The sequence below is a fragment of the Halorubrum sp. SP9 genome (assembly GCF_005435015.1).
In the GTDB taxonomy this organism is placed as follows: Archaea; Halobacteriota; Halobacteria; order Halobacteriales; family Haloferacaceae; genus Halorubrum; species Halorubrum sodomense.
The window spans coordinates 1-110,553 of the sequence record NZ_SGXU01000010.1; the positions used below are offsets into that span (position 1 = coordinate 1).

Below are 110,553 nucleotides of genomic sequence, written 5' to 3' on the forward strand. Positions count from 1 at the left end.
CCCCCACACTAAGCCTTGGCAAACCCCGCGCGGCGGGGCGTCGGCCGGCGTCGCACGGGTCGCAGACGGCGGCGAGACCGAGGGGGCGTCGGGAGCGTCCGCCCCCTCCGACTCCCCCGCCTTCCGTCGGACCGCGGCCGCGCTGCTCGCCGGCGTCGCGGGCTCCGTCGTCGTCGGGAACCTGTACTTCTGGGGGACCCACAACGCGCTCGCGGACCTCTCGGACCCGACCGACGGGCTCGCGTCGCTGTTCGGCCCGTTCTACCACTTCGACCTGCTCGTCCCGCTGGCGGTGTTCGGCGGGCTGGGGGTCGCCGTCGGGTGGCGCGCGCTCGCCGCGGGCCGAGAGCGGCTCGCGGTCCGCGGCGTCTCGCCCGCGGTCACACGCGTCGCGCTCGCCGTCGTCGTCGCGAGCGCGGTCGCCGTCGCGGGCGTCGCCGCCGTGGACGCCGCCTCCGGCCCGATCGAGCGCAACGCCGCGGTCGACGAGAAACACGAGATCGCGTACGCGCCGTTCGACGAGACGACCTTCGAGGACGGGCTGGTGTTCGTCCCCACGCCGTACGGCGAGTGGCAGAGCCACCCGTTCCAGTATCTCCGGAACGGGCCCGGGCTCGACGGCGACGTCGTGTACGCGCTCGAACGCGACCCGGTGGAGAACTTCGCCGTGTTGGACGCCTACCCCGACCGGACGCTGTACCGCTACGGCTACCACGGCGTCTGGACCCCGAACCCGGAGGCGCACGTCGTCCCCAAGCTGGAGCCGCTAGACCGGCGGTCCGGGGGACGGATCGACGCCGAGACGACCGTCGGCGTCCCCGACCGCGTCGCCCGCGCGCAGGTCCGCGTCGACCCGCGCCGGGGCGCCCCGGGCGGTCCGGACCACGTCTCCTACACCGTGTCGGACCCCGGCGAGTCGCTCGCGGTCGACTGGGCGGTGACGCCGGCGGGAGCCCGGCTGCCCGGCGCGGAGCGCGCGGCCGCCGGGAACGCGAGCGAGCCGGTCCCGTTCGACCCCGACGGCGACGTGATCGCCGTGACGGTGACGCTCGTCGACCCCGCGGGCGCGACGTACACCTACCGGCAGGAGGTGACGGTGCGGGTGTCGGGCGGCGACGAAGCGGGCGCCGGCGGCGAGCGCGTCGAGGCCGTCTGGCCGCCCGAGCGCTCGACCTGTCGGCTCGTCACGGAGTGCGGCAACGAGGGGACGTACCTCCCCGACGAGCCCCAGACTCACCCCGAGTGGGTCGTTTTCGAGACGGAGGCTGACGCGAGCGACTAATACGCTGACTACGGATCAGCGGCGACCGGCTCCAACGCCCCAGCCGCTCGGCAATACGTGATCGACGTTTCTGCGGCGGCCACCTCCAAAGCCCCAGTCGCTCGGCTGTACATAACTAGTTCTCGAACAGCGGAGCACGCCTCCAAAGCCCCAGTCGCGAGGCCGCGGTACGCTCGTTGTCGCCCGAAAATCGGAGATTTTCGGGATGACGAGAGAGCTTCGCTCTCTCGAACCACGCTCCTCGGTCGCTCACTTCGTTCGCTCCCTGCGGTGCTTACGTCGTCATCAGAACGCGGAGCGTTCTGATTGGCTCACGAGAGCGCAGCTCTCGTGAACGCCTACTGCGGCCTCGCGACTGCCCCTTTGAGTCCCACCCCGCACCGCACAGCGACCGCACCTCACACCTCCCCAGCCTCGTCTGTCGCCCTCGCTTCGCTCGGCGACCGACTCCCTCGCGCGTGCTCCTCGCGGCCTCCGCTTCGCTCCGGCCGCTCGCAGGCACGCGCCACCGCACAGTTGCGGTCGATGACGATGGATGGAGCCGTCGCTCGGGGTCGTAGAAAACGTCGCCGGCGGCGGTCCACTGTGCCCACAGTGTACCTCCGGACCGCTGTCCGACGACGGCGTCGAGGGCGAAGCGCCCTCAGAAGCGCCGCAGTTGTTCTTCGAGACAGACGGTGACGATCGACTTCGCGATGGCCGCGCCGCCGCCGATCGGGTCCAGCTTCGTCTCGCCGAGGCGCTCGGCGTAGCGGATCGGGCGCTCGCGCACGTCGTAGCCGCGCACCAGCGGACGGATCAGCAGTTCGGCGGAGAGGCCGGTGTTCTCGGTCCAACCGATCTCCTCGACCACGTCGCGGCGGTACGCGCGCATCCCCGTGGTGGTGTCGTGGACGCGCTCGCCCATCAGCAGGCTCGCGAGCGCCGCGAACGCGTGGTTACCGAAGCGGTTGAACGCCGGCATCGCCGCCGCGCCGTGGTAGAGCCGGTCGCCGCTCACCACGTCGGCGCCGTCGTTGACCTCCGCGAGGAACTCCGGCAGCGCCTCCATCGGGTAGGTGTCGTCGCAGTCGGTCGTGACGACGACCGGGCGGTCGGGCGTCAGGATCGCCTCGCGCACGGCGACGCCGTACCCCTGCGGCTCCTGCTCGACGACGGTCGCGCCGTGTCCGCGGGCGATCTCCGGCGTTCGGTCCGCGGAACCGTCGACGCAGACGACCTCGGCCTTCCCGTCGGTGACCTCGTCGATGTCGTCGAGGACGGTTCCGATCGCCTCCTCCTCGTTGTACGTCCCCATCACGACGCTGAGGTCGTCGAACGTGAACCCGTCGCCGCCCGCGGCGCCGACGGCGGCGTCCGTCTCCTCGCTCGGGGCCGCGTCCGCGCCGTCGGTCGCGTCCGTCCCGTCGTGCGAGCCCGTCTCGTCGGCCGGATCCGTCTCGATCGAGCTCGCGGAGCCGTTCGTCGCGTGTGCTGAGTCGCTCATTACCCGTCTCTCCGTTCGCACGCACTTGAATTTTTAGGTTCACCTAAAACAACGGTGGCCGGGACTCACATCCCCGAGAGCCGGGCCTCCACGTCGTCGGCGACGCGGAGCGCGAGCGCGGCGATGGTGAGCGTCGGGTTCATCGCGCCGCTCGTGGGGAAGACGGAGCTGGAGGCGATCCAGCAGTTGTCGAGGTCGTGGGTCCGGCAGTCCGCGTCGACGACGCCCGAATCGGGGTCGTCGCTCATCCGCGTGGTCCCCATGTGGTGGTAGGCGGGGCCCGTCGCCTCCGGGCCGGCGACCCACTCGACGTCGGCGCCGAGCTCCTCTAAGATTTCGACCTGGATCTCGTTCGCGCGCTCGATGGTGTCGAGCGCGCGCTTGCCGACGGTCCACTCCATCTGCGGCACGGGGTTGCCGCGGTCGTCGGTGCGGTCGTCGGCGAGGGTGATCCGGCTGTCGGCCCGCGGCGCCTGCTCGACGAGTCCGCCCATCGCGACGTGGTTCCCGTAGCCGTCGCGGAGCCGCTCTAAGAGCGGGTCGCCCCAGTCATCGCCGGTCAGGGCCGACTCCACCGGCGAGGGGCCGGCGTAGTTGAAGAACTCCAGCTTGAACGGCGCCTGCGACTCGTCGGCCTCGTCGTAGAACTGGTCGCAGGCGCTCGTGTAGAAGCCGACGTGGTTCTGTCTGGTCGGCTCGTCGAGCGTGCCGCCCGCGCCCGCGAACAGGTGGTCCATGAAGAACTCGCCGACGTGGCCGCTCCCGTTCGCGAGCCCGTCGGGGTAGCGGTCGGAGTCGGACAAAAGGAGGAGCCGCGGCGTCTCCACGCCCCCGGCGGCGACGACGAACGCGTCCGCCGCCTGCCGGTGCCGCTCCCCGTCCGGCGTCGCGTAGACGGCGGCCGTCACCCGGTCGTCGCCGTCGTGTTCGAGCCGCTCGACCGGGGCGCGGTCGACGACCGTCGCGCCCCTCTCCTCCGCGCGCTCGACGTGGACCGTCGCGTCGTACTTCGCGCCGCTCGGGCAGACCGGCTGGCAGGTGCCGTAGCCGACGCAGGGCGACCGGTCGTCGTACGGCTCGGAGTTGCGCGCGTTCGGCACGGAGTGCATGTCGATCCCAAGCTCCTCGCAGGCCTCGGCGAACAGCGAGTCGCTGTAGGAGGGCTCGAACGCCGGCATCGGGTGCGGCTCCTCGCGCGGCGGCGCGTAGGGGTTGTCGGAGGCGCCCGCGACGCCCAGCTCCTTCTCCGCCTCGGCGTAGTAGGGGCGGAGGTCGGCGTAGTCGACGGGCCAGTCCGGGCCGACGCCGCGCTCCGTGCCGGAGTTGAAGTCGTCCTCGTGGAGCCGCATCACCATCCCCTGCCAGTGGAGCGTCGACCCGCCGATCCCCTTCACGCGAGCGTGGTTGAGCGGGTAGAACCAGTCGCCGGCGTTCTCGTGGGCGTCGCGCGCGCCGCCGACGCCCCACACGTCCGGCCGGCCGTAGAACGGGCGGATCGCCCGCTCCTGTCTCGCGAGGCGGTCGGCCGGGTCGAACCGCGGCCCCGCGTCGAGCACCACCACCTCGCGGTCGCCCGCGAGCCGGTCGGCGACGAGCGCGCCCGCGGGACCCGCGCCCACGACGCAGACGTCGGCGTCGGGGACCGGAGTGCGGTCGACCTCCTCGTCGGCGCCTCCCTCAGCCTCCGACCGCCCGTCGCCGACGCTCTCGGCGCCGCTCATCGCGGCCCCTCCTGGTAGCTCTCCGCGCCGCCGGCGTACCCCTGCGGGTTCTCGATCCCGACGAGCTCGCCGCCAGCCGGCGACGAGTACAGCGCGAGCAGCAGCTCGTTCACGACGAAGAAGCGGACGCGCTCCGCGGCCGTCCCCCCGGGATCCTCCTCGGCCGTGTCGGCGCCGAGCCCGCGCAGCAGGTCGTCGCGCTCGGCCGCCGAGAGCTCGGCGACGGGCGCGTCGTACCACGACCGGGCCGCCGACTCGACCTCGGCGACCGCGGCGCGGACCCCCTCGGCGTGCGCCGACCCGTCGAGGCGCCCGTCGAGGAAGCGGTCGACGAACGCGCCGATCCCGGAGACCTCTTCGGGGTAGAGGACCCGCGCCACCGCGGTCATCGCCTCGCGGACCGCTTCGTCGTCGGGAGGGCCTTCGCCGTCCCACGCCGCGTCGGCCTCGTCGTCTCCGGGTCCGCCGCCCCGATCGTCGGTCGCCCGACGGACGCCGAGCGCGACCCCGCCGGTCGCGCCGATCGCGGCCAGCGCGGCCGCCGCGTCGCGTCGCGTCAGTTCCATGGAACTTTTTAGGTGGCCCTAAATTCATATATCCGTCGGAGTGCGCTCGCCGGGCGATCGGAACCCCTAACGCGGGGCGGCCCCTCACTCGGACAGAGCGACTCCCTCCCCCGCACAATGACCCTGCGAACCCGGATCCGCGACCGGCTGACCGACGGCGACGACAGGCTCCCGCTCGGGCTGACGCTGCTGTGTGCGGCGATCGCCGCCACGCTCGTGTTCCCCCTGACGTGGCTCGTGATCAGGGCGGCCGCCGTCGACCGGCAGCGGGCGATGGACCTCGTGTTCAGCGCCGGCACCGCCGAGGTGCTCGTCAACAGCCTCGTGCTGATGGCGGGCGTCACCGCCGCCTCGATCCTCATCGGCGTGCCGCTCGCGTACCTCACCGCCCGGACCGACCTCCCGTTCCCCCGCTTCTGGTCCGTCGCGGCCGCGCTCCCGCTCGTCGTGCCGAGCTACGTCGGCGCGTTCTCGTTCGTCTCCGCGTTCGGCCCGCAGGGGGCGTTCCACAATATTCTCGCCCCGCTGGGCGTCGAGCGGGTGCCCAACATCTACGGCCTCTCCGGCACGATCTTCGTGATCACGCTGTACACCTACCCCTACGTCTACCTCACCACCCGAGCCGCGCTGCTGTCGTTCGACACGACGATGCTCGAGGCCGCCCGGACGCTCAACCACGGCCGGCTCGCGGCGTTCCGCCGGGTGACGCTCCCGACGATCCGGCCCGCGATCGCCGCCGGGGCGCTGCTCTCGGCGCTGTACGCCGTCTCCGACTTCGGGACGCCCTCGATCATGCGGCTCCCGGTGTTCACCCGGCAGATCTACGTGGAGTACAACTCCTTCGGCAGCGACTACGCCGCGCTGCTCTCCCTCCAGCTGCTCGTCGTGGTCGTCCTCGTGCTCGCCTTGGAGTGGGCGGTCCGCTCGGACCGGAACGCGAGCGGCGACGACGCGGGGCGGACGGACGACCGGGTGTCGCTCGGCCGCCTGCGCTGGCCCGCGACCCTGCTGCCGGCCGCGGTGTCCGGCACCGCACTGCTCGTCCCCCTGTGGATCCTCGGGCTGTGGCTGCTCCGGGCCGAGTCCGGGCGCCGCCCCTCGCTGGCGTTCGAGCCGATCATGGTGCTCAACTCCGTGTCGGTCTCCGCGGCGGCGGCCGTCGCCGCCGCGCTCGCCGCGATCCCGATCGCCTACTTCGCCGCGAACCACGACTCGCCGTTCGCGGTGATCTTCGAGCGGGCGACGTACGTCGGCTTCGCGGTCCCCGGCATCGTGCTGGCGCTCGCGCTGGTGTACTTCGGGTCGGGGTACGCCCCGTGGATCTACCAGACGCTCCCGCTCTTGATCTTCGCGTACGTCGTCCGGTTCCTGCCGCAGGCGGTCGGGTCGACGCGGACCTCCATCCTCCAGATCGACCGGCGGCTCGTCGAGGCGGCGCGCACCCTCGGCGAGTCGTCGACCGGCGCGTTCAGGCGCGTGACGTTCCCGCTCACGCGATCCGGCATCGTCGCCGGCGCCGCGCTCGTGTTCCTCACGACGATGAAGGAACTGCCCGTCACGCTGGTGCTCCGCCCGACCGGGTTCGACACGATCGTCACGCAGATCTGGCGCGCGCAGCAGAACGCGTTCTACCAGTACGCGGTCGTCCCCACGCTCATCCTGCTCCTCATCTCCGGGCTCTCGATGGTCGTCCTCCTCACGCAGGAGGGCGGCGAGGAGGGGCTATGAGACGGGGGTGCTCCGCTTCCACCGTCTCCACCGATGACCGAGGCGAGCGCCTCGGGGCTTGACTTCGAGGCGGTTCGTCGGAATCGGGGCCGATGTCGGTCGTCCGGGTCGGTGTCTGCTGGCCCCACCGACCGCTGGACTCGATTGACGCACGCGAGTCCGTCCGCCTCGAACCGCCCGGGCGGGAACCGGTCAGTCTGCGGTGGAGGTCCGTCGCCGTCGCGTCACGCGGAGCGACGTGATCGCCGCGTACAACACCCCGAACGCGACGACGACCGCCGCGCCGATGACGAGCACCAGTCCGAGCAGCTCGAGCGTCGCGTTGCCGAGGTAGGAACCGACTTCACCGATGCCCACGGCGACGGAGCCGACCAGCAGCATCCCGCCGAAGTACACCTTGATCTCGTCGGCGTCGACGACGGCGGTCGCGGCGGAGCCGACGCGCGCACCGAGTGCGCTCCCGAACAGCAGCGGGGCGACGATGCCGAGATTCACGCCGCCACCCTGTCCGTAGAGGTAGCTCCCGAGCCCGCCGGAGAAGACGATCTCGAAGAGGTCGGTCCCGACCGCGACGGGCACCGGAACGCCGATCGCGTAGATCATCGCGGGCATCCGGATGAAGCCGCCGCCCACGCCGAGGAAGCCGGACAGGACGCCGGTCGCGAAGGCGACGGCCGTGATGACCCACGCGGAGACGCGGACGTCGCCGCGGAGCGTCACCATCGGCGGAATGCGAACGGTCCGCTGGATTTTCTCGGCGATCTCGGGGATCTCGTACTCGTCGAGGTCCCTATCGGTCGCCTCGTGGTCGATTCCGCCCTCGCCGTCGCCTTTGAGGGCGTCGCGGGTGACCATCGCGCCGACGCCGCCGAGCAGGACGACGTAGGCGACGCTGATGACGCCGCCGGCGAGCCCCATCGATTCGAGGTAGTAGACGCTGGCGCGGCCGACCTCGATCCCGATCGTCGTCCCGGTGATCATGATCGCGCCGAGCTTGTAGTCCACCTGCCCGAGGTCGTGGTGTTTCAGCGTCGCGATGACGGCGGTTCCGAAGACGAACGCCATCCCGCTGCCGACCGCGACGGGCGCCGGGTACTCTAACATGAGCAGGGCCGGCGTGACGAGGAACGATCCACCCATGCCGAAGAACCCGAACAGGACGCCGACGACGAGGCCGAACCCGACGAACAAGGCGAGCATCTCGGGGCTCGTCCCCAGGAAGCCGGCCCCGCTGAGAAGGCTACCGAGCACTCGCGTCACCTCCGACGACGAGCCGCATCAGAGAGGGACCGACGAGCCGTTCGAGGCCGCCGTAGCCCACGTACAGTACGAACGCTTCCAGGAGGATCGCGCCGATAAGCAGGGCCGTCTCCGGGTCCCACGTGGGTATCTCTAGTCCTGCCATCGACTCTCCCTCCGACTTCCGAAGGCGGAAATTCGCTTCTGGTACATTTCTGCTCGCTCTCCCCTACCTGCCTCGCGCCTATAACGGTTTTGGGGTTACTGTACAAGACTATATTCGGGTAACCTCGGCCGGAGTACCGATAACTTATCGAGAGGTTTTCGTGTGCGGAGGGCCAGGCGGACCGTCGGTGGGCGTTGCCCTCGTCGGACTCTGGATGCTCCTGTCGCTCGGTTGTAAATAACTGGCTGTGGATCGGTGGAAAGCGCCTCTAACTTCCGAGTCGTTCGCTTATAAACAACTGACCGTGGATCGGCGGCGAACACCTCCGAAGCCCCAGCCGTGAGGCGGGCGCACGCTCGCTGTCGTTCGAGACGCCTCCGGCGTCTCGTGATGACGAAACGGCTCCGCCGTTTCGAACCACGCTCCTCGTCACTCGCTGCGCTCGTTCCTGCGGTGCTTGCGTCGTCATCAGAACGCTTCGCGTTCTGATTGGCTCACGAGAGCTGCGCTCTCGTGAACGCCTGCGCTCGCCTCCCGGCAGCGTGGCGCTACGCGCCACGGGCAACCGGCGGCGGAGCCGCCGGTGACTGCCCCTTTGAGTCCCACCCCGCACCGCCCCGCACAGCACCTCACGCCTCCCCAGCCTCGTCGGCCTCCCTCCGGTCGGCCGACTCCAGCGAGGGACCTTCGGTCCCTCTGGCAGCCGGCGCGTAGCGCCGGCGACAGCGAGGCGCGACGCGCCTCTGGCAGTCGGGCGAAGCCCGACGACCTCGCGCGTGCTCCTCGCGCCCTGCGGGCGCTCGGAGGCACGCGCCACCGCTTCGGATATTTATAAAAGAACTGCCGCCGCGGCGTGTCCGTTTATAAAAAGAGCGCCGCGGCGGCGTACGCGAGCGCGAACGAGATGACGAACGAGCCCGCCCACGCGCCCACCGTCGTGAGGATCTTCTCGGCGTCCACCGCGTCGCGGCCGCCGACGGCCGCGCCGCTCCCGATGATGGCGCTCACGACGATCTCGTTGAACGAGACGGGAACGCCGAGGAGGACCGCCAGCTGCGCGATCAGAAACGACGGGACGAGCGCCGAGATGGAGCGGCGGGGCCCAAGCGACGAGTAGTCCTGCGCCAGCGACTTGATCATCCGCGGCGCGCCGGTCCACGAGCCGACCAGCATCCCGAACCCGCCGCCGACGAGCACGGCGGTCGTCGAGATCATCCCCACCTCGTCGAGCAGCGGCAGCAGCGGGCCGACCGCCAGTCCGACCTGACTCCCGCCCGCGGAGAACGCGACGAGCGAGCCGAGCGCGAGCAGGACGTGCCGCAGTCCGCCCTCCTCGTCGCGGCTCACGTCCCACCGGACGACGGTCGCGACGGCCAGCGCCGCGAGGCCCGTGATCGCGACCGCCGGCGCGAGCCCGTCGACCCCCAGCGCGTGCTGGGCGACGCCGCGGAGCATGCCCGATTCGGGCCCGTCACCCAGGAAGCTGAACCGGACGTTCACGAGGACGGCGCCGACGAGCCCGGCGAGGGCCGGGACGCTGTACCGCTCGGGAACGCCGGGCCGCGGGAGGACGGAGGCGATACCGAACGCGATGCCGCCGCCGACGAACGGCGTCAACAGCCAGACGGCGCCGATCTGTTGGTACTTCGCCCAGACCGGCGTCCCGCCGAGGGCGAGGCCGACGCCGATGACGGCGCCGGTCACGGTGAACGCGGTCGCGATCGGGATCCCGGTGGTGATGCCGACCGCCATCAGCCCCGCGCCGAGGACGAGCACGAGGATGACCCCGGCGACTGGCAGGCCGATCCCGCCGACGAGGCCGCTGCCGACGGCCTCGGAGACCTTTCCGCCTTGGGCGATTGCGCCGGCGAAGCCGAAGACGCCGACCAGCAGGGCCGCGCGCATCGTGCCGATAGCGTTCGCGCCGACGGCGGGCGCGAACGGCGTCGCGCCGCTCGACCCGGCGCCGATCACCCACGCCATGAACAGGCTGGCGAGCGCCGCGCCGACGAAGAGCGCGATAAGAGCGGGGTCCATCGGAGGGTGCGCTAGTCCGCGCCCGCCGCGGCGGCGTCGCGGGCCCCGCTCCGGCTCCGCCAGTAGCCCTGCGCGTACGCCCCGACGAACATCCCGCCGAGCGCCCAGAGGATGGTGACGTTGCCGACCCCGAGGCTGGCGTACGCGGCGCCCGGGCAGATCCCCGAGAGCCCCCAGCCGACGCCGAAGACGGCGCCGCCGACGAGGACGTTCCGGTCGAACGGTTTCAGCCGGCGCTCGTAGGGGTCGCCCGTGAGGGGTGCGGCGTCCCGGAACCGGGGGAGCAGCGCGAACGCGATCCCGGAGACGATCGCGGCCCCGAACATCACGAACGGGAGCCCGAGGTCGTCGAACAGGAGGAAGTTCACCACGACCTCCGGCCGCGCCATGTGGCTGAACCCGAGTCCGAACCCGAAGATGATACCGCCGACGAAGATCAGCGGCTTGAACAGCGGATGCCTGTCCGCGCTCACGTGTCGCTCCCTCCGGTCGCTCCCGTTCGCGCAGTTCGAGACGCTCGCCGCTCACGGCTCACGTCCGTTCGCCGTTCGCTCCCCGAGTCGCTCACTCCGTTCGCGCCTCGGTCCGCTCGCGTCTCGCGCATCACGGACTCACCCCCAGCGCGGCGACGACCTGCGCGGTCCCGATCGCCACGGTCAGGAACGTCGCGACGCCGACAAGCGACGTCTTCGACGCCGAGCCGACGCCGCAGACGCCGTGCCCGGACGTACAGCCCTTGCCGATCCGAGTTCCGATTCCGACGAGGACACCGCCGACGAACAGCCGCCACGGTTGGACGTCGGTCGCCCAGAGCGTCACGCCGGCGACCTCGTACAGCTGGCCGGTCGTTCCGGGCTCGTACAGCGGACTCGTGACCAGTCCGGACTGGAACGTCGCCGCGAACGCCAGCCCGCCCAGGACGATGCCGGCCGTGAACACGACCCGCCAGTCCCGGGAGCCGACGTACCGCTGGAACCGCGACCGGTCGGAGACGTACGACAGCGTCGACTCCAAGAACGTACTCGCCCCGGCCGGGATTCCCGTCCCGACGTAGATCAGAACGGTCCCGAGCCCGACGAGCAGTCCGCCGACGGCGTACCGGCTGATCCCGTTGGGGAACAGCTCGGCGACAGCCTGCAGCAGTACTGGGTCAGCGACCATGTGCGTCGTCAGTCACCCGCGAGGGAGTCCTGGCTGGCGGCGCAGTTGTTCGGCCCGAGCTCCAGGGTGAACGCCTCCTCGTCGTCGACGGCGTTCCGCCCGAGGTTCGTCGCGATGATGTCCTCGTAGTTGGCCGGCCGCGGCGGCATGTCCGAGAGGATCAGGTCGACGAACGCCCGTTCGTCCATCGTGAGCGCGTCCATCTCCGCGACGAGCTCGCCGATGGGCGCCGTGTAGGTGCCGTCGTCGGCCGGGACCGCGGCGTCGCTGAAGTGCGCGCCGCCGACGAGCGTGTCGTCCGGCAGCGAGAGGACGCGCTCCTGTAGCGACTCGTACAGCATGCGCGCCGCGTCGGGGGCGCCCTCGTCGCCCTCTTCGAGGTCGGGGCGGGCGACGCTCTCGACGAACAGCCCGTCGCCGGTCGCGAGGAGGCTCTCGTCGACGAGGTAGGAGGTCATCCCGGTCGTGTGGCCGGGGGTGTAGACGGCCTCGATCGTCGCGCCGCCGACCTCGAAGGTGTCGCCGTCTTCGGCCGTGGTCAGCTCGTCGGCGTACGTGACGCCGCGGTCGACGGCGGCCGCCGGGATGACGCCCTCCACGCCCTCGGCGTCGAGGTCGCGCACGCCCGAGACGTGGTCGGCGTGGACGTGCGTGTCGAGCGCGTACGTCAGGTCGACGCCGAGGTCGTCCGCGTCGTCGAGGTAGCGGTCGGTGAACGCCCGGAGCGGGTCGATGATCGCGGCCTCGCCGTCGTGATAGAGGAGGTAGCCGAGGCAGCCCGAGGACGGACGCTGGTACTGGAGGAGCGTGCCGGCGCCGTCGTAGCGCTCGACCTCGACGGCCTCGTAGACGCTCGCCCAGCCGTTCATCCCGTCTTCGAGGTGGTCGACGTCGTAGCCGCGCTCCGCGAGCGCGCCCGCGACGTACTCGCTGGCGCCGCCCTTCGCGCACAGCACGGTCACCTCGCGGTCGTCGGGGATCCGATCGAGGACGTCGTCGTCGATCTCGTCGTCGAGGAACTCGAAGTACGGGACGTTGATCGACGCGACGTTCTCGCCGTCGATGCGCCACTCCTCGTAGTCAGACCCCATACGCGTGTCGAGGATCGTCACGTCCTCGCCGGCGTCGATTCGACGTTTGAGCGAGTCCGGGTCGACGGAATCGACGTCGACGTCCGGAGTCGGAAAGTCGTCGGCATTCATATTTCGCGGTCGGTTCTACCGGGTCGACGCACAAAAGAATTTTCATAGTATTTCCTTTTTTGAACAATACTATTGCCGGTCGCGGGCATCAGATATTCCTCTAAAGTATCTAATACGGGTTATAGAGTGCCTAAATACGTTTCGCGTTATATGGTAGTTGGCGATCTTCACAAGAAACAACAATCTTTTACCTTGGTGGAGGGTATTGTGCGATAGCTCCAATACACGCGGCCGGAGCAGATACACAATGAGTTCCGAATTCGACATCGCGGAGACGCTCGACGTGAAAGGCGCATCGTGCCCAATGCCAGTGGTGAAGACGAAGTCCGCCATCGACGGTCTCGCCGCGGGCGAGGTCCTCGAAGTGCTGGCGACCGACCCCGGCAGCATGAGCGACATCGACGGCTGGGCCGACGGCACCGCGGGCGTCGAGCTCGTCGACCAGACGGAGGGCGACGACGTGTACAAACACTACGTCCGCAAGACCGAGTAACGATGGGCACGGACACATCCGACGCGTCGGCCGACGACGCCTCCGACGGCGCCTCCGAGGCGACCGACGGCGACGCCCCCTCCCGCGCGGAGCTGGCCGCGCGCGTCGACGAGCTCGAGGACGCGCTCGCCGAGGCCGACGACGGCGGCAAGAAAATGAGCATCATCGCCACGAAGGGGACGCTCGACATGGCGTACCCGCCGCTCATCCTCGCCAGCACCGCGGCCGCGTTCGGCTACGAGGTGACCGTCTTCCACACGTTCTGGGGGCTCGACATCCTCCACGAGGAGCGCTCGAAGAGCCTCAAGCTCAGCTCCGTCGGCAACCCCAACATGCCCGTCCCCAACGCCGTCGCCGCGCTCCCCGGCATGGACCGCGTGACGACGCGGATGATGGAAAAGCGGATCGCGGACAACGACACCGCCACGGTCGAGGAGCTCCTCGAGACGAGCCTCGACATGGGCGTGGAGTTCCAGGCCTGTCAGATGACCATCGACCTGATGGACTACGACGAGGACGACTTCTACGACGGCGTCACCGCGGGCGTCGGCGCCGCCACCGCGCTCCAGGACATGGCCGAGGCGGACATCCAGCTGCTCGTCTGACCGCCGAAAAACGAACCGCTGTTCCGATCCCCGAACTCCCGTTCTCCCGCTACGACTCCCCGGCGGTGCGCTCGCGGCCGATCGCGCCCGCCACCGCCAGCAGGTAGCCCAGCCCGTACTGGACCTCCGGGTCGCGCACGCCGCGGAGCAGCCCGACGGCCCCGACCCGCTCTGGCGGTTCGCGCTCCGCCTCGCCGACGCCCTTCAGCAGCGTCTCGACGCCGTCGCGGGCGTCGTCGTCGGCCGCGGTCTGCGCCACTTCGCCGAGCGCGGCGCCGGTGCCGGCCAGCGACCTCACCATCTCGTCGTCGAGGGCCGCGGTCGCCAGCGACCCGACCTCGGCGATCTCGGCCAGCTCGTCGAGCGTCCCGCTCCGCTGGAGTTCGAGCAGCGTGTCGAGCGCCGCCCGCAGCTCGTCGCCGTTCTCGCCGACCCGCTCGGCCAGCTCGACGGTCTCGTCGGTCGCCAGCCCGTCGGCGGACTCCGCGAGCGTCGACCCCGTTGCCGAGAGCTCGCGGACCATCTCGTCGGAGAGCGCGCTCTCGCCCAAGGAGAGGGCATCCAGCAGCTCGTTGACGGCGTCGAGCCGCTCCACGAACGCGGCGACGGCCTCGGGATTTTCTCGGATCGCCGCCTCGAGTTCGGCCGACTCGGAAGGATCCGTCTCGGACATGGTCAGAGCAGCCCCCGCGCGGTGAGCCAGTAGGACTCGTTGTACGCCAGCTTCGACCAGTGGAGCTTCTCCGAGGGGGGCGCAGGCGACGGCGGGGTCTCGTAGTCGAACTCGACGAACGAGGCCGCGTCGGTTCCGGTCTCGACGAAGCACAGCGTCTTGCCGTCGTACGTCGCCGTCGCCGGGCGACCGCGGACCTCGCTGGCGAGGCGCCGGCCGACGACGCCGGCCTGGTAGTGCGCCACGCTGCCCGCGTTCGGGACGCCGGTGTCGGCGGTGTCGCCGAGCGCGTAGACGTTCTCGGCGGCCTCGGCCTCCAAGGTGTGTTTGTCGACGTCGACCCAGCCGTCGTCGCCGAGCCCGGCCGCCTCGATCAGGTCGACGCCGCCGTGGGGCGGGATCGTCACGAGGAGGTCGTAGTCGAGCTCGGTCCCCTCCATCGACGTGACCGTCTCCGCGTCGGGGTCGACCGACTCGGCGTTGAAGAACGTCTCCACGTTGATGTCCCGTTCCTCCATGATGGGGCGGGCCCACTCGGCGATGTGGGGATTGCCGTGGACGCGCTGGATCGGGTACGTGTAGGTGATGTCGACGTCCTCGCGCAGGCCGCGCTCGCGGAACCAGTCGTCGGCTATGAAGACGAACTCCAGCGGCGCCGCCGGACACATGTGGGGAGTGCCGACGACGCTCAACACGAGCTCGCCCTCGGTGAACGACAGCAACTCCTCGCGCAGGGCGGTCGCGCCCGACTCGCTGTAGTAGTCGTGGCCGCCCGCCGCGAGGCCGGGAACCCGGTCGGGCTCCAGCGTCGACCCGGTCGCCAAGACGAGGTGATCGTACGCCATCGACGGCCCGCCGCCGTCGAACCGGAGCCGCCGGGAGTCGGTATCGATCTCGGTCGCCCGATCGATCCGGAGGTCGACCGCGTCGTCGACCAGTTCGTCGAGCGCGCGGCGACCGTCCGCCGGTTCGCGCTGTCCGAACGGCACGTACAGCCAGACCGGCTTGTAGACGTGGTCGGGGTCGTCGTTGATCAGGGTGACCTCGACGTCGCCGGCGTCGAGCTCGGGTTCGAGCCGATCTGCGAGGTCGTTGGCGAGGACGGTGCCGCCGGTCCCGCCCCCGACGATGACGACGCGCTCGGTCATGCTTTCTCCACGTAGAACGCGTTGTGGTCGTCGCGCTCCTCGACGGCGAGCAGCTCGTTGCCGGCCTCCTCGGCCCACTCGGGGACGTCGGTGAGCGACTGATCGTTGTCGCTCAGGAGTCGGACGACGTCCCCCGACTCGGCGCTCCGAATCGCTCCGATGAGGTCCATCAGCGGGCCGGGACACGCTGCGCCTCTGGCGTCGACGGTCTCTTGAGGTTCGATGTCGGTCATGACGGTCTCACACGCGGTAGTTACGGGCGTGTGGTATTAGTATTGTGAGTAAATTCCAATATTCTAGAAACACTCTGACGGGAGGCGGACGGGCCGATCGCGACCGCGGTACCTCGACCGTCCCACCGACGTGTACCGGGCGGGTGCGGGGCGTCGACTATCGGTCCGTCTCCGCGCGCCACGCCGCCGGTAGCCGGGCGTAGACGACCGCGTTGTCGACGAGCGCGTCGACCGGGACGTACTCGTCGGGCGCGTGGAGCGTGTCGGTCCCGAGCGCGAACTCGACGGTCGAGATCCCGGCGTTCCGAAGCCTCTTGGCGTCGCCGCCGCCCGTGGCGCTCCGCCTGAACACGCGGTCACCGGTAACGCCCGCCGCCGTCGACGCGACGGCCTCGACGAGCGGACCGTCGGGGTCTTCGGCCGTGCCGACGCTCCACGAGACATCGGCGATCGCGACCCCCTCGCAGTCGGCGACGCACTCGCGGATCCCCGCGAGCACGTCGGGGGTGTGGACGCCGGCCGTCAGCCGTACGTCGACCTCGGCGCGCGCCGAGTCCGGGACGGCGTTCACCGCGTCGCCGCCCTCGAAGACGCCGAGGTTGATCGACGGATATCGGAACAGGTCCCGCGCGGCCGCCTCGCCCATCGACAGGGCGTAGTACGCGACCGATTCCTCGACGATCGGCTCCATCTCGGCGCCGATCGCCAGCCGCTCGGTACCGAATCGATCGCGCATCGTCTCGACGGCGTCGTACAGTCGGTCGACGGCGTTGACGCCGAGCGTCGGCCGGGAGCCGTGCGCCGCCTCGCCCGACGCCTCGAGCGTCAGCCAGATGCTCCCCCGGTCCGCGACCGTGACGGAGCGGCGGCCCTCCTCGCAGGTCGGCTCGCCGATCACGCAGGCGTCCGCGTCGAGCAGCCCCGCGTCGAGCAGCGCCGGGAGCCCGGCGTCGCCGCCCACCTCCTCGTCGCTCACGAAGGCGAACAGGAGGTCGACGGACGGGTCGGTTTCGGTGGCCGCGAAGGCTCGGATCGCGAACAGCAACGACGCCACGGCGCCCTTCATGTCGGTCGCGCCCCGCCCGTAGACGCGGTCGTCGTCGCGCTCGCCGAGCGGGTCGCGCGTCCATGCGTCGGCGTCGAAGGGCACGGTGTCGAGGTGCCCGTCGAACAGCAGCGTGCGGTCGGCGTCGCCGGGGACCCGCACGAGCAGGTTCGGCTTCGCCGGGTCGACGGCGAACCGCTCGACCTCGACCGGGAGGGGGTCGAGGAACCGCTCGATCGCGGCGACGATCTCCCGCGTGTCGCCGGGGGGATTCGACGTGTCGACTGCGAGCAGGTCGAGGGCCAGCGAGACCAGCGCCTCGCGGTTTGCCCGCACGTACTCGGCGGGAGCGTCTTCGCCGGTCGTCGTCGGGGCCGCTCCCGTCTCCTCGGACATGAGTTCACCTTCGGTCCCCACCGATTTATTTATTTTGTATAATTCACACAATACCGTGGCGGCGGATCGCGTGGGTACGTCGGCGGGTGGTGCGGTCGCCCGCGCGTCAGGGATCGGGTCGAATCGGCCGGTCCTCACGCCCTGCCGTTTCGCGTCCGTACCGGTCCTCGAACTCCTGTACGAGCTGATTGACGGTCGCGTACCAGCTGTTGAGCAGCCGTCGCATTTCGCGCGCGGCCTCCTCGGACGTTCGCGGTCGGTACGCGTAGTAGTACCCGCCGTGGTCGTAGTTCTCCTGTCGCTGAACGACGACACCGGCGTCGACGAGCCGCGAAATCGACCGGTACGCCGTCGACCGCTCGCAGTCCAGTCGGTCCGCCACGTCGTCCACGGTGAGGTCTCCGTCCGTCTGGTGTAGCTCCTGAAAAACCGTCTGGTCCCGATCGTTGAGCCCGTGAACGCACTCTAAGAGGTCGAGACACTCCAGGTCGCGTTCGAGGTCCTCGCGCACTGAACCGGACGTCATATCGAACAGTAGGGCGGCAGAGCGGGTTAAAGTTGTTCTCAAATAGCACAATACTGTTGCGGCCGGACGTCGTGCCGTGGATGTCCAACTGGTCGCGTCACCGCTCTCTCCGTGTGCTATCCGAAGAGCCTTTGTTACGTAGGCCCAAGACAATACACGAATGACGCTTCCAATCGACCCGAGTCAGATCGATCCAGACGACATCGGTGAACAGCAAGCCACCCTCGAGATGGACCACGAGGAGGCGATCGAACACGTCCGCGAGGTGTTCACCGACGCCGGATTCGGCGTCCCCGTCGAGTTCTCGCCGTCGGAGATGCTCAACGAGAAGGTGGACGCGGGCCGCGACCCCTACTACGTCTTGGGCGCGTGTAACCCCGAGGTCGCCGACCGCGCGCTCGACGCGACCGACAACAAGCTCGGCGCGCTGATGGCGTGTAACGTCGTTATTTGGGAAGAGGCCCCCGGCAAACAGCGCGTCTACCACGTTTCCATCATGCGTATCGCTCGGCTCGTCGGGATGGCGCCGGACGACGACGAGATGGCGAGCATCGTCGCCGATACCGGCGAACTCGTCGACGAAGCGTTCGAGAACCTGTAGTCGCGTTCCGCCCTGTTCCTGTCCCGCTCGACTCCCGCCCCGATTCCACACCTACTTATCCGCAACCACCGACAGTCCGGTATGAACCTCGCCGATTCGCGCGTGCTCGTCACCGGCGGCGCCGGCCTCGTCGGGAGCCACCTCGCGGCCGACCTGCTCGACCGCGGCGCGGCCGTCCGCGTCGCCGACGACCTCTCGAAGGGGACCCGCGACCGGGTGCCCGACGGCGCGGAGTTCGTCGCGGCCGACGTGACCGACCCCGACGACGTCGCCCGCGCGGTCACCGAGGACCTCGACGTCGTCTTCCACTTCGCGGCGTACACCGACACGAACTACGACGACGACCGCGTCCTCTTCGAGGAGAACACCGAGATGACGTACAACGTCTTAGAGCGGATGCGCGAGGTCGGCGTCGACCGGTTCGCGTTCACCTCCTCGTCGACGGTGTACGGCGAGGCGCCGCGGCCGACGGCCGAGGACTACGGCCCGCTCGAACCCATCTCGATCTACGGCTCCTCGAAGCTCGCCGACGAGGGGCTCATCTCCACGCACGCCCACTCCTACGGGATTCAGTCGTGGGTGTTTCGCTTCGCGAACATCGTCGGCCCGCGCCAGCGCGGCAACGTGATCCCCGACTTCATCGAGAAGCTGGACGAGGACCCGACGGAGCTGGAGATCCTCGGCGACGGCCGCCAGGAGAAGTCGTACATGTACGTCACCGAGTGCGTCGACGCGATCCGGCACGTCGTCGAGGGCGCCGACGACGCGTACAACGTGTACAACCTCGGCACGCGGACGACGACCTCCGTCACCGACATCGCCGACATCGTGAGCGATGAGCTGGGCGTCGACCCCGAGTACGCCTACACCGGCGGCGACCGCGGCTGGACCGGCGACGTGCCGAAGATGCGCCTGTCGATCGCGAAGCTGGCCGACCTCGGCTGGGAGCCGTCGATCGAGAGCGACGCGGCGGTCCGGCGCAGCGCCCGCGAGCTTATCGACGAGATCGTCTCGTAAGAATCCGACTCCGGGATCGGCTGTTCTGCGGGAGGCTTCTGAACCCTCGGCCGCTCGCTTATAAATAACCGGCTCTGGTGAAACCCTCAACGAGTGATATATTCTGCCCCACCAGCGGTCAATACAGAGGACTAACAAATCGCTCAGTACAGATGGTACGGTACGGATAGCGGACGTGATTGTTCGGCCTCAACTACGAGGTTCTTGGTTTCTACCGGTTGTAGCCGACAGAACAAGAGTTGACCTATATAAAGATTTAAGTCAATCTGTTATTCGTAATACCTATGCCAAGCCAAGATCCTGATGATCCACCAGAATACAAAACTTTTCAAAAAGTAGCAGTAAATGGGAATATTGTTGGTGAACTTAGGGTAAAACCCGACGCTTTATTATCAGACATCGAAGACGCAGCTTTCACCACGATATTAGCTGCCCAATTTGGTGAGGTTGCGCAAGAAGACGACGGAGGAGACTCTGAGATGCTCGAAAAGTATGATCCAGAAATACAAATCTGGACTGAGAACGAAGACGACGACGAATCGTCTTGGTCAGATCCACAGGACTTTTCAGAAACACATTTCCTCGATGTGTACGAGAACCTATAGCTGAACTAAGAGTTATCGAACAGGTATTCGTCCCTATTTCACCCATTCGGGCTTGCTCCATTCGCACTCTTCAGCGACTAGACGTTTCAGGCAAAATCTGTCTGGAGAATAGGATTTCAACAGCGACAAATAATCGTCTGTAGACCTGCGGTGAACACCGCCAAAGCCCCAGCCGCTTACGTATAAATCGCTGCTGACGGATCGACGGAGAAGGCCTCCAAAGCCCCAGCCGCTCGGCTGTACGTGGTCGACTGTGGATCAGCGGTGGACACCGCCAAAACCCCAGCCGCTCGTTTATAAACAGCTAACTGTGGATCGGCGGTGAACACTTCTAAAGCCCCAGCCGGGAGGCCGCCGTACGCTCGCTGCGCGCTTCACTCGGTCGCTCACTCCGTTCGCTCCCTCGTTCCAGTGCTTGCGTCGCCTACGGCGGCCTCCCGGCTGCCCCTTTGAGTCCCGCCCCGTACAGCCCCGCACCTCACTCCTCCCCAGCCTCGCGGCTCACGGCTCGCGGCTTCGCCGCTCGCGTTCGCCGCGTCCCTCGCGCGGTGCTGTCGCCGGCGCTTCGCGCCGGCTTCCAGAGGGACCTCCGGTCCCTCGCGGCTCGGCCGCGATGCGGCCTCGCAGGCGCGCGCCACCGCAGTCCAGAGTGTCTCAATTTCGTTTCTTCGATCCCACGCCTCGCCCCCCGAGCCGCTTCGGAAGGGCCTTTTAACCCGCCCGTCGAACGGACGGTATGTTCAGGCAGTTCCGGTCGGCGGTCGAGGCGGCGCTCGCGGACGCGCTCGGCTCGCTCGACCTCCCGACCGACGACCTCGGCATCGAACGCCCGCCCGACGACATGGACGCGACGCTCGCCTCCAGCGTCGCCTTCCGGCTCGCGGACGAGGTCGGCGACGCGCCGCCGAACGTCGCGGCGACCGTCGCGGAGGCGGTGTCGGTCGAGGGCGCCGACTACGTCGCGAGCGTCGACACCGCGGGGCCGTACGTCAACTTCCACGCGAACGAGCGCTACCTCGCGGACACCCTCGACGTGGCCGCCGCCGCCGCCGACTACGGCGCGCTCCCCGACCGCGACACGAGCGTGGTCGTCGAACACACCAGCGCGAACCCGACCGGCCCGGTCCACGTCGGCCGCGCGCGCAACCCGATCGTCGGCGACGCCGTCGCGAACCTCATGGAGTACGCGGGGTACGACGTCGACCGCCACTACTACGTCAACGACGCGGGCCGGCAGATGGCGGTGTTCACGTGGGCGTACGAGCGGTTCGACGAGTCCGACCTCGACGACGACCCGGCGCGCGACCGCGCGGAGTACGACCTCGTGCGCTACTACCGGAAGGGGAACGCCTTCTTAGAGGAGGCCGACGCCGACGCGGTCGAGGCCGCGGAAGCGGAGATACAGTCGATCCTCCAGGGGCTCGAAGCCGGCGACGAGGCGACGTACGAGCGCGTCGGCGAGGTCGTCGACGCGGTCCTCGGCGGAATGAAGGACTGCCTCGCGCGTCTCCCCGCGGAGTTCGACGAGTTCGTCAAGGAGACGCGGTTCATGCGCGACGGCTCGACCGACGATATCGCGGCGCGACTCAAGGAGACCGACCACGCGGTCTACGAGGAGGACGCCTGGCAACTGGAGCTCGACGAGTGGGGGATCGACAAGAACCTCGTGTTCCTGCGCTCGGACGACACGAGCCTCTACACCACCCGCGACCTGGCTCACCACGAGTGGAAGTTCGAGAACTACGACCGCGCGGTCACGGTCCTCGGCGAGGACCACAAGCTACAGGCCGACCAGCTCGGCGCGACCCTCGAACTGCTCGGCAACGACACCGACCGGCTCGGCCACGTCATCTACTCGTACGTCAACCTCCCCGACGGGAAGATGTCGACCCGGCAGGGGACGGGCGTGATGCTCGACGACCTGCTCGACGAGGCCATCGACCGCGCCCGCGACGCGGTCGAGTCCCGGATGGACGACCGCATCCGCGACGACGACCTCACCGACGAGGACGTCGAGCGCATCGCCCATCAGGTCGGCATCGGCGCCGTGCGGTACGACATCGTCTCGAAGCAGCCCGCGAAGGCGATCACCTTCGAGTGGGAGGACGCGCTCGACTTCGAGGCGCAGTCGGCGCCGTTCGTCCAGTACGTCCACGCGCGCTGCGCCGGCATCCTCGGCGAGGCCGCGACCGCCGGAATCGACGTGCCGGGCGTGACGGCCGACGCCGACGGCGAGGTCGACCCCGACGCGCTCGACGTGGACGCGGGCGTCTTAGAGACCGAGGCGGCCCGCGAGCTCCTGCGCGAAGTCGCGCGGTTCCCGGCCGTTATCGAGGCCGCGGCGGACGACTTGGAGCCGCACACGGTCGCCACCTTCACCCGCGAGTTCGCGGACGCGTACAACGCCTTCTACCGCGAGTGCCCGGTCCTGACCGCCGAGACCGCCGAGCTGCGCGACGCCCGCCTCGCGGTCGTCGCGGCCGCGAAACACACGATGGCGAACGCGCTCGACGTGCTCGGCGTCGAGGCCCCGGAGTCGATGTAACCGCCGGGTTCGACGGTCTCGATCCGGCGCCGCTCACCGCCCCGCCCGCAAACGGTTTCGTCCTGGCCGTCGTACGCTCGGCCGATGCTCGAACTCTCCCAGTCGGAAGGCTGTCCGCACTGCGCGAAGGTCCGCGAGACGCTCTCCGAGCTCGGCGTCTCCTACGTCGCGCACAACCCGCGGCTCCCGGGCAACGCCGGCGGCGACGTGACCAACGAGGTGACCCACGACGAGCTCACCGCGGGCGGCGAAGACCAGATCCCCTACCTCGTCGACACCGATCGCGGCGTCACGATGTACGAGAGCGACGACATCGTCGACTACCTCGAAGAGCAGTACGACTGAAACGGCTCCCGCCTCGACGCGGCCGCTCGCGGCCGAGGCGGGGCGTCTCATCGGAGAGAGCCCGCAGGTCAAAGCTTACTTACCCGCACGGGAGCGAACTGTAGGTAATGAGTAGCGACGCACAGGAGGCGAACGAGGACCGCCGGAAGTACGAGTTCCGCAAGGTGATCGAGGAACTCAAGGAGTACGAGGGCTCCGGCACCCAGCTCGTCACTATCTACATCCCCGAGGACCGGCAGATATCCGACGTGGTGGCCCACGTCACGCAGGAGCACAGCGAGGCGTCGAACATCAAGTCGAAGCAGACCCGGACCGCCGTCCAAGACGCGCTCACGTCGATCAAGGACCGACTGCGCTACTACGACACCTTCCCGCCCGACAACGGCATCGTGATATTCTCGGGCGCCATCGACGCGGGCGGCGGCCAGACCGACATGGTCACCCGGACGCTGGAGTCACCCCCGCAGCCCGTCGAGTCGTTCCGCTACCACTGCGACTCGGAGTTCCTCACCGAGCCGCTCGAACACATGCTCGAAGACTCCGGGCTGTTCGGGCTCATCGTCTTGGACCGCCGCGAGGCGAACGTCGGCTGGCTGAAGGGGAAACGCGTCGAGGCCGTCAAGTCCGCCTCCTCGCTCGTCCCCGGCAAACAGCGGAAGGGCGGCCAGTCCGCACAGCGGTTCGCCCGCCTGCGGCTCGAAGCCATCGACAACTTCTACCAGGAGGTCGCGGGGATGGCGGACGACCTGTTCGTCGATAAGCGCCACGAGCTCGACGGGATCTTGGTCGGCGGTCCCTCCCCGACGAAAGACGAGTTCCTCGACGGCGACTACCTCCACCACGAGCTCCAGGACAAGGTCCTCGGCAAGTTCGACGTGGCCTACACCGACGAGTCCGGGCTGAAAGACCTCGTCGACAACGCCAGCGAGGTGCTCGCAGACCAGGAGATCGTCGAGGACAAACGCAACATGGAGGAGTTCTTCGAGAAGCTCAACACCGGCGAGGAGGCCACCTACGGCTTCGAACAGACCCGCCGGAACCTGATCATGGGCTCCGTCGACCGGCTGCTCATCTCCGAGGACCTCCGCTCCGACGTCGTCGTCTACGAGTGCCCGAACGGCCACGAGGAGTACGAGGTGCTCGACGCCCGCCACTCGACGCCCGACCACGAGTGCAGCGAGTGCGGCGAGGCGGCCGCGGTCGAGGAGCGGGAAGACGTCATCGAACACCTGATGGCCATCGCGGGACAGCGCGGGACGGACACGAAGTTCATCTCCACGGACTTCGAGAAGGGCGAACAGCTGCTCGACGCGTTCGGCGGCATCGCCGGCATCCTGCGGTACTCGACCGGCGTGTGAACTACCCCTGCCTACTCGCCGCCTGCGTTGCTCCTTAAGGAAGGCGGCTTACCGCCTACATTCAGCTAAAACGGCTCTCTGAAGGCCTCCCGCGGCGCTTTTCCTTACTGCTGCTCCGGTTCGACCGGCGTCGGCGCGACCTCCAGACACGCGCAGGCGTCGGTCTCCGGGTCGAAGCAGTCCGGACACTCCGGCTGTCGGTCGATGATCGTGTCGAGCCGCTCCGCGACCGTGTCGTCGATGACGGCCTCCAGCTCGCGCGCCTCGGCCTGGAAGTCCTCGACCGCGAGGACGTTCGCGAGGAAGCGCTCGATGATACAGTACGTCTGGAGGGCGTCTCTCGCCCGCACGATGCCGTCGTCCGTCAACCGGACGCCCTTGTACTTCTCGTGTTCGGCGAGCCCGCGCTCCTCGAGCTTGCCGATCATCTCGTTGGCGCTGGCCGGGCTGACGCCGAGCGCGTCGGCGATCGACCCGGTCGAGGCGGGGCCGTCTTCGGTCTCCTGTACGACGTATATCGTCTTGAGGTACTGATCTGCGGTGTTCACGGCTCTCCTCCGTCGGCGCTCGTCGGCGTCTCGTCTCTCCGGTTCATCGGCGCTCCATGACCTCCGTGACTTTCCGTACGCCCTCGGCCTCCTCGTCGCGGATCGTCGTCAGGGTCGCGAGCAGCTCCCCGCGGTCGATCGAGAACGCCGCCTCCGAGTCCTCGATCGCCTCGATGAGGTCGTCGTAGAACTTGTAGGCGGTCTCCTCGTTACACAGCTGGTCGTACAACACGCCGTCGAAGTCCTCCGGCCGCGTCCGGCCGTACCGGGCGTCGACCAGCGACTCGATCTCGCCGAACGGGACGCTGTCGACGCCGAGCCCCTCGATGAGCGCCTCCAGCCGTTCGCGGTGGTCGGCCGACTCCTCGGCCGCGTCCGCGAGCAGCGTCTCGATCTCTTCGTCGAGTTCGGCGTCCAGCTGCCGGTAGTGACGGTGCGTTCGCGCTTCGACGACCTCCTCTAACACGATTCCGATCTGGAGCAGCCGCGCGAGTTGGTCGTCGGAGGCGACCCGCTGGCTCACGCTCACCGCGACCACCCGAGACGGCGCGATACGCGGGTTCGCATACCTCCGACTCGGGCGTCGTCGGTCTTAAACCGTTCCCCTCGCGGGCCGGTCGCTCCGCGGACGAGACGGGAAAAATCCGTTCGGCGGGCGGACGAACGGGCGGGCGCCGACCGTTACTGAAGGCGCTTCAAGACGAGTTCCTCGACGTCGTCGCGGAACTCGTCGACCGCGATCTCCTCTAAGACGGGCACGAAGAAGCCCTCGACGAGCATGTTCCGAGCCGTCCGCGAGTCGATCGAGCGGCTCTCGAGGTAGAACAGGTCTTCGGCGTCGACCTGTCCGACCGTCGCGGAGTGGGAGGCCTCGGTGTCGTGGTTGTGGATGATCAGCTTCGGGGACGCGTCCGCCTCGGCGTCGTCCGACAGCATCAGCGTGTTCTCGCGCTGGTAGCTGGAGGTGTTCCACGCGTCCTCGCCCACGTCCTGGACCCCCTCGTAGACGGAGCGGGCGACGTCGTCGAGCACGCCGCGCGTCACCAGGTCGGCGGTCGTCTGCTCCGCCTGGTGCCACACGCGGGCGTTGATGTCGAAGTGCTGGTCGTCGGTGCCGAAGAACGTCCCGACGATCTGGCTCTCGGAGCCGTCGCCGTCGAGTTCGGTCTCGATGTCGGAGCGGGTGAGCTTCGAGCCGAAGTTGCTCTCGATCCAGTCGACGGTCGCGTACGTGTCGGTCACGCCGCGCTTCAGCGAGTAGGTGTACGAGTCGTCGTCGAGGTTCTGTAGCGAGCCGAACTGGACGTTCGCGTTCTCGCCCGCGACGACCTCGACGAGGTTCGAGAAGTAGCGGTCGTCGCCTCCCGCCGAGGCGGCGGCCTCGCCGTCACCGGTCTCGATCGACTCGAGGATCGTCACCGACGACGACTCCTCGGCGACGACGAGCGTCTGGCTGAACAGCGAGCGGGAGTTCATCTCCGCGCGCACCGTCACGTCCTCGACGTCGACGCCCTCGGGGACGTAGACGAACGTCCCCGTGGTAAAGAGCGCGACCGAAAGCGCCGTGAGGTAGTTGTGTTCGGGATCGAGGACGGAGCCGAAGTTCGCCTCGATGACGTCGCCGTACTCGGCGAGCGCCTCGGTGAACGGGAGGACGACGGCCTCGTCGTCGCCCGCGGTCCGCTCGGTCTCGTCCGCCTGGTTCAGCGGGTCGACGAGCGCCTCGAAGTCGAGCGCCTCCAGGTCGGTCCAGCGGCGGCCCGGCGTCTGGATGACGTCGGGGAGTTCCGCGGTCTCCAAGGCCGCCAGCGCGTCCAGGCGGGTCTCCAAGAGCCACTCGGGCTCGTCGCGTTCGTCGGCGATGCGTCGTACCGTGTCCTCCGAGAGGCTCTCGATTTGCTTCGTGCTCATGTTATCCGAGCGAACCTTCCATCTCCAGCTCGACGAGCCGGTTCAGCTCGACGGCGTACTCGATCGGCAGCTCCTCCGTGATCGGCTCGATGAACCCCGAGACGATCATCTGTTTCGCGTCGTCGTCGTCGAGACCGCGCGACTGGAGGTAGAAGATGTCCTCGTCGCCGATCTTCCCGACGGTCGCCTCGTGGGCGACGTCGACCTTCGACTCGTTGATCTCCATGTACGGCATCGTGTCCGACGTCGACTCGTTGTCGAACATCAGCGCGTCGCACTCGACGGCCGTCGAGGAGTTCTCCGCGCCGTCCGCGATGTGGACGAGGCCGCGGTAGTTGGTGCGGCCGCCGTCCTTCGCGATCGACTTCGACTCGACGGTGGACTTGGTGTCCGGCGCGTTGTGGTACACCTTGGCGCCGGTGTCGATGTCCTGACCCTCGCCCGCGAAGGCGATGGTGATGTGGTTGTCGGAGGCGCCGCGGCCCTTCAGGATCGTCGACGGGTACAGCATCGTCGCCTTCGACCCCATCGACCCCGAGATCCACTCCATGCGTCCGCCCTTCTCTGCGATGGCGCGCTTGGTGTTCAGGTTGTACGTGTTCTTCGACCAGTTCTGTACGGTCGAGTACTGAACGTGGGCGTCCTCGCCGACGAACACTTCCACGCCGCCGGAGTGGAGATTAAAGGCCGAGTACTTCGGGGCGGAACAGCCCTCGATGTAGTGGACCTCGGAGCCCTCCTCGGCGATGATGAGCGTGTGCTCGAACTGGCCCATCCCCTCGGAGTTCATCCGGAAGTACGCCTGAATCGGCATCTCCACGGTGGTGTTCTCCGGGACGTAGACGAACGAGCCGCCGGACCAGATGGCGCCGTGAAGCGCCGCGAACTTGTTGTCGCTCGGGGGGACGCACTTCGTCATGAAGTGCTCGCGGACGATCTCCTCGTGCTCCCGGACGGCCTTGTCCATGTCACAGAAGATGACGCCCTTCTCCTCCCAGCGCTCCTGCATGTTCTGGTAGACGATCTCGGACTCGTACTGCGCGCCGACGCCCGAGAGCGCGTTCTTCTCGGCCTCCGGGATGCCCAGCTTGTCGAACGTGTCCTGGATCTCTTCCGGGAGGTCCTCCCAGCTGTCGGCGCCGCCGCGCTTGTCGATGTCCGGTCGGATGTACGGAACGATCTCGTTGATGTCGACCTCCGAGAGGTCCGGCTGGCCGGGCCAGTCGGTCGGCATCGGCATCTCCTGGAACTGCTCGAGCGCGCGCAGTCGCCGCTCCAGCATCCACTCCGGTTCGTCCTTGTCCTCCGAGATGACGCGGACCGTCTCCTCGGTGAGGCCCTTCTCGCTCTGGAAGGCGGACTTCTCCTCCTTCTTGAACTCGAAGCGAGCCTCGGTGTCTGTCTCCTTGAGGTCGTCCTGTTGTGAACTCATAGTGTTTTGTTACCGCTTTCCGTGTTTACGTGTGTCGCGTGCCCGCATTCGGTTACGCCGCCTCGAAGGCGTCCTCGCGGACCCAGTCGTACCCCTCGTCCTCCAGCTTCTCGGCGAGCTCCGCACCGCCGCTCTTGACGACCTCGCCGTCGAGCATGACGTGGACGTGGTCGGGCTCGACGTAGTCGAGGATGCGCTGGTAGTGAGTGATCTGGAGGATGCCCGTGCCCTGCTCGTCGCGGAGCGCGTTGATCCCCTTCGAAACGTCCTTCAGGCGGTCGATGTCGAGCCCGGAGTCGATCTCGTCGAGCACGGCGACGCTGGGCTCCAACATCGCGGCCTGGAGGACCTCGTTCTGCTTCTTCTCGCCGCCGGAGAAGCCGGCGTTGAGGTAGCGCTGCATGAACTTCTCGTCCATGTCGAGCAGCTCCATCTTCTCCGAGAGGATCTCCTGGAACTCGGCGACGCCGATCTCGCCGTCGTCCGCGGGCCCCTCCATCGGAGAGGTCTCGTACCCCTCGTCGTCCTCGTCGTCGGCCTCGGCCTCCTCTTCAGCCTCCTCCTCGTCCTCGAACAGCTCCTCGCGCTCGTCCGCCTTCGCGTTGAGCGCCTGCCGGAGGAAGTTCGTCATGGTGACGCCTTCGATCTCCGCGGGGTACTGGAAGCCGAGGAAGATGCCGAGCGCGGCGCGCTCGTTCGGCTCCAGCTCGAGCAGCTCCCAGTGATAGTCCTCGTCGTCCAGATCGGCGTCGACGTCGGCGACGTCCTCCTCGCTGAGGTGGAGCAGGATCTCGCCGTCGGTGACCTCGTAGGCGGGATGGCCGGCGATAACCTTCGCGAGCGTCGACTTCCCCGAGCCGTTGGGGCCCATCAGCGCGTGGATATCCCCGGACTCGACGGTCAGATCGACCCCCAGAAGGATTCGTTCGCCGCCCTCTTCCGCCACTCGTGCGTGAAGATCGTTGATTTCGAGAGTAGCCATGTGTATTCTCGTGCCTCGTACCTCGATAGTGGGTGTTGAGGGGGTTAATGGTTACGCATTTCCCCGTCAAAAATCGCAGATCGACCAAGAAATTTTCTTTCGATCGAAAACTGCTTTCGACGCGGCGCCTTTCGCCTCGCCGTCGGTCACATGAACGAGCCGAGCCCGGTCTGCTCCTGCCCGGTCTTGACCTCCTCCCACGACATCCCGAGCGCCTCGATGACCCGCTCTATCGGCCCTTTGAGGGTCTTGTCCAGCATCTTCTCCCAGTCGACCTCGAACTCGTCGGGCACCTGGTCGGCGTACTCGAAGCAGATCACGTCCGGGTCGCGCTTGAACTCCCCGTACAGGCGGTCCCGCTGCGGGTCGAGCCCCTCCTCGTCTTCCATCCGCGCCCAGAAGTCGGGGTGGACCTTCTCGATGTAGAGCCGCTTCGGCTTCGACCCGCTGCCGAAGTTGGTCCCCAGCATGAGGTTCGCGTACTTCGCCCCGCGCACCTGTGCGGTCGGCGTCTCGTAGGCGTCGAGCTTCTTCCCGATCCCGCCGGGGATCCCGATCTCGTCGAGGTCCATGTCGCCGTCGAGCACGCGCGCGATGACGTCCACGAGGTACTCCTTCACCTCCTCTAGGTCCTCGTCGATGTCGTCGCCCGTCACGATCGTCTCGATGACGTTCTGCTGGACCTCCTTCGTGATGCCGGCGATGTCCGAGCGCTTGTACTCGAAGCCGGTGATGTCGATGTCGTCGACGTCTTTCCCCTCCTTCCAGATGATGTGGCCCGCGTACCGCTTCTTCTTGCCCGCCTGGAAGAACCGCCGGTAGAGCTTCTCGAACTCGATCTGGAAGCGGTGCTCGTCGGCGTTGAGCTCGTCGCGCGCAAAGTCGTCGTACCGCTCGTTGATGTGGTCTGCTATCTCGAAGGAGGTCTCGATCGCCTCCTCCTTTGACATGTCAGAAAGAGATAACATAACCGAATCGGTATCACCATAAGCAACCTGATAATTAAGCTCTTCTGCGGCCTCCTCGGTAAAGTCGATGACCTCTCGACCGGTCGCCGTGACGGCTGCTGCGCCCTCTTTGTCGTATAAGCGGAACCGATCCCACCCCGTAACGCCGTACAGAGAGTTCATAATAACCTTGACAGCTCCCTGCTGGCGGTCGTACTGCTCGTACGGCTCGGTGCCGGGCTCGTGGTCGTTCCGGAGCGCCTTCTTCTCCTCGCGCTCGGAGAGGAGCTCGTCGACCATCTCGCGCATGATGCCGTCCGGCTCCTTTCGGAAGTGGGTCCCGTTGGGCGCGACGTACGTCTCGCCGTCGTGCTCCGCGGGGTCGACCTTCGTCTCCGGCCCGGCGTTGATCGTCACCATACACATCGGGTAGAGGCTCTTCAGGTCCTGGACCGTCACCATCTCCTTCACGCCGGTGATGGGGTCGAAGACGGCGCCGCCCTCGAACTCCTCCGACTCCTGTTGGCCCTTCGTGGGGAGCGCGAACTTCCCGAACGCCTTGTGGAGGACGTACATGTCGACGGTGTCGCCGGGCGTCGGAGCGTCCTCGATCTTACAGCCGACGAAGGTGCGCACCTCGTCCCAGAAGGCGATCACGTCCTGCTTCCGGTCGATCTCGACGCACAGCTCCACGTCGCGGATGCTGTACTCTAGGAGGCGCTCGGGGTCCTGCTCCCAGAGGTCACCGATGTCGCCGGTGTAGCGCTCCTTGCCGACGCCGAGCTCGCGCTCGCCGACCGCGTCGAGCCGGTACGACTCCAGCTCCGTGAACATCGTGCGCTTGTAGGCGTACAGCAGGTCGAAGACGACCCGGCCCTTCACGTCCGGGCCGCCCCAGCCCGAGCGCCACACCTCGCCGATCCGGGAGAGCCGGTCGACGTCGAGGTCGTATTCGCTCTCCTCGTCGAGCACCTCCAGCCGGTCGAGCACGTACGGCGCGTCGAAGTCCTCGAAGTTCCACCCCGTCAGGAGGTCGGGGTCCGTCTCGTCGATGTACTCGACGAACGCGTCGAGCATGGCGGCCTCCTCCTCGAAGGTGCGGACCCGGAAGTCGAGTTCCTCGCCGTCGCCGACGATCCCCTCGTAGTCGGGGAGGTCCTCGGGCGGCGGGATCTCGGCCTCGGGCGCGTCGTACAGCCAGACGACGTACTCGTCGTCGTAGGAGTCGTGGCTGGTGAGACAGATGATCGGCTCCTCGCCGTCCTCGGGGAAGCCGCGCCGGTCGTCCACCTCGATGTCGAAGGTGTTCACGCGCATCTCGGCGTCGACATCCGCGGGTTCGAGGTGCCCCTCGTGGACCTGGATCGTCCCCTCGCCGTCGTCGAGGCGCCGCTCCTCGACGCGGATCCCGCCGTTGAGGCCGTTGTCGATCAGAAAGCGGTTCGGGAAGAGGATGTCCGCCTCGAAGCTGGTCTCGAAGTCGTCGCGGATGTTCCCCACGTCGCGGGGCGTGCGCGTGACGATCCGGGTGAGCGGCTCGCCGCGGATGCTCTCGTACGGCTCGCCGTCCGGGTTCTCCTCGCGCGTCCCGATCACCACGTCGTACTCCTCGACGGGGTCGCGGTCGAGGTCGGCCGTGGGGACGTAGAAGTACGGCTCGACGCCCAGCACGCGGAGGTGTTCGACGACGTCGCGGTCGGCGTCGCCGTCGACGTGTTCGGCGTCGCCGTCGACGTTCTCGGCCGGTCGCCGGCCGAACACGTGGACGACCGGGTACTCGTCGCTGCCGTACCCCTCGACGGCGTAGTCGATCTGGGTGATCATCAGCTCGACGGTCCCGGTCGACTCCGGGAACTTCGCCTCGTCGACGTCGACCACGTCGCTGACGCGTCCCCGTCCGCTTCCGGCGACGACGGCCGCCTCCTGGGCGGCGAGGTCCTCTCGCTCGGTTTCCGTGCCGCCGTCGGCCCCGTCGCCCGCGTCCCCGCTCGACGAGAAGTCCGACAGCCCCGACTGAGTCATACCCGTGCTTCGGCGTCACCCGGCTAAAAAACTCGGCTTTCGGGTGCGGCGAGCTATCCCGCCACGGAAAGGCATTTAATGTGTGATGACTTACCACGGTTCATGTCTTCGGACCCACGTTCCGAATCCCAGGCGGCTCGCCCGGCCGATTCCGACGCGGTCGACGCCGAGGTGGAGGTGTACCAAGACGACGGGAACGTGGTGCTGTTCGACGCCACGAACCCGCTCGCGTGGGTCGAAGCGAGCCGAACGGTACGGCTCGCCGACGCGCTCTGACGGGGCTCCCGGCCCCAGCGCCGCGGTCGGCCGGCGCGGCTCGCCGCCTCGTTCGGCCCCGGAACCCCTTTGCCCCGGCGCGGCGTACGCCGGGGCGTGTTCAGCCTCGACGAGGACGACGAGGGCGAAATCTCCGTCGGCGAGAGTTCCGACGCCGAGCGGGAGATGACGCCCGACGTCCCGAAGGCGCCCTCGGTGAAGACGTTCGACGACGGGGGCGACTTCGAGGGCGCGAGCGACGTGGACCAGCGCACCCTCCGGGCGTTCGTCGTCGCCGTCATCTACGCCAACGCCGCCGTCCTCCTCGTCGCGCTCGGGCCGATGGTGTGGTACTTCGAGGGCTGGTCGCGGGTCGGGCCGGCCCTCTTCGTCGTCGGCCTGTTCGCCGGCGTCCGGACTTACCAGACGTACCGGTCGTGGAAGCGGTCGCGAGACGAGAAGCGCGACGCGGATCCGGAGCCAGACGCGAATCTTCGGAACGACACGGCTCCGGAGAGCGACGCGGACCCGGACGCCGCCCCCGAGGCGGCGCCCCCGGAAACGTAATGTCCGACGAGCGCCCCCTTCCGACCATGCAGACGGTCCGCGACGGCGACGGCGAGACGTACCTCCTCGTGAAGCGCTCCGCCGAGTCCAGCCGCGTGCGGGACCCGGCTACCGGCGCGGAGCGGTACGTCGACAACGAGGAGCTCAGCGTCGTCGACGGCGAGTCGCCGCTCGCGACCGCCGCCTCCGGCGTGCCGGAACCGGTCCGCCGGACGCTCGGCGCGGTCCGCGACGACCGGTCGCTCGGTCTGCTCGCCGTGGTCGTCGACGAGGGACCGATCCCCGCGATCGACCTCCTCGACGCCGCCGACATGTGCGAGTCGGACCTCCACGGCGCGCTCTCCGAGTTCCGCGCGGCCGGACTGGTCGCGGAGGCCGAGGTCGCGGGGCGGCGCGGCTACGAGGCGACCCCGGTCGCGGCCGAGGCGATGGCGCTGTTGCGCGGCGAGGCGAACGGAGACGGGTGACCGCGCGGCCGACGACGACCGACCCCGCCGGCGTCGGCGTTCGACGCCGACAGAAAGCACTTGCCGGTCGTCCGAAAACGCTCGTCTATGGCGCTCCGACGGGACAGGCGCCTCGCCGCCGCCCTCCTCGCGGTCTGTTGCGGTCTCCTCGCCCCGCTCGCCTCGGAACGACTCCTGGCTCACCGTCTCGGACTGGCCGGTCCGCCGGTCATGTTCGGGCTCCTCGCGCTCGCCGGGGTCGCCGCAGTTGCAGCTTTCCGATACTCCGCGGCGGATTCGTGGCGGTACCTACTCGTATACGCCGGGCTTAGCGTCGCCGGTGCCCTCGGTACGTTCGTCTATCTGTTCGAGCAGACGGGGGCGTGAGTGCCGCTCGCCGCCGGGCGGGGCGACCGGAAGCCGTCGATCGACGCGCCCGGGGGACGCCCCCTCAGGCGATACCGCAGTCAGTCGTCCGCGAGCGACGCGACGTCGAGCTCCGCCGCGTCCTCCCGGCGGACGGTCGAGCGGTTCGAGCGCGGGTCCTTCTCGACGGTGACCAGCTCGTCGGCCGCGCCGACCAGCTCGTCGTCGTGGCTCACGATGACGATCTGGGCCACGCCGAAGCCGCGCATCTCCTCGACCAGCCGCACGAGCCGGGAGACGTGGCCGGAGTCGAGGAAGACGGTCGGCTCGTCGAGGATGAGCGGCGGGGTCGGCGCCGCGCCTTCGATCCCCTCGGAGAGCAGCCGGTAGATCGCACAGCGCAGCGAGAGGTTGAACAGGGCGCGCTCGCCGCCGGAAAGCTGCTCGGGGTCGAGCGGCTCGCCGTCCTTCTGATACACGGTGAGGACGTACTCGCCGTCGAGCTCGATGTGCGAGTAGGCGTCGTTGCCGTAGACGAGCTCGAACGTCTCGTTGAGCGTGCGCTCCAACTCGGCCACGTTGCGCTGGCGAAGCTCCGCGCGCAGGTCGCCGTACATCGACTCCAGCTCGCTCGTCTCCTCGTGGAGCCCCTCCAGCGCTGCCACCCGGTCGCCGAGCGCCTCACGTTCCTCGCGGAGCTCCTCTAACTCCCGGATGTCGCCTTTCACCCCGCCGATCGCGTTCTGGATCTCCTCCCGCCGCTCGTCGAGGCGGTCGAGCTCCTCGGCGACCTGCTCGAGGTACTGCTCGGCCTCTTCCTTCCGCTCCCTCGCCGTCTCGACGGCCGCCTCGTCGACGGCGTCGGCCAGCTCGTCGCGGCGCTCGCGCTTGTCGGCGAGCCGGTCGCGCCGCTCGTCGTTCACCTCCTCGAGGTTCTCCCGCTTCTCGCGGCGGCGCTCGATCTCGTCTTCCGCGTCCGCGACCGCCGACAGGCGCTCCTCGACCGCCGTCACCGCATCGCGGGCGTCGCCGATCTCCGACAGCGACGCCTCGAGCTCCTCGACGCGGGCCGCGGCCGCCGCTGCCTCCTCGCGCTTCTGCTCCGCGACCTCGCGGGTCTCGTCCGCCTCTTCGCGGAGCTCGGCGTCGCGCTCGCGCTTTGCCTCGGCCGCCTCTCGTTTCCGTTCCGCCTCGTCGCGCTTCTCCGCGACCCGCTCCTCGAGGGTCTCGACCCGGTCGTCGATCTCGTCGAGCCGGTCCGCGGCGCTCGCGAGCCCGTCCAGCTCCGCGATCCGGTCGTCGAGGTCGCCCTCGCGCTCGCGGGCGTCCTCCAGCTCCGCTTCGAGCGCTTCGACGCGCTCGCGGTCCGCCTCGATCCCGCTGGCGTGCGGCGAGTCCTCGACCGGCTGGCCGCACTCGGGACACTTCCCGGCCGCGAGCAGCTCCTCGGCCTCCTCGACGCGCCCGCGGGCGTTCTTCAGCTCGGCCGACAGCTCCGCGATCCGCTCGCGCACCTCGCCGCGCCGCTCCCGGAGCCGATCTAACTCGTCGGCGACCCCGTCGCGGTCGACGTCGGCGTCGGCCGCCGCGAACCGCTCGCGGATCTCTTCGGCCTCCTCGCGGAGCTCCTCGATCGAGGACTCGCGCTCGTCGGCCGCCTCGGCCGCCGCCTCGGCCTCGTCGGCGAGGTCGTCGGCCTCGGCCTCGACCTCGGCGGCGCGCTCGGCACGGTCGTCCGCCTTCCCGGCGAGGTTCGTCGCCTGGTTTCGGAGCCCCTCGGCCGTCACCCGCTCGTCGTCGAGCTCGTCGCGGACCGCCGCCTCCCGGTCGTCGAGCTCCGCGCGGCGCTCGGCGATCGCCGCCTCGCTCGCCGCGTCGAGCCCGGCGTCGTCGAGCCGGTCGTCGATCGCGGCCTCGATCTCCTCGATCCGCTCGCGGGCCTCGCGGATCGCGTCGCGGTGGTCGTCGCGCTCCCGCTCGGCCTCCCGGATCGCGGCCTCGATCTCCTCGACCTCGCCCTCGACCGACTCCAGTTTCTCGCGCTTCTCGGCGTGGGTCTCGAGCGTCTCGGCGGCCGCGTCGCGCGTCTCCTTCGCCTGCTCGCGCTGGGTCTCGTACCGGCCGATCTCGTCGGTGACCTCACCGAGCTCGCTCTCCAGTTCGTTGAGGCGCCCGTGGAGGTCCCGGTCCTCCTTCGCGGCGATCTGCTCGTCGAGCTGGTCGAGCCGGCCGCGCCGGTTCTCCAGCACGTCCTCGACGCCGAGCCGGGCGTCGCCGGCGCGCTCGCGGTACTCCTCCAGTTTTCCCAACTGGAGCAGGTCGTCGATCGTGTCCTGTCGCTCCCGCGGGGTGGCGTTGATCAGCTTGTTCACCTCGCCCTGCCGGACGTACGCGCAGTTGACGAACGCCTCGGCGTCCATCCGCAGCAGCTCGGTGACGAACTCGCGGACCGCTCGGGCCCCGTCGCGTGTCACGTCGCTCCCGTCGGTCGCTTCGAGCGTACACCGGTGGTCGATCCGGCCGTCGTACGACCTGAGCCGCCGCTCGACTCGGTAGGAGACGCCGTCGTGGGTGAACCACAGTTCGACCTCCGTCTCCTCCTCGCCGTTGGTGATGACGTCTTCGAGGGTCCCGTCGAGCGCCTTCGACCCGTACAGCGCGAAGAAGCACGCTTCTAAGAGCGACGACTTCCCGCTGCCGTTGAGCCCGTGGATCACCGTGACCCCCTCCGTGAGCCGGAGGTCGGCGTCGCCGTACGGCTTGAAGTTCGTGAGGCGGACGCGGTCGAACTTCACAGGTAGTCCTCCATGGAGACCTGGCCGTCGGTCGACGCCGGATCGGGGTCCGCCGCCTCCGCGCTGTCGGACTCAGCGTTCGACTTGTCGGGGTCCGATTCGCCGGGTTCCGGCTCGTCGGCGTCCCGTTCATCTGGTCCCGGTTCGTCGGGGTCCGATTCGTCGCCGCCGCCATCGGCGGTCTCGTCCTCCGATTCGTCGTCACCGCCGTCGCCGTCATCGACGGGTTCGTCGACCGCCTCGACCGGCTCGAACGCGCCGAGGTCCGCCTCCTCGTCGAGCCGCTCCTCGACCCTTCGTTTCACCGTCTCGCGGACGTTGGCGTCGGGGACCGTGTCCTCGCGGACCGCGCGCTCCACGTCGCGCGCGGCCGTCGAGAGCGCCATCTCGTCGAGCCGGTCGCGGACCGCGTCCTCGGGGTCGGCGAAGCTCACGTCCACCTCGCCGTCGGCGTCGGTCTCGCGCCGGTCCGTGACGCGGGCGATGAGCGCGCCCTCGTCGGTCGCGAACTCCTCGATCGCCGCCGGCGTCACCGGATCGCCCTCGCCGGTGATTTCGACGTGGACGACCGCCTCCGCGAGGTCGTACTCGCGAACGCGCTCGCGGACTCGGGACTCGCCTTCCCCCTCGCGCAGTTCGACCGAGACGAAGACGAACGGGCGCGTGTCGAGCGCGCGGCGCCGGATCTCGACGCGGTCGTCGCCCCCGGCCGCGTCGGCGTCGAAGACGACGAGGTTGTAGCCGCGCCCCTCGCGCTCGCTCGCGCTCGCGCGCTCGGTCGAGCCCGGGTACGTGACCCACGTGTCGGCGACCTCGGCGGTGTCGGGCGTGTGGTTGTCGCCGAGCAGCATCGCGTCGAACGCGACGTCGCTCTCGGTCAGGACGGTCTCGGTGTCCCAGTCGGCGTAGCCGAACGGCTCGAAGAGCCCGTGCGCGACCAGCGCCGCGTACTCGGCGTCGTGGTCCGCGAACGCGTAGTCGAGGTCGTCGCGCCGCGAGACGGGGACGTGGTCGAGCCCGTAGAAGGCGGTGTCTCCCACGACGACCGGCTCGTCGCCCAGCCGGGTCGCGAGTCCGAGCCGCTCGAAGAGATCGAGCCACTGCCCGCCACGCGTCGACTCGTGGTTGCCGACGACCGCGAGGAAGGGGATCCCGGCGTCGTCGAGCCGGCGGAGGACGGAGATGGTCCCCATCAGGTCCCGCAGTTCGGGCCGGCGGTCGTGGAAGAGGTCGCCCGCGTGGACGACGGCGTCGACGCCGTCGTCGACCGCGTCGTCGACCACGGCCTCGAACGCGTCGAGGAAGTCCTGGCGTCTGACCGGCGAGTGGTACTGCGAGTACCCGATGTGGGTGTCGCCGGTGTGGATCACCCGTGTCATCTGGTCGGGTCTTGGCCGGTGTCCGGCTTAGGGATTCCGGGGCCGGAGCGGAAGTGGTCGCGGTCGCCGCGTTCCTCTCCGCCACCCGCCGCGGCGCGGCGAAACTCCCGATACGCGGCGAGCGCGTCGCGCCCGCGCTCGGCGGCGGCCTCGTCGTCCGCGCGGTCCGCCGCGTCGACCGCGTCCGCCAGCCGGTCGAGGCCGACGGCGTCGACGAATCCGGCCGCCCGACGCAGGTCGGTTCGCGCGGCGTCCGCCTCGTCGATCACGGCGACGTACGGGCGCCTCGCGGTGTCGGTGCGAGTCGCGAGCGCGGCCAGCGCGCGCTTGACGGCGGTAGTCGAGACCACGGGCCGACTGGCGCGGCATCGGTGATAAACCGTCGCGGGCGGTCCTCCCCGCGGGGACGGTCGGCCGCCCGAGACGATCGGACGAGCCGCGCTCAGATGCCGAGCGAGTACAGCCGCTTCCGCGCGTCGGTGAAGGAGAACCGAGAGTCGACGACGTCCTCCTCCTCGAGACGCGACAGCGCGTAGCGGACGGTCCGCGGCGGGAGCAGCGTCTCCTCGGCCAGTTCGCTCTGCGTGAGCGTGTCGTTGTAGTCCAGTACCTTCGCGACCAGCTTCGCGCTCGGGGGGAGGTCGCGAACGGCCGCCCAGCGGTCCGCGGTCCCGTCGTCGGCGGTGACGGCATCGGTCGTGCTCATGCGTGTCCCGATCGTCGGGATGCTGTATGATAATATTTACTATCCATTCTAATTACTACTACGTATCTCACGGCGGCGACACCGCGGATCGACTGCGGTGCGGTCCGCCGCCCTCCGCCGTCGACGCCGACGAAACGGGCGGTGTCGTGCCCCCACCCGAAGCCTCTTATCCGCGAGACGCTTTAATAAACACAATGAGCGATACGGTCGACGACGTCGATATGCCCTACGACGAGGGCGCGGCGTCGAAACAAGAGAAGATCGACTCCTTACAGGAGCGACTCGACGTGTTGGAGTCCCAAAACGAGGAGATGCGCGACAAACTCCTCGACGCCAACGCCGAGAACAACAAGTACCAACAGAAGTTAGAGCGGCTCACCCACGAGAACAAGAAGCTGAAGCAGTCCCCGCTGTTCGTGGCGACGGTACAGGAGATCACGCCCGACGGCGCCGTGATCAAACAGCACGGGAACAACCAGGAGGCGCTCACCGAGATCACCGACGAGATGCGGGAGAAGCTCGACCCCGACGACCGCGTCGCGGTCAACAACTCGCTGTCGGTGGTCAAAAAGCTCGAAAAAGAGACGGACGTTCGCGCCCGCGTCATGCAGGTCGAACACTCCCCGGACGTCACCTACGCCGACATCGGCGGGCTCGAAGACCAGATGCAGGAGGTCCGCGAGACCGTCGAGATGCCCCTCGAACACCCCGACATGTTCGAGGACGTGGGGATCACGCCCCCGAGCGGCGTCCTGCTGTACGGCCCGCCGGGTACCGGGAAGACGATGCTCGCGAAGGCCGTCGCGAACGAGACGGACGCGACGTTCATCAAGATGGCCGGCTCCGAGCTGGTGCACAAGTTCATCGGCGAGGGCGCGAAGCTGGTCCGGGACCTGTTCGAGGTCGCCCGCGAGAACCAGCCCGCCGTCCTCTTCATCGACGAGATCGACGCCATCGCCTCGAAGCGCACGGACTCGAAGACCTCGGGCGACGCCGAGGTCCAGCGGACGATGATGCAGCTGCTCTCCGAGATGGACGGCTTCGACGAGCGCGGCGACGTGCGCATCATCGCCGCGACCAACCGCTTCGACATGCTCGACCCCGCCATCCTCCGTCCCGGTCGCTTCGACCGCCTCATCGAAGTGCCGAAACCGGAGACCGAGGGCCGCGAGATCATCTTCCAGATCCACACCCGCAACATGAATCTCGCCGACGGCGTCGACTTCGCGGAACTGGCCGAGATGACCCCCGAGGCCTCCGGAGCCGACATCAAGGCGATCTGTACCGAGGCCGGAATGTTCGCCATCCGCGACGACCGCACGGAGGTCACGCTCGACGACTTCCTCGAGGCCCACGAGAAGCTCAGTCAGGACGACGAGACGAGCGCCGACGACTCGCTGGCGTTCGCCTGATCCCGCCGCGCCGCTGTCCGATTCGGTCGCTCCCTCTCGTTCACCCGTTCCGCGACCGCGACGCTTCCCCTCACAGCGCCGCGACCGCCAGATACGGCACGACGAAAAACAGCAGAAACACCAGCCCCACCGCGAGCGCGTAGCCGACTCCCACGCCGACGAGCGCCCGCCATCCGTCGTCGACCGCGTCAGCGACGTTCATGCCGAACGCATCGCGGCCCGAGACTTAAATCCGCACGCTCGGCTGTCGCGGGAGTCGCGTGACTCCGGCGGCTCGGTCAGACGTCGCCGGCCATCGCCCGGAACAGGCCGTCGGCGAGCGCGTCGCGGTCAACGGTCTCCGACTCCGTCTCCCCGGTGGGGTCGATCTCCGGCTCGATCGTTCCGCCGCCCATCCGCGAGTGGCCACCGCCGTTGGCGTTGTCAATGTCGTCTAACACCGCCGCTATCGCGTTACCCATGTGGACCCGGTCGTCGCGCGACCGCCCCGAGAGGTGGACGGTCCCCTCGCGCTCGCCGATCACCACGACCGCGCTGACTCCCTCCAGTTGGATCAGTTCGTCGGCGGCCTGCGGGATCGCGTCGACGTTGTTCACGCCGCCGACGTCTGCGACTCCGAACGACCCCTCGATGCGCCGTCCCGCGATGGCCCGCGCTTTCACCTCCAACACCTCCGCGTCGACCGCGGGATTCGCGATGCGGTCGAGGCGGTCCTGGTCGACGCCGGGGTAGAGGTAAGCGGCCGCCGCGAAGTCGGGTTCGCTGGCGCCGACGGTGAGGTGTTTCGTGTCGGCCAAGATCCCATACAACAGGCCCGTCGCGGTGTCGGTCGACAGCGTCAGACTGCTCCCCGTTTCGCTCGCGTGTTTGTCCGGCGGGACGGGGACCGCGTCGTTGTCCCGGAAGTACTCCGCGACGACCGAGGCGCTCGCCCCGTAGTCGGTCCGCACGTCGGTGAACGCCTCCCCGGCGCCGTCGCCCGGGTGGTGGTCGACGACGGCCATCGGCAACACGCCGTCGGCGCCGGCGAACCCCCGCGGCTCGTTGTGATCGACCAAGACGACCGATTCGGCCGCGAGGTCGCTCACGTGTTTTATCGGCTCCAGTTCGAGGTCGAGAACGGTCCGGAACGCGCGGTTCTCCTGATGGCGGATCTGTCCGGGGTACTGGACGGTCGCATCGACGTCGACCTGGTCTGCGAGGGAGGCCACGCCGACCGCGGCCGACATCGCGTCGGGGTCCGGGTTCGGGTGCATCAGCACCGTTATCTCCTCTTCGTCGGCCAGTAGTCGGCGGAATTTGACTCCCGGCGTCCGCCGAGCGCGGAGGACCACGACGACGACCGCGACGGTGATCAGGACGACGAGCGCCACGCCGACGGCGACTTCCGGGTTCTGCCGAACCATGGCTTCCGCCTGCGAGAATCGGTCGCCGGCCGCGCTCATCGCTCGCATGCGTTGTGGCCAGTCGCTCCCGACACATGAAGGTTCGTTACCGTTCCGATGGACTGAGACCGACGAAAACGCCCGTTATCAGGCGACTGCGAACCTGATCGCCTGCCGTCCGGCCGAGACGCGCTACGCGGTCCGCGCCCGGTACGCGCGCACGGCGTCGCGGTATCCCGAGCGGAACGTCGGGTGGACGAACTCGTAGCCGAGTTCGCGGAGCAGTTCGTTCGAACACCGCTTACTCGTCCGGATTCGACGCTCCGCGGCCGCCGAGAGATCCCCCGCCGCGATCCGTTCGTCCTTCGACAGCTTCTCCGGACGCGGGACGCCGCAGGCGTCCGCGAGCCAGTCCGCGAACGCGTGTTTCTCGACCGGTTCGTCGTCGACGACGAGGACGACGCGGTCGCGAGCGCGGTCCGCCTCCAACAGGTGTCGGATCGATCCCGCGGCGTCGTCGCGGTGGACCATGTTCAGGTAGCCGGCCGTCACCGGCCCCTCCACGTACCGGTCCAGCCGATACCTATCGGGACCGTACAGCCCCGCGAACCGGACGACCGTCCCGTCGATCCCCACGTCGGCCGCGCGTTCCGTCGCGATCCGTTCGGCCTCGGCGAGGACGCGAGTCTTCTCCGTGGTCGGCTCGACCGGCGTCTCCTCGTCGACCCATCCTCCGTCGTGGTCGCCGTACACGCCGGTCGAGGAGGTGTACACCAACTGGTCCGGCCGGGACGACCGCGAGCCGTACTCGTCGACGACGTTCGCCAGCCCGTCGACGTACACCTCCCGCGCCGCGTCGGCGCCGCGACCGCCCGAACTGGCCGCGAAGACGACGGCGTCCGCGTCCGGTAGGGCATCCAGCGACGCCGGGTCAGTCGCGTCCGCGCGGACGGCCTCCACCTCGGGCCCGACGGCCGCGACCGCGTCGAGCCCCGAGTCGGACCGACGGACGCCGGTCACCGCGTGGCCGCGGGCGTCGAGCTGTTCCGCCAGCGCTATGCCGACGTAGCCGCAGCCGACGACGACGACCCTCATCGCTTCCGGCGCTCGACGACTGCGAGTATCTCCGCGAGCTGCCCGAGCGTCATCGCGGTCCGCCCCTCCAGCGCCTGCTGGACCTCCTGGCCGGTGAGATCCGCGTCGATCTTCGCGGCGATCGCGTCCACGTCGAGCACCGCGGTCGCCATCCCCATCAGCAGGTGGTCGCGGACCTCAGCCACTATCGCGTCCGCGTCGCGGTCCGGATCCGCCGCCGCGAGGACGGCCGCGGCGTCGGTGAGCGTGACGTCTCCGATGTCGCCGTCGCGGACGGCGGTCGCGTCCGCCTCGGTCAGCCCGACCTCGCCGGCGAGCCGGTCGGTGTCGATCTCCGACGCCGCCTCCGTCATCACCGCCCCGAAGGCGTCGAGCAGGTCCGCCGCCGTCGTCTCGTCGGCGTCGACGTCGGGTCCGTGTCCGCCGTCGTCGACGACCTCGTGGAACATACGCTCACTCCGTCGCCGCGTCTCAAAACGCCTGCGGTCGGACGCGTCCACTCCGGTTCGCGTCTCTCCACTCCCCGGTTTCTCCGGCCCTCACCCCTCCGTACACTCGTCCGCCGCCTCCGGCGACGCGGTCAGCGGTCCCGGACACGGCCAGCCGGCTGAGGTCTCCTCGCGCGTCCCGTCGACGTCGCCGACCCCCGGCGGCCCCGCCGGGACGGCGACGACGATCACCGTTCTCGTCTCGAACGAGATCGGTTCCGTGGCACCCAGCGCGATCGACTCGCCGCTCACGTCGATGCGGACTTCGCCGGCGGTTCGGACGTACTCGAACGGGCGCCCGGGCGTCCCGACGTCCGCACGGAGCGTAAACCGCGGGTACTCCCCGCGCACCCGGACGTTCCACGCGTTGACGGTCGCCACCCAGTACCCGGGAACGGGAGCGACCGGAAGGCCGGCGCCGACGCTCCGAACGGGCTTCGGAACCCGTTTGTCCGGAATGGACGCGACCGCTTTCTTGCCCCGCCTCTCGATCGCAGACTTGAGCTCGTGCCGTCGGATCGCGCGGGACGCGGCCGTCGTCGCGTCGACGAAGCGGGCCGGAACGCGGACCGCGTCTCTCCCGGCCGCCGTCCGCGTCTCGACGCGGAGATGCGCCGCGAGCCCGATCCGCTCGGCCCTCGACAGCGTCCCGATTCGCGCCGCCTCGCGGGCGACTCGGTCCGGGTATTCCCCCTCGCCGACCGCGACGGCTCTGTCTCCGAGCGAGTCGTATTCGGCCCCGACGTTCTCCAACACCGCCCGCCGCTGCTCGCGAGAGAGATCGGTCCGGTCCGCGAGCCGTTCCGCCAGCGCTTCGTCGATGCGTCGCAGCGAGGCGTCGACCCGTCCGGCGAGCGCGCGCCGGTCGGCGCGCAGATCCTCGTCGCCTGTCGCCGCGAGCGCCTCCTCCGCCGCGAGGAGCGACCGCCCGGCGACCCCGATCCGCACGGTGTCGTCGGTGCCGAGGATCCGGTCCGCGATCCCGCCGGCGACGTCGCTGTACGGGAGCGTGGCGTAGTTCACGTTCCTGGTCGCGAGCGGTCGCGTCGTCGTGCCGTCGACGCCCTCGATGCGCTCGCCGTCGACCGCGGTCCGCGGCAGGTATCCCGGCGATCCTTCCGGGGCGAACGTGACGGCGCCGCCCGGGCCCCCGTCACCGACGGCGTAGGTCCCCGGGTCGCGGGCGGCCTCGCGGCTGGCGATTACTTCGCCGACGGGCGGCCCGCCGAAGGCCTCCTTCACCCGATCGAGGACGCCGTTCGTCGCCGCTTTCCGCCTTTCTGCGGCCGATTCCAGTTCCTCGATAACGGCGTCGAGGTACGCGACGCGGGCGGCGACCCGTCCGCGGTCGACCGCGCCGTCGTACCGCCCGGGCGCGTCCCGGAGGGCGTCGCGGCGGTTGCGGACGGTCGCGGCGAGGTCCCTGTACGGGGTCGACTCGCCGGCCGCCGCGTCGGCCATCGACGCCTCCGTCTCGAGGCTGCGGACGCGGTCCGACAGCGCCGAGACGTCGCTCGCGACCCGGTCCAGATCCGCCTCCGATCGGGCGCCGTATACGACCGTCGACCGCGTCTCGCCGCCGCCGTCGACGGCGACCCGCGCCAACTGATCGACGTCGGCGTCCGTCTCGAGGTTCAGTTCCGCCCTCGCGGCCGCCGGCGTGTCGGCGAGATCCGGTCCGTCGACGTCGTTACCACCGGCACCGAACGTCGCCGTCGGTCTGTCGGGCGCGCCGTCGCGCGGCGCGTACGTTCCAGTCACCGAAACCCGGACGCGGTATCGATCCGACGCCTCGTCGCGCGTCACGGTGCGGTCGACGCTGACGTTTCGGACCGTCCCGTTCGGCCCCCGCTCGACGACCCGCCGTTCCCACGTCGCGGTCGCAGCGCGCTCCACGACGACCTCCCGGAGCGCGCCGCCGAACGACACCGTCTCGCCGGGCGAAACCGTCTCGCCGTCGGTTCCCGTCCGGAGGTCGGTTCCGTCGACGACCCGGATTTCCTCCCGCCGCGACGTGTCCACTCGACGCCACGGTTCGGTACGCGACGACCGCGGGCGATCCGGCGTCACCGGGCCGCCGTCGGCGATCCGCGTCGTCTCCGCTTCCACGGTCGCCTCGACGCGGTGGCTCCCCCGAACGATCTCCTCGAGGTCGTCGTGAACTCGGGTCGCCGCGCGGTCGGCCGCGTGGCCGACCTCGACCGACGCCGTCTCGCCCGTCGGATCCGCGGAGGGACTGAACGCCGCGTCTTCGCTCGCCGTCGCGTCTCCGGTCGACGACGCGCCTTCGCCCGCCCCCGTCCCTTCCGCGCCGCTCCCTCTCGTCGGCGTCGGCGCTCCGAGGACGGCGTCGGTCCACGCGGTCTTGTGGGGCCCCATCGGCGACAGCAGATCGCTCACGCCCGTCCGAGCGGTCGCACGGGCGACGCCGCCGCGCGCGTCGGGGTCGCTGGCGCCGAACACGTCCCGCTGGACCCGCACGATCCCGGCGTTGGTCGAAAGCTCCACGTGACGGTTCGCGACGACGTTCTCGACGGGCGCACCGGCGTACTGGGCGTAGCCGCGGGCCCACGCCATCGCGTAGAGACTGGCGGTGATCTGCCGACCGAGGCCGGCTCCCTCGACGGGCCCCCGGTTGAGGCGCGTCTCGAACCGCTCGGTCCGCTCGTGGGCGGCCAGCGTCGGCACGGCGACGGTGACGGTCCGCGATCGCGTCCGGTTCACGACGGTTCGGCCGCCCCGGGTCGCGGTCGTCTCGACGCCCTCGAAGGTGACCCGCGTCGCCGTCCCGTTCGCGGCCGATTCGACGCGGACTCGCTCGCGCGCGGCGACGAGGTCGCGGGCCGACTCGACCGCCGGCAGCGACGCGTCCGCATTGACGCTCCCGGTGTCGCTCTCGACCGCCCCCAACGCCTCCGCCCCGGCGATCGCGAGCCGGATCCGGAACGCGTCCTCGAAGGCGGATCCCTCGCGGACAGCGCGCGACACCGGTCCCGATCCGTTCGGCGCGTTCGTCACGGGTTCCGCGGCCGCGTCGTAGGCGGCCTCGCTGGCCGCGCTCCGGAGCGCGGCGGTCGCGTCGGCGTCGACGCGCTCGACGGCGCGTTCGACCCGCCGGTCCTCCCCGACGAACCCCTGCTCGGCGAGTCCCGCGGCGTACGCCGAACTCGTCACGAGCAGCAGTACGCCGACGAGCGCGAAGGGGACTCGAGCCCGCTCGTCGACGACGAACGACCGCGCGCTCCGCCCTTCGTTCGACCGATCGCGGCGCAGGTTCCCCACGCTTACCACCTCCGAACGACGATTCGGACGACGCCCTCCGGCGATCGATCCCCTCCGTCCCCGTCGCTGATCCCGCCGGGGATCGGCTGCCTGATGACCACGGCGGCGACGTCCGCGTTCCGCGGCGGCTCGGGACCGACGGCGATCGGATCCCGAGTCGCGGTCGCGGTACCGCTCTCGTCGCCCCCGCCGACCGTCCGCGTCGGCTCCCTCCCGACGGCGATCGAGAACGGATGTGCCGGCTTCTCGATCCACCCGAGGCGGGCCCCGTCGCGCTCTCTGGGCGGGGACCGCTCGTCCGGACTCCGCGCCGTCGGAGCGGCCGCAGTCTCTCGATTTCCGCCGTTCACCGCGGCGTCGACGGCACCGGTGCCGTCCGTCTCCCCGTCGACTTCCACCGTCGCGTCGACCCGCGTTCGCGGACCGAGTCCGGCACGGATGGATTCGGTGGCTCGCCGTTCGAACGCCCCGTCCGCGTCCCGCTCGGCGAGCAGCGCGAGCAGCTCCGCGCGGGTCGCGTGGACCCGTCGCGTTCCGTTCGGCGCGGTACCGTCGCGGTACGTCACGGTCGCGGTCTCGGTGACGAGCCGATCCGCGGCGTCCGTCGCCGTCGGACCGTCCGGGCCGCCGGCGTCGCTCGCGCCGAGCGCGACGACGCTCGCGGAGACGCAGAGCAGCAGCACGCTCACGTCGAGGACGGTGCTGGTCACCGCCACACCACCGCCCGAAGGGTTCCGCGAACGTTCCGGCCGGGCGCCACCCGAACCGTCACCCGCCGCTCGGCGACCGCGACGGCGTCCGGCGACCGCGCTCCGGGCGGTCCCGGGGCGTCCGGACCCGACGCGGCCAGCCACCGCTCGCCGTTCGCCTCCAGCTCGATCGCCGTCGCGGTTCCCGGCGCTTCGACTCTCCGCAGCCGCCTCGGATCGACGACGCCGCCGACGGTGACCGCTCGTTCGGCGCGGTCGAGGGCCGCCTCCGCGGCCCGTCCGGATCGGTCGGGTGCGGCGTCGTCGAGCGCGCCGGCGTACAGGCCGAGCGCGAGGCCGACGACCGTCACCGCGACGAGCGCGGCGATCGGTTCGACGGCGGCGCGGTCGGACGCCGAGAGCGACGCGATCGGTCCCTCGCTCGTCGCAGTCGCGTTCGGTCTCGCGGGATCTCGTGACATCCGCGCGATCACCCGACGAGCGTGACGCGGACGTCTCCGTAGTGTACCCGTCGGACCGTGATCCGCTCCGGAGCGGCCGTCCAGGGAGCTTCGATCGATCGCGCGCGCTCGGCCGCCGCCGCGAACGACGCCGGATCGTCGAACGCTGCGTCGGGGGGAACGCCGTCGAGGACGCGTCGAAGCCGCGCGTCAGTCGTCGCGTTCGATTCCCCCCGGGCCTCCGGTCGTATCACCGGCGTAATCCGCGGTGCGTCGAACGCCGCCCGTGCGGTCCCCGTCCCGCCCGTGAGCGAGACCGATCCGGTCGTGAGTCGGATCCGCTCCGCCGCGATTCCGTGTTCGGCGGTCGCGGGGTACTCCCCGTCAGCGACCGAGTCGATCGTGTGCGCGACGCCGTCGGCGTCTGGCGGCGGCGAGGCCGGAAACGCCGCGGCCACGCCGGCCGTCGCGACGCTCACCACGGCTAAGCCGAGCCACGCGTACGTCGCGTCGAGGTTCGTCTCGAACATGGGGCGGCTGGCCGCGGCTTCGTATATAAATGATCGGCGCCGGGGAGCCGGTTCCGCCCGTCGTCGCACTCGCCGCCGTCGGCCCCTCACAACAGGAGCCCGGCGCCGGCGAACGCGACGAGGAACGTCGCGGTGGCCGTCGGCAGCGCGATGCCGATCCGGTAGGCCACCAGCGTCCGGTCGAATCCGCGTTCCAGCCCGGTCGCCAACCCGGTGAGGAGCGCGGCGAGCAGCAGCACGTACGCCCCCACGATCCGCCCGAGCACCGGTACCGACAGGGCTCCCGAAGCACCGGTCGCACCGTTTCCCCCCGCCGCCGCCGTCCCGCTTTTCGCCCCCGCGCCTCCGCCGAGCGCGTCCGCCCCTGCGGCCGCCCCGGCCCCGAGCCCGCCGACGTCGACCGTCTCGATCCCCGTCGCGAGCGCGACGGTCGCTCCGCCCACGAGCGGCGCGAACACGGCCGCGGTGTTCGAGAGCGTTCCCGTTACCGTCGCGAGCTGGCGTCGCGCGTCGCGTTCGAGGTCGCGCAGGGCCTCCAGCTGATCCGCGAGCTCCAACAGGACGTCGCCCGCCGGGCGGCCCTCCCGCGCGGCGACGGCGAGGAGCGCGATCGCGCCGCGGAGCCTGGGCGACGGAACGTCGGCCGCCGGCCCGCCCCGTCCGAGAAACGCCTCGCGGACGCCCACTCGGAGCGTGTCGCTGCGCCGCCCGGCGCGCTCGAACACCTCGCCGGTCGCGCCGTCGAGCCGATCGCCGGCGTTCGCGACCGCGGTCTCGACCGCGACGCCCTCGGCCACGTCCCCGCCGATCACGGTCATCGCGTCCGGGAGCCCTCGCTCGACCTCGCGGACGTCCGACAGCACGGCCCGCCGGGGTCTCACGAGGACGAACAGCGCCGTTCCGATACCGACGCCGACTCCCGCGACCGGCCACGCCCACGGCGCGACGGCTCGCGCGGCCACGACGGCCGCCGCCGCCCCGAGGACGCAGCCGACGAGGAGCGCGCGGCCACTTCGATCCGGTACGTCGGGATGATCTCCGCTGATGCGTGGCGGCGGAAACGCGACCGGTCGACGCGAGAGCAACCACGCCGAGGCGGCGACCAGCCCTCCGGGAAGCACGACGAGATACAGCCCGGCGACGAGCCCGGGACCGATCGCGACGCCGGCGGCGGCGCCCGCGGGGAGCAGCGCGATGAGCGCCAGCGGCAGTAGCACTCCGAACGCGTACAGCGCGGAGACCGGTCCCCGAACCGCCCCGACGAACGACGCGAGTCGGTCCGTCGTTCCGGAGAGCGTCGCGTCGAGCGCGCGGTCCAGACACCGCCCGCGACGCTCCGGCGGCGCGGTCGCCGCCGTTCGGACGAGCGCCGCGGCGCGATCGATCGCGGGGAACCAGGGGCGCCACTCCCGGGCGAACGCCTGAATCCCGCTCGTCGGCCCGTCGGCGCTCCCGCGCTCGTGTCGGGAAAGCGCCGCCGCCAGCGGTCCGTCCCCGGTCCGGGCGGCGAACCGCACGGCGCGCTCGGTCGAGGGGTCGAGTCGCATCCGTAACACGAGTCGACCGACGAGCCCCGGCGCCGCGCCGAGCGCCCGCGTCCGCCGAAGCGACGCGAGCCACACCGGCGCCCGGTGGATCGCGTGTACGCCGCCGACTGCCGCGGCCAACCCCGCCGGCACGGCCGCAACCGCACCGGCGACGAGGGCCGTGACGACGGTGACCGCGGCGCCGACGGCGACGCCGATCCGGTACCCGGCGGCGACGACGCGCTCCGCGGTGCTCTCCCATCCGAGGAACGCGACCGCACGCCGCAGTTCCTCCGAGGCGGTCGATTCGTCCGCCGTAGCCGACCCGCCCGCCGTAGCCGACCCGTCCGCCGTAGCCGACCCGTCCGCGTCTGCCGATCGCGTCTCGCTCATCGCTCGTCACCCCCGCGTTTCGGCGTTTCCCCGCCGTGTGAACCGCCTGATCGGTCGTCGGTCTCGTCGGTTCCACCGCCGACCCCGTCGCCTCCGGCGTACCGCCTCGGCGCGGTCCGTCCCGCTCGAACCGCCTCGCGAATCCGGTCACTCCGGCTGTCGACGACGTCTCGAACCGCCGCGTACGACTCGTTTGGGGCGCCGAGCCCCTCGATTAACCGACTCTCGCCGCGGTCGATTCGCCCCGTCCCCACGAGCCCTCGATCGGTCCGCTCGAACAGCGGGTCGAAGCTCACGCCGCCGTCGTGGTCGTCCACCTCGACGATCGACTCGACGCGGTGGGAATCGAGAACCGCGATCAGGTCGGTCGCGGCGAACGACGAGCGCGCGACTCCGAGATCGGTGACGACGCGCTCTTCGACCGCCGCCGGGTCCTCGCCGTGGATCGTCCCCAGCACCGTCTCGCCGGCGGCGCCGACGCGCATCGCCTCGTACAGCGCCTGTGCCTCCTCGCCGCGCACCTCGCCGACGGTGATCGCGCCGCCGCCCATGCGGAGCGCCGTCCGGACGGCGTCCGCCGGCGCGAGTTCGGCCCCGTCCCCGACGCGGAGCCGCTGGGTGTCCCGCCCGGCGTCCGCGAGGGCGTCCACCGGGAGTTCCGGCGTATCTTCGATGGCGACCGTTCTGGTCCCGGCGGGCAGTTCCCACAACAGCGACCCGAGCGCCGTCGTCTTCCCGGCCGCTCGCCCGCCGGCTATCAGCCCCGTCACGCCCCGTTCGACCGCGACCGACAACAGCCCGGCGGCCGCGGGCGTGAGCGTGTCCGCGGACACCAGCCGGGCGAGCGTCCACGCCTCCGGGTCGCCGCGTCGGAAGGTGAACGAGAGCCCGTCGCTGGCGGGCGCCGTGGTCGCGGCGACCCGAACGCGACCGGTCTCCGACTCGATCGTCGCGTCGAGCGTCGGCGTCGCCCGCGAGAACGCCCGGCCGCTCGACCGTCGAAGCCGCGACGCGAGCGTGGCGGCCCCCTCCGGAGGGAGTCGCACGTTCGTCCGGCACCGCTCGCCGTCGAGGACCACGCGCAGGGGGTTCTCCGCGACCGGCGCCGTCACCGTCGCGTCGCTCACCCTCTCGTCGGCGAACACGTGTTCGAACACCCCGTAGCCGTGGGTGTGTCGCCGCAGTATCTCGGTCAGGTCCGCGACCGGATCGCCGCCGTCAGCGGCCGCTCGGACCGCCCGTCCGGGCGCCCTGTCGCCGCCGCCGGGATCGTCGAGCAGCCGCTTCCGCGCGGCGGCGAGCGTCGCCGCGGCGTCGGCGTTCAGGTCGGTCGTCGGCGGCGTGAGGTGGTACGTTCGGAGCGAGTCGTCGCCCGCGTAGAGCCGGACCGTCGCGCCGGTCGGCACCGTCCAGCGGTCGACCAGCGTCGCGCCCGGAGGCGGCGCGGCAGCGACGCGCGCGGTCGCGGCCGTCGGCCCGACGTGCGCCCGCAAGATCCCCTCCAGGTCGCGGTCGCCGTCGGCCTCGATCCCGCCTCCGCTCAGTTCTTCGACGGCCGACAGCAGCCCGGTTTCACGCGCGATCCGCTTCGCGGAGCCCGCGCGTCCGCTCGCCTCCCTCGCCGCGCCGAGCGGCTCGCGGACGACTCGGTCGGCGAGCCGCTCTTCGTGGAACTCGACCCGCTCGGCGAACCGGCCCGCGGCGACCAGGAAATCGGCCGCGCCGTCGGCGTAGGACCGCTCCCGTCCGCGGTGCCGAGTCCTGATCACGTCGGCGCCGCGGTCGGTGAGCGCCGCGATAACGGTCGCGAGGCAGTCTCGGCTCGCTGCGAGGTCGCCCCGCCCGGGACAGTCGTCGGCGTCGACGTCGAGCACCACCCGGTCCTCGACGCCCGTTCCCACGGGCTCGCGGAACGTCGGATCGCACCGACATTCGCCGGGGTCATCGTCGATCCACGGGAGCGCCCGGAGCGGCGTCCCGCCGACTCCGTCGGCGACGCCCGCGCTGAGATCCAAATTCATGGCGGGCGTGCCCGCGGTATCGTATATAAACGATCGGCTCGCCGAACCGGAGCGGCCCTCGGTCGCTCCGATTCACCCGACCCGACTGATCCGGATCGTCGGTCCCCCGTCGTCGACGTACTGGACCCGAATGCGGCTCGCCCCGCCCGGGCGGAGTTCGATCGGTCCGCCGACGAGTTCGACCGCCGTCCGCGCGGGTCCCGTTCCGATCCGAAACTCGCGCTCGGGCCGGTCGCCGACCCGGTACGCGAGCGCGGCGCTCCCCGGTCGGTCGGGCGATTCCACGAGCGCGACGCGGTCGACGTCCGCCGCGGCGAATCCGGTCGGAACGCGGACGAGGACGGTCGTCTGCGCCGCCATCGCGGGGTCGCCCACGGGCGTCGATCCGGAGACGACGCCCCCGATCGCCCGCTCCAACCGGTCCGCCTCGGCACCGATCCGGTCGGTCGTCGTCGTCGTCCGAGCCGTCTCGATCGCTGGCATCGACGCCGCGAGCAGCGCGACCGCCACGAGGACGGTGAGCACCACGCGGATCACGGCTCGGTCACAGCGACTCCCGGAGCCGGTCGAGCGCGTCGGCCGCCCACGCGTCGCCGTCGCCGCTTCCGTCGCCGTCGGCGTCTCGACCGAGGGACCCGTCGCCGCCCCCGTCACGCGGTCCCGACGCGGAACGGTCGTCGGGAAGCGCGGCGTCGAGGGCGCTCTCCGAGGGCACGGCGTCGCCGGTGTCGTCGGTCGGCGTCGCGTCGCGCCGTCGAGACCGGCGATCGGATCGGTCGGCGGCGGCGTCCCCGCGCTCCCCGCTCCGCTCGCGGGCTCCGTCGACCTCCCGGCCGGCTTCCGTCGCCCGTGCCAGCGCGAGGTCGGCCCGCCGCTCGACCTCGCGGTTGACCGCCCTGACCGACCCCGCGTAGCCGCGGATCGCCTGGGTCGCCGCCTCCAACTCCGCGACGCGCTCCTCGAGGTCGTCGAGCCGCGATTCGAGCCGATCGCGCTCGGCCGTCGCCTCCGCGTCCGCGACGGCGTCGGCCGGCCGCGCGTCGCTCCCGGTCACCGCGCGCTCGACGGCGCGGAGGCGGGACTCGATCCGGTCGGTCGACCCGTTCGCTCCGGTCGTCGCCTCCGTCCCCGGCCTCGGCGGCGCCGCGTCCGTTTCCGCTCCCGGACCGGCGCTCTGTCCGTTGTCGCTCATGCGACCGGCTGGCCGCGTCTCCACTCTTAAACCTCGGGGAAACAGTATTCACCGGGGAACGGGAATGTCTCGCTATGAAGGCAGTCCTCCTCGGCGTCGGACAGGCGGGCGGCAAGCTCACGACCGCCCTCGCGGAGTTCGACGCCGACGCCGGCTACGGCGCGGTCCTCGACGCGCTCGCCGTCAACACCGCCGCGGCCGACCTCGACCCCCTCCCGCTCGAAACGGTCCTCGTCGGGCAGTCGCGCGTCAACGGCCACGGCGTCGGCGGCGACAACGAACTCGGCGCGGAAGTGATGGACGAGGACGCCGTCGAGGTGCTCGACGCGCTCGCCCCGAAGGTCACCGCGGCGGCCGAGGCGGTGTTCGTCGTCGCGGGCCTGGGCGGCGGGACGGGCTCCGGCGGCGCGCCGGTCCTCGTCCGCGAGCTGAACCGGGTGTACGACGTGCCCGTCTACGCGATCGGTATCCTCCCCGGCCGCGACGAGGGGACGATGTATCAGGTGAACGCCGGGCGGTCGCTCAAGACGCTCGTCCGCGAGGCGGACGCGACGATCCTGCTCGACAACGACGCGTGGCGCTCCTCGGGGGAGTCCATGGAGGGCGGCTACGAGGCGATCAACGCCTCGATGGCGAAGCGGATCGGGCTCATCTTGGCGGCCGGCGAGGCGGTCGAGGGCGTCGGTGAGTCCGTCGTCGACACGAGCGAGGTGATCAACACGCTCCGCGCGGGCGGGATGGCCGCCGTCGGCTTCGCCTCGGCGCCCGCGGCCGAGGACGCGGAGGAGAACGTCACCACGGTGACGAGCGCGGTCCGCAGCGCGGTGATGACCGGGCTCTCCCTGCCGAACGCCACCGACGCCGACGCGGCCCTCGTCGCGGTCGCCGGCGACCCGGACCGGATCTCGCGGAAGGGCGCGGAGAAGGCCCGCAAGTGGCTCCAAGAGGAGACGGGCTCGATGCAGGTCCGCGGCGGCGACTTCCCGCTCGACTCCGACCGGATCGCCGCCTTGGTCCTCCTCGCGGGCGTCGAGCGTTCCCAGCGGGTGGAGGCGTTCTTGGAGCGCGCCAGGCAGGCGGTCCGCGACGAGCCCGAGGAGAAGTCCGACCCGGCGGCCGCGTTCGAGAACGACGAGATCGACGACCTGCTGTGAGGCGGCCGCGACGCCCGAAGCCCGGCGGCGAGTCGGGCGACGCGTCCGGCCGACGGGACAGGTTCCGCACCTTTTTGGTCTCGCCCGGTGGAGTCTCGCCCGATGACCAACCCGTGGGACGACTGGGACCACGTGCTGAAGGTCGACCCCGACAAGGACCTACAGCCGGGCGAGACCTTCGAGGACGTCTGCCGGACCGGGACGGACGCGATCGAGATCGGCGGGACCCTCGACGTCACCGCGGAGAAGATGACGCGCGTCGTCGACGCCGCCGCGGAGTACGACGTGCCGCTGTACCAGGAGCCGTCGAACCCGGGCGTCGTGATCGACTCGCCGGCGCTCGACGGCTACCTGATCCCGACCGTGTTCAACGCGGGCGGTCCCTTCTGGATCACGGGCGCGCACAAGGAGTGGGTCCGCATCGACGACCTCGACTGGAGCCGGACCCACACCGAGGCGTACATCGTCCTCAACCCGGACGCCGCGGTCGCGGAGCTGACCGACGCGAACTGCGACCTCGCGGCCGACGACGTGGGGGCGTACGCGAAGGTGGCCGAGCGCATGTTCGGCCAGGAGATCGTCTACGTCGAGTACTCCGGCACGTTCGGGGACACCGAGAAGGTCGCGGCCGCCCACGACGCCCTCGACGACGCCACGCTCTTCTACGGCGGCGGGATCCACGACTACGAGTCGGCAAACGAGATGGCCGCCCACAGCGACGTGATCGTCGTCGGCGACCTGCTCCACGACGAGGGCGTCGACGCCGTCCGCGAGACGGTGAAGGGCGCGAAGGACGCGCACGACGCCTAAACGTCCTTCAGTTCCCTGGCTCTCCCGCTGATTCGTCCACTTCGGGGATCGCTTACTTCGCTCGCGGATGCTCTCCAGGGCGAAGACAGTCGATCTGCTGGACTGAGCGGGTCAGCGATACGGTCGGCGCGTGCCTCCGAGCGCCCATCGGGCGCGAGGAGCACGCGCGAGGGAGTCGGTGGTCCGGAGCGAAGCGGAGGACCACCGACGAGGCTGGGGAGGCGTGAGGTGCTGTGCGGTGCCGTGCGGGGTGGGACTCAAAGGGGCAGCCGCGAGGGCGAAGGCGCGCGATGCAAGGACCGCAGGCGCGAACGGAGTGAGCGCCGAGGACCACAGCGAGCGCACCGAGCCCTCGCGGCTGGGGCTTTGGTGGCAGTCACCGCAGTCTCGGCTTCGGAGTCACACCGTCGAGCGGCCGGCGGTTCCGAACCACCGTCTTCCCGTAACGCTTCTCAGGCGTCCCCCTCAAGCATGTTCTCGACGTACTTCGCGATCACGTCCACCTCTAGGTGGACCGGGTCGCCGACCGACTTCTCCGAGAGCGTCGTCAGCTCGTAGGTCGTCGGGATGACCGCCACGTCGAACTCGTCGCCGCGCTTCTCGGCGACCGTCAGCGAGATGCCGTCGAGCGTCACGGAGCCCTTGTCGACGAGGTAGCGGTCCTGTCCCGACGGAATCGCGAAGGTGAACCGCCAGTCCTCGCCGACGCGCTCGATCCCCCTCACCTCCGCGACGGTGTCGACGTGGCCCTGGACGACGTGGCCGTCGAACCGCCCGTCGGCGGGCATCGCGCGCTCGACGTTGACCGCGTCGCCCTCGCGCACGTCGCCGAGGTACGTCTTCGCGACCGTCTCGCTCGCGAGGAACACCTCGAACCACTCGCCGCCGTCGGCGTCACCGCCGTGGCCCGCTCCGGCCGCGCCGCCGTCGACGCCGTACTCCTCGACGGTCAGGCAGACGCCGCTCACGCTGATCGACTGGCCGTGATAGAGGTCGTCGTACCCGTCGACGCCGATCCGCAGCCGCAGCCCGTCGTCGGTCTCGGTCCGCTCGCGGACCGCGCCGGTGCCCTCGACGATGCCGGTGAACATACCGGAACTGGGGGCGGGCGACGGTTATCGGTTCTGGGTCCGCGCGGTCGCGGCGGCGGCCGGCTCCGCCGGGCGGCGCCGTCGCCGTCGCGCGGCGGAGCCGGGCCGAGCCGTCGCCGCGTTCCTTTTGCCTCCCGGGAATCAACGGGGGCGCAATGCGACTCGGACTGCTGGACATGATCGGGCTGGCGGGATCGCTCGTCTTCGCGCTCCCGCTGGCGAACTACGCCGTCATCCGGCTGTTCGCCGGCGAGGTCGCGCTCGGCGTCGGCCTGTTTGTCGTCGCCGCCGCGATGGTCGTCCTCCCGCAGTACTTCCTCGACCCGGCTCGGATCGCCCGCAGGCTCTTTTCGGGACTGTTGCCCCGCCAGCTGCGCGGCGATACCGACAGCGCGGACGCCGGCCGCGAAAGCGGCGCAGACGAGTCCGAGTCGCCGGACGCCGCAGCGGTCGACGGCGACGACGCGACGGGGCGGTAGGCCGCCGCCGCTCAGGTCGGGTCCGCGTCCGGCACGATACCGAACGGGTACTCGGCCAGCAGCTCGTACCCCTCGTCGGTGACGAGGACCAGGTCCTCCAGCCTGACGCCCCCGATTTCGGGGTCGTAGACGCCGGGCTCGACCGTCACCACGTGGCCCGGTCGGAGTTCGCCCGCGCCCGACAGCGACGGTCCCTCGTGGAGGCTCACGCCGACGCCGTGGCCGGTCCCGTGCGTGAAGCCGGCCTCGCCCTCGCCCGCGTTCGGCTCGAACCCGTACGCGGTGAGCTCCGCGGCCGCCTCGCCGTGGACCGCCTTGGCCGGGACGCCGGGTTCGACCTCGTCGAGCGCGGCCTCGCGGGCGGCCTCGACCGCGACGTACGCCCGGCGCTCCCACCCGCCGTCGCCGTCGACGACGAACGTCCGCGTCACGTCGCCGTGGTACCCGTCCGGGCCGCGCGGCGAGATATCGATCAACACCGTCTCGCCGGGACGGATCGGGTCGCTGCCGACGTAGTGGAGGTCGGCCGCCGACGGGCCGGCGCCGATCACCGTGTTGCCCGCGTCGCGCACCCCGCGAGCAGCGAGGACGCGGTTCGCCTCGCGGCGGAGCCGCTCGGTCGTCAGCGGCTCGCCCTCCCAGCGGAGCGGGGGTCGGCGGTCGTCGTCGGACCGGCCGTCTCCGCCGCTCCCGTCGGCACCCTCGACGGCCTCGCTTTCGACGGCCTCGCTCTCGGCGAGGACCGCCTCGGCGCGGGCCATCCCGGCGACCGCCGCGCGCTGAACTCTCCGGAGCCGGTCGACCTCCGCGGGCGTCTTGCGCGCCCGAGCGGCCGCGACCGCGTCCGTCGACGAGAGGTCGTTACCCGCGCGCTCCAGGTACACCGCGGCGTCGTGGGGGATCGACGCGGGAGCGAGGACGGTCGGACCGTCGTCCTCGGCCGCGGCGCTCGCGCCGTCGACGAGGTCGTCCACGACCGCGGCGGCGCGCTCGCCGGCGTGGTCGCCGACGCCTTCGGTCCGGACCTCGCGGACGACCCCGTCGTGAAACGCGCGGTCGTCCGCGTCGGCATCGTCGGTCGGATCCGCGGTCGACTCGCGGGCGACCGCGACGAACTCCCGCTCCGCCTGCTCGCGGAACAGCGCGGGGGCACAGAGGACCGCGCGCCCAGCCGGCGAGTTCGCCGTCGGCTCGTCGTCTCCGTCCGTCGCTCCGCCGCTCGGAACGACGACCAGCGCGTACGGCCGGTCGGGCCCGGAAAAGCGCGTGAGGTAACGCAGGTCGTCGTCGAAGCGGTCCCCGACCGCGACGAACGCGGCCGCGTCGGCCTCGCGGACCGCCTCGACGACGGGGCGGAGGTCGGTCCGGAGGGGGGCGGCCGCTCCCTCGGCGCCTCCCGGCGCCGCGTCCTCCCCGCTCACGGCTCCGGTTCGGGCACCGCCAGCTCGGCCTGGACCTCCTCGACGAGCTCCTGGGCCGGCTCCTCGCGGAGCTCGTTGAACAGCAGGACGCTGATCGGGAGCGTCGGCGCGCCGCCGATGAGGCTCTCCATGATCACGAGGCGCTCGCGAGCCCGAGACATCCCGACGTAGAAGACGCGGCGCTCGTTGTCGGTGAGGACGGGGACGGGGCTCGTCGCCTTCGTGAACTCCTCGACGCCGTCGACGTCGGTCGGGTCGTCGATGGAGGCGGCCATCTGCTCGACCACCTTCTCGGTGAGGTCGGTCGCGACGAACACGTGATCGGCCTCGCGGCCCTTCGCGGAGTGGATGGTGCCGACCCGGACGCGGGTGGGATCGGTCCCCTGGTAGTCGCCCTCGAAGTACGCGCCCATCGACTTGCGCTGGAAGCTCGTCACCTTCCGGACCATGTCGTCGGCGCTCGCGGTGTCCGGCATGAAGGGGATGTACTCGTCGAGCGTGTCGGCCGCGATATCGATGTCGGCGACGTCGTCGGCGTCGGCCGCCTCCTCGCGGTCGTCGAGGAAGTCGTAGAACTCCTCGCGGTCGTGGGTCCCGAACGCCGACTCCTGGAGCATGTCGGCCAACCGCCGCGCCTCCAGCCCGGTCACGGGCTCGTCGGCCTCGGCCTTCTCGATGGCGCTGACGTAGTCCTGGACGCGATCGGTCCACATCCGTCCGTCGGTGAGCATGGAGAAGGGGATCCCGTGGCCGATGAACTCGTCGATGAAGTCGAACATCTGGTAGCGGGCGCGGAACAGACACATGATGTCGCCCTCGTCGTCTTCGACCGTGTACCGGACGTTCCGGACGAGTTCGAGCATCGAGGGCGACTCGATCGCCTCGACGGTGCCGCCCTCCTTGCGCGGGTGGAGGTCCTTCTCCTGGCGCTTGTCGATGTGGCGGATCTCGGCGTTGACGACGTTGAGGATCTCGGAGGGGAGCCGGTAGGAGTTCGGGAGGACCACGTCCTCGTCGACCTCGGTGTCCAGGAGGAGGTCGGGGTCGGCGCCCTGCCACGCGTAGACGACCTGGTCGTCGTCGCCGGCGATGAGCACCTTCTCCATGTGCGGGCGCCACTCCTCGAAGACGTTGTACTGGAGCGTCGTGATGTCCTGGAACTCGTCGATGATCAGGTAGTCGACGCTGGGGACGAGCGAGCGCTGCGCGACCCGTTCGAGCATGTCCGCGAAGCCGACGAGGTCGTTGTCGCCCTTGTACGCGCGCCACGCCCGGATCGTCTCCGGGATGTCGATGCGCTCGTCGTCCGAGGGCCACGTGGGCGTGTACTTGTTCCCTTCCTGGGCGTTCGGGTCCTCCTCGGGCGGGAGCCTGACCTCCTCGACGTCCCACTGGAAGGGGACCTCGTACCAGTCGCCCACGTCGCGCTCGGTCCGCTGGAGCCACTGGGAGGTGGCGATGATCTTGTTGCCGATCGTCGTCGAGCGGGCGGTCCGGCGGCCGGCGCCGCCGTGCTGGTCCTCGAACTCGATGCCGTACTCCTCGCAGAACGACTCCTTGTCGTCCTCGCCGACGACGTCGCCCCGAGAGAGGTCGAGCAGTTCGTACGCCTTCGCGTGCATCGTGCTCACGTTCCCCTGGAGGCTGCGGGGGGAGACGTCGAGCCGCTCGGCGAGCCGCTCGCGGATCTCCGCTGCGGCCGCGCGCGTGTACGAGACGACGAGCACGTCGCGGACCTCCGCGTCCTCCGCTTCGAGGATCCCCTCGACGCGGTCCAAGAGCGCGGTCGTCTTCCCGCTCCCGGGCCCCCCGAACAGCCGCGTCACCGTGGTATCGGTCATTGTTACCTCCAGATTCCGGTTCTCCTTAAACGCCGTGGCTCCGTGGTCGTCGACACGGGTTCCGGTCCGGCCGCGACGGGTCGGCGTTTCATCGCTCGGTAACGGCTCGGGCGTCTCCTCAGCTGCTCCGCGTTGCGCGCGCTTCGCGAACGTCCGCCCCGTCGCGGACGAGGTCCTCACAGGCCGGACAGACGCGGGGTCGATCGACCTCGTTCGGGGTAAACACCCGAACGTAATCAGTCGTGACGAACGAGCCGCAGTTCTGACAGGTCGGCATGGTAGTCACTATCGGGTAATTCCACATAATACTACCGGGGAGTATGACGGAAAGAAAATTCGCGGACCGTGGCGTCGCCGCCGCCCTCAGTTCGGCCGCCAGTCGCAGACGGAACACCGCGCGGACCCTTCCTCGTGGAGCGCACCGCACTCGGGACACTGGAGCTTGTTATAGGATCGCTCCCAGCCTACGATCTCCGTCTCGTGGCCGTGATCGGAGAGGAACTCGTCGAACACGTCGTCGTCCGAGCTGGGTGCACTACTGGACATGCGTGCCATGACATGCCACACCAGCATATATGTCTTTCTCTCGTTCTCGCAGCTGCGAATTACGCGACCGAACGATCAGTCATCAGGAAAAATTAGTTTGATACGCAACTTCTCTGCGAGTCACTCGCCGGGAGCGAACGTCCGCCTCCGCTCACCACGGCTCGTTCTTCAGCCCGAGCGCGTACGCCGCGGCGTTCGTGACGACGTGGAGGACGGGGGTCATCACGAGGACGACCGCGAGGACGCGCGGCGTGAACACCGCGAGCGCCCAGTCGGTGTCGACGAGGAAGGCGAGCGCGAGCGCGCCGACGACGAAGTCGAGCTGGTCGAGCCCCGGGAACGCGGCGCCGCGCTCCCGGCCCGAGCGCCGCTTGAGGAACGAGGCGCCGATGTCGCCGCACATCGCCCCGAACGCGAGCGCGAACGCGGCCGGGAGGGCGAACGTCGGGAATTCGACGCCGAACGCGGCGCTCGCGGGGGGTGAGAGGGCGTTGAGTCCGAGCGCGAGGCAGACGCCGACGAGCGTCCCGACGGCGGTGCCGCGCCACGTCTTCCCGTCGCCGAGCAGCCGCGCGCCGCGCCACTCGCGCCCGCCGTCGATGGGGCGACCGCCGCCGGCCAACACCGCGGCGTTGTTCGGGACGTACGCCGGGAGCATCGCCCAGAACGCCGTCGCGACGAGCGCACCGATCATGTCCTCACGGGCGACGCCCGGGATGTTATAAACCCCGGATCCGTCGCCGGGTCGGCAAAGGTAAAGTTCGCGCCGTCCGGAAGTCACGACATGATCCCCCCCATCGCTCGGCGGTTCGTCGCCGGCGAGAGCGTCCCGTCCGCCCTCGACCACGCCCGCGCCGCGAACGAGGACGGCGTCGCGGTCATCCTGAACCTCCTCGGTGAACACTACGACGACCCCGGCGACGCGAGGGCGGACACGGACGCCTACCTACAGCTGCTCGACGACATCGCCGACAGCGGCCTCGACGCCTGCGTTTCGGTGAAGCCCTCCCAGATCGGGATGGACGTCTCGCCGGACCTCTTCGCGGAGCACTACCGCGAGATCGTCGCGCGCGCCGACGAGCTCGACGCGTTCGTCTGGTGTGACATGGAGGACGCGGACACGACCGACGACACCCTCGACGCCTTCGAGTCCATCGCCGCCGACTACCCGTGGAGCGTCGGCCAGTGTATCCAGTCGAACCTCAGGCGCACCGCGGACGACCTCGACCGCCTCGTCGACGTCCCCGGCAAGATCCGGCTCGTGAAGGGCGCGTACGACGAGCCGTCGTCGATCGCGTACACCGACAAGGCGCGCGTCGACGAGGCGTACCGCGACGACCTCCGGCTCCTCTTCGAGCGCCGAGACCGCGGGATCGCGGTCGGCAGCCACGACCCCGAGATGATCTCGCTGGCGGACCGGCTGGCGCGCGAGCACGGGGCCGACTACGAGGTCCAGATGCTGATGGGGGTCCGCGAGGACGCCCAGCGCGACCTCGCCGCGCAGGGGATCGACGTGTATCAGTACGCGCCGTACGGCGACAAGTGGCTCTCGTACTTCTACCGGCGCGTCCGCGAGCGCAAGGAGAACCTGACGTTCGCGGCCCGGGCGGTGCTGGGGCAGTAGCCGGCGATCCCGCGTCCGGCGTCCGGCGTCGACCTCGGCTCGCCGCCGGCGCGTGAAAGCCCTCTTAAGGATTGCCGACGCATACCGATCCGATAGATGTCCACGTGGAAACGCGACTTCGCCAGCGGGCTCATCGTGCTGGCGCCGCTCCTCGTCCTCCTCTTAGTCCTCCGGTGGATCTACCAGTACATCGCGTCGATCCCGCTGATCGAGGGGCTCCAGCCCGAGATCATCCCGGCGCCGTTAGAGCCCGTTTCCCGGGTGATAATCGCGTTCGCGGTGTTCGCGACCGTCGTCCTCGCGGTCGGGTACTTCATGCGGACCACGCTCGGTCGTCTGGCGGAGTCGGCGGTGGACGACGCGATAAACCGGATCCCGGCGCTCCGGGTGGTGTACAACGCCTCGAAGCTCGCGATCGAGACGGCGATCTCCGGCACCGACGAGCTACAGAGCCCGGTGTACATCGAGACGTGGCCCGGCATCCGCATGACCGCGTTCCGAACCGGGAAGAAGACTCGCGACGGCAAGATCGTCCTGTTCATGCCGACCGCCCCGAACATCACCACCGGCTTCGTCATCGAGGTCGAGCCGGAGCGGATCGAGGAGACCGGCGAGACCGTCGAGGAGGGGATGACGCGGGTCCTCTCCGCCGGCTTCGCGGAGTCGGCACACCAGGTCCCCGTCCACGAGGAGAACCCCGACGAGGGGGACGGCGGCCGGACTCCGGGCGGGTTCGGACACGTCCGGACCGACGGGACGGCCGGCGATTCGGCGGGGTCGACTGCCGAGGAAAGCGGGTCGGGTGAGTAGCGGTTCGGGCGAGTAGCGGGTCGTTTCAAAGGTAGGTGAACCACTCGTCGTGGTCGTCCGTCCGGCGCTCGACCAGGTCGAAGAAGGCGCTCTGGAGCTCCTCGGTGACCGGCCCGCGAGTGCCGGCGCCGATCTCGGTGTCGTCGACCGAGCGGATCGGGGTGACCTCGGCCGCGGAGCCGGTGAAGAACAGCTCGTCGGCGGTGTACAGCTGCCCGCGCGAGATGACGGCCTCGTCGTGGACCTCGTAGCCGCGCTCCTCGGCGAGGGCGATCACGGTGTCGCGGGTGATCCCTTCGAGGATGGACTGCGCCGGCCCGGTGGTGTATATCTCGCCGTCGTTGACCATGAAGATGTTCTCGCCCGGCCCCTCCGCGACGTTGCCCTCCTTGTTGAGGACGACGGCCTCGACGTAGCCGTTCCGGCGCGCCTCCTCGCCCGCAAGCATGGAGTTGACGTAGAGGCCGGTCGTCTTCACGTTCGTCGGCACCTGCGAGGAGGCGTGTTTCCGCCACGAGGAGACCATCACGTCGACGCCGTCTTCGAGGGCCTCCTCGCCGAGGTACGCGCCCCACGGCCACGCCGCGAGGACGAGGTCGGTCGGACAGTCCTTCGGGGAGACGCCGAGCGAGTCGTAGCCGTAGTAGGCGATCGGCCGGATGTACGCGGAGTCGAGGTCCTGCCGGTCGAGGAGTTCGAGGGTGGCCTCGGTGATCTCCTCGCGGGAGTGTTCGATGTCCATGTCGTACATCTTCGCGGAGTCGAACAGCCGGTCGAGGTGCTCGTCCCAGCGGAACACCGCCGGCCCCCGCTCGGTTTCGTAACAGCGGACGCCCTCGAACACGCCGCTCCCGTAGTGGAGCGCGTGGGTCAGCACGTGGGTCGTCGCGTCCTCCCAGTCGAGGAACTCCCCGTTCTTCCAGATCGTGTCGACGTCCATCTCGTCGAATCCCATGGTCGGGAGTTGCGGCCGGCGGGCTTAAAACTGTGACAAGCGGCCGGGGCTGTCGCGAGGAAGCGAGGTCGGATCGATGCGTGGGGTGGGGTTTTGGACTCGATGCTGCTACCGCGGTAGCCGATTTCGAGACTCTGGTCGATTACTTATAAATAGATGTCCGCAGATCGCCGGCAAACACTGCTGAAGATCCATCTGATATTTTATAAATAGCTTCCTACACGTTGTCGGCGACCAACGCCAAAGCCCCAGTCGCGAGGGCGCAGTACGCTCGCTGTCGTTCGAAAGGCGCGGAGCGCCTTTCGTGATGACGAGAGAGCTTCGCTCTCTCGAACCACGCTCCTCGTCGCTCGTTTCACTCGCTCCTGCGGTGCTTGCGTCGCCTACGGCGCCCTCGCGACTGCCCCTTCGAGTCTCACCCCGCACAGCACAGCACCGCACCTCATACCTCCCCAGCCTCGTCAGTTGCCCTCCGCTTCGCTCCGGGCGACTGACTCCCTCGCACGCGCTGGCTCGCGGTCGCCGGGGGCGACCGCTCGCAGGCGCGCGCCGACCGCATCAAAAGTCGATTACTTCAGCGCCTCGACGAGGGCCGCGCCCTCGACGTAGGGAATGTCGCGGCGGGCCGCGTAGGCGGCGGCGTCCGCGGGCGCGAGCGCGTCGCCGGTCTCGTCGTCGAGCATCTCGCAGACCACGGCGGCGGGCGCGGCGCCCACGGCCTCGGCCATCGCGAGGCCGAGTTCGGTGTGACCGGTCCGCCCCGCGAGCCCGTCGCGGTCGCCGCGCAGGACGTGGACGTGACCGGGCGCGCGGAACTCCGCCGCGAAGTCCTCGGGCCCGTAGCCGGTCGGGTCGTCGCGGACGCGGCCGGCCGCGTTCGCCACCTCCACGATGGTCCTCGCGCGGTCCGCGTCCGTGATCCCGGTGAACGTCTCGCGGTGGTTCACGGGCAGCGAGAACGAGGACCGGTCGTCGTAGTCGGGGTCGTCGTCGACCGCCGGGTGGTCGAGCGCGTCCGCGAGGAACGGCAGGTCGAACGCGTCGCCGACCGCGTCGCTGACGGCCACGCAGATCAGCCCGCCCGCGTCGTTTCGCATGTGCGCGACCGCGGCCTCGTCGACCGCGCCGGCCGGGTAGACGATGTCCGTCTCGCCCTCGCGGTCCGCGAAGTCGTGGACGCAGACGGGGTCGCCGGCGCGGAAGGCGTCGAGCGCGCGCTCGACGGGGTCGGCCGCGTCCGCGGACTCGGCGGCGTCGGTCGACTCGCCGGCGCCCGGACTCGCCTTCGCGTCGGCGTCGACGTCGGCGCGCATCAGGCGGCCTCCGTCTCCACGGCGGTCGCGTCGGGCTCGTCCGCGCGGCTCGCCGGCTCGACGCGCACCTCCACGGTGTCGCCGTCCGCGAGGTCGAGCGCGTCGCGCAGGCGGTCCGGCGCGATCAGTTCGAGCTGGTCGTCGTCGTGGTGGGTCCGGTCGGGGACGATGGCGTGGACCTCCTCGTAGCGCTCGCCGTCCGCGACGAGGGTGACCCCGTAGCAGGTGGCGGCGCCGTAGGTGCGGTCCTCGCCCTCCCACGCGTCGATGGGGACGGCGTCGATGCCGGCCATCTCGCCGCGCCGGCGGACGCTCTCCTCGGTGAGGTCGACGTTGAGCGTGCCCGGGAACGGGTCGTAGCCCAGCCGCTCGCGGAACTGCTCGGCGTAGCCCGGCAGCGTGATGTAGTGGCGCCCCTCGCCCATCCCGCCGGTGACCGAGCCGCGGAGCGAGAGCTCGACGTCCGACTCGAACAGCCGGCGGTAGTCGGCGTACTCCGCGCGGAGCGCGGCCTCGCCCGCGTCCGTCACCCGGACCCACTGCCCGTCGCTGACCACGTCGCGCTCGACGTAGCCCGCGGATTCGAGCGTCTGGAGGCGTCGAGAGGCGGTCTGCGTGGAGGCGTCGAGCCGGTCGCCGAGCGCCGCGCACGACACCTTCGTCTCGGAGAGGCCGCCGACCAGCCCGACGTGTTTGAGGGCCGCGAGCGCGGCCGGGTCCACGTCGGCCGCCGCGTCGGTCGCCGTCGCGTCTGACATACGATACGCTCGGTCGTCAGCGGGCAAAAGGGTAACGAATGTGGAACGCATCTCAGGAACGTTAATCAGTCGGCGGAACCGACCGGAGACCGCTGGAGCCGATAGTTCCCGCGCTGGATATGTAACCCCGTCGGTGCCGGTCGGCTTCGCGGCGTCTCCGGTGACTCCCCGAACCGGTTCGGTTCCCGGATGTGAGCGTCTCCCGCACCGGTCAGCGAAAGGTAAGGTACAAATACGAACGGGGATTGATTCGTGATGAGGGCTCGTAGATCAGTGGCAGATCGCTTCCTTCGCAAGGAAGAGGCCCGGGGTTCAAATCCCCGCGAGTCCACTTCTTCACTCCCTTCGGTCGTTCAGTCGTTCCCTCGCGTGGTCCCACTCGCTCACTCCGTTCGCTCGCGGGACCCCCGCGAGTCCACTCCGCTTCCCGCGGAGTTCTGCGTCGACAGCGCGTTCTCTGCGGCGGTTCGATCCGGGAACCGCTCACCGAGGGCCAGGTAGTCGACCAGCCTATCGAACGCCAGCGGACGGTAGTCCAGCAGTTCGACGGAAAAGTTCACACGGCGGGCGTCGTGGTCGATGAAGGAGAACCGATCCGGCCAATTGTTGTGGTGGTGGCCGTGGAGTGTCCACCCCTTCGGGTTCGACGGCCCGTCTGCCGGGTCATGGACGGCGTGGAACGGGACTCCGCGATGCTCGAAGCGGCACTCCTCGACGAACTGAACCCCGTCTAACCGCTCCAGTATCGTCCCGTCGTGGTTCCCGATGAGGAAGACGAGCTCCCCGTCGAGTTCGTCGAGCCGGTCCAACAGGGCTCCCGCTGAATCCCGGATCGTCAGGTCGCCACCGTACAACACCTCGTCAGTCGGATCGACGACGCGATTCCACCGCTCGACCAGCGTCTCGTTCATCTCCTCGACCGAGCCGAACGGTCGATCGCAGTAGCCGATGACGTTGCCGTGGTCGAGGTGGAGATCGGAGACCAGGTAGTCCATCGAATATCGACGCTTCTCACTGACCGCGCTTCAGCGTGACGACCAGCGGCCGATCGGCCGGCTTGCCGTTGCTACCTCCCGGACCCAGTCCGCTTATATACCCCGAGTAAGTTTGGCGACGTATGGGCGTCTCCGAGATACTCGAGGGCACGAACCTCACGCACCGTCAGATGGGGGCCATCATGGTCGGGTGGATCCTGCTGGTCTCGATCGTCGCCGTCGGCCTGCTGCTGTACACGTCGTCGCTGTAGGCTCCCCCGCAGTGGCCCCGCCGGCCCGCAATCGTCCCCGGACTCTCGGCAACCGCGGCGGCTACCCCGGAGGTTATCAGCGGACCCGCCGAACCGTCGGCTCACATGGACGCCGCCGAGCGACGGATCGTCGGGTTCACCGCGGGATCGCACGGGCTCGTCCACACCTACGAGCTGTCGATCCCGATTCTGCTGACGGTGTGGATCGGGGAGTTCTCCACGACCGCCGCCGCCCTCGGCGTCGTCGTCACCCTCGGCTACGGGCTGTTCGGGGTCGGCGCGCTCCCGGGCGGCATCCTGGTCGACCGGTTCGGGTCGAAGCCGCTCATCCTCGCCTGTCTCACGGGGATGGCGGGGTCGTTCCTCCTCGTGAGCGTCGCGCCGACGCTCCCGGTCCTCGCCGTCGCCGTCGCGTGCTGGGGGCTCACCGCCAGCGTCTACCACCCCGCGGGGCTGTCGCTGATCTCGAAGTCGATCGACCGGCGCGGGACCGCGCTCGGCTACCACGGGATCGGCGGGAACCTCGGGATCGCGCTCGGCCCGCTGGCGACCGCGCTGCTGCTCCTGGCGTTCGACTGGCGGCTGGTGACTGCGGCGCTCGCGCTGCCCGCGGTCGTCGTCGCCGCGTACGGCGTCACCGTCGACGAAACGGGGAGTTCGGCCGAAGCGGGGAATGTGACCGACGCGGAGAATTCGGCCGAAGCGGGGAGTTCCGACGGCGGGGCGTCGTCCGGCGGCACGAAAGGCGAGGTCTCGCTGTCGTCGATCGCGACGGACACGCGCGCCCTGCTCGCCGGCGGCTTCCTGATCGTGTTCGCGTTCGTCACGTTCAGCGGGCTCTACTACCGGACGTTCCTCACGTTCCTCCCTGACCTCCTCGGCGACGCGCTCGGCGGCCTCGTCGACCTCCGACTCGTCGACCCCGACAGCCCGTACGCCGACCAGTTCGACGTGGGCCGCTACCTGTACGTCGCGGTCCTCTCGGTCGGCGTGTTCGGACAGTACCTCGGCGGTCGGATCGCCGACCGCGCGGCGCCGGAGCGGGGCCTCATTGCGGTGATGGCCGCTCTGTCGCTGCTCGCGCTGCTCTTCATTCCGGCGACCGACGCGGTCGCGACGTTCGTCGCGGTGTCGCTCGCGCTCGGCGTCGCGCTGTTCACGGTCCAACCGCTCTCACAGGCGACGGTCGCCGCCTACTCCCCGAGCGAGGCGCGCGGCCTCTCCTTCGGCTACACGTACGTCGGGATCTTCGGGATCGGCGCGCTCGGTTCCACGCTGGCCGGGACGGTCCTGACCCGCGCCGGACCCCGAGAGCTGTTCGTCGTCCTGGCAGGTATCGCGGCGCTCGGCTCGCTGTCCGCGACCGCTGTCACGCGGTTCGCGACGCGACGGGACTGAGCGGACCGCCGGCCGCGTCGCCCCCCGCTCGACCCGACGGCGGCCCGGCGTTCGCGGGCGCTCGGATCCGGCGGCGGTATCTGCGACGACCCCGGGATCGGTCACGACTCGTCGTCTGCGGTCTCGTCGTCGTCTGCGGTCTCGTCGTCCGCGGTTTCGTCGTCCGCGGTTTCGTCGTCTGCGGTCTCGTCGTCTGCGTCGGCGTCCCCCTCGGACTCGACGTCGATCCTCACGGGCCCCTCGTCGGACTCGGCGCCGTCCGGCTCGGACCCGTCTGACCCGTCGGTGGCTCCCGAATCACGTCTCTCGTCGGCCGCCGACTCCAGTTCGCTGACGGCGTAGCCGACCGCGTAGCCGGTCGACCCGCCGAGGAACGCGCCGATCCCGGCGCCGACCGGGCCCCCCCGGGCGCCGAGGACCGCGCCGGTGAAGCCGCCGAGCGTCGCCGCGCGCTCCGCGTCGCGCTCGGGGTCGCCGGTAGGTTCGAGCGCGCCCTTCCCGTGTCGGTCCGCGTCGGTGTGTTCGTGGCCGGTCATACCGGTCGTTGCGGCCGAGCGGGTGTATATGTCTCGGCGCGTCGCGTCTCGCGGGCCGGCACGGTCGGCCTGCTACCCGACCCCGGCCGCGAGAGGCTACGCCGTGTGCTTCGCCGCCTCGGAGTCCTCGACGACCTCGACGCCGCGGTTGTTGACCGCGTGCGGGTCGAGCCCCTGCTCTTCGAGGAACTGCTTGTAGAGCCGCTCGGCGGTCTCGCCGTCCTTCTGCTTGTCGCTGGCGCGGTCGCAGAGTTCGACGAGGGTCTCGGGCACGTCGTTCTCGTGGACGATCCAGTGGTTGATCGTGTCCGACAGCCGGCGGATGGGCGAGGTGAAGTGCCCGTAGATGTCGAAGTTGAGCGCGTGGTGGCCGCCGAACGGGTCGTTCATGTACTTCGCGCGCGGCATCACCTTCAACACGGCGCGCTGGATCTTGTTGAGCTGGCGCTCTGGCGACTCCTCTAAGGCGGCGTTGACCGCCTTCCGCGGGTCGTCGCCCCACGCGTCGCCGGGGATCGAGACGCCGTCGAGCTCCTGGATCTCCTTGAGCGCCTCGTTCCACTGCTCGGGGGTGGGCTGCGGGTGGACGCGGTACATCGCCTCGACGCCGCGGTCCCACATCAGGGTGTGCGTCACCGCCTTGTTCGCCTTCAGCATCGACTCCTCGATGATGGTGTGCGCGCGGTCGCGGCGCGGGTTCAAGACGAGCGAGCCGTCCGCCTTGCGCTGCTCGTGCATGCGGTCAGCGAGCTCGAAGGCCAGCTGATTCTCCTCGCCAAGCGGCAGATCGGGGTCTTCGAGCCGCTCTTCGCACTCGGAGTAGGTGAGCCGTTCGTCGGAGTTGATCACGGACTTGTAGATGTCGATGTCCTCGAAGGAGAGCGTCTCCTCGTCGATCTCCATCTCGACGGTGTGTGCGAGGCGGTCCTCGTTCGGGACGAGCGAGCAGACGGTCTCGGCCAGCACCGGCGGGAGCATGTGGATCGTGTAGTCGGGCAGGTAGACGGTGTTGGCGCGCTCGACGGCCTCCTCCCACATCGCGGTGTCCGGGGTGACGTAGTGGGTCACGTCGGCGATGTGGACCCACAGCCGGTAGGCGCCCTCCTCGCGCTCGATGGAGATGGCGTCGTCGAAGTCCTGCGCGTCGACCGGGTCGGTGGTCCAGGTAGTGAGGTCGCGGAGGTCCTCGCGCTCGTCGATCTCGGCCTCGATCTCCTCGTAGACGCCCTCGGTCCGGGCCTCCGCTTCGCGGAGCACCTCGCTCGGGAACTCGTCGCGGATCTCGAACTCCTCGAACAGCTCCTCGCGCTTCTCGGCGAGTCGGTCCGCGAGCGCCGGCGTGATCGTCACGGGGCCCTGGTCCTCGGCGGACCCGGGCTTCGGCTCGTCGTCTGACATACCTCCACCAACGCGGGTCCGTTAGAAAGGCCTGTCGGGCGGGACGAACCCCGTATCGAACCTCAGACGAGCGCCGCGACCACCGGCGACAGCGCCACCGCCGCGACGACGAGCATGACCGCGCCGCCGCCGATCGGAACCGCCGACGCGCCGACCAGTCGGAGCGCGGTCCGCCGCGGGGTCGCGTCCGCGACGACGAACGGCGACCCGTCCGCGATCCGCGATTTCACCTCCCCGACGGGCGCGTCCGGGAACGCCTCGGCGTCACCGACGACGGTCACCTCGTCGCCCGGCCGGAGCGTCCGCTGGAGGTACCGGCGTCGGGGGTCGTCGCCGATCGTGACCGGTCCCACCTCGTACCCCGTCTCCGTGGCGTCGACCTCGTCGACCGCGTCGACGAACCCTCGGACGCGCTCCGGCGGCTCCTCGTCGGCGTCGACCTTGATCTTCTCGTCGACGTCGAGCGAGAACGCCGCCGCCGCGGGGTCGACTCGGATCCCGGTCCCGCCGTCGTCGACGCGGAACGGGACGCCGGCCTCACCCCCGTCGATCGTGACCCACGACTGCCCCTCTCCCTGGCTGCGGAACTCCGAGACGTCGTAGTCGACGCAGAGGGCGGGATCGCCGCCGAACGGTGCGGGAAGCGTCTCGTCGTCGATCGCGGCGGCTCGTCCCGTGATCCGCACCGCTCGCTCGTCGCCGTCGAGCCCGGCCGGACCCGTCGTCGTCGCTCGGAGGACGCCGACCGCGTCGACGGTACCGCTCGCACCGCGCGCGAGGAACACGAGTCCGAGGGCCAGTGCGCCGACGCCGATGGCCGTCGGAACGGGGTCGGCGGCGTCGATAGCGGTCGAAACGGGGCCGGAAGCCGCGGCTACCGCGTGGAGGGCGTTCATGCGTACGAGCCGGGGTACCGGTCCCCGACGGGTAGCATTATCGGTCGCGGTCGGAGCGGTCGCGGTCGGAGCGGTCGCGGTCGGAGCGGTCGCGGTCGGAGCGGTCGCGGTCGGAGCGTTTCCGGTCCGACCGCCCTCGGGTGTCGGCCTCGTCGGTCCGGTCGTCCGCGTCGCCCGCGACCGCGTCCGCGTAGCGGTCGAGGAACTCCTCGGTGGTGAGTCCGTCCGCCTCGATGGAGCGAATCAGCGATTCGAGCCCGTCGCGGGGCTGGTGCGATATCTCGTCGTCGCAGTCGGTACAGAGGTACTCGAACTCCTTGTCGCGCCGGCTCCAGCGGTCGCCCTCCTTGTCGTACTCGCGGGCGTCTTCCCGTGCCACCGAGTCGCCGCACGCGATACAGACCACCGTTTGCCGGTCTCGACCCCCCCGGGAGCGCCACATACCGATCCACTTTCTCTCGCCCCACTTAGCGTTTGGTGCGCGGCCGACGCTCGGCTGACGGGACCCGCCGACCGCTGACGCGGGTCCGCCGGCGAGAGGTGTAGACATATTACCGTGGGCTCTCTGGTCTCGGTATGACGGTCACCGAGTCCGACCTCCCGGGGGTCGGCAAGAAGTTCGAGATCGAACTGGGCGGCGGCGAGGAGATGATCGTCGTCATCCACAACACCGGCAAGCGAGAGGTGTTCCGGCGGACCGATCCGGACGCCGACTCCGAGAGGGCGTTCGAGTTCTCCGACGACCTCGCCCGGACCATCGGCTCGATCATCGAGGGGGCGTACTTCCAGCCGGTCGAGCCGGAGACGCAGGAGACGACGCTGCCGGGCGGCGTCCTGTTGGAGTGGTACGAACTCCCGCCCGGGTCGCCGCTCGTCGGCGAGACGCTCGAGAGCGCCGACATCGGCAACCGGACCGGGCTCGCCGTCGTCGCCATCCAGCGCGGCGACGAGGTGCTCGACAGCCCGGGCGCCGAGACCACCCTCCGCGAGGGCGACACCCTCATCGGAGTCGGCACCCGCGAGAACTGCGCGGCGTTCGAAGCGATACTCACCGAATGACAGGCCGGCACGGCGCCGCCGGTTTCGGCGTTACGGTCCGCCCTCCCGGAGGTGACCGGTAGTGGCGCTGCTCGACGTCGGCGTCATGTTCGCCGCGGTCGCGGTCGCCGGCTGGCTCGCGAACCGCCTCGGGCAGTCCGTGATCCCCGCGTACATCCTCGTCGGGATGCTGGTCGGGGAGTTCGTCCTCGGACGGGTCGCCCTTCCCGCCGTCGGCACCGTCTACGTCCCCGAGACGGAGTTCATCGCGCTCGGCGCGGAGCTCGGGATCGTCTTCCTCCTCTTCTTCCTCGGCCTGGAGTTCAACCTCGACCGACTGCTCGGTCGGTGGCGCCCGATCGGGACCGCGGGAACGATCGACCTGGCCAACTTCGGGGTCGGACTCGTCCTCGGCTGGCTCGTCTTCGACGCGTTCCTCCCGGCGTTCCTGGTCGCCGGGATCGTCTACATCTCCTCGTCGGCGGTGATCACGAAGTCCCTCATCGACCTCGGCTGGATCGCCAACGACGAGGCGGAGCCGCTGCTCGGGACCCTGGTGTACGAGGACCTGTTCATCGCCGTCTACCTCGCGGTCGCGTCCGCCTTGGTGCTCGGCGGCGGCGACGTCGCCGCGGCCGCGACCGACGTGGGCATCGCGGTCGGATTCATCGTCGGCCTGCTCGGCGTCGTCCGGTTCGGCGCCCCGCTCTTCGACCGGCTCGTCGCGACGGACAACCGGGAGTTCGTGGCGCTGCGCGCCGTGGCGGCGGTCGTGTTCGTCGCCGGCGCGGCGCTCGCGCTCGGCGTCAGCGAGGCGGTCGCGGCCTTCTTCGTGGGAATGGCGTTCTCCGCGACGGACCGGGCCCACGCGATCGAGACGATCCTGGAGCCGGTCCGCGACCTCTTCGCCGCGGTGTTCTTCTTCTGGATCGGGCTCGTCACGGACCCCGCGCTGTTCGCGGACGTCGCGGTGTTCGTCGCGCTCGCCGTGGTCGTGACCACGCCGACGAAGGTCGTCACCGGCTACCTCGCGGGGCGGGCGTTCGACCTCGACGTCCGGCGGTCGACGCGGGTCGGCCTCGGCATGACCACGCGCGGCGAGTTCTCGCTGATCATCGCGACGGTCGCGGTCACCGGCGCGGAGGCGGGCTCGTTCGATCCGGCGCTCGCGGGGACGATCAACGCGTTCGCGGTCGGCTACGTCCTCGTGATGGCGGTCCTGGGGACGACGCTGATGGGCTACTCCGCGCCGTTCGAGTCGATCGCGACCTCGTGGCTGGATCGTGGCGGAGCGGACGGCAGCGGGGCGGGCGGGTAGGAGTTCGGTGGCGGGGTCGTTTATCCATACGCAGTCGTCGGCGTGTCGATGGCCAACACCGGCAGCGGTCCGGTCACTCGGTTACAAACGGTGGTCAACGGATCGGCGGCGAACGCCGTCAAAGCGCCTCTGAGTTCCGCCCCGCACGGCCCCGCACCTCACGCCTCCCCAGCCTCGTCGGGCGACCGGAGCGGAGCGACGGTCGCCCGACTCCCTCGCACGCGCTGGCTCGCGGTCGCCGGAGGGCGACCGCTCGCAGGCGCGCGCCGACCGCCATCGTAACCGTCTCTCGTCGTCTCGGCTCCTGGATCTCGGTAGTGCCGTCGCGCTCGACGCCTACTCGGTCGCGACCGGGCCGCGGCCGACGACATCCTCGACCGCCTGAACGAACTCGCTCCGGCTCTCGAAGAGGGGGACCTCGCTCTCCGCGAGCACGTCGTCGAGCGTGCGCGCGCCGTCGGGCGTCCGGAGTTCGGCGTCGCCCTCCTGTTCGCGGACGTCGCTGCGCGTCGCGGGCCAGGTGAGCCGCGACGCGACGCGGGCGACGGGCTCGCCGGCCACGTCCGGCCCGTCCCCGAGCTCGACGGCCGGCTCCGCTTCGGCCTCCTCGTCCGCCTCGTCCGAATCGGTGTCGCTCATGCCCCGCGGTTCCGCTCGGGCGACACTAATGGTTTCGATGCCGTTCGGGGGTCCGCGGGGGCGCAGCCGCGAGGCCGCCGCCGGCTCGGTCCGACACCGAGAACACACCCGAAATAATCCGGTAATACTGTTATATTATCCGGGCGTAATTTCCGGTTGGGGGCGCAGGCACACGACTCCCGCACTCGCGTGTCGAACGCCGACACGCCGGTCTCCGCGCTTTCCGCCGACTCGACTCCGTCGCGAACCGCTTCGCCTATCTCCCGTCACTCCCATCCGCGGTCGGTCCGGTTCAGCCGCTCGCAGCCGTCCTCGGTGACGACCACGAGGTCCTCGATCCGACAGCCGAAGCGCCCGTCGAGGTAGATTCCGGGCTCGACGGAACACACCATTCCCGGTTCCAGCGGGCGGTCGTTCCCGGCGACGAGGTAGGGCTCCTCGTGGACGTCCAGCCCCACGCCGTGGCCGGTCCGGTGGACGAACGCGTCCCCGTGCCCCGCCGCCTCGATCACGTCGCGCGCGGCGCGGTCGACGGCCGACGCGGGGACCCCGGGCTCGACCGCCTCCACGCCGGCCGCCTGCGCCTCGCGCACGACCTCGTGGACCTCCGCGTACGCCTCGCTCGGCTCGCCGCCGAAGACGAGCGTCCGCGTCTGGTCGGAGGGGTAGCCGTCGACGCGCGTCCCGAAGTCGAGGACGACCGGCTCGCCAGCCCGGATCTCGCGGTCGGCGTGCCCGTGGTGGGGCTTCGCGCCGTTCTCGCCGGCCGCGACGACCGTCTCGAAGCTGACGCCGCGCCCGCCGCGCTCGGTCAGTCGCTCCGCGATCCGGTCGGCCAGGGCGGCCTCGGTCATGCCGACGGCGTCGGCGCCCAGCGCGCGGAGGTCGCCGACGACCGCGTCCGCGACCGCGGCCGCCTCGCGCAGCGCCGCCAGTTCGGCCTCGTCCTTCCGGACCCGGAGGCCGGCGAGCGCCTCGCTCGCGAGCCCCCACGTCGCGTCGGGCGCCGCCGCGCGGAGGTCCTGCGTGAACCGCGCCCACATCGTGTCGTCGACGAGCAGCCGCCCGGCGTCGAGCCCCCGGTCCGCGAGCAGGTCGCGCGTCGCCGCGACCGGGTCGTCGCCGTCGCTCCACGTCCGCACCTCCGCGACGCCCGTCGCCTCCCGGACCTGCGTCTCGTACAGCGCGGGCACCAGCAGCGCCGGCTCGGGGTCGGCCGCGCTCGCGGCCGGCACGACGAGGAAGAAGTGCCGCTCGCCGGGCTCCTCCGCGAAGCCGGTGAGGTACTGGAGGTTGCGGCTCGGGAACGCGACCAGGCCCGCCGCGTCGACCTCGTCCAGCCGTTGCGCGGCCCGCTCGCGTCGCCGCTCGGACGGTCGAGTCGGCTCCCTCTCCTCCGCCGCCCCCTTCGCCGGCCCTCCCGCGTGTGCGTCGTCGGTCACGCGCCGGAATTCGGTCTCGATATATAAGTAGGATGGCGTTGACGTGGCCGCAAGCGGCGCATAACTAGGGCGGATCGGTCGCTCCGAGACAGTATGTCGACCGAGAACGCCGCGACGTTCGACTGCCCCGACTGCGACGTGCGCGCCCCCTCGACCTCGGTGCCGTACGACTCGCTCGGCTACGTCGTCTGCCCGGTGTGCGGGTACGCCGCCACGCCGGCCCCGGAGCGGTCGTCGAGCGCCGAGCGGTCGCCGGCGGGCGACTGACTCGGCCGCGACCCGCCTCGCCGAACTCGGCGCCGCGCCGCGGCCTCGGAACCGCACCGCTTTAGCCGCGGGGCGCGTCCGCCCGGGTATGAGCTGGTCGCTGGAGCGCGACGACGGCACGGTCACCGAGTGGGAGCGGTCGGACGGGTACGCGACCGTCAGGCTCCGCGAGCGCGCGGCGGGCGGCTTCGTCGTCCGCCTCGACGTGATGGAGCAGGCGGCCGACGAGTCGGCCTACGAGCGCGTGCGGTTCGACGACCGAGACGCGGCCGAGGCGCGGGCGACCGAGTGGCGCGAGGCCCGCGCCCTCGACGAGTAGCACGCGCGGCTACTCGATGTCGACCGCGTCGTTAAGGAAGACCTGACACTCGACGGTCCGCCCTTCCGGATCCTCGGCGAAACACTGGTATATGTCGTACGTCTCGTTCTCCCGCGGCTCCGTCACGACCGCGTCGCCCAGCCGACCGGCGGCGGCGTCGACCCCCTCTCGGTCCGGGTAGACGAAGGTGAGTATCCCGCAGTCGTCGGCCTCCTCACGCTCGCAAAACCCGAACAGGAACCCGTCGAACTCTAAGATCGTGCAGTCGGGCTGTTCGAGCCGCACGGTCGCGTTCAGCCGCTCGCGGTAGAACTCGACGACCGCGTCGCGCCGCTCCGTCGCGTGGAAGACGATTCCGGTCACGTCCGGCCGCTCGGGCGGCGACCACTTCATCGCTCCGGGCGGGCGTTATCGCTCCGGGCGGGTCCGCGTCACCGCTCCGGGTGCGTCGGCGCGTCGAACCCGCCGCGGACGAGGGGCTTCGCGACGTGGCGGCGCGCGCTCGGCGGCACCTCGTACCAGCCGACCTCGAGGTCGCGCTCGATCGGTTCCGCGACCTTCCCCGGCGCGCTCGTGCCGCAGTCGCGACACCGGTACCCCTGCCCGCTCCCCGCCGAGGACATCGACCGCCCGCAGTCGGGACACGTCGGCACCGCGGGCGCCGTTCGGACGAGCTCGCGGACGGCGAACTTCTCCAGCTTAAGCGTGCTCTCGGGCCCGTCCGCGTCGTCTCGCACTTCGTGTTCTCGCACCTCGTGTTCGCCGCAGAGGGTGACGCGGTCGCCCGGCCGGAGCGCGCGCACCCGGTCGCGGAACCGCCCCGTGGGCGCGAACGCGACGGCGCGGAGGGTGTCGCGGTCCGCGGCCGGACCGCCTTCGCCCGTCGCGGCCGCGACGTCGACGTGGACGTGCCCCCCTTGTTTCGTCTCCGGCGCGCTCGCCACCACGCCCGCGACGCGGTAGCCAGCGCCGTCGCGGAGGCCCCCGATTCGCCCGGGCGCGAGGTGGGCATCGGTGCCCTGGTTCGTCAGGAACGTCGCGGCGCGGTCGACCGTTTCGCCGTCGATATCGGCCGCGACCTCGCGACACGCGGTCGCATCGTCGCCCCGGATACCGTAGAGGATCGGCCCGGGGGCGTTGGGGACGCAGACGGCGGCGCCGGTCTCGCGGTCGACGGTGTCCCAGACCGTCGGGTACCCCTCCTCGGCGGCGGCGAAGACGCTCTCGACGTCGACCTCGCGGGGCGTCCCGCAGCGGTCGAGCTCGCGGTAGGCGATCCGCTCGAACGTCCAGTCGTCGAACGCCGCCGGCGCGCCGACCGCCGCGAGCGCGCCGATCCGCCCCCGTCCCGCGACGGCCTCCGCCTCGGCATCGTCCCTCTCGCCCGCCCCAGCATCCACCTCGCCCGCCCCGCCCGCCGAGCCGACCGCGGCGTGTCGGAACCCGTGTTCGTCGGCGAGGTCGACCGCCTCGGCGACGGAGAGCCGCTCGCGGAGCGCGCGGTGCGCGAATCCGGCGACCGCCTCCGAGATCGGCTCCCCGGTCGGGTCGAAGGGGTCGCCGTCGACGTCGCGGTCGGCGACGACGATGCCGGGGGAGGTCCGGGGGTCAGCGGCCGCGGCGAACTCCTCGACCGTCTCGACTGCGAGGGTCGCGGCCCGCTCCGCGTCGACGCCGGAGACGTGGAGCGCGACCGCGGCGTTCCCGCGCGTCTTGTGCTTCACGGCCGGGTTCAGGCGCACGAGCAGCCGTCGGCGGACTCGGCCCCCGTCGTCCGCGAGCCGCTCCGCGATCCGCGTCGCGACGTACGTCGTGCACATCCCGCGCTCGCGGGAGTCGGTGTCGTCGACGGCGACGATCGGCATGCGACGCGGTTCGTGGCGGCGGGTCAAGCCCCTTTCGAGGGCGGCCGGGAGGTGTCCGCCGACCGCGAAGGCGCTCTCGGCCCCGGTCGAGTATTTAACCGTTTCCCGTGCCGAACGCGGAAAATCGCAGGCGGGCGGCAGTTTCGTCGGGAGGGGAACGACACAACGCATATATACGCCGAGCCGCTTGTTTCGGCTATGTCCCGGACTGCGCTCATCGGGAACGTCACCGCGATGCTGGAGGACGCGGGGTTCCTCGTCAGCGACCGGTGTGCGGTCCGGCCCAAGAGCTTCGACGTGGCGGCCCGCCGCGACGAAGACCTCCTCCTCTTGAAGATCCTCGGTAACGTCGACGCGCTCGACGCGGAGACCGGCGCGGAGATGCGCCGGCTCGGCGAGTACCTCAGGGGAACGCCGATGGTGATCGGGATCCGAACCCGCGACGAGGAGCTGAAGCCGGGCGTCGTCTACTTCAGGCACGGCGTGCCGGTGATCAACCCCGACACCGCCTACGACCTGTTCGTCGAGGGGATGCCCCCGCTCATCTACGCGGCGCCCGGCGGGCTGTACGTCAGCCTCGACGGCGACCTGCTGGCCGACGAGCGCGAGGAGCGCGGCTGGTCGCTCGGCCGCCTCGCGAACGAGCTGGGCGTCTCCAGGCGCACCGTCTCGAAGTACGAGGACGGGATGAACGCCTCCATCGAGGTGGCGATCCAGCTGGAGGACCTGTTCGACCAGCCGTTCTCCAGCCCGGTCGACGTGCTTGAGGGCGCGGACGACGTCCGAGACGCGGAGCCGACGCCCTCGGCGCCCGCGGCCGACCCCGACGACGAACACGTCCTGGGCGTGCTCACGAGCGCCGGCTTCACCGTCCACCCGACCGCCCGCGCGCCGTTCAAGGCCGTCTCAGAGGACGAGGACAGCCCCGCGACGCGCGTGCTCACCGGCCACTCGGCGTTCACCGCCGCGGCCGAGAAGCGCGCCCGGATCATGTCCTCCATCGGCGAGGTGGCACAGACCCGGTCGGTGTACTTCACCGAGGAGGACGAGAAGCGCGAGTCCGTCGACGGCACCGCTCTGGTCTCCTGCGAGGAGCTCGCGTCCGTCACCGACCCCGAGGAGATCCGCGAGCTGATCCGCGACCGCGCCCGCGTTCCCTCGGAGGCCTGACGGCGTCGCCGCGGTCCGACCGATTCCCGCTGCGCCGGCTACCCGCTCGACGAGTCGCGGCCTCGCCGCTCCCTACCGACCGAAGAGCCGGCTGAAGAACCCCCCGCTCTTCTCCTGTTCCTCCTCGTCGCTCCGGGGGTCGGCCGCTTCGGAGGGCTCGGGATCGGTTCGGTCCGCGTCGTCGGCGTCCGGGGACGACTCGGATCCGTCGTTCCCCTCGTCTTCCCGGTCCTCGTCGGACAGCACGGTGTTCATCGTCCCGGTGTCGTCGTCGCGGAACGGGATGCTGCCGGCCAACTCGTCCTCGACGTCGTCGCCGGACCCGGTCTCGCCGGTCGCCGTCCGCGCGGTCTCGTCCGCATCGGGAATCGGGGCCGGTTCCGCGTCGCTCTCCTCCGCGTCGCTCTCGGCTGCGTCCTCGTCGCCCTCCGCTGCGTCGCTCTCGGCTGCGTCCTCGTCGCCCTCACCGGCGGTCGCCGCGGCCGATTCGCTCGCCGTCTCGTCGCCGTCGGCGGCGGGACCTCCGTCCGCGTCCTCGTCCGTGTCATCGTCGGTCGGTTCGCTCTCGCTCGCGACGATGATGTCCTCGCCGTCGCCCGGCTCCGTCACCCCGGTCGCGTCGGGGTCCGCGACGATTATCTCGTCGTCCTCGGAGGCGGCCTCGCCGTCCTCGGAGGCCGCCTCGCCGTCGCTTTCGTCGGTGGTGCGTTCGTCGTCGGCCTCCAGCTCGTCCGCGTCCGCTCGTTCGCCCTCCCCCGCCTCGTCGTCGGTCGCTTCCGGTTCGGCCTCGCCGTCGTCGTCTCCGTCGCCCCCGTCTCCGGCACCGCCCGCGGCGTCGGCCGCGGGTTCGTTGAGCCCGGTGCCGTCGATACCGGTTCCCGTCAGGGCCCGGGCGAGGTCGCGATACGCCCGCGTCGCCGGCGCGTCGGGCGCGACGGCCAGCAGGGGTCGGTTCGCCGCCGCGGCCCGGGGCACGGCCTCGTCGTCGGGGATCCGGCCGAGGATCGGGGCGTCGAGCAGCGCCGTGACGACCTCGTCGGCGTCGTCGGTCACGCGCGTGATCGCGGCGCCCGCGACGGTCCCGCCGAGGCGCTCGGTCAGCTGTCGGGTCTTTTCGGTGTCGCCGAGGGCGCTCCGCTCCGGCGTCGAGACGAGCAGCGTCTCGTCGGCGACCGCGAGCGGCATCGTCGAGTCGTGGGAGAGGCCGGCGCCCGCGTCGACGAACACGAAGTCGGCGTCACCGAACGCCTCGACGACCCGGCGGAGCCCGGACGGGTCCGCGGCCGCGTACGCGTCGAGGTCGGCCGCCCCCGGGACGACCCGGAGGCCGGACGCCCCCTCGCGGACCGCGTCCTCCGGGTCTGCCTCGCCGGTGAGGACGTCGTGGAGGGTGGTCTCGCCGGGGGTCACCCCGACGACGCCCGCGAGGTTCGCCATGCCGAGGTCGGCGTCTATCGCGACGACGTCGGCGCCCGACTCCGCCAGAACCGTCGCCAGCGCCGCGGTCGTGGTGGTCTTCCCGACGCCACCTTTCGCCGACGCGACCGCATACACCGTTGCCATACGGTGAGGGTCCGGCGACTGCTACTTAAATGTAGGCGGCGGCGACCGGATCCGACCGCCGGGTCGGACGCGTTCCGGACGAGATCCGTCCGGAATCGCCCCGGTATCTCCGCGAAACCCCGCGGGCTTTCGCAAACACCTTATACGTCGCTTGTGGAGTTTCAGGCGATTAGTAGCATGGCGAGACCAGAGGTGCTCAACTCGATCAAGCAGGCCGAACGGGAGGCGGACGAGATCATCGCGACGGCGGAGTCGGACGCCGACGAGCGCCTCGCCGAGGCTCGAGAGCGCGCGGACGAGATCCGCGCCGAGGCCGAGGAGGAGGCGGAGGCCGAGGCCCAAGAGCGGCTCGAAGCGGCCCGCGAGGAGATCGAAGAGCGGCGCGAGGAGATCCTCGAATCGGGGCGTAACGACCGCGACGAGCTCGAACGCGAGGCCCGCGAGCGCGTGGACTCGGCCGTCGACTACGCCGTCGAACGGTTCGAGGAAGCGGTGAACCAACAGGCCGAGGAGGCGGTGGATGCTCAGGCCTGAGCGGATGAGCCGGGTGTCGGTGACGGGATCGAAGCGCGTCATCGACGACGTCATCGAGGCGGCGTACGCCCACCACTCCCTACACGTCACCGACTACGACGACCGGTACGAGGGGTTCGAGCCCGGGACCTCGCTCGAGGGCGCCGAGACCGTCAACGAGCGGCTCGTGACGGTCCGGTCGCTCGAGAGCATCCTCGACGTCGAGGCCGACGACGCCGACGTCGCTCGGTCGCTCGACGACGACGAACTCGAGGCCGAGCTCGACCGCGTCCGCGAGCGAGTCAACGAGCTCAACGACGAGCGCGACGAGCTCCAGGCCGCGATCCGCGACCGGCAGGAGGAGATCGACCGGATGGAGCCGTTCGCCGAGCTCGGGATCGACCTGGAGTACCTGCGCGGCTACGACTCGGTCGAGGTCGTCGTCGGCGAGGCGAAGGTCAGCGCCGTCGAGGCGGCGCTCGAAGACGCCGAAACGATAGGCGCCTTCGACGTCTTCGCCGGCGGCGACGTGGTCGCCATCGTCGCGCGACCGACCGACCCGGACGCCGAGGGCGTCGTTCAGGACGCGCTCGTCGGCGTCGACATCGCGCTGCTCGACGTCCCCGACGCGGACGCGAGCCCCGAGGAGTACGTCGCGGAGCTGGAGGCCGAGCAGGCCGACCTCCGCGACGAGCTCGACGCCGTCGAAAGCGAGCTCGACTCGGTGAAAGAGGAGGCCGCCGGCTTCCTGTTGCGCGCCGAAGAGCAGCTCACCATCGAGGCCGAAAAGAAGGAGGCGCCGCTCTCCTTCGCGACGACGGAGAACGCCTTCGTCGCCGAGGGGTGGGTGCCGACCGAGACGTACCCCGACTTCGAGGCGGCCGTCGTCGACGCGGTGGGCGATCACGTCGAGGTCGAGGAGCTCGAACGCGCCTCCTTCACCGCCGACGGCGACCACCACGCCGAGCCGGTCGACGACGAGACCGGCGGGGCGGAGGCGTCCGACTCTCCCGCCGCAGACGCCGAGGACGCGACCGCGGAGCGCGAGGCGGCCACCGACGGCGGCCACGCGGCGCACGGTTCCGACGACCCGCCGGTCGTTCAGGACAACGGCGGCGCCGCGGGACCGTTCGAACTGCTCGTTCAGGCGTTCGGGCGGCCGAGGTACTCGGAGTTCGACCCGACGCTTCTGGTCTTCCTGACGTTCCCGGCGATGTTCGGGTTCATGATCGGTGACGTCGGGTACGGCGCGCTGTACGCCGCGGTCGGCTACTTCATGTACACCAAGTACGACGGCTCGTTCCGCGAACTCGGCGCCGTCGCGATGTGGGCCGGCGGATTCACGATACTGTTCGGGATCTACTACGGCATCGACCTGTTCGGCTACCACGCCTACCAGCTGCTCGGGATCCACTGGCCGGTCGAGGGGAAGGGCCTCTCGCCCGCCGACCTCGACTGGGGCCTCTCGTTCCTGGTCGTGAGCGTCGTGTTCGGCATCGTTCACCTCAATATCGGACACGTCCTCTCGTTCGTGCGCACCCACCAGCAGCACGACCTCAAACACGCGATCTACGAGGGGGGATCGTGGCTGCTGATCCTCAACGGCGCGTGGATCTGGATTTTCAGCCAGCACGTTCCCGGTCCGAAGCCCGACTTCCTGTTCGACGCGGTCTCGGTCCTCACCTTCGGCGCGGTCTCGTTCAGCGGGTTCCCGGTCGTCGTCGGCATCGCCGGCGCCGCGGCGGCCGCCCTCGGGATCGTCCTGCTGGGAATCGGTGAACCGCCGGAGCTGGCCGAGTTCCTCTCGCCCGTCGTCAACGTCATCTCGTACGCCCGGCTCATGGCCGTCCTGCTCGCGAAGGGCGGGATGGCGCTCGCGGTCAACCTGCTCGCCTTCGGCGCGTACATCGACGACGGCGGCCAGGGGAGCTTCCACTTCATCTTCTCCGCGGAGCACCTCGCTCACGTTCAGGAGACGCCGAGCGAGGAGCTGGTCTTCGCGGGGATCACCACCGCGTTCGATCCCGCCTCCATCGGCCTCGTCGGGGTCGTCGCCCTCGTGGCCGGGATTCTCGTCGCGGTCGTCGGCCACCTCGTCGTCCTGCTGCTCGGCGTCACGTCCGCCGGTATCCAGGCCGTCCGCCTCGAGTACGTGGAGTTCTTCGGGAACTTCTACGAGGGCGGCGGGCGGGCGTACCTGCCGTTCGGCCGCGACCGGAAGTACACCCGCGAGGACTGACGGCCGGACCGACCGCCGGCCACCGTTCGGTCCCGTCGCGTTCCCCCGCGCTCGGACCCGGCACCGCCGTCGGGTTTTCGACCGCAGTAGCCCCCGCTTTCCGCCTCGTTTTCCCCGAATCCGTTCGGTCGTTTTGGGAAGCTTTATGACTCCTCTAGGGGCAAATAGCAACCGTTCGGAGACGAGCAACAGCAACTACTACCAATGTTTGAAGCTACCAACGAACTCGGGAACCTCGTACTGTCGACCGGTGGAACGCTGACTAACCCCAGTGCCGCGGCGGCGCTCGCCGTCGGCCTGGCAGCGCTGGGCGCCGGCTACGCGGAGCGCGGTATCGGGTCGGCCGCCGTCGGCGCGATGGCGGAGGACGACGACCTCTTCGTGAACGGGCTCATCCTGACGGTCCTTCCCGAGACGATCGTCATCCTCGCGCTCGTCGTCGTCTTCATCGTCGGGTAACTCTCCAGCGTTTTTCAACCAATGAGTTTGGAAACCGTCGTTGAGGACGTCGAAGATGAGGCCCGCGCGCGTGCGGAGGAGATCCGCGAACAGGCCGAGGCGGAGGCCGACGAGATCGTCGCCGAGGCGGAGGCCGACGCGGAGCGCATCCGCGAGGAGCGGCTCGCCGAGGTCGAGCGTCAGATCGACCAGGAGCGCGAACAGACGCTCTCCTCGGCGAAGCTCGAGGCCAAACAGGAGCGGCTCGGCGCTCGCCGCGACGTCTTGGAGGACGTTCGCGACGAGGTCGAGGCGGCGATCGCCGGCCTCGAGGGCGACGACCGCCGCGAGCTCACCGAGGCCCTGCTCGACGCGAGCCTCGCGGAGTTCGACGACGACGAGGACGTCGCCGTCTACACCCGCGCCGAGGACGTCGAGCTGCTCGAAGAGCTCGTCGCGGACCGCAACGCCGAGGTCGACGGCGAAGTCGACTGTCTCGGCGGCGTCGTCGCCGAGAGCGACACCTCCCGCGTTCGCGTGAACAACACGTTCGACTCGGTCCTGGAGTCCGTCTGGGACGACGAGTTGAAGAACATCTCGGAGCGGCTGTTCGACCAATGAGCGCCGCCGGCAGCTCGAACCCCGAGTACGTCGTCGCGCGGGTTCGTGCCCGCCGCGGCAGCCTCTACGGGGACGAGGAGTACCGCAAGCTCACCCGGATGGGGCCGGCGGAGATCGCCCGGTTCATGGAGGAGTCGAGCTACGGCGAGGAGATCAACGCCTTGGGGAGTCGCCACGGCGGCGTCGACCTGATCGAGTACGCGCTGAACCGGAACCTCGCCGAGCAGTTCGACGACATCCTCGACTGGAGCGAGGGGACGCTGTACGACCTGATCGCCCGGTACCTCCGGAAATTCGACGCATGGAACGTGAAGACGGTCATCCGCGGCGTCTACACCGACGCGGACCAGTCGGCCGTCGAGGCCGACCTGATCCGCGCCGGCGAGTTCGACGACCGCCGGATCCGGCGGCTGCTGGAGGCGGACTCGATCGACGGCGTGATCGAGGTCCTCGAAGACACGATCTACGGGGAGCCGCTGCGGGAGGCGTACGCCGAGTTCGAGGAGACGGGCGTGCTGGTGCCGCTGGAGAACGCGGTCGACCGCGCGTTCTACGAGCGGCTCCTCTCCGGGCTCGGCGGCGACGAGCCGACCCGGCAGTACGAGGCGTTCCTCAGGGCAGAGGTCGACTTCCGGAACGCGACGAACGCGCTCCGGCTCGCCCGCTCGGGCGCCGATATCGACCCCGCGGCGTACTTCATCGAGGGGGGCGACCTGTTCACTCGCTCGTCGCTCGCGCGGCTGGCGCAGAACCTCGACGAGCTGGTCGAGTACATCGGCGACAGCCAGTACGGCGAGGAGCTCGGGCCCGCGCTGCGCGAGCTCGAGGCGGCGGACAGCCTCATCGCGTTCGAACACGCGATCGACGGCGCGCTGTTGGCGTACGGCGACCGGCTCGGCACGATCCACCCGGTGTCGGTCACCCCGGTGATCTCCTACATCCTCGCGAAGGAGCGCGAGACGGAGAACATCCGAGCGATCGCCCGCGGAAAGGAGGCCGGCCTCTCGCCGGACGAGATCGAATCGGAGCTGGTGATAACATGAGCCAGGAGATAGCGGTCGTCGGCAGCCCGGAGTTCACGACCGGATTCCGCCTCGCCGGCGTCCGGGCGTTCGAGAACGTGCCGGACGACGAGAAGGACGAGAAGCTCGACGACGCCGTCGAGCGGACGCTCGACGACGATGGCGTCGGCATCATCGTGATGCACGACGACGACCTCGACCACCTCTCGCGGGGGACCCGCGAGGCGGTCGAGGGGAGCATCGAGCCGGTCCTCGTGACGCTCGGCGGCTCCGGCGCCGGCAGCGGCGGGCTGCGCGACCAGATCAAACGCGCCATCGGCATCGACTTGATGGAGGAAGACGACTAATATGAGCAAAGCAGACACAACCGACGCCGCGACAGACAGCGGTGTCATTCAGAGCGTGAGCGGTCCGGTCGTGACCGCCCGCGATCTCAACGCCCGCATGAACGACGTCGTCTACGTCGGCGACGAAGGGCTCATGGGGGAAGTGATCGAGATCGAGGGCGACCTCACGACCGTTCAGGTGTACGAGGAGACCTCCGGCGTCGGCCCCGGCGAACCCGTCGAGAACACGGGCGAGCCGCTGTCGGTCGACCTCGGCCCGGGGATGCTGGACGCCATCTACGACGGCGTTCAGCGCCCCCTGGACGTGCTGGAGGGCAAGATGGGTAGTCCGTACCTCGACCGCGGGGTCGACGCGCCCGGCATCGACCTCGAGGAGGAGTGGGAGTTCGAGCCCGCGGTCGAGGAAGGCGACGTCGTCGAGCCCGGCGACATCGTTGGCGTCGTCGAGGAGACGGTCACCATCGACCACAAGGTCATGGTGCCGCCGGACTACGAGGGCGGCGAGGTCGTCGCCGCCGAGGCCGGCAGCTTCGACGTCACTGAGACGGTCGTCGAGCTCGACAACGGCGAGGCGGTCTCGATGCACCAGGAGTGGCCGGTGCGCGAGGCCCGTCCCGCGAACGACAAGAAGACGCCACGGACGCCGCTGGTGTCCGGCCAGCGCATCCTCGACGGCCTGTTCCCCATCGCGAAGGGCGGGACGGCCGCGATCCCCGGGCCGTTCGGCTCCGGGAAGACGGTCACCCAGCACCAGCTCGCGAAGTACGCCGACGCGGACATCATCGTCTACGTCGGCTGCGGCGAGCGCGGCAACGAGATGACGGAGGTCATCGAGGATTTCCCCGAGCTGGAGGACCCGGCCAACGGCAACCCGCTGATGGCCCGCACCTCGCTCATCGCGAACACCTCGAACATGCCCGTCGCGGCGCGCGAGTCCTGTATCTACACCGGGATCACGATCGCCGAGTACTACCGCGACATGGGGTACGACGTGGCGCTGATGGCCGACTCCACCTCGCGGTGGGCGGAGGCGATGCGCGAGATCTCCTCCCGGCTGGAGGAGATGCCCGGCGAGGAGGGGTACCCCGCGTACCTCGCCGCCCGCCTGGCGCAGTTCTACGAGCGCGCCGGCTACTTCGAGAACATCAACGGGACGGAGGGCTCCGTCTCGGCGATCGGCGCGGTCTCGCCGCCCGGCGGCGACTTCTCCGAGCCGGTCACCCAGAACACGCTGCGGATCGTGAAGACGTTCTGGGCGCTCGACGCGGACCTGGCGGAGCGCCGTCACTTCCCGTCGATCAACTGGAACGAGTCCTACTCGCTGTACAAGGACCAGCTCGACCCCTGGTTCGAAGAGGAGGTCGCCGACGACTGGGCCGAGCGACGCCAGTGGGCGGTCGACGTGCTCGACGAGGAGACGGAGCTCCAGGAGATCGTTCAGCTCGTCGGGAAGGACGCCCTGCCCGACGACCAGCAGCTCACCCTGGAGGTCGCGCGCTACCTTCGCGAGGCGTACCTCCAGCAGAACGCGTTCCACCCGGTCGACACGTTCTGTCCGCCGGAGAAGACGTACCTCATGCTGACGACGATCCAGACGTTCAACGACGAGGCGTTCGACGCGCTCGACGCCGGCGTCCCGGTCGAGGAGATCATCGACATCGAGTCGGCCCCGCGGATTAACCGTATCGGCGTCCAAGAGGACTACGAGGAGTACGTCGAGGATCTCAAAGCCGAGATCAGCGAGGAGCTCCGGAGCCTCTACTGACCATGAAAGAGTATCAAACCATCACCGAGATCAGCGGTCCCCTCGTGTACGCCGAGGTCGACGAGGCGATCGGCTACGACGAGATCGTCGAGATCGAGACGGCACAGGGCGAGACGCTGCGCGGACAGGTGCTCGAATCCTCGGAGGACGTGGTCGCCATCCAGGTCTTCGAGGGCACCTCAGGCATCGACAGAGACGCGTCCGTCCGCTTCCTGGGCGAGACGATGAAGATGCCCGTCACCGAGGACCTCCTCGGGCGGGTGCTCGACGGTTCCGGCCGCCCGATCGACGACGGTCCGGAGATCGTGCCCGAGGAGCGCCAGGACATCGTCGGCGCGGCGATCAACCCGTACTCCCGGGAGTACCCCGAGGAGTTCATCGAGACGGGCGTCTCCGCGATCGACGGGATGAACACGCTCGTCCGGGGCCAGAAGCTTCCGATCTTCTCCAGTTCGGGCCAGCCGCACAGCGAACTGGCGATGCAGATCGCGCGACAGGCCAGCGTGCCCGAAGAGGAGGAGGGCGACGACGAGGACGGCTCCGAGTTCGCCGTCATCTTCGGCGCGATGGGGATCACCCAGGAGGAGGCCAACGAGTTCATGCAGGACTTCGAGCGAACCGGTGCCCTGGAGCGCTCCGTCGTCTTCATGAACCTCGCGGACGACCCCGCCGTCGAGCGGACGGTCACGCCGCGGATGGTCCTGACGACGGCCGAGTACCTCGCCTTCGAGAAGGACTACCACGTCCTCGTCATCCTGACGGACATGACCAACTACTGCGAGGCGCTCCGCGAGATCGGCGCGGCCCGCGAGGAGGTGCCGGGCCGACGCGGCTACCCCGGGTACATGTACACCGACCTGGCGCAGCTGTACGAGCGCGCCGGCCGGATCAAGGGCCGCGACGGCTCCGTCACCCAGATCCCGATCCTCACGATGCCGGGCGACGACGACACCCACCCGATCCCGGACCTGACCGGGTACATCACGGAGGGGCAGATCTACGTCGACCCCGACCTCAACAGCCAGGGCCTCCAGCCGCCGATCAACGTCCTCCCCAGCCTGTCGCGGCTGATGGACGACGGGATCGGCGAGGGGCTCACCCGCGCCGACCACGCGGACGTGAAAGACCAGATGTTCGCGGCGTACGCGGAGGGCGAGGACCTCCGCGACCTCGTGAACATCGTCGGTCGGGAGGCGCTCTCCGAGCTCGACAACCAGTACCTCGACTTCGCGGACGCGTTCGAGTCGGAGTTCATCGACCAGGGCTTCGAGACGAACCGCGACATCGAGGAGACGCTGGAGATCGGCTGGGACCTCCTCTCGATGCTGCCGAAGGACGCCCTCAACCGGATCGACGAGGAGTTCATCGAGGAGCACTACCGCGAGGACGACGCCGAGCGCGAAGTCGTCGAAGCGGCCGACTAACGTCTCGGCTCACTTTTCGCCGCGCAGTCGTACGTTACCCCTGAGCGGCGGCGTCGCCGCCGACGACGCGCACGCCGGCCCGCCGACCCGCCGCGTCTGAAAAGAATTAACCGCCTCGGAGCGGAACCTCTCCCCAAGATGGCCAAAGATGTCAAACCGACGCGCAAGAACCTGATGGCGATCGAGGACCGCATCGAGCTCTCCGAGCGCGGTCACGACACGCTCGAACAGAAGCGCGACGGGCTCATCATGGAGTTCATGGACATCCTCGACCAGGCGCAGGACGTCCGGTCCGAGGTCTCCGAGAACTACGAGACGGCCCAGCGCAAGATCGACATGGCCCGGGCGATGGAGGGCGACGTCGCCGTCCGCGGCGCGGCCGCGGCGCTGAAAGAACACCCCGAGATCACGACCCAGTCGAAGAACATCATGGGCGTCGTGGTCCCGCAGATCGAGTCCTCGAAGGTACAAAAGAGCCTCGACGAGCGCGGCTACGGGCTGCTCGGCTCCTCGGCGCGGATCGACGAGGCCGCCGACGCCTACGAGCAGCTGCTCGAGTCGATCATCCTCGCCGCCGAGGTCGAGACGGCGATGAAGAAGATGCTCACGGAGATCGAGACCACGAAGCGCCGCGTGAACGCCCTGGAGTTCACGCTGCTCCCGACCCTGTACGAGAACCAGGAGTACATCGAGCAGAAGCTCGAAGAGCAGGAGCGCGAGGAGATCTTCCGCATGAAGAAGATCAAAGCGAAAAAAGAGGAGGAGGAGAAGGAAGAGGCCGAAGAGGACGCCGCGGTCGCGGCCGCGGAGACCGAAGAGCCCGAGCCCGCCGACTGACGGCTCCCCGACCGATAGCCCGTCGCGCGTCGGCTCCCGAACCGCCATCACCGCTCCCGCGTCGGTCGCCGCTTCTCTCTCCGCCGTCGACTTTTACTCGGACCCGCTTGTAGCGACGAGCGTGTCCTGTCCACACTGCGACGCCGACGCGATCGCGTTCGCCGTGCCGCCGACGCTCCGTGAGCACGCCCCGGCCGACGCGGCCGCGATCTGTACTCGGTGTCTGCGGGTCGTCGCGGCCGCGGAGGCGGGCGTCGAAGGCGCGGCGGCCGAGGCGGAGATCGCGGACGGAGTGCCCGCGGATCCCGACTTCTCAGCGGTCGACCCCGCGTTCCCGTCCGGCGAGGCGGGCGTCGCGCTGGCGCTCTGCTGCGGGAAGCTGGAGTCGTTCGCGCTGAATCGGGCGTCGATCGAGGCGCTGATCGGCCACGCTGAGGGGGCGGGTGCCGACGCGTTCGCCTTCTTCGACCGGCTCGACGCGCCCGAGGCCGCGTTCGACCTCGACCGTCGGCGGGCGGCGCTCCGCGACGCGATTTAGAGCGGATCGGTTTTCGATAAAGTCGCCGTTGACGGTGGTCGTTTATAAATAAGCGACAGCGGATCGGCGGCGAACAGCTCCAAAGCCCCGGCCGCGAGGACGGCGCACACTCGTTGCGCTCCTCGCTCGTTCGCTCCGCTCACTCGCTGCGGTGTCGCCGGCGGCGGAGCCGCCGGCTTTCCGTGGCGCGTAGCGCCACGCTACTTCCGTCGCCGTGCTTCGTCCTCGCGACTGCCCCTTTGAGTCCCGCCCCGCACAGCAACCGCACCTCACGCCTCCCCAGCCTCGTCGGCAGGCCTCCGCTTCGCTCCGGCCGCCCGACTCCCTCGCGCGTGCTCCTCGCGCCCGTTGGGCGCTCGGAGGCACGCGCCGACCGCACTGTTGTTTATAAACATCGACGCCACCCGCTCTCGGATATTTAAATATCACATCGGTCGCCGCTGTCTCGGTGCTGACCGGGATCTGTCCTGGTCGCGCTGTCAGAGGTCGACGCCGTCCGGGTCGTTCCACTCGTCGTCTTCGTCGTCGCCGTCGTCTGCTTCCGTCCCGGCCGGGCCGAGGCGTTTCTCGCCTTGGCGCGACTCGTGGACGGCGAAGCCGCCGGTGCGGCCGTCGTCGCCGCCGGCGTACGGGTCCTCCTCGGGGTCGTAGTCGAGTTCGTCGCGCTCGAAGACGTACGCGAGGAAGCCGAACAGCGGGACGACGAACGCGATGAGGGCCCACTTGCGCGGGTTCATGCCGTACTTGGGCGCGTCGACGTACGCGTAGGCGGCGAAGCCGACGAGCCACGCGAGCGGGACGCCGACGAGGATGACGGCGACGAGCGGCTGCATACCGTCGCTTCGACCGCGCGGTAATAAGCGTGCGGGCGGCGTCAGCGCCCCGCTCCGGCGCCGTGGAGGGCGGGTCGGCGGTCGGCGTCGCTCACAGGAACGGCCGCCAGTAGTACGGGCTGACGAACCCCTCGATGACGGCGGCGACGCCGAGTACGATTCCGATCCCGACGGTCACCCAGAAGGCTGTCGCCAAGGCGTCGGCGAACCGCTCTCGGCTCGCGCGGCCGCGGAACGCCCGCCACGAGACGGCGCCGAGGCGGATCCCGAGCGCGCCGGAGACGACGATCGCGGGGATCTCGAAGATCCCGTGGGGGACAACGAACGCGACGAGCGCGAGGAGGTTCTCCTCGAGGGCGGCGGTGGCGCCGAGCGCGAGACCGTTGAACGCGAGCGACGAGAGCGCGGGGACGGCGAGTCCGACACCGGAGAAGGCGGTCGCGATCGCGACCCCCCAGTTGTTCCCGAAGAACGTCAGCGCCGCGACGGGCGGAACGTGACCGACCAGTCTCGCCTCGATCGAGGTCGGGACCGCCCCGGCGAAGGGGGCCGCGGCCGTCCAGCCGACCGCGCCGAATCCGACCGCTACCGCGATCGCGAGCGCGTGGTGGCCCGGCGTCGACCGCACGAACCCGGTCAGTTCGCGCCACCCGCGCCGGAGCCCCCCGCCGAGCTGGGCTCTGACGCCCGCCTCGGGCGCCGAGACGGGGTCGACCGTCCCGCGGTAGTCCCCGTACAGGGCGGTCTTCAAGAGGTCGAGCGCGGGCGCGACGACGACCGCGCTGGCGAGCGCGACCACGGCGCCGCCGCCGAGGAACGCGACGCCGGAAGCGACCGACGCGACGGCGATCAGCGCGCCGATCGCGACCACGAGGTAGGCCGCGGCGTCGACGGGGTTCGAGCGCACGAAGCCGCCCGCCCCCTCGACGCCCCCGACCACGCCGGCGTCGTCGACGACGACGGCCACCGGCGCGAACGCGAAGAGGATCCGGACGAGCGCGAGGGCGACGAAGCCGACGAGGAGGGCGGCGACCGCGACCGCGGCCCCGAGGAACGGGTTCGCGAGGAACGCCGCGCCGACCGCGAGCGACCCGAGCGCGATCACGCCGATCCAGAGGAGCAGCTCGGCGACGTACAGCCCGAGGAACGTCAGCCAGCGTGATCGTGCGCCGGCGATCCCCCCGACGAGTCCGCGCTCGTCGCGGAGGCTCGCGGCGACGGCCGAGAGCTGACCGGCCGAGATGACGGTGTACGCGACCACGGCGAGGACGACCGTGACGAGCACGCCGGCGGCGAACAGGACCGCGACGGTGGGCGTCAACAGCGGTTCGAACGCGGGGGTCAATCCCTCCGCCCACGCCCGGAGCGCCGCCGGATCCTGGGTCTCCGGCGGCGGTTCGATCCCGCCCAGCGCGTCGCGAGCCGCCGCGAGCCGACCGGTCAGTTCGAGGTGGAGGTAGATCCCGGCGAGCGCGGCGAACGTTCCGAGCCGGGCGATCACCGGCACCGCGGTGCCGAGGAGGTAAAAGGGGAGGACGTCTGCGGGGCGTCGGCGGAGGGTCGCTGTCGCGGCCGTGACGGCGGCGGAGAGGTCCATGTTCCCCGATCGGTCGTCCGATACTTAAACACGGGAGTCCGGCGGACCGCCGCCGGACAGCGGCGAGGAGCCGAGCTAGTCCCAGAACGACTGCGTGCGCGCGTACTCGCGCTCCTGACGGAGCACGTCGCGGTAGAACTCGTCTTCGTCCTCGCGGAGCTTGTTGATGATCCGGGCGGCGTTGTGGGGGCCGACGCCGCGGGCGGCTAAGGCGATCACCGCCCGCTTCCCGTGCGTCTGGACGAGGCTCGCGGCGCGGTGGGCCCGCTCGGTGCGGTGCTCCTGCTCGTCGTCCTTCTCGGCCGCGCGCACCGCGGCGACCGTCTCGTCGTCCCACGGGTTGAGCGCCGCGATCCGGGTGGAGCCGCACTCCGGGCACTCGGGTTGGTCGCGGACGCGCCGGACCTTCGTCGTCTGCTTCCAGTCCGCGCAGTGGAGACAGAAGAGTATCACCCGGTCGTCCCGGATGCGCTCTTTGACGGTCTGGATCACGTCGGCGTCGGCGTTGTCGGGCACGAGGAACTCCGTGCCGGCGGAGCGGCCCGCGGTGCCGAGCGGGGTGCGCTCGCGGGCGATCGCGAGGTCGAGCGAGTCATCCTGAATCCCCGCGAGCAGGTCGGCCGTCTCCGGCACCGCGAGGTCGGCGTGGAACACCTCGCGGAGCGCCTCGTCGTAGACTGGGGTGTCCTCGAGCGCCGCGAGCAGGCGGTCGCCGCCGAACTTCCCTCGCCCCTCCTTGTACCGCTTGACCGCGCCGAACTTCGCGGCGACCTGCGCGAGCGTGAACTTCAGCGCGTCCGAGTTCCTGACGGCGAGTTCGAGGTACGCCTCCAACCGCTCGGGGTCGGTGGTCTCCAACACCTCCCGGAAGTCCCCGACTCCGGCGTCGTGAGGCACCTCGAACTCGATCCGGTAGGGGTCGACGTCCATTCCCACCGACGAGCCGGCGCGCTGGCCGACCAAGGCCGCGAGCAGGCGCGCGAGCGTCTCGTTGACCTCGTGGCCGAACGCGGCGTTGACCGCGACGGTGCGCGCGCTGCCCTCGATCACGATCCGCTCGTCCGTGGGGATCGGGTGACCGGCCTCGACGTGGTCGACGACCGGTTTCAGGGCCGCCGCGACGGTCTCTCGGTCGGTCGGGTACCGCTCCGCGAGGTCGACCGCGACCGCCTCGGGCGTGGAGCCGGCGTTCAGGGCAGCTGCGGCCTCGCCGCGTATTCGACCGACCTCCTCGGCGACCGGCTTCGGGACGGGGATCTCCTGGCCGACCCACGAGGGCACCTCGCCGGTCGGGTCGGGGATCGGCGTCACGTTCACGCGCTCCTCCTCCTCGTCGATCTCCGTGATCTTCCACATATCGCCGCGCTGGACGAACGTCTCGCCCGGCCCGGCGAAGTTGACGACGAACTGCTCGTCTAAGGTCCCGATGCCCCGCCGCGAGGACATGTCGTACACCTCGTAGGTGGCCTCGTCGGGGATCATCGAGAGGTTCGCGTAGAAGTACTGCCAGGTGCCCCCCGACTTCTCGAGGGTGTCCGTCTCCTCGTCGAGCCACAGCAGGCGGTTCCCGTCCAGCTCGCGGACGACCTCCTGGAACTCCGGCTCCGAGAGGTCCCTGAACGGGTAGGCGTTCGTGACCGTCTCGTACGCCTCGCGCGCGTGAACGTCGCCCTCGTCCATCACCAGCCCGACGATCTGGTTCGCGACCGTGTCGAGGCTGCCGTGGTGGATGTTCGCCGGCTCGACGAGCTCCTCGCCCGCCCGCCGCGCGATGGCCATCGCTTCGAGCGTGTCGTCGCCCCCCTGCGTCACGACGGTCCCCTCGGAGACGAGGTCGCGGCGGTGGCCCGCGCGCCCGACGCGCTGGAGCAGGCGGGCGACCTCGCGCGGGCTCCCGTACTGGACCACGTGGTCGACGCGGCCCACGTCGATCCCGAGCTCCATCGAGGAGGTGCAGACGAGCCCGTCGAGCTCGCCCGACTTGAACCGGTCCTCCACGTCGATCCGGACCTCCTTCGAGAGCGAGCCGTGGTGGAGCTCGATCTCGGTAGGGTCCTCCGTGCCCTTATCTCGCTCCTTCTCCGCGAGCGTTTTGAACCGCGAGCCGAGCGCCTCCGCGGTCTGTCGCGTGTTGACGAAGATCAGCGTCGACTCGTTGTCCGCGACGATCTCCCGGATCGTTCGCACGTGGCTCGCGGTCGTCTCGTCGACCGCGAGCTCGCCCGCGAGCGTCGCGTCGCGGTCGGTGATCTCGGGGTCGCGGACGCGCACGTCCGTCCGCGTCCCGGCCGCGACCTCGACCGTCTCGAACGCGCGGTCGCCCTCGCGGTCGGGGTCGCGTTTCCCCGTTCCGACGAGGAACTTCCCGACCTCCTCGGGGTCGCCGACCGTCGCGGAGAGGCCGACGCGCTGGAACGGGCCCGCCACGCGGCGGAGCCGCTCCATGCCGACCGTGAGCTGGGCGCCGCGCTTCGCCGCGGCCAGCTCGTGGACCTCGTCGATTACGACGTGCGCCACGCCTTCGAGGGCGACGCGCATCTTCGAGCCGGTGAGGATCGCCTGGAGGCTTTCCGGCGTCGTGATGAGCACGTCGGGCGGGTCGTCGGCCTGCTTCGACCGCTCGTACTGCGTGGTGTCGCCGTGGCGCACCGCGACCTCGACGCCGAGGGTCTCGCCCCACCACTCCAGCCGGTCCATCATGTCGCGGTTGAGCGCGCGGAGGGGGGTGATGTACAGGGCGGAGATCCCCTCGCGGGGCGGGTCGCCCGGCGAGTTCCGGGCGTCGACGAGCGCGTCGAAGACGGGTAACATCGCGGTCTCCGTCTTCCCGGTGCCGGTCGGGGCCAAGACGAGGGCGTTCTTCCCCTCGGCGAGGGGCGGGATCGCCTCGCGCTGGGGCTCGGTGGGCGTGGTGAACCCCCGGTCCGAGAGCGCCTCGCGGACCTCGCTCCCGAGGTGCGCGAACGCGTCCATCCCCGAGGGTTCCGCCATGCTGTGATCGTCTATTGTTGGGCGCTCGGGCGATTAAGCCCGTCGCTCCACGAGATTCAGACGGTTGACCGCGCGGCCGAGCGCTGCCGTCGCCGGAGGGGTCGCTCGCCGATCACTCGGCGAGCGGCAGCTTGACGACGAACACGCTCCCCGTCGGCTCGTTGTCCTCGATCCACACGTCGCCGTCGTACCTGTTGACGAGCGTCTTGACGAGGTACAGGCCGATCCCGGTTCCGCCGCTCTCCAGTCCCTTCTCGCCCTCCTGAAAGATCTGCTCTTTGTGATCGTCCGGGATTCCGGGCCCGTTGTCGGCGACCGAGACGCACACCGCGTCCTCCGACAAACTGGTCGAAACCGTGATCTCGGCCACCTGCTTGTCGTTGTGGACGACCGCGTTCGTCAGCAGGTTCCGGAACACCGCCTCCAGCAGGCCGTCAGCCAACACCGTCATGTCCGGGATCGATCCGTTCACCGTGACCGTCGCGCGGTCTTTCTCGGATCGGATCCGTTCGATCTGCTGGTTGAGTTCGGTGCGGAGATCGACCGGCTCTTGGTCGGTTCCGACCTGTAGCAACACGTCGGTGACGTCCCTGGCAGTCTCCGTGATGTCGGCCGCCTGCTTCGCCGCCCCGATGACCGTCCGCGCGTACGTCCGGCTCTGGTCGTCCGGTAGCGAGTCCTCGAGCAGTTCGGTGTACGACGTGACGACCATCAGCTGATTCCGGATGTCGTGGCGCACGACTTGGTTGAGCAGCATGAGGGTGTCTCGCTGCTCTTCGAGCGTCTGCTCGTACCGCTTGAGGTCGGTGACGTCGCGGGCGTATCCCAGAACGGCGTCTTCACCCGTTTCCGGCACCCTGTAGGGGATCTTCACCGTCTGGAGGATGCGCGTTTCGCCGTCCGCCGTCGTCAACGTCTCCTCGCCGACGTTCTTCGGTTCCCCGGACTCGATCACCTCCAAGTCGTCCTGCCGGAACGCCGCGGAGTCGTCGGCGTCCGGGATGATCTCGCCTTCGGACTTCCCCTCGACCTCGTCCGGCGTCAGTCCGTACGCCGCGGCCGTCGCCTCGTTCGCCAGGAGATACTCGCCATCGCGGTTCTTCACGAACACCAGGTCCGGCACGAGGTCGATGACTGTCCGTAGCTCCTCGCGCGTCGACTCAAGGGCCATCTCGTACCGCTTCCGCTCGGTGATGTCTTGAAACAGTCCGAGCGCGCCGACGACCTCCCCCGCGTCGTCGAACTGCGGATCGCCGACCGCCCTGACCCACCGGGTTCGTCCGGTCGCCGTGACGATCCGCAGTTCGAGGTCGTACGACTCGCCCTCCTCCGTCAGCCGCTCGAACGCCCGTTCGATCGCGTCCCGGTCGTCCGGGTGATAGAACTCTATTCCGTCTTCTAGTTCCACCGTCTCGTCGGCCGGCACCTCGTGGATCCGGTACACCTCGTCGCTCCACGTGAGCGACTCGTTGACCAGGTCGACCTCCCACCAACCGATCGACGCGCTCTCTTGGGTGCGCTCGATGAGGGCTTGCGTGCGCTCCAGCTCCGCCTCTCGCCGCTTCTGGTCGTCGATGTCGAGGTGGATTCCGACGGCCCGAACTGGCTCCCCGTCGTCGTCGCGCTCGACGACCCTTCCGACGTCGCGGATCCACTTCCACTCGTCCGCCGCGGTTCGCATCCGGTGTTCCGTGTCGTAGTACTCCGTCTCGCCCGCCATGTGTTCAGACAGGGCGTCTTCGACCGCTGCGAGGTCGTCGGGATGGACACGGCGTTCCCACGCGACGAGGTGCGGCTCGATCTCGTCGGACGAGTGACCCAGCATCTCCGCCCACTGATCGTTGAACTCGACCTCGTCGGTGGTCATGTCCCAGTCCCAGACGCCGATCTGCGCGCCCTCGACCGCGAGTTTGAGTCGGTCTTTGATCTGCTGGAGGGTTCGCTCCCGCTCTCTCTGTTCGGTGATGTCGGTCGAAACCCCACACACTCCCCGGATCGATCCCTCCTCATCGTATACGGGAGACTTCCGCGTCAGTCGAACGCTCTCCCCGGCGGGCGTCGGAACCGTCTCCTCGATCTCGATCTGCTCACCGCCTTCGATCACTCTGCGGTCGTCCGCTCGGGCCTGCGCCGCGACGGCCTCCGGAAAGAGGTCCTCGTCGGTCATTCCGACGGGGTCCTCGTCGATGTCGAACACGTCGCGGCACGCCTGGTTCATTAGGAGGTACCGCCCGTCGGTGTCTTTCAGGAACACCGCCGCGGACATCGTCTCTAACACCGTCTGGAACCGACGGTACGTCCGCCGGTGTTCCCGCTCGCGTTCCTTCTGCTCCGTGATGTCGCGAGCGACGCCGATGATCTGCGTCACCGTTCCGTCCTCCGTGACCGGCGTCAGCTTCGTCTGCCAGTCCGTTGTCCCGGCCGGGAAATCGAGCCGCTCTTCGTACTCGATCGTCGTCCCCTCCTCGACGCACCGGCGGTAGTTCGCTTCGACCGCGATCCCCTGTTCGTCCCCGAGGAGCTCCCGCGGCGTCTGCCCGAATATCGCGTCCTCGGTCAGCCCGGTCTGTTGCTGGTACGCGGTGTTGTTCTGCTTGAACGTGAACTCGTATTCGCCGTCCCTTCGCACCACGTCAAGGAGAAACATCGCGTCGTCCGCCGCTCGGAACATCGCCTCGTAGGCGTTGGTCACCCGGTCACCGTCCGTCCCGGGCCGACCAGCTCTGTCGGCTGTGTGTGACTCTCCTCCCATTGGCTCTCTTATACTATCTACGCCACCTCGACTGATAATACTGCGGATGTCAACGGCAGAACCCTCTCGTCAGTCGACCCCGGCCGCGGACTCCCACGTTCCGCGCCCGCTAGGTCACGCCGCCCTCGCTCGTCGCGTACTTCTCGTGCGCGCCGCTGTCGAGAATCGCTTCGATCTCGTCGACGACTTCGAGCACGTCGGCGAACGAGGTGTACGGCGCGGCGGGACAGACGCGCACCACGTTCGGCGGGCGGAAGTCGACGACGACGCCGCGGTCTTTGAGCGCCGCGCTCAGACGCTCGGCGTCGGAGTGTTCGAGTGCGACGTGGCCGCCGCGGGCCTCGTGGTCGCGGGGCGTCCCGACCGACACCTCGGGGAGGCGGTCGTCGACGAGGGCGATCAGGAAGTCGGTCAGCGCGAGCGACTTCTCCCGCAGGCGCTCGATACCGGCCTCGCGCAGGAGCTCCACGGATCCCTCCAGCGGCGCGGCCGAGAGCAGCGGCGGGGTGCCGATCTGCCACGCGCCCGCGGAGTCGGCCGGGGTGTACGTCATGTTCATCTCGAACTGGGTCTCCTTCTCGTGGCCCCACCACCCCGCCAGCGCGGGCGTGAGCCCGTGGTGACGCTCCGCGACGAACAGCGCGCCGATCGACCCGGGGCCGGCGTTGAGGTACTTGTACGTGCACCAGACAGCGAAATCGACGCCCGCGTCGTCGAACTCGTGGGGCACGGCCCCCGCGGAGTGCGCCGCATCGAAGCCGGCGTACGCCCCCGCTTCGTGGGCGGCCGCCGCGATCCGCTCGACGTCGAACAGCTGGCCGGAGCGGTACAGCGCGGTCGGCATGAAGACGATTCCAACGTCGTCGTGCGCTTCCAGCGCGGCCTCGACGTCGCGAGAGTCGATCGTCCGCCCGTCGCGGCTCGGCACGACCCGGAGCTTCCCGTCGGGGTCGATCCCCCGCTGTCGGAGCTGCGCTCGGATCGCGTAGTGGTCGGAGGGGAAGTCGAGCTCGTTGACGAGGACGGCGGGGTCCGTGGCTGTGTTCCAGTCTCCATCGGCCGCCCTGAATCCCTCGTGTTCGGGGCCGTTCCCGGCCAGCAGTTCGTCGAGGAAGGTGCCGACGAGCGTGTGGATGTTCACCGTGATCGAGTTGCCGACGACCACTTCCTCGGGGCCGGCGCCGACCAGCGGCGCGAGCGCGTCGCCGAGCCGTTCGCCGACATCGAACCACGGCGGGTCGGCGTCGGTCCACCCCGAGATGAGCAGGTCGCGCCACTCGTCGACCACGCGGTCGAGGCTCGCGAGCGCGGCGTCGCTCGCGGGCCCGAGCGAGTTGCCGTCCATGTAGAGGGCGTCGTCCGGAACGTGATATCGGTCCGCGAACGAAGAGAGCGGGTCGGCGTCGTCGAGCCGCGCGGCGAGGACCGCGGGGTCGGCCGCCTCGCTCTCGGCCGTGGAACCGTCACCGAGCCCGTCGCCGGCGAGAGCTTCGCGGGCGGGCGCGTACGGGTCGTCCATACGGGAAGGGACCGCGCCGGCGACTAAGCGTTTCCGGGGGCGGCAGAGCCCGCCGAGCTCATCGCAGGAGTCGGCCGCTACTCGACGATGTCGATGGCGGGGCGGCCCGGCTCCGCCTTGCGGACCACGTCCTCGTCGGCGTCGGCGGCGCGCTCGACGTGGACCGGCGCGTCGAACTCCCGCTCGATCAGCCACGCGGCGGCGCGCAGGGCGTCGTACTCGGCGTCGCCGCCGAGCGTCTCCCGTAACGCCTCGCGGTTCGCCTGGAGGTCCTGCCCGTACGAGGCGGCGGCGTCCCCCTGATCGCGGATGTGGCTCTCGGCCATCAGCTCCGAGATCAGGTTGTCGGCGTCGCTGTCGATCGCGATCGCCAGGGCGTCGTACTTCCAGTCGGGCGCGACGACCACGTCGATCCGCTCCGGGTCCTCGATCCCGGCGACGTCGATTATGTCGCGCACGTCCTCGCGGGTGTTGGTCACCAGCCGGCGCCGGCGCTCGACGGTGTCGCGGTCGACGCTCGCGGTCGGCCACTCGGCCTCGGCGACGAACCCCTCCCGACCGAGCGTCTCCCACAGCTCCTCGCCGAGGTGGGGCGCGACCGGCGCGAGCAGTCGGACCGCGACGTCGAGCCCGCGCTCGAAGACGGCCGGGTGCGGGTCGGCGTACTCGCGGTAGCTCCGGAGCGTCCCCACGAGGTCCTGCGCCTCGCGGAGCGCGACGTTGAACGTCAGGTCGTCGTACTCCGCGCCGGCGATGGCGACCGCGGCGTCGATCTCGTCGGCGACGTAGTCGTCGATCTCACCGCGGTCGACGGGGTCGGCGCCGGTGCCGCCGCCGGCGAGCGTCACGTCGCCCGCCGCGTACGCCTCGACGAGGTCGCTGAGGCGGGTCAGGAACCGGTGGGTGGACCTGACCCCCTCTTCGGACCAGTCGAAGTCGCGCTCGGGCTGGGCGGCCTCCATCATGAACAGCCGCGCGGTGTCGGCGCCGTACTCGTCGACGATGCGCTGGGGCGAGACGACGTTCCCCTTCGACTTCGACATCTTCTCGCCCTCCAGCTGGACCATCCCCTGCGCCAGCAGGTTCGTGAACGGCTCGCGGTGGTCGAGGCCCTCCTCGTCGGCCAGCACCTTGGTGAAAAAGCGCGAGTACAGCAGGTGCATCACGGCGTGTTCGATGCCGCCGACGTACTGGTCGACCGGCATCCAGTCGTTCGCGCGGTCGAGGTCGAAGGGTGCCTCGTCCAGGTCCGGCGAGACGTACCGCAGGAAGTACCACGAGGAGTCGACGAACGTGTCCATCGTGTCCGTCTCCCGGGTCGCGGGCGCGCCGCACTCCGGACACGTCGTCGCCTGCCACTCGTCGGCGGCGTCCAGCGGGTTGCCGGTCGTGTTGATGAACTCCGGCAGTTCGACGGGCAAGTCCTCGTCGGGCACCGGGACCGCTCCGCAGTCGTCGCAGTTCACGATCGGGATCGGCGTTCCCCAGTAGCGCTGGCGGGAGATCCCCCAGTCGCGCAGGCGGTACTGCGTCGCCTCGCTCGCGCCCTCGGTGTCTTCCGTAATCCGTTCCCGGGCGGTCTCGCTGTCGAGGCCGGTGTACTCGCCGGAGTCGATCACGACCCCGTCGTCGGTGAACGCTTCCGCCTCGACGTCGGGGGCGTCCGGGACCGTCTCGCCGTCCGGGTCGTCCGGCTCCGGCGCGATCACGGGCCGGATCTCGACGCCCTTCTTCGTCGCGAACGCGTGGTCGCGCTCGTCGTGGGCGGGGACCGCCATCAGCGCGCCCGTCCCCACGTCCGAGAGGACGAAGTCCGCGACGTAGACGGGGATCTCCTCGCCCGTAACGGGGTTCGTCGCGGTGAGGCCGGTCTCGACGCCGTTCGGCTCGTCGCCGTCCGGGTCGGCCTCGTGGTGGACGAACTCGTGGACCGCGTCGTCCGTTTCCGCCAGCTCCCGGGCGATCGGGTGGTCGGGCGCGATGGCGAAGAACGTCGCGCCGTGGATCGTGTCGATCCGGGTCGTGAACGCGGTGACGGTCCCGTGTCCTTCGATTTCGAAGTCGACCTCGCTCCCGTACTGGCGACCGATCCAGTTGCGCTGCATCTGGCGGACGGAGTCGGGCCACCCTTCCAGCTCGTCGATGGCCTCCAGCAGCTCGTCGGCGTACTCGGTGATCTTCAGGAACCACTGGTCCAGCTCGCGGGTCTCGACGGGGGTGTCACAGCGCCAGCACAGCTCGTCGTCGCCCTCGACCTGCTCGTCGGCGAGGACGGTCTCGCAGGAGGGACACCAGTTCACGTCGGCGTCGCGGCGCTCCACGAGGCCGGCCTCGTGGAAGCGGCGGAACAGCCACTGGTTCCACCGGTAGTACTCGGGGGTACAGGTGGTGACCTCGCGGTCCCAGTCGTAGCCGAACCCCATCGACTTCATCTGTCCCTTCATCGTGTCGATACAGTCGAACGTCCAGTCGCGGGGGTTGGTGTCCCGCTCCTTGGCGGCGTTCTCGGCCGGGAGCCCGAACGCGTCCCACCCCATCGGATGGAGCACGTCGTCGCCGCGCATCCGGCGGTAGCGGGCGTACGCGTCCGTGATCGTGTAGTTGCGGACGTGGCCCATGTGGAGCTTCCCCGACGGGTACGGGTACATCCCGAGGACGTACGTCGGGTCCTCGGCGTCGTCCGGCACGTGGTACACCGAGGCGTCGTCCCACGCCTCCTGCCAGCGTTCCTCGACCCTCGCGTGGTCGTATCCCTCCTGAGACATCTGCTTATATACTCGTGGTCGGTTCGGCGTCGTATAGCTTTCCATCCAGTGGTGGGGGGTGACGTCCGGTGACGCGCTCGTCGAGGCGTCCGACGCGGCGCCCTACAGCTTCTCGGCGTTTTGCGCCTGCTCGACGCGCCTGATCGCCTGCTCGATCCGTCTTCCGGTCGCGTTCGCGAGCCCCGGCGGTAGCCCCGCTCTCGCGGCCGCGAGCCGCTCTTCGATCCGAGCGATCCGGTCGAGCACGTTCGCCAGTTGCCGCTCGACCCCTTCGGCGTCGCCCTCGCGGGCGCGCTCCGCCGCCCGTTCCGCGGCGTCGACCGTGGCGGCGAGGGCGCGTTCGAGCCCGTTGACCGCGTTCGACGGACCGCCGCCGGAACCGCCACTGCCGCCGGAACCGCCGCCGTCGTCGCTATCGCGGTCGGCCGCCGCGGCGGCGACCGCCGCGCGCGTCTCCTCGGCCACGTCCGCGACGTAGCCGGCGAGCGGGGCCACCCCGGTCTCCGGGCGCTCGATCCGGATCGGCTCCTCGGTTTCGGCCTCGTCCGTCGCGGGGTTGACCCGGTACGCGCCGACCTCGCCGTCGGCGTCGCGTACCTCCGTCGTGTACGCGCCGCCGGCGTCGACGTACACCGCGTCGCTCCCGTCGATCGCGGAGTCGTAGATCCGCCCCGGGAAGTCGTCTTCGATCGCTGACCGAGCCAGGTTCACGTCGCTTTCGGCGTCCGAGAACTCCACCTTCCGCGCGTCCTCGCGGGCGACGAGCGGGATCTCCCCGTCGGCGCCGGCGGTCGTCACCGGCTCGTCCGCCGAGACGGTCAGCGTCTCGCCGTGAGGTGCCCGTCCGGCGCCGTTGACCGTCAGGCGGTGCTCCCCTTCGGGGATCCCGTTCGCGACCGCGACCCCGCGGGCGAACGTCGGAACCGCCTCGGGGTCGCTCTCGATCAGGACGAACGACTCGACGCTCGTCTCGGTCGTCGTCAGCCCCTCGTCCGCCGGCGCCTCGTCGCTCTGCGTCGTCTGCGTGACGCGGGCGACGACCGCGTCGAGCGCCCCGGCCGCGTCGTCCCCGAACGACGGGTCGTCGGCGACGGCGTCGTACCGCGCCGCGAGCTCCGCGCGGTGGTTGCCGGCGGTGATGTCGAGCGCGGGGTTCTCGTAACGGGGCTGTTCCCACGGCACGCCGGTGGTCGTGATGTGGCTCGCGACGGCGTCCTCGACTATCTGGGGGACGGCGAACTCGAAGCTGAGCTGCGGGCCGGTGAACGCGTCGATCCCCTCCAGTTCGGCGGTCTCGACGAGGTCGTACTCGACGACGGAGTCGGCGACCTCGTCCGCGAGCGCGGCGTCGTCGCCGTCGGCGGTCCCCTCGTCGGCCGGTCGCTCGCGGTACCGGAAGGCGATCCCCGTCTCCCGGAGCGGGAGGTCCGTCGGCGGCGAGCGCAGCGCGTCGAGCGACCGGATCGTCAGCGCGCCGTCGACCAGCGACTCCTCGGTGACCGACGGGAGGTCGGGGTGTTCGTAGAGCGGTTCGCCCTCGTACTCGGGAACGACGAACGGGAGCCGCATCTGCTCGTCGCGGGGGAGCCCGTACGCGATCGGGATCCCGAGGAGGTCCTCGACGGTGTCGATCGTCGTGTTCGTGATGTCCGCGAGCAACCCCCCGTCGCCGACCCGCTGGAACTGATCGGGGTTCTCGTTGACCGAGAGCGTGCTGGAGTGCGAGCCGAGCTCGGAGAGGATCCGGGGGACCACGTCGGGATCCGGATCGAGGAACTCGTTGTTCGGAACGCTCCGGGAGTGGGAGCTGGCGACGTACAGCTGCGGGTCGCCCGCCTCGAGGTCGACGAACACGTGGAGCACCTCCCAGTCGTGCCAGTGGAAGTTCGTCGTGAACTGGTCGAACGCGGAGTAGAACCAGAACTGGACGACCGCGAGCGGGGAGTCCTCGTACCGCATTCCGTTGTAGAAGACGGTCGGATTCGGCGGCTCGCCCGACGCCTCGTACCGCTCGTGGTAGCCGTCGAACGCGTCGAAGCCGTCGACGACCGTCTCGCCGTCCGCCTCGCTCGCGTACGGTCGGGGGTCGGTCGGGAACCACGGCTCGGCGGCGTCGAAGTACAGCGTCGGCGCGAACCGAGCCGCGAGTTCGTCGAGCCGTTCCGGCTCCAAGTCGGCCGTCGACGCGTCGTCCGGCTCCGGGCCGGAGCAGCCGGCGACCGCGGCGCTCCCGGCGCCCGCGAGCGCGCCGAGAACCGTCCGGCGGTCGACGCGATCCGCGGGCGCCCTGTCGGTCGATTCGACCGAATCGGTCTCGCTCGCGTCGTCGACCTCGTCGGGTCCCCGAGTCATCTCCTCGATTCACGAGAGCCGAACGAATAACCCTTCTGTCGCCCCCTGAGTCGCGTTCCGCTCGACCGTCAGGGCTCGCGAACTCCGCGAGAGACGTCCGAGACGACGGCGTCGACACCGGTGCCCGCACCCGCGACCGCCTCGTACTCTCGGGCCGAGGCGACGGTCCACGGCAGCACCCGGAGTCCGGCGTCCGCCGCACGCGAGAGGATGTCGGTCCGGAGGCACAGCTCGTACCGCGGCGACACCGCCGCACACCCCAACTCGGTCGCGGTCTCGACCATCGCCGCGACGTCCTGCGGCGGGTACGCCCACCTCGGCAGACGGACCCCTTCGCGACTCCCCGGAATCAGCGGTCTGAGGGGCCGCGCGGGGACCGACTCGCGCACGCCGTAGACGGTCGATACCGTCGGATCGGCCGTCCGCACCGCCTCGATCACCGCGGGGTCGTCGGCGGTGACGGCGAGGTCGTAGTCCCCGTCCGCGCCGAGCGCGAGCGCGTCCCCCGCGACCCCCCGCTCTTTCAGGTCGAGCATGACCCACGCGTCCGCCGGCACGGCGTCCAGCGCCGCCGCGAGCGTCGGCACCGGCTCGCCCGAGCCCGCCACGGAGAGGTCGGCGAGCCGCTCGCGCGGGGTCCGGGCCACGCGCCCGGTGGCGTCCGTCACCCGCCCGAGCGTCGCGTCGTGGAAGGCGACGAGTTCCCCCGTCCCGCAGCGGCGAACGTCGAGTTCGATCCGGTCGACGACCGCCGTCGCCGCCTCGACCGCCGCGACCGTGTTCTCCGGGTTCTCGGCCGCGAAGCCCCGGTGGGCGACGAGGGGCGGGTCGGCGGCGTCGCCGTCGCCGGCGCCCTCGGTCGCCTCCCCGTTCCCGCGCCCGACGCAGCCGGCGAGGGCGGTCGATCCGACCGCCGCCGCTCCGCCGACCGCGAGCGATTCGGTCCGCCGAAGCATCGCTCTGCGGGTCGGGCGGGCCCCCTCGCCGGATCCGGACGAGTCGGTGTCGCTCACGGCGTCGTTCTCGTGGGGTGTTCGGCCCCGCGAACAAAAGTCCGCGGGCGTCCGCTCCGGCCGGCGAGCCCCCGCGTCCGCGGGAGAAGGTATTTGCGGCCGGCCGCCCGAATCCGGGATATGGACGGGAAGCAGGCCCTCTACTACGCGGCGATCGCGATCGCGGCGTTGATCGGGGTCAGCGTCGTCGTGAGCGTGGTCTCGGCCCTCCTGAGTCTCGCCTGGGCGGTCCTCTCCGGGATCGTCACGCTCGCCGTGCTGGCGGGGCTCGGCTACGCCGCGTACGAGGCGGGTTCGTGGCTGCTGAGCGACGACGACGCCGGACCGCTCGACTCGATCGGTTCGGGATCCACCTCGTCGACCGAGGTCGACGGCGGGAGTAGCCGCCAAGACCGCCTCCGACAGCAGTACGTCGAGGGGCAGATCAGCGAGGCGGAGTTCGAGCGCCGGATCGGCGAGGAGTTAGAGACGGAGGAGCGCGACGACATCGACCGCGAGCTCGAACGGGAGCGATAGCTCCCGCCGTGCCGCGACGGTTTCGTCCGTCTCAGAACCGGTCCCGCAGCTCCGAGCGCAGGTCGTCGACGGCGAGGTCCTTCATCGCGAACAACACGAGCAAGTGGTAGACCAGGTCAGCGCTCTCGGCGGTAAGCTCCTCGCGGTCGTCGTCTTTCGCCGCGAGGATCGCCTCCGTCGTCTCCTCGCCGATCTTCTCTAGGACGGCGTTCTCCCCTTTCTCGTGGGTGAAGAGGGAGGCGGTGTACGACCCCTCCGGGAGCTCCTCCCGCCGCGACTCGATGGTGGCGAACAGCTCGTCGAGGACGTCCTCGGACGGTACCGCCGAATCCCCGCCGGCCTCGGCGGCCGGACCGTCGGTCGTCCCGCCGCCACCGTCGTCCCCGGCCGGACCGCTCACGCGACCACCTCCCGCTCGGGGAAGAACGCGAGGTCGTGGATCCGCGGATCGTCGGTGAGCTCCGGGTGGAACGCGGTGGCCACGACCGGGCCGTCGCGCACCGCGACCGCGCGGCCGCCGACCGTCGCGAGCGTCTCGACGCCCCCGCCGATGTCGTCGATGAGCGGCGCGCGGATGAACACGGCGTGGAAGGGGTCGTCGAGCCCGGCGACCGGGATCTCCGCCTCGAAGGAGTCCTTCTGTCGGCCGAACGCGTTGCGGTCGACGGAGACGTCCACGAGCCCTAACGCCTCGACCCGTTCGTCCTTCGCGTCGTTCGAGCAGACGATGAGCCCGGCGCAGGTCGCGAGGACCGGTTTGCCGGCCGCGACGTGGGCCTCGATCTCGGCCGCGATCCCTTCGCGGTGGATCAGCCGCGAGATCGTCGTCGACTCCCCGCCCGGCATCAGGAGGACGTCGCAGTCGGGCACGACCCCCGCGTCGCGCACCTCGACGACCGCCGCGGACTCGTCGTGGGCGGCCGCGGCGTTGCGGACGGCGGCGGCGTGTTCGGCCACGTCGCCTTGAACGGCGATGACGCCTGCTTTCATACGGATACGTGGGAGGGGCGCGTGGAAAAAGGGCGCGCTACGTCGTCGGTCGGTCCGTCGGCAACGCGGCGGGGAGAACTGATGCGGCGCGGGCCTACGCGACCGTCAGCGAGAGGATCTGGACGAACAGGCCGAAGAGGACGCAGAACGCGAGGACCGTCTTGGGGTTGATCGTGATGGCGTTCCGGTCCTCGTTCTCGAAGTAGCGGACCAGTCCCGCGCTGGACATCAGTCCGCCGGAGTTGGAACCACTCATATCCCCCTCTGGACGGCGCCGCATTCTAAACGTTTCGTTCGTCGCTCGGGCCGCAGCGGGCCCTTCATCCGCTTTCCGCCCGCCGTCTCATCGGTTCCGCCGTCTCGTCGCCCTCGACGAGTCGCACGGGCCCGGCGCACACACGAGTGGGAAACCCTTATGCGCGGGCCGGCGATAATTTGCGCCGACCATGACCGTTCGACTGCTGGACTTCCACGCCGAGTGGTGCGGCCCGTGTAAGACCCAAGACCCCATCTTAGAGGAGATTCAGGACGACCTCGGCGACGCGTTCGAGCTCCAGAAGGTCGACGTCGACGAGGAGCAGGACGTCGCGAACCAGTACCAGGTCCGCTCGCTCCCGACGCTCATCGTCGAGAACGACGACGGCGTCGTCGACCGCTTCGTCGGCGTCACCCAGCGCGAGGACATCGAGGCCGCCCTCAGCGAAGCGGGCGCCTGACTCGCGGCCCGAGCCCCTTTCACTCCTCGGCGCTCCAGCGGCTCCGTCCCGTCGATCCGACGCGTTCGCGACGGTGACAGCCCGCCGCGCCGTCTCGCAACCTTTTACAGCACCGCCCGCCCAGTAGCCGTATGGCCAAGTTCGACGCCGCCGAACGCCGCATGCTCGACCGACAGATCTGTATGCGCTGTAACGCCCGCAACGCCTCCGAGGCCGAGCGCTGCCGCAAGTGCGGCTACACCAACCTCCGCCCGAAGGCGACCGAGCGCCGCGCCGCGTAGTAGGCCCGTCTTCGGCTCGGTTCCGGTCCGTCTTCGGCTCGGTTCCGGTCCGTCTTCGTCCCTTCTCTCGGATCTCTCCGCCTCGACGGCCAGCCGCGCGTGCGCCTCACGCCTCCCCAGCCTCGGCGGACGGCCCGGCGCGGGCGGGGCCGCGCCGGACCGCCGCCTCCACCGGAAATCAAAGATTTCCGAGCCCCCGTTCGCTCCGCTCACGGGGACCTCGCGGCCGCCGCCGGCGGCCGCTCGGGGGCGCGCCGAGGGGTGGCGGTCGGCCTCCTCGCCGCTCGTTTTTAAATACGGATCGCGTTCACTCTTAAATACGGACCGCGTTCACTCCTCGGGGTACTTCGGCTCGCGGCGCTCGGCGCGTTCCGTCGCGCGCTCGATCACCTCGCGGACGGTGTCCGGCCCGTCGGCGGCGCGGTAGACGTCGCCGTGGCCGGGGTACATCGCCTCGGCGGTGTCGGGCAGCCGGTCGAGGATCTCGCGGAGGCTCTCGATCAGGCGCTCGCGCGACTGGCCGGCCATGTCGGTGCGGCCGAACGACCCGTCGTCGAAGGCGCCGTCGTTGTAGACGACCACGTCGCCGGAGTAGAGTCGCTCCTCGCCGACGAGCGAGACGTGGTCGTCGGCGTGACCGGGCGTGTAGACGACCTCGCACGGCTCGTCGCCGACGAGCACCTCGTCGCCAGGCTCGAGCGCGGTGTCGCGACGCGGGTGGTCGGCGTACGCGAACACTCGGGGGTCGAAGCGGTCGACCACGGCGTCGAGTTCGCCCACGTGGTCGTGGTGCTGGTGGGTCAGTACGACGCGGTCGAGGTCGTCGACGCCGGCGTCGTCGAGCGCGTCGGCGATCACGTCGTCCACGCCGGGCATCGTTCCCGCGTCGACGAGCGTCGTCGCGTCTCCGACGACGAGGTACGCGTTACAGGTGAACTCCTCCGCGTCCGCGGTGACGGTGATCGGCTCCATACCCGTCCTCGCTCGCGGAGCGACAAAAGGGTACAGCCGCGGGCGCACCGACGGGGCTCTCTCCGCCGGCGGCCGTGGATTTATCTATCGCCCTCTGTTAATTCTACACACACATGGGATTCGGCAGCTACGACGAGTCCGAACAGGAGAATCAGGACCTGGACGCGGACTTCGACGACGACGACGGCGTCCAGGCTGCCCAGGAGACCCACGAGGGGTCAGTCGACTACGAGCCCGGCGCCTCGAACGACGAGCTTCTCGACCGACTCCAGGAGATCAAATCCGAGGACGCGTGAGTGACGCCGCCGAGCCGCACGCTCGGCCTCGCCTTCTCTGACGCCCGCGACGCGAGCTACGCGGCCGGCGTCGTCGTCCGCGCCGACGGGACGCCGGACGGCTTCGCGTTCGCGCGGTGTACCGTCGGCGGGACGGACGCGACCGACGCGGCCATCGACTGCTGGCGCGCGCTCGACCGCGAGGACGTGCGCCACGTCGCCTGCGCGGGCGTCGCGCCGGCCTGGTTCAACCTCGTCGACCTCGACCGGCTCCGCGAGACGATCGACCGCCCCGTCTACGCCGTGAGCTACGAGGCGAGCCCCGGGCTCGA

Annotated in this window: 108 protein-coding genes, 1 tRNA gene and 1 pseudogene (1 of these 110 only partly in view); 43 read left to right on the forward strand and 67 right to left on the reverse strand. The window is 70.0% G+C overall.

Annotation, left to right across the window (positions count from 1 at the left end; translation table 11 throughout):
• Positions 1-1,282: pseudogene (locus EXE45_RS07595) on the forward strand (hypothetical protein); the annotation flags it as partial.
• 643 nt (positions 1,283-1,925) lie between these two features.
• On the opposite strand, the gene EXE45_RS07610 reads toward EXE45_RS07595, so the two are convergent.
• The 3 genes from EXE45_RS07610 to EXE45_RS07620 form a co-directional block, all read right to left on the reverse strand.
• Positions 1,926-2,579, reverse strand: a complete 654-nt coding sequence (locus tag EXE45_RS07610) for a dolichyl-phosphate hexose transferase (RefSeq protein WP_241988377.1) — start codon at positions 2,577-2,579, stop codon at positions 1,926-1,928.
• 254 nt (positions 2,580-2,833) lie between these two features.
• Positions 2,834-4,489: a GMC family oxidoreductase gene (locus tag EXE45_RS07615; protein WP_137693972.1), complete on the reverse strand. Its 1,656-nt coding sequence runs from the start codon at positions 4,487-4,489 to the stop codon at positions 2,834-2,836.
• Positions 4,486-5,055, reverse strand: coding sequence for a gluconate 2-dehydrogenase subunit 3 family protein (locus EXE45_RS07620; protein ID WP_137693973.1), 570 nt, complete (start codon positions 5,053-5,055; stop codon positions 4,486-4,488). Before EXE45_RS07620 ends, EXE45_RS07615 begins: the two co-directional genes overlap by 4 nt.
• 117 nt (positions 5,056-5,172) lie before the next feature.
• Here EXE45_RS07620 and EXE45_RS07625 point away from each other — a divergent pair, with 117 nt between their 5' ends.
• Positions 5,173-6,783: an iron ABC transporter permease gene (locus EXE45_RS07625; RefSeq protein WP_092920626.1), complete on the forward strand. Its 1,611-nt coding sequence runs from the start codon at positions 5,173-5,175 to the stop codon at positions 6,781-6,783.
• Between the two features lie 192 nt (positions 6,784-6,975).
• On the opposite strand, the gene EXE45_RS07630 is transcribed toward EXE45_RS07625, so the two are convergent.
• From EXE45_RS07630 to EXE45_RS07650, 6 genes are all read right to left on the reverse strand, one after another.
• Positions 6,976-8,034: a sulfite exporter TauE/SafE family protein gene (locus EXE45_RS07630; protein WP_137693974.1), complete on the reverse strand. Its 1,059-nt coding sequence runs from the start codon at positions 8,032-8,034 to the stop codon at positions 6,976-6,978.
• Positions 8,024-8,188 carry a hypothetical protein gene (locus tag EXE45_RS20380; RefSeq protein ID WP_167603330.1) on the reverse strand — a complete coding sequence of 55 codons (165 nt, stop codon included), beginning with the start codon at positions 8,186-8,188 and terminating at the stop codon, positions 8,024-8,026. Before EXE45_RS20380 ends, EXE45_RS07630 begins: the two co-directional genes overlap by 11 nt.
• 861 nt (positions 8,189-9,049) lie before the next feature.
• Positions 9,050-10,225, reverse strand: coding sequence for an inorganic phosphate transporter (locus tag EXE45_RS07635; RefSeq protein WP_137693975.1), 1,176 nt, complete (start codon positions 10,223-10,225; stop codon positions 9,050-9,052).
• 11 nt (positions 10,226-10,236) lie between these two features.
• Positions 10,237-10,698: a YeeE/YedE family protein gene (locus EXE45_RS07640; protein ID WP_092920629.1), complete on the reverse strand. Its 462-nt coding sequence runs from the start codon at positions 10,696-10,698 to the stop codon at positions 10,237-10,239.
• A 130-nt stretch (positions 10,699-10,828) separates the two neighbouring features.
• Complete coding sequence (locus EXE45_RS07645) at positions 10,829-11,386, reverse strand: YeeE/YedE family protein (protein ID WP_137693976.1); 558 nt, start codon at positions 11,384-11,386, stop codon at positions 10,829-10,831.
• A gap of 8 nt (positions 11,387-11,394) precedes the next feature.
• The gene (locus EXE45_RS07650; protein ID WP_137693977.1) at positions 11,395-12,588 is read right to left on the reverse strand and encodes an MBL fold metallo-hydrolase; all 1,194 of its coding nucleotides are present in this window, start codon (positions 12,586-12,588) and stop codon (positions 11,395-11,397) included.
• A gap of 247 nt (positions 12,589-12,835) precedes the next feature.
• Between EXE45_RS07650 and EXE45_RS07655 the strand changes: the two genes are divergently transcribed.
• Positions 12,836-13,081, forward strand: coding sequence for a sulfurtransferase TusA family protein (locus EXE45_RS07655; RefSeq protein ID WP_092920632.1), 246 nt, complete (start codon positions 12,836-12,838; stop codon positions 13,079-13,081).
• Positions 13,082-13,083: 2 nt separating this feature from the next.
• On the forward strand, positions 13,084-13,686 hold the full coding sequence (locus EXE45_RS07660; protein WP_092920633.1) for a DsrE/DsrF/DrsH-like family protein: 603 nt from the start codon (positions 13,084-13,086) through the stop codon (positions 13,684-13,686).
• 49 nt (positions 13,687-13,735) lie between these two features.
• Here EXE45_RS07660 and EXE45_RS07665 read toward each other — a convergent pair whose 3' ends face one another.
• The 5 genes from EXE45_RS07665 to EXE45_RS07685 form a co-directional block, all read right to left on the reverse strand.
• The gene (locus EXE45_RS07665; RefSeq protein WP_137693978.1) at positions 13,736-14,359 is read right to left on the reverse strand and encodes a DUF1641 domain-containing protein; all 624 of its coding nucleotides are present in this window, start codon (positions 14,357-14,359) and stop codon (positions 13,736-13,738) included.
• A gap of 2 nt (positions 14,360-14,361) precedes the next feature.
• On the reverse strand, positions 14,362-15,507 hold the full coding sequence (locus EXE45_RS07670) for an NAD(P)/FAD-dependent oxidoreductase (protein WP_137693979.1): 1,146 nt from the start codon (positions 15,505-15,507) through the stop codon (positions 14,362-14,364).
• A complete protein-coding gene (locus EXE45_RS07675) occupies positions 15,504-15,740 on the reverse strand; it encodes a sulfurtransferase TusA family protein (RefSeq protein ID WP_092920636.1) in 237 nt (78 codons plus the stop codon). The genes EXE45_RS07670 and EXE45_RS07675 overlap by 4 nt, the downstream gene beginning before the upstream one ends.
• Positions 15,741-15,897: 157 nt before the next feature.
• The gene (locus EXE45_RS07680; RefSeq protein WP_137693980.1) at positions 15,898-17,181 is read right to left on the reverse strand and encodes a M20 family metallopeptidase; all 1,284 of its coding nucleotides are present in this window, start codon (positions 17,179-17,181) and stop codon (positions 15,898-15,900) included.
• A gap of 106 nt (positions 17,182-17,287) precedes the next feature.
• Positions 17,288-17,707 carry a helix-turn-helix domain-containing protein gene (locus EXE45_RS07685; RefSeq protein ID WP_167603332.1) on the reverse strand — a complete coding sequence of 140 codons (420 nt, stop codon included), beginning with the start codon at positions 17,705-17,707 and terminating at the stop codon, positions 17,288-17,290.
• A 160-nt stretch (positions 17,708-17,867) separates the two neighbouring features.
• Between EXE45_RS07685 and EXE45_RS07690 the strand changes: the two genes are divergently transcribed.
• From EXE45_RS07690 to prf1, 6 genes are all read left to right on the forward strand, one after another.
• The gene (locus tag EXE45_RS07690) at positions 17,868-18,308 is read left to right on the forward strand and encodes a DUF302 domain-containing protein (RefSeq protein ID WP_092920638.1); all 441 of its coding nucleotides are present in this window, start codon (positions 17,868-17,870) and stop codon (positions 18,306-18,308) included.
• An 81-nt stretch (positions 18,309-18,389) separates the two neighbouring features.
• A complete protein-coding gene (locus EXE45_RS07695) occupies positions 18,390-19,325 on the forward strand; it encodes an NAD-dependent epimerase/dehydratase family protein (RefSeq protein WP_137693981.1) in 936 nt (311 codons plus the stop codon).
• A gap of 284 nt (positions 19,326-19,609) precedes the next feature.
• Positions 19,610-19,930, forward strand: coding sequence for a hypothetical protein (locus tag EXE45_RS07700; RefSeq protein WP_137693982.1), 321 nt, complete (start codon positions 19,610-19,612; stop codon positions 19,928-19,930).
• A gap of 736 nt (positions 19,931-20,666) precedes the next feature.
• The gene (argS, locus tag EXE45_RS07705; protein WP_137693983.1) at positions 20,667-22,475 is read left to right on the forward strand and encodes an arginine--tRNA ligase; all 1,809 of its coding nucleotides are present in this window, start codon (positions 20,667-20,669) and stop codon (positions 22,473-22,475) included.
• Between the two features lie 84 nt (positions 22,476-22,559).
• Positions 22,560-22,820 carry a glutathione S-transferase N-terminal domain-containing protein gene (locus EXE45_RS07710; RefSeq protein WP_137693984.1) on the forward strand — a complete coding sequence of 87 codons (261 nt, stop codon included), beginning with the start codon at positions 22,560-22,562 and terminating at the stop codon, positions 22,818-22,820.
• Positions 22,821-22,927: 107 nt separating this feature from the next.
• Positions 22,928-24,178 (forward strand): peptide chain release factor aRF-1, encoded by a 1,251-nt coding sequence (gene prf1 / locus EXE45_RS07715; protein WP_092920642.1) that lies wholly within the window; start codon positions 22,928-22,930, stop codon positions 24,176-24,178.
• Between the two features lie 104 nt (positions 24,179-24,282).
• On the opposite strand, the gene EXE45_RS07720 is transcribed toward prf1, so the two are convergent.
• The 6 genes from EXE45_RS07720 to EXE45_RS07745 all read right to left on the reverse strand — a co-directional run bounded on the left by EXE45_RS07720 (position 24,283) and on the right by EXE45_RS07745 (position 32,020).
• Positions 24,283-24,726 carry a metal-dependent transcriptional regulator gene (locus EXE45_RS07720; protein ID WP_092920643.1) on the reverse strand — a complete coding sequence of 148 codons (444 nt, stop codon included), beginning with the start codon at positions 24,724-24,726 and terminating at the stop codon, positions 24,283-24,285.
• Between the two features lie 43 nt (positions 24,727-24,769).
• Positions 24,770-25,255: a rubrerythrin gene (locus EXE45_RS07725; protein ID WP_092921311.1), complete on the reverse strand. Its 486-nt coding sequence runs from the start codon at positions 25,253-25,255 to the stop codon at positions 24,770-24,772.
• Positions 25,256-25,407: 152 nt separating this feature from the next.
• Positions 25,408-26,637, reverse strand: coding sequence for a Fe-S cluster assembly protein SufD (sufD, locus tag EXE45_RS07730; protein WP_092920644.1), 1,230 nt, complete (start codon positions 26,635-26,637; stop codon positions 25,408-25,410).
• Between the two features lies 1 nt (position 26,638).
• Positions 26,639-28,069, reverse strand: a complete 1,431-nt coding sequence (gene sufB / locus EXE45_RS07735) for a Fe-S cluster assembly protein SufB (RefSeq protein WP_092920645.1) — start codon at positions 28,067-28,069, stop codon at positions 26,639-26,641.
• 52 nt (positions 28,070-28,121) lie between these two features.
• Entirely contained in the window at positions 28,122-29,051 is a 930-nt protein-coding gene (locus tag EXE45_RS07740) for an ABC transporter ATP-binding protein (protein WP_092920646.1), read from the reverse strand.
• A 146-nt stretch (positions 29,052-29,197) separates the two neighbouring features.
• On the reverse strand, positions 29,198-32,020 hold the full coding sequence (locus tag EXE45_RS07745; protein ID WP_092920647.1) for a DNA-directed DNA polymerase: 2,823 nt from the start codon (positions 32,018-32,020) through the stop codon (positions 29,198-29,200).
• Between the two features lie 102 nt (positions 32,021-32,122).
• Here EXE45_RS07745 and EXE45_RS20385 point away from each other — a divergent pair, with 102 nt between their 5' ends.
• The 4 genes from EXE45_RS20385 (at position 32,123) to EXE45_RS07760 (ending at position 33,675) form a co-directional block, all read left to right on the forward strand.
• The gene (locus EXE45_RS20385) at positions 32,123-32,296 is read left to right on the forward strand and encodes a hypothetical protein (protein ID WP_167603334.1); all 174 of its coding nucleotides are present in this window, start codon (positions 32,123-32,125) and stop codon (positions 32,294-32,296) included.
• A gap of 96 nt (positions 32,297-32,392) precedes the next feature.
• Positions 32,393-32,842 carry a hypothetical protein gene (locus EXE45_RS07750; RefSeq protein WP_092920648.1) on the forward strand — a complete coding sequence of 150 codons (450 nt, stop codon included), beginning with the start codon at positions 32,393-32,395 and terminating at the stop codon, positions 32,840-32,842.
• 26 nt (positions 32,843-32,868) lie between these two features.
• A complete protein-coding gene (locus tag EXE45_RS07755; protein WP_137693985.1) occupies positions 32,869-33,309 on the forward strand; it encodes a hypothetical protein in 441 nt (146 codons plus the stop codon).
• Between the two features lie 87 nt (positions 33,310-33,396).
• A complete protein-coding gene (locus EXE45_RS07760; RefSeq protein WP_137693986.1) occupies positions 33,397-33,675 on the forward strand; it encodes a hypothetical protein in 279 nt (92 codons plus the stop codon).
• An 80-nt stretch (positions 33,676-33,755) separates the two neighbouring features.
• Here EXE45_RS07760 and rad50 read toward each other — a convergent pair whose 3' ends face one another.
• The 4 genes from rad50 to EXE45_RS07780 form a co-directional block, all read right to left on the reverse strand.
• The gene (gene rad50 / locus EXE45_RS07765) at positions 33,756-36,449 is read right to left on the reverse strand and encodes a DNA double-strand break repair ATPase Rad50 (protein WP_137693987.1); all 2,694 of its coding nucleotides are present in this window, start codon (positions 36,447-36,449) and stop codon (positions 33,756-33,758) included.
• On the reverse strand, positions 36,446-37,828 hold the full coding sequence (gene mre11, locus EXE45_RS07770; protein WP_137693988.1) for a DNA double-strand break repair protein Mre11: 1,383 nt from the start codon (positions 37,826-37,828) through the stop codon (positions 36,446-36,448). The genes rad50 and mre11 overlap by 4 nt, the downstream gene beginning before the upstream one ends.
• Positions 37,825-38,178 carry a hypothetical protein gene (locus EXE45_RS07775; protein ID WP_137693989.1) on the reverse strand — a complete coding sequence of 118 codons (354 nt, stop codon included), beginning with the start codon at positions 38,176-38,178 and terminating at the stop codon, positions 37,825-37,827. Before EXE45_RS07775 ends, mre11 begins: the two co-directional genes overlap by 4 nt.
• A gap of 92 nt (positions 38,179-38,270) precedes the next feature.
• Positions 38,271-38,534 carry a helix-turn-helix domain-containing protein gene (locus EXE45_RS07780; protein WP_049931722.1) on the reverse strand — a complete coding sequence of 88 codons (264 nt, stop codon included), beginning with the start codon at positions 38,532-38,534 and terminating at the stop codon, positions 38,271-38,273.
• Between the two features lie 194 nt (positions 38,535-38,728).
• Between EXE45_RS07780 and EXE45_RS07785 the strand changes: the two genes are divergently transcribed.
• The gene (locus tag EXE45_RS07785; RefSeq protein WP_092920654.1) at positions 38,729-39,946 is read left to right on the forward strand and encodes a proteasome-activating nucleotidase; all 1,218 of its coding nucleotides are present in this window, start codon (positions 38,729-38,731) and stop codon (positions 39,944-39,946) included.
• A 70-nt stretch (positions 39,947-40,016) separates the two neighbouring features.
• On the opposite strand, the gene EXE45_RS21685 is transcribed toward EXE45_RS07785, so the two are convergent.
• The 12 genes from EXE45_RS21685 to EXE45_RS07840 all read right to left on the reverse strand — a co-directional run bounded on the left by EXE45_RS21685 (position 40,017) and on the right by EXE45_RS07840 (position 53,008).
• Entirely contained in the window at positions 40,017-40,148 is a 132-nt protein-coding gene (locus EXE45_RS21685; RefSeq protein ID WP_255510255.1) for a hypothetical protein, read from the reverse strand.
• A gap of 76 nt (positions 40,149-40,224) precedes the next feature.
• Positions 40,225-41,400, reverse strand: coding sequence for a bifunctional oligoribonuclease/PAP phosphatase NrnA (locus EXE45_RS07790; RefSeq protein ID WP_092920655.1), 1,176 nt, complete (start codon positions 41,398-41,400; stop codon positions 40,225-40,227).
• 123 nt (positions 41,401-41,523) lie between these two features.
• Positions 41,524-42,426, reverse strand: a complete 903-nt coding sequence (locus EXE45_RS07795) for an NAD-dependent epimerase/dehydratase family protein (RefSeq protein ID WP_137693990.1) — start codon at positions 42,424-42,426, stop codon at positions 41,524-41,526.
• A complete protein-coding gene (locus EXE45_RS07800; RefSeq protein ID WP_092920657.1) occupies positions 42,423-42,875 on the reverse strand; it encodes a DUF5791 family protein in 453 nt (150 codons plus the stop codon). The genes EXE45_RS07795 and EXE45_RS07800 overlap by 4 nt, the downstream gene beginning before the upstream one ends.
• Positions 42,876-42,965: 90 nt before the next feature.
• Entirely contained in the window at positions 42,966-46,205 is a 3,240-nt protein-coding gene (locus tag EXE45_RS07805; protein ID WP_137693991.1) for a hypothetical protein, read from the reverse strand.
• On the reverse strand, positions 46,199-46,906 hold the full coding sequence (locus EXE45_RS07810) for a hypothetical protein (RefSeq protein WP_241989437.1): 708 nt from the start codon (positions 46,904-46,906) through the stop codon (positions 46,199-46,201). The genes EXE45_RS07805 and EXE45_RS07810 overlap by 7 nt, the downstream gene beginning before the upstream one ends.
• Positions 46,903-47,367, reverse strand: coding sequence for a hypothetical protein (locus EXE45_RS07815; RefSeq protein ID WP_092921313.1), 465 nt, complete (start codon positions 47,365-47,367; stop codon positions 46,903-46,905). Before EXE45_RS07815 ends, EXE45_RS07810 begins: the two co-directional genes overlap by 4 nt.
• 8 nt (positions 47,368-47,375) lie before the next feature.
• Entirely contained in the window at positions 47,376-47,876 is a 501-nt protein-coding gene (locus EXE45_RS07820; RefSeq protein WP_092920660.1) for a hypothetical protein, read from the reverse strand.
• 86 nt (positions 47,877-47,962) lie between these two features.
• Positions 47,963-49,795: a type II secretion system protein gene (locus EXE45_RS07825; protein ID WP_137693993.1), complete on the reverse strand. Its 1,833-nt coding sequence runs from the start codon at positions 49,793-49,795 to the stop codon at positions 47,963-47,965.
• Positions 49,792-51,816 carry an ATPase, T2SS/T4P/T4SS family gene (locus tag EXE45_RS07830; protein WP_137693994.1) on the reverse strand — a complete coding sequence of 675 codons (2,025 nt, stop codon included), beginning with the start codon at positions 51,814-51,816 and terminating at the stop codon, positions 49,792-49,794. Before EXE45_RS07830 ends, EXE45_RS07825 begins: the two co-directional genes overlap by 4 nt.
• Positions 51,817-51,888: 72 nt before the next feature.
• Positions 51,889-52,353, reverse strand: coding sequence for a hypothetical protein (locus EXE45_RS07835; protein ID WP_092920663.1), 465 nt, complete (start codon positions 52,351-52,353; stop codon positions 51,889-51,891).
• 7 nt (positions 52,354-52,360) lie between these two features.
• Positions 52,361-53,008, reverse strand: coding sequence for a hypothetical protein (locus tag EXE45_RS07840; RefSeq protein WP_092920664.1), 648 nt, complete (start codon positions 53,006-53,008; stop codon positions 52,361-52,363).
• 74 nt (positions 53,009-53,082) lie between these two features.
• Between EXE45_RS07840 and EXE45_RS07845 the strand changes: the two genes are divergently transcribed.
• Both EXE45_RS07845 and EXE45_RS07850 read left to right on the forward strand, forming a co-directional pair.
• On the forward strand, positions 53,083-54,162 hold the full coding sequence (locus EXE45_RS07845; protein ID WP_092920665.1) for a cell division protein: 1,080 nt from the start codon (positions 53,083-53,085) through the stop codon (positions 54,160-54,162).
• Positions 54,163-54,264: 102 nt separating this feature from the next.
• Complete coding sequence (locus tag EXE45_RS07850; protein ID WP_092920666.1) at positions 54,265-54,972, forward strand: phosphoglycerol geranylgeranyltransferase; 708 nt, start codon at positions 54,265-54,267, stop codon at positions 54,970-54,972.
• 452 nt (positions 54,973-55,424) lie between these two features.
• Here EXE45_RS07850 and EXE45_RS07855 read toward each other — a convergent pair whose 3' ends face one another.
• A complete protein-coding gene (locus EXE45_RS07855; protein ID WP_137693995.1) occupies positions 55,425-56,063 on the reverse strand; it encodes a riboflavin synthase in 639 nt (212 codons plus the stop codon).
• A gap of 155 nt (positions 56,064-56,218) precedes the next feature.
• Between EXE45_RS07855 and EXE45_RS07860 the strand changes: the two genes are divergently transcribed.
• On the forward strand, positions 56,219-56,542 hold the full coding sequence (locus EXE45_RS07860; RefSeq protein WP_092920668.1) for a hypothetical protein: 324 nt from the start codon (positions 56,219-56,221) through the stop codon (positions 56,540-56,542).
• Positions 56,543-56,553: 11 nt separating this feature from the next.
• Here the strand turns inward: EXE45_RS07860 and EXE45_RS07865 are convergent, their stop codons facing one another.
• The 5 genes from EXE45_RS07865 to EXE45_RS07880 form a co-directional block, all read right to left on the reverse strand.
• Positions 56,554-57,963, reverse strand: a complete 1,410-nt coding sequence (locus EXE45_RS07865; RefSeq protein WP_137693996.1) for a Xaa-Pro peptidase family protein — start codon at positions 57,961-57,963, stop codon at positions 56,554-56,556.
• The gene (locus tag EXE45_RS07870; RefSeq protein WP_137693997.1) at positions 57,960-59,804 is read right to left on the reverse strand and encodes a UvrD-helicase domain-containing protein; all 1,845 of its coding nucleotides are present in this window, start codon (positions 59,802-59,804) and stop codon (positions 57,960-57,962) included. The genes EXE45_RS07865 and EXE45_RS07870 overlap by 4 nt, the downstream gene beginning before the upstream one ends.
• A gap of 118 nt (positions 59,805-59,922) precedes the next feature.
• A complete protein-coding gene (locus EXE45_RS20390; protein WP_167551915.1) occupies positions 59,923-60,081 on the reverse strand; it encodes a hypothetical protein in 159 nt (52 codons plus the stop codon).
• Positions 60,082-60,167: 86 nt separating this feature from the next.
• Positions 60,168-60,350 (reverse strand): HVO_0416 family zinc finger protein, encoded by a 183-nt coding sequence (locus EXE45_RS07875; RefSeq protein WP_092920671.1) that lies wholly within the window; start codon positions 60,348-60,350, stop codon positions 60,168-60,170.
• 151 nt (positions 60,351-60,501) lie between these two features.
• Positions 60,502-61,044, reverse strand: coding sequence for a CDP-2,3-bis-(O-geranylgeranyl)-sn-glycerol synthase (locus EXE45_RS07880; RefSeq protein WP_092920672.1), 543 nt, complete (start codon positions 61,042-61,044; stop codon positions 60,502-60,504).
• 90 nt (positions 61,045-61,134) lie between these two features.
• Here EXE45_RS07880 and EXE45_RS07885 point away from each other — a divergent pair, with 90 nt between their 5' ends.
• Both EXE45_RS07885 and EXE45_RS07890 read left to right on the forward strand, forming a co-directional pair.
• On the forward strand, positions 61,135-61,974 hold the full coding sequence (locus EXE45_RS07885; RefSeq protein WP_092920673.1) for a proline dehydrogenase family protein: 840 nt from the start codon (positions 61,135-61,137) through the stop codon (positions 61,972-61,974).
• Between the two features lie 96 nt (positions 61,975-62,070).
• Positions 62,071-62,784, forward strand: a complete 714-nt coding sequence (locus EXE45_RS07890) for a DUF502 domain-containing protein (RefSeq protein WP_092920674.1) — start codon at positions 62,071-62,073, stop codon at positions 62,782-62,784.
• A gap of 25 nt (positions 62,785-62,809) precedes the next feature.
• On the opposite strand, the gene EXE45_RS07895 is transcribed toward EXE45_RS07890, so the two are convergent.
• The 3 genes from EXE45_RS07895 to EXE45_RS07905 form a co-directional block, all read right to left on the reverse strand.
• Positions 62,810-63,739, reverse strand: coding sequence for a branched-chain amino acid transaminase (locus EXE45_RS07895; RefSeq protein ID WP_092920675.1), 930 nt, complete (start codon positions 63,737-63,739; stop codon positions 62,810-62,812).
• Positions 63,740-64,308: 569 nt separating this feature from the next.
• Positions 64,309-65,052 (reverse strand): 3,4-dihydroxy-2-butanone-4-phosphate synthase, encoded by a 744-nt coding sequence (ribB, locus tag EXE45_RS07900; protein ID WP_137693998.1) that lies wholly within the window; start codon positions 65,050-65,052, stop codon positions 64,309-64,311.
• Positions 65,052-65,810, reverse strand: coding sequence for a DUF120 domain-containing protein (locus EXE45_RS07905; protein WP_137693999.1), 759 nt, complete (start codon positions 65,808-65,810; stop codon positions 65,052-65,054). The genes ribB and EXE45_RS07905 overlap by 1 nt, the downstream gene beginning before the upstream one ends.
• A 259-nt stretch (positions 65,811-66,069) precedes the next feature.
• Between EXE45_RS07905 and EXE45_RS07910 the strand changes: the two genes are divergently transcribed.
• Positions 66,070-66,141, forward strand: a tRNA-Ala gene (locus tag EXE45_RS07910).
• Positions 66,142-66,193: 52 nt separating this feature from the next.
• Here EXE45_RS07910 and EXE45_RS07915 read toward each other — a convergent pair.
• The gene (locus EXE45_RS07915) at positions 66,194-66,805 is read right to left on the reverse strand and encodes a metallophosphoesterase (RefSeq protein WP_137694000.1); all 612 of its coding nucleotides are present in this window, start codon (positions 66,803-66,805) and stop codon (positions 66,194-66,196) included.
• Between the two features lie 122 nt (positions 66,806-66,927).
• Here EXE45_RS07915 and EXE45_RS21690 point away from each other — a divergent pair, with 122 nt between their 5' ends.
• Positions 66,928-67,056, forward strand: a complete 129-nt coding sequence (locus EXE45_RS21690) for a hypothetical protein (RefSeq protein WP_255510257.1) — start codon at positions 66,928-66,930, stop codon at positions 67,054-67,056.
• A gap of 105 nt (positions 67,057-67,161) precedes the next feature.
• Entirely contained in the window at positions 67,162-68,454 is a 1,293-nt protein-coding gene (locus tag EXE45_RS07920) for an MFS transporter (protein ID WP_137694001.1), read from the forward strand.
• A gap of 101 nt (positions 68,455-68,555) precedes the next feature.
• Here the strand turns inward: EXE45_RS07920 and EXE45_RS07925 are convergent, their stop codons facing one another.
• The 4 genes from EXE45_RS07925 to EXE45_RS07940 form a co-directional block, all read right to left on the reverse strand.
• Positions 68,556-68,990 carry a hypothetical protein gene (locus EXE45_RS07925; RefSeq protein ID WP_137694002.1) on the reverse strand — a complete coding sequence of 145 codons (435 nt, stop codon included), beginning with the start codon at positions 68,988-68,990 and terminating at the stop codon, positions 68,556-68,558.
• Positions 68,991-69,086: 96 nt separating this feature from the next.
• The gene (locus EXE45_RS07930) at positions 69,087-70,388 is read right to left on the reverse strand and encodes a ribonuclease catalytic domain-containing protein (RefSeq protein WP_137694003.1); all 1,302 of its coding nucleotides are present in this window, start codon (positions 70,386-70,388) and stop codon (positions 69,087-69,089) included.
• Between the two features lie 62 nt (positions 70,389-70,450).
• Entirely contained in the window at positions 70,451-71,284 is an 834-nt protein-coding gene (locus EXE45_RS07935) for a hypothetical protein (protein WP_092920682.1), read from the reverse strand.
• A gap of 37 nt (positions 71,285-71,321) precedes the next feature.
• Positions 71,322-71,726, reverse strand: a complete 405-nt coding sequence (locus tag EXE45_RS07940; protein ID WP_137694004.1) for a hypothetical protein — start codon at positions 71,724-71,726, stop codon at positions 71,322-71,324.
• Between the two features lie 134 nt (positions 71,727-71,860).
• Between EXE45_RS07940 and EXE45_RS07945 the strand changes: the two genes are divergently transcribed.
• Both EXE45_RS07945 and EXE45_RS07950 read left to right on the forward strand, forming a co-directional pair.
• On the forward strand, positions 71,861-72,343 hold the full coding sequence (locus EXE45_RS07945; RefSeq protein ID WP_092920684.1) for a cation:proton antiporter regulatory subunit: 483 nt from the start codon (positions 71,861-71,863) through the stop codon (positions 72,341-72,343).
• Positions 72,344-72,404: 61 nt separating this feature from the next.
• A complete protein-coding gene (locus EXE45_RS07950) occupies positions 72,405-73,640 on the forward strand; it encodes a cation:proton antiporter (protein WP_092920685.1) in 1,236 nt (411 codons plus the stop codon).
• A 336-nt stretch (positions 73,641-73,976) separates the two neighbouring features.
• Here EXE45_RS07950 and EXE45_RS07955 read toward each other — a convergent pair whose 3' ends face one another.
• Positions 73,977-74,279 (reverse strand): DUF5789 family protein, encoded by a 303-nt coding sequence (locus EXE45_RS07955; RefSeq protein WP_092920686.1) that lies wholly within the window; start codon positions 74,277-74,279, stop codon positions 73,977-73,979.
• A gap of 266 nt (positions 74,280-74,545) precedes the next feature.
• The gene (locus tag EXE45_RS07960; RefSeq protein WP_137694005.1) at positions 74,546-75,721 is read right to left on the reverse strand and encodes an aminopeptidase P family protein; all 1,176 of its coding nucleotides are present in this window, start codon (positions 75,719-75,721) and stop codon (positions 74,546-74,548) included.
• A 93-nt stretch (positions 75,722-75,814) separates the two neighbouring features.
• Between EXE45_RS07960 and EXE45_RS20395 the strand changes: the two genes are divergently transcribed.
• A complete protein-coding gene (locus tag EXE45_RS20395) occupies positions 75,815-75,988 on the forward strand; it encodes a hypothetical protein (RefSeq protein ID WP_199233601.1) in 174 nt (57 codons plus the stop codon).
• An 88-nt stretch (positions 75,989-76,076) separates the two neighbouring features.
• Positions 76,077-76,307, forward strand: a complete 231-nt coding sequence (locus tag EXE45_RS07965) for a hypothetical protein (protein ID WP_092920688.1) — start codon at positions 76,077-76,079, stop codon at positions 76,305-76,307.
• A gap of 9 nt (positions 76,308-76,316) precedes the next feature.
• Here the strand turns inward: EXE45_RS07965 and EXE45_RS07970 are convergent, their stop codons facing one another.
• Together EXE45_RS07970 and EXE45_RS07975 are read right to left on the reverse strand one after the other, a co-directional pair.
• Entirely contained in the window at positions 76,317-76,670 is a 354-nt protein-coding gene (locus EXE45_RS07970; protein WP_092921314.1) for a glyoxalase, read from the reverse strand.
• Between the two features lie 68 nt (positions 76,671-76,738).
• Positions 76,739-78,172, reverse strand: a complete 1,434-nt coding sequence (locus EXE45_RS07975) for a tRNA(Ile)(2)-agmatinylcytidine synthase (RefSeq protein WP_137694006.1) — start codon at positions 78,170-78,172, stop codon at positions 76,739-76,741.
• A gap of 198 nt (positions 78,173-78,370) precedes the next feature.
• Between EXE45_RS07975 and EXE45_RS07980 the strand changes: the two genes are divergently transcribed.
• Positions 78,371-79,342, forward strand: a complete 972-nt coding sequence (locus EXE45_RS07980; protein ID WP_137694007.1) for a transcriptional regulator — start codon at positions 78,371-78,373, stop codon at positions 79,340-79,342.
• A 72-nt stretch (positions 79,343-79,414) separates the two neighbouring features.
• Here EXE45_RS07980 and minD read toward each other — a convergent pair whose 3' ends face one another.
• Entirely contained in the window at positions 79,415-80,905 is a 1,491-nt protein-coding gene (gene minD / locus EXE45_RS07985) for a cell division ATPase MinD (RefSeq protein ID WP_137694008.1), read from the reverse strand.
• Positions 80,906-81,082: 177 nt separating this feature from the next.
• On the opposite strand from minD, the gene ahaH reads away from it, so the two are divergent.
• The 10 genes from ahaH to EXE45_RS08035 all read left to right on the forward strand — a co-directional run bounded on the left by ahaH (position 81,083) and on the right by EXE45_RS08035 (position 90,649).
• Positions 81,083-81,439, forward strand: coding sequence for an ATP synthase archaeal subunit H (gene ahaH, locus EXE45_RS07990; protein ID WP_092920692.1), 357 nt, complete (start codon positions 81,083-81,085; stop codon positions 81,437-81,439).
• A gap of 4 nt (positions 81,440-81,443) precedes the next feature.
• Positions 81,444-83,657, forward strand: coding sequence for a V-type ATP synthase subunit I (locus EXE45_RS07995; RefSeq protein ID WP_137694021.1), 2,214 nt, complete (start codon positions 81,444-81,446; stop codon positions 83,655-83,657).
• A 204-nt stretch (positions 83,658-83,861) separates the two neighbouring features.
• The gene (locus tag EXE45_RS08000) at positions 83,862-84,116 is read left to right on the forward strand and encodes a hypothetical protein (protein WP_092920694.1); all 255 of its coding nucleotides are present in this window, start codon (positions 83,862-83,864) and stop codon (positions 84,114-84,116) included.
• A 21-nt stretch (positions 84,117-84,137) separates the two neighbouring features.
• Complete coding sequence (locus tag EXE45_RS08005; protein ID WP_092920695.1) at positions 84,138-84,716, forward strand: V-type ATP synthase subunit E; 579 nt, start codon at positions 84,138-84,140, stop codon at positions 84,714-84,716.
• On the forward strand, positions 84,713-85,759 hold the full coding sequence (locus EXE45_RS08010) for a V-type ATP synthase subunit C (RefSeq protein WP_092920696.1): 1,047 nt from the start codon (positions 84,713-84,715) through the stop codon (positions 85,757-85,759). The genes EXE45_RS08005 and EXE45_RS08010 overlap by 4 nt, the downstream gene beginning before the upstream one ends.
• Positions 85,756-86,085, forward strand: a complete 330-nt coding sequence (locus EXE45_RS08015; RefSeq protein ID WP_137694009.1) for a V-type ATP synthase subunit F — start codon at positions 85,756-85,758, stop codon at positions 86,083-86,085. Before EXE45_RS08010 ends, EXE45_RS08015 begins: the two co-directional genes overlap by 4 nt.
• A gap of 1 nt (position 86,086) precedes the next feature.
• The gene (locus EXE45_RS08020) at positions 86,087-87,850 is read left to right on the forward strand and encodes an ATP synthase subunit A (RefSeq protein ID WP_137694010.1); all 1,764 of its coding nucleotides are present in this window, start codon (positions 86,087-86,089) and stop codon (positions 87,848-87,850) included.
• A 2-nt stretch (positions 87,851-87,852) separates the two neighbouring features.
• Positions 87,853-89,274: a V-type ATP synthase subunit B gene (locus EXE45_RS08025; RefSeq protein ID WP_092920698.1), complete on the forward strand. Its 1,422-nt coding sequence runs from the start codon at positions 87,853-87,855 to the stop codon at positions 89,272-89,274.
• A gap of 138 nt (positions 89,275-89,412) precedes the next feature.
• Positions 89,413-90,111, forward strand: coding sequence for a V-type ATP synthase subunit D (locus EXE45_RS08030; protein WP_092920699.1), 699 nt, complete (start codon positions 89,413-89,415; stop codon positions 90,109-90,111).
• Between the two features lie 121 nt (positions 90,112-90,232).
• Positions 90,233-90,649: a DUF6276 family protein gene (locus EXE45_RS08035; protein ID WP_092920700.1), complete on the forward strand. Its 417-nt coding sequence runs from the start codon at positions 90,233-90,235 to the stop codon at positions 90,647-90,649.
• Between the two features lie 479 nt (positions 90,650-91,128).
• Here EXE45_RS08035 and EXE45_RS08040 read toward each other — a convergent pair whose 3' ends face one another.
• The 8 genes from EXE45_RS08040 to EXE45_RS08075 all read right to left on the reverse strand — a co-directional run bounded on the left by EXE45_RS08040 (position 91,129) and on the right by EXE45_RS08075 (position 106,471).
• A complete protein-coding gene (locus tag EXE45_RS08040; RefSeq protein ID WP_092920701.1) occupies positions 91,129-91,482 on the reverse strand; it encodes a hypothetical protein in 354 nt (117 codons plus the stop codon).
• A 91-nt stretch (positions 91,483-91,573) separates the two neighbouring features.
• Complete coding sequence (locus tag EXE45_RS08045) at positions 91,574-93,079, reverse strand: stage II sporulation protein M (RefSeq protein WP_092920702.1); 1,506 nt, start codon at positions 93,077-93,079, stop codon at positions 91,574-91,576.
• A gap of 75 nt (positions 93,080-93,154) precedes the next feature.
• Positions 93,155-96,070 (reverse strand): DEAD/DEAH box helicase, encoded by a 2,916-nt coding sequence (locus EXE45_RS08050; protein WP_199233602.1) that lies wholly within the window; start codon positions 96,068-96,070, stop codon positions 93,155-93,157.
• 112 nt (positions 96,071-96,182) lie between these two features.
• Positions 96,183-98,822, reverse strand: a complete 2,640-nt coding sequence (locus EXE45_RS08055) for a PAS domain-containing protein (protein ID WP_137694011.1) — start codon at positions 98,820-98,822, stop codon at positions 96,183-96,185.
• Positions 98,823-98,931: 109 nt separating this feature from the next.
• Positions 98,932-100,341: a kynureninase gene (gene kynU / locus EXE45_RS08060; RefSeq protein WP_137694012.1), complete on the reverse strand. Its 1,410-nt coding sequence runs from the start codon at positions 100,339-100,341 to the stop codon at positions 98,932-98,934.
• 77 nt (positions 100,342-100,418) lie between these two features.
• Positions 100,419-103,106, reverse strand: coding sequence for a leucine--tRNA ligase (gene leuS, locus EXE45_RS08065; RefSeq protein ID WP_137694013.1), 2,688 nt, complete (start codon positions 103,104-103,106; stop codon positions 100,419-100,421).
• 102 nt (positions 103,107-103,208) lie between these two features.
• Positions 103,209-105,458: a hypothetical protein gene (locus EXE45_RS08070; RefSeq protein ID WP_137694014.1), complete on the reverse strand. Its 2,250-nt coding sequence runs from the start codon at positions 105,456-105,458 to the stop codon at positions 103,209-103,211.
• A 68-nt stretch (positions 105,459-105,526) separates the two neighbouring features.
• On the reverse strand, positions 105,527-106,471 hold the full coding sequence (locus tag EXE45_RS08075) for a glycerophosphodiester phosphodiesterase (protein ID WP_241989438.1): 945 nt from the start codon (positions 106,469-106,471) through the stop codon (positions 105,527-105,529).
• A gap of 120 nt (positions 106,472-106,591) precedes the next feature.
• Between EXE45_RS08075 and EXE45_RS08080 the strand changes: the two genes are divergently transcribed.
• Entirely contained in the window at positions 106,592-106,987 is a 396-nt protein-coding gene (locus EXE45_RS08080) for a hypothetical protein (protein ID WP_137694015.1), read from the forward strand.
• 31 nt (positions 106,988-107,018) lie between these two features.
• Here the strand turns inward: EXE45_RS08080 and hisE are convergent, their stop codons facing one another.
• From hisE to EXE45_RS08095, 3 genes are all read right to left on the reverse strand, one after another.
• On the reverse strand, positions 107,019-107,387 hold the full coding sequence (gene hisE / locus EXE45_RS08085; RefSeq protein WP_394327273.1) for a phosphoribosyl-ATP pyrophosphatase: 369 nt from the start codon (positions 107,385-107,387) through the stop codon (positions 107,019-107,021).
• Complete coding sequence (gene pdxT / locus EXE45_RS08090; protein WP_137694016.1) at positions 107,384-107,977, reverse strand: pyridoxal 5'-phosphate synthase glutaminase subunit PdxT; 594 nt, start codon at positions 107,975-107,977, stop codon at positions 107,384-107,386. Before pdxT ends, hisE begins: the two co-directional genes overlap by 4 nt.
• A 94-nt stretch (positions 107,978-108,071) precedes the next feature.
• Positions 108,072-108,233: a preprotein translocase subunit Sec61beta gene (locus tag EXE45_RS08095; RefSeq protein ID WP_092920710.1), complete on the reverse strand. Its 162-nt coding sequence runs from the start codon at positions 108,231-108,233 to the stop codon at positions 108,072-108,074.
• A gap of 190 nt (positions 108,234-108,423) precedes the next feature.
• Here EXE45_RS08095 and EXE45_RS08100 point away from each other — a divergent pair, with 190 nt between their 5' ends.
• Together EXE45_RS08100 and EXE45_RS08105 are read left to right on the forward strand one after the other, a co-directional pair.
• Positions 108,424-108,693 carry a co-chaperone YbbN gene (locus tag EXE45_RS08100; protein ID WP_092920711.1) on the forward strand — a complete coding sequence of 90 codons (270 nt, stop codon included), beginning with the start codon at positions 108,424-108,426 and terminating at the stop codon, positions 108,691-108,693.
• Between the two features lie 131 nt (positions 108,694-108,824).
• Positions 108,825-108,974: a 50S ribosomal protein L40e gene (locus EXE45_RS08105; protein WP_048078454.1), complete on the forward strand. Its 150-nt coding sequence runs from the start codon at positions 108,825-108,827 to the stop codon at positions 108,972-108,974.
• Between the two features lie 330 nt (positions 108,975-109,304).
• Here the strand turns inward: EXE45_RS08105 and EXE45_RS08110 are convergent, their stop codons facing one another.
• The gene (locus tag EXE45_RS08110) at positions 109,305-109,946 is read right to left on the reverse strand and encodes an MBL fold metallo-hydrolase (RefSeq protein ID WP_092920712.1); all 642 of its coding nucleotides are present in this window, start codon (positions 109,944-109,946) and stop codon (positions 109,305-109,307) included.
• A gap of 113 nt (positions 109,947-110,059) precedes the next feature.
• On the opposite strand from EXE45_RS08110, the gene EXE45_RS08115 reads away from it, so the two are divergent.
• Both EXE45_RS08115 and EXE45_RS08120 read left to right on the forward strand, forming a co-directional pair.
• Positions 110,060-110,242, forward strand: a complete 183-nt coding sequence (locus EXE45_RS08115; protein ID WP_006111657.1) for a DUF5786 family protein — start codon at positions 110,060-110,062, stop codon at positions 110,240-110,242.
• Positions 110,243-110,553, forward strand: partial view of a DUF99 family protein gene (locus EXE45_RS08120; RefSeq protein WP_092920714.1) — the 5' portion only. The gene runs 262 nt beyond the window's last position; only the first 311 of its 573 coding nucleotides appear in the window; its start codon is at positions 110,243-110,245; its stop codon lies beyond the right edge, outside the window.

Excerpts from the sequence above, each read along its gene's own strand:
- EXE45_RS07610 (WP_241988377.1), bottom strand. The coding sequence starts at position 2,579 with ATGGGGACGTACAACGAGGAGGAGGCGATCGGAACCGTCCTCGACGAC.
- EXE45_RS07615 (WP_137693972.1), bottom strand. The coding sequence starts at position 4,489 with ATGAGCGGCGCCGAGAGCGTCGGCGACGGGCGGTCGGAGGCTGAGGGA.
- EXE45_RS07620 (WP_137693973.1), bottom strand. The coding sequence starts at position 5,055 with ATGGAACTGACGCGACGCGACGCGGCGGCCGCGCTGGCCGCGATCGGC.
- EXE45_RS07625 (WP_092920626.1), top strand. The coding sequence starts at position 5,173 with ATGACCCTGCGAACCCGGATCCGCGACCGGCTGACCGACGGCGACGAC.
- EXE45_RS20380 (WP_167603330.1), bottom strand. The coding sequence starts at position 8,188 with ATGGCAGGACTAGAGATACCCACGTGGGACCCGGAGACGGCCCTGCTT.
- EXE45_RS07635 (WP_137693975.1), bottom strand. The coding sequence starts at position 10,225 with ATGGACCCCGCTCTTATCGCGCTCTTCGTCGGCGCGGCGCTCGCCAGC.
- EXE45_RS07645 (WP_137693976.1), bottom strand. The coding sequence starts at position 11,386 with ATGGTCGCTGACCCAGTACTGCTGCAGGCTGTCGCCGAGCTGTTCCCC.
- EXE45_RS07650 (WP_137693977.1), bottom strand. The coding sequence starts at position 12,588 with ATGAATGCCGACGACTTTCCGACTCCGGACGTCGACGTCGATTCCGTC.
- EXE45_RS07655 (WP_092920632.1), top strand. The coding sequence starts at position 12,836 with ATGAGTTCCGAATTCGACATCGCGGAGACGCTCGACGTGAAAGGCGCA.
- EXE45_RS07660 (WP_092920633.1), top strand. The coding sequence starts at position 13,084 with ATGGGCACGGACACATCCGACGCGTCGGCCGACGACGCCTCCGACGGC.
- EXE45_RS07665 (WP_137693978.1), bottom strand. The coding sequence starts at position 14,359 with ATGTCCGAGACGGATCCTTCCGAGTCGGCCGAACTCGAGGCGGCGATC.
- EXE45_RS07670 (WP_137693979.1), bottom strand. The coding sequence starts at position 15,507 with ATGACCGAGCGCGTCGTCATCGTCGGGGGCGGGACCGGCGGCACCGTC.
- EXE45_RS07675 (WP_092920636.1), bottom strand. The coding sequence starts at position 15,740 with ATGACCGACATCGAACCTCAAGAGACCGTCGACGCCAGAGGCGCAGCG.
- EXE45_RS07680 (WP_137693980.1), bottom strand. The coding sequence starts at position 17,181 with ATGTCCGAGGAGACGGGAGCGGCCCCGACGACGACCGGCGAAGACGCT.
- EXE45_RS07685 (WP_167603332.1), bottom strand. The coding sequence starts at position 17,707 with ATGACGTCCGGTTCAGTGCGCGAGGACCTCGAACGCGACCTGGAGTGT.
- EXE45_RS07690 (WP_092920638.1), top strand. The coding sequence starts at position 17,868 with ATGACGCTTCCAATCGACCCGAGTCAGATCGATCCAGACGACATCGGT.
- EXE45_RS07695 (WP_137693981.1), top strand. The coding sequence starts at position 18,390 with ATGAACCTCGCCGATTCGCGCGTGCTCGTCACCGGCGGCGCCGGCCTC.
- EXE45_RS07700 (WP_137693982.1), top strand. The coding sequence starts at position 19,610 with ATGCCAAGCCAAGATCCTGATGATCCACCAGAATACAAAACTTTTCAA.
- argS (WP_137693983.1), top strand. The coding sequence starts at position 20,667 with ATGTTCAGGCAGTTCCGGTCGGCGGTCGAGGCGGCGCTCGCGGACGCG.
- EXE45_RS07710 (WP_137693984.1), top strand. The coding sequence starts at position 22,560 with ATGCTCGAACTCTCCCAGTCGGAAGGCTGTCCGCACTGCGCGAAGGTC.
- prf1 (WP_092920642.1), top strand. The coding sequence starts at position 22,928 with ATGAGTAGCGACGCACAGGAGGCGAACGAGGACCGCCGGAAGTACGAG.
- sufD (WP_092920644.1), bottom strand. The coding sequence starts at position 26,637 with ATGAGCACGAAGCAAATCGAGAGCCTCTCGGAGGACACGGTACGACGC.
- sufB (WP_092920645.1), bottom strand. The coding sequence starts at position 28,069 with ATGAGTTCACAACAGGACGACCTCAAGGAGACAGACACCGAGGCTCGC.
- EXE45_RS07740 (WP_092920646.1), bottom strand. The coding sequence starts at position 29,051 with ATGGCTACTCTCGAAATCAACGATCTTCACGCACGAGTGGCGGAAGAG.
- EXE45_RS07745 (WP_092920647.1), bottom strand. The coding sequence starts at position 32,020 with ATGACTCAGTCGGGGCTGTCGGACTTCTCGTCGAGCGGGGACGCGGGC.
- EXE45_RS20385 (WP_167603334.1), top strand. The coding sequence starts at position 32,123 with ATGTCTTCGGACCCACGTTCCGAATCCCAGGCGGCTCGCCCGGCCGAT.
- EXE45_RS07755 (WP_137693985.1), top strand. The coding sequence starts at position 32,869 with ATGCAGACGGTCCGCGACGGCGACGGCGAGACGTACCTCCTCGTGAAG.
- EXE45_RS07760 (WP_137693986.1), top strand. The coding sequence starts at position 33,397 with ATGGCGCTCCGACGGGACAGGCGCCTCGCCGCCGCCCTCCTCGCGGTC.
- mre11 (WP_137693988.1), bottom strand. The coding sequence starts at position 37,828 with ATGACACGGGTGATCCACACCGGCGACACCCACATCGGGTACTCGCAG.
- EXE45_RS07780 (WP_049931722.1), bottom strand. The coding sequence starts at position 38,534 with ATGAGCACGACCGATGCCGTCACCGCCGACGACGGGACCGCGGACCGC.
- EXE45_RS07785 (WP_092920654.1), top strand. The coding sequence starts at position 38,729 with ATGAGCGATACGGTCGACGACGTCGATATGCCCTACGACGAGGGCGCG.
- EXE45_RS21685 (WP_255510255.1), bottom strand. The coding sequence starts at position 40,148 with ATGAACGTCGCTGACGCGGTCGACGACGGATGGCGGGCGCTCGTCGGC.
- EXE45_RS07790 (WP_092920655.1), bottom strand. The coding sequence starts at position 41,400 with ATGCGAGCGATGAGCGCGGCCGGCGACCGATTCTCGCAGGCGGAAGCC.
- EXE45_RS07795 (WP_137693990.1), bottom strand. The coding sequence starts at position 42,426 with ATGAGGGTCGTCGTCGTCGGCTGCGGCTACGTCGGCATAGCGCTGGCG.
- EXE45_RS07800 (WP_092920657.1), bottom strand. The coding sequence starts at position 42,875 with ATGTTCCACGAGGTCGTCGACGACGGCGGACACGGACCCGACGTCGAC.
- EXE45_RS07815 (WP_092921313.1), bottom strand. The coding sequence starts at position 47,367 with ATGTCACGAGATCCCGCGAGACCGAACGCGACTGCGACGAGCGAGGGA.
- EXE45_RS07820 (WP_092920660.1), bottom strand. The coding sequence starts at position 47,876 with ATGTTCGAGACGAACCTCGACGCGACGTACGCGTGGCTCGGCTTAGCC.
- EXE45_RS07825 (WP_137693993.1), bottom strand. The coding sequence starts at position 49,795 with ATGAGCGAGACGCGATCGGCAGACGCGGACGGGTCGGCTACGGCGGAC.
- EXE45_RS07830 (WP_137693994.1), bottom strand. The coding sequence starts at position 51,816 with ATGAATTTGGATCTCAGCGCGGGCGTCGCCGACGGAGTCGGCGGGACG.
- EXE45_RS07840 (WP_092920664.1), bottom strand. The coding sequence starts at position 53,008 with ATGAGCGACAACGGACAGAGCGCCGGTCCGGGAGCGGAAACGGACGCG.
- EXE45_RS07845 (WP_092920665.1), top strand. The coding sequence starts at position 53,083 with ATGAAGGCAGTCCTCCTCGGCGTCGGACAGGCGGGCGGCAAGCTCACG.
- EXE45_RS07850 (WP_092920666.1), top strand. The coding sequence starts at position 54,265 with ATGACCAACCCGTGGGACGACTGGGACCACGTGCTGAAGGTCGACCCC.
- EXE45_RS07855 (WP_137693995.1), bottom strand. The coding sequence starts at position 56,063 with ATGTTCACCGGCATCGTCGAGGGCACCGGCGCGGTCCGCGAGCGGACC.
- EXE45_RS07860 (WP_092920668.1), top strand. The coding sequence starts at position 56,219 with ATGCGACTCGGACTGCTGGACATGATCGGGCTGGCGGGATCGCTCGTC.
- EXE45_RS07870 (WP_137693997.1), bottom strand. The coding sequence starts at position 59,804 with ATGACCGATACCACGGTGACGCGGCTGTTCGGGGGGCCCGGGAGCGGG.
- EXE45_RS20390 (WP_167551915.1), bottom strand. The coding sequence starts at position 60,081 with ATGCCGACCTGTCAGAACTGCGGCTCGTTCGTCACGACTGATTACGTT.
- EXE45_RS07875 (WP_092920671.1), bottom strand. The coding sequence starts at position 60,350 with ATGTCCAGTAGTGCACCCAGCTCGGACGACGACGTGTTCGACGAGTTC.
- EXE45_RS07880 (WP_092920672.1), bottom strand. The coding sequence starts at position 61,044 with ATGATCGGTGCGCTCGTCGCGACGGCGTTCTGGGCGATGCTCCCGGCG.
- EXE45_RS07885 (WP_092920673.1), top strand. The coding sequence starts at position 61,135 with ATGATCCCCCCCATCGCTCGGCGGTTCGTCGCCGGCGAGAGCGTCCCG.
- EXE45_RS07890 (WP_092920674.1), top strand. The coding sequence starts at position 62,071 with ATGTCCACGTGGAAACGCGACTTCGCCAGCGGGCTCATCGTGCTGGCG.
- EXE45_RS07895 (WP_092920675.1), bottom strand. The coding sequence starts at position 63,739 with ATGGGATTCGACGAGATGGACGTCGACACGATCTGGAAGAACGGGGAG.
- ribB (WP_137693998.1), bottom strand. The coding sequence starts at position 65,052 with ATGCGCGCCGACGTCGACGCCGACGCGAAGGCGAGTCCGGGCGCCGGC.
- EXE45_RS07905 (WP_137693999.1), bottom strand. The coding sequence starts at position 65,810 with ATGTCAGACGCGACGGCGACCGACGCGGCGGCCGACGTGGACCCGGCC.
- EXE45_RS07915 (WP_137694000.1), bottom strand. The coding sequence starts at position 66,805 with ATGGACTACCTGGTCTCCGATCTCCACCTCGACCACGGCAACGTCATC.
- EXE45_RS21690 (WP_255510257.1), top strand. The coding sequence starts at position 66,928 with ATGGGCGTCTCCGAGATACTCGAGGGCACGAACCTCACGCACCGTCAG.
- EXE45_RS07920 (WP_137694001.1), top strand. The coding sequence starts at position 67,162 with ATGGACGCCGCCGAGCGACGGATCGTCGGGTTCACCGCGGGATCGCAC.
- EXE45_RS07925 (WP_137694002.1), bottom strand. The coding sequence starts at position 68,990 with ATGACCGGCCACGAACACACCGACGCGGACCGACACGGGAAGGGCGCG.
- EXE45_RS07930 (WP_137694003.1), bottom strand. The coding sequence starts at position 70,388 with ATGTCAGACGACGAGCCGAAGCCCGGGTCCGCCGAGGACCAGGGCCCC.
- EXE45_RS07935 (WP_092920682.1), bottom strand. The coding sequence starts at position 71,284 with ATGAACGCCCTCCACGCGGTAGCCGCGGCTTCCGGCCCCGTTTCGACC.
- EXE45_RS07940 (WP_137694004.1), bottom strand. The coding sequence starts at position 71,726 with ATGTGGCGCTCCCGGGGGGGTCGAGACCGGCAAACGGTGGTCTGTATC.
- EXE45_RS07945 (WP_092920684.1), top strand. The coding sequence starts at position 71,861 with ATGACGGTCACCGAGTCCGACCTCCCGGGGGTCGGCAAGAAGTTCGAG.
- EXE45_RS07955 (WP_092920686.1), bottom strand. The coding sequence starts at position 74,279 with ATGAGCGACACCGATTCGGACGAGGCGGACGAGGAGGCCGAAGCGGAG.
- EXE45_RS20395 (WP_199233601.1), top strand. The coding sequence starts at position 75,815 with ATGTCGACCGAGAACGCCGCGACGTTCGACTGCCCCGACTGCGACGTG.
- EXE45_RS07965 (WP_092920688.1), top strand. The coding sequence starts at position 76,077 with ATGAGCTGGTCGCTGGAGCGCGACGACGGCACGGTCACCGAGTGGGAG.
- EXE45_RS07975 (WP_137694006.1), bottom strand. The coding sequence starts at position 78,172 with ATGCCGATCGTCGCCGTCGACGACACCGACTCCCGCGAGCGCGGGATG.
- EXE45_RS07980 (WP_137694007.1), top strand. The coding sequence starts at position 78,371 with ATGTCCCGGACTGCGCTCATCGGGAACGTCACCGCGATGCTGGAGGAC.
- minD (WP_137694008.1), bottom strand. The coding sequence starts at position 80,905 with ATGGCAACGGTGTATGCGGTCGCGTCGGCGAAAGGTGGCGTCGGGAAG.
- ahaH (WP_092920692.1), top strand. The coding sequence starts at position 81,083 with ATGGCGAGACCAGAGGTGCTCAACTCGATCAAGCAGGCCGAACGGGAG.
- EXE45_RS07995 (WP_137694021.1), top strand. The coding sequence starts at position 81,444 with ATGAGCCGGGTGTCGGTGACGGGATCGAAGCGCGTCATCGACGACGTC.
- EXE45_RS08000 (WP_092920694.1), top strand. The coding sequence starts at position 83,862 with ATGTTTGAAGCTACCAACGAACTCGGGAACCTCGTACTGTCGACCGGT.
- EXE45_RS08005 (WP_092920695.1), top strand. The coding sequence starts at position 84,138 with ATGAGTTTGGAAACCGTCGTTGAGGACGTCGAAGATGAGGCCCGCGCG.
- EXE45_RS08010 (WP_092920696.1), top strand. The coding sequence starts at position 84,713 with ATGAGCGCCGCCGGCAGCTCGAACCCCGAGTACGTCGTCGCGCGGGTT.
- EXE45_RS08015 (WP_137694009.1), top strand. The coding sequence starts at position 85,756 with ATGAGCCAGGAGATAGCGGTCGTCGGCAGCCCGGAGTTCACGACCGGA.
- EXE45_RS08020 (WP_137694010.1), top strand. The coding sequence starts at position 86,087 with ATGAGCAAAGCAGACACAACCGACGCCGCGACAGACAGCGGTGTCATT.
- EXE45_RS08025 (WP_092920698.1), top strand. The coding sequence starts at position 87,853 with ATGAAAGAGTATCAAACCATCACCGAGATCAGCGGTCCCCTCGTGTAC.
- EXE45_RS08030 (WP_092920699.1), top strand. The coding sequence starts at position 89,413 with ATGGCCAAAGATGTCAAACCGACGCGCAAGAACCTGATGGCGATCGAG.
- EXE45_RS08040 (WP_092920701.1), bottom strand. The coding sequence starts at position 91,482 with ATGCAGCCGCTCGTCGCCGTCATCCTCGTCGGCGTCCCGCTCGCGTGG.
- EXE45_RS08045 (WP_092920702.1), bottom strand. The coding sequence starts at position 93,079 with ATGGACCTCTCCGCCGCCGTCACGGCCGCGACAGCGACCCTCCGCCGA.
- EXE45_RS08050 (WP_199233602.1), bottom strand. The coding sequence starts at position 96,070 with ATGGCGGAACCCTCGGGGATGGACGCGTTCGCGCACCTCGGGAGCGAG.
- EXE45_RS08055 (WP_137694011.1), bottom strand. The coding sequence starts at position 98,822 with ATGGGAGGAGAGTCACACACAGCCGACAGAGCTGGTCGGCCCGGGACG.
- kynU (WP_137694012.1), bottom strand. The coding sequence starts at position 100,341 with ATGGACGACCCGTACGCGCCCGCCCGCGAAGCTCTCGCCGGCGACGGG.
- leuS (WP_137694013.1), bottom strand. The coding sequence starts at position 103,106 with ATGTCTCAGGAGGGATACGACCACGCGAGGGTCGAGGAACGCTGGCAG.
- EXE45_RS08070 (WP_137694014.1), bottom strand. The coding sequence starts at position 105,458 with ATGACTCGGGGACCCGACGAGGTCGACGACGCGAGCGAGACCGATTCG.
- EXE45_RS08080 (WP_137694015.1), top strand. The coding sequence starts at position 106,592 with ATGGACGGGAAGCAGGCCCTCTACTACGCGGCGATCGCGATCGCGGCG.
- pdxT (WP_137694016.1), bottom strand. The coding sequence starts at position 107,977 with ATGAAAGCAGGCGTCATCGCCGTTCAAGGCGACGTGGCCGAACACGCC.
- EXE45_RS08095 (WP_092920710.1), bottom strand. The coding sequence starts at position 108,233 with ATGAGTGGTTCCAACTCCGGCGGACTGATGTCCAGCGCGGGACTGGTC.
- EXE45_RS08100 (WP_092920711.1), top strand. The coding sequence starts at position 108,424 with ATGACCGTTCGACTGCTGGACTTCCACGCCGAGTGGTGCGGCCCGTGT.
- EXE45_RS08105 (WP_048078454.1), top strand. The coding sequence starts at position 108,825 with ATGGCCAAGTTCGACGCCGCCGAACGCCGCATGCTCGACCGACAGATC.
- EXE45_RS08110 (WP_092920712.1), bottom strand. The coding sequence starts at position 109,946 with ATGGAGCCGATCACCGTCACCGCGGACGCGGAGGAGTTCACCTGTAAC.
- EXE45_RS08115 (WP_006111657.1), top strand. The coding sequence starts at position 110,060 with ATGGGATTCGGCAGCTACGACGAGTCCGAACAGGAGAATCAGGACCTG.